Annotated in this window: 118 protein-coding genes (2 of these 118 cut by a window edge); 49 read left to right on the top strand and 69 right to left on the bottom strand. The window is 65.9% G+C overall.

All coding sequences use genetic code 11. From position 1 onward, the window contains the following. From ACAG24_RS21010 to ACAG24_RS21000, 3 genes are all read left to right on the top strand, one after another. Positions 1-153 carry the 3' portion of a ferredoxin gene (locus tag ACAG24_RS21010; protein WP_370474351.1) on the top strand. Its footprint begins 42 nt before the window's first position, so the window shows 153 of its 195 coding nt (coding positions 43-195); its start codon lies beyond the left edge, outside the window; its stop codon occupies positions 151-153. 30 nt (positions 154-183) lie between these two features. After that, positions 184-1,608 (top strand): cytochrome P450, encoded by a 1,425-nt coding sequence (locus ACAG24_RS21005; RefSeq protein ID WP_370474350.1) that lies wholly within the window; start codon positions 184-186, stop codon positions 1,606-1,608. Between the two features lie 63 nt (positions 1,609-1,671). Continuing rightward, complete coding sequence (locus ACAG24_RS21000; protein ID WP_370474349.1) at positions 1,672-2,109, top strand: hypothetical protein; 438 nt, start codon at positions 1,672-1,674, stop codon at positions 2,107-2,109. A gap of 49 nt (positions 2,110-2,158) precedes the next feature. On the opposite strand, the gene ACAG24_RS20995 is transcribed toward ACAG24_RS21000, so the two are convergent. From ACAG24_RS20995 to ACAG24_RS20970, 6 genes are read right to left on the bottom strand one after another with little or no spacing between them, the layout of a single operon-like run. Further along, positions 2,159-3,370 (bottom strand): DUF1214 domain-containing protein, encoded by a 1,212-nt coding sequence (locus ACAG24_RS20995; protein WP_370474348.1) that lies wholly within the window; start codon positions 3,368-3,370, stop codon positions 2,159-2,161. Between the two features lie 3 nt (positions 3,371-3,373). Beyond that, positions 3,374-4,153: a sugar phosphate isomerase/epimerase family protein gene (locus ACAG24_RS20990; RefSeq protein ID WP_374150792.1), complete on the bottom strand. Its 780-nt coding sequence runs from the start codon at positions 4,151-4,153 to the stop codon at positions 3,374-3,376. A 1-nt stretch (position 4,154) separates the two neighbouring features. Next, positions 4,155-5,318 (bottom strand): sulfotransferase family protein, encoded by a 1,164-nt coding sequence (locus ACAG24_RS20985; RefSeq protein WP_370474347.1) that lies wholly within the window; start codon positions 5,316-5,318, stop codon positions 4,155-4,157. After that, complete coding sequence (locus ACAG24_RS20980; protein WP_370474346.1) at positions 5,315-6,442, bottom strand: LLM class flavin-dependent oxidoreductase; 1,128 nt, start codon at positions 6,440-6,442, stop codon at positions 5,315-5,317. The genes ACAG24_RS20985 and ACAG24_RS20980 overlap by 4 nt, the downstream gene beginning before the upstream one ends. Positions 6,443-6,451: 9 nt before the next feature. Beyond that, entirely contained in the window at positions 6,452-7,639 is a 1,188-nt protein-coding gene (locus ACAG24_RS20975; RefSeq protein ID WP_370474345.1) for an acyl-CoA dehydrogenase family protein, read from the bottom strand. Beyond that, positions 7,639-8,634, bottom strand: coding sequence for an acyl-CoA dehydrogenase family protein (locus ACAG24_RS20970; RefSeq protein WP_370474343.1), 996 nt, complete (start codon positions 8,632-8,634; stop codon positions 7,639-7,641). Before ACAG24_RS20970 ends, ACAG24_RS20975 begins: the two co-directional genes overlap by 1 nt. Before the next feature lie 264 nt (positions 8,635-8,898). Between ACAG24_RS20970 and ACAG24_RS20965 the strand changes: the two genes are divergently transcribed. From ACAG24_RS20965 to ACAG24_RS20950, 4 genes are read left to right on the top strand one after another with little or no spacing between them, the layout of a single operon-like run. Continuing rightward, entirely contained in the window at positions 8,899-10,008 is a 1,110-nt protein-coding gene (locus ACAG24_RS20965; RefSeq protein ID WP_370474342.1) for an amidohydrolase family protein, read from the top strand. 19 nt (positions 10,009-10,027) lie between these two features. Further along, the gene (locus tag ACAG24_RS20960) at positions 10,028-11,173 is read left to right on the top strand and encodes an amidohydrolase family protein (protein ID WP_370474341.1); all 1,146 of its coding nucleotides are present in this window, start codon (positions 10,028-10,030) and stop codon (positions 11,171-11,173) included. Between the two features lie 2 nt (positions 11,174-11,175). Further along, positions 11,176-11,565, top strand: coding sequence for a Rieske (2Fe-2S) protein (locus ACAG24_RS20955; RefSeq protein WP_370474340.1), 390 nt, complete (start codon positions 11,176-11,178; stop codon positions 11,563-11,565). Between the two features lie 13 nt (positions 11,566-11,578). Further along, positions 11,579-12,466 carry an alpha/beta fold hydrolase gene (locus tag ACAG24_RS20950; RefSeq protein ID WP_370474339.1) on the top strand — a complete coding sequence of 296 codons (888 nt, stop codon included), beginning with the start codon at positions 11,579-11,581 and terminating at the stop codon, positions 12,464-12,466. A 41-nt stretch (positions 12,467-12,507) separates the two neighbouring features. Here the strand turns inward: ACAG24_RS20950 and ACAG24_RS20945 are convergent, their stop codons facing one another. Further along, the gene (locus tag ACAG24_RS20945; protein WP_370474338.1) at positions 12,508-12,984 is read right to left on the bottom strand and encodes a hypothetical protein; all 477 of its coding nucleotides are present in this window, start codon (positions 12,982-12,984) and stop codon (positions 12,508-12,510) included. A gap of 20 nt (positions 12,985-13,004) precedes the next feature. On the opposite strand from ACAG24_RS20945, the gene ACAG24_RS20940 reads away from it, so the two are divergent. The 10 genes from ACAG24_RS20940 (at position 13,005) to ACAG24_RS20895 (ending at position 22,285) form a co-directional block, all read left to right on the top strand. Further along, the gene (locus tag ACAG24_RS20940; protein ID WP_370474337.1) at positions 13,005-14,297 is read left to right on the top strand and encodes an NADH-ubiquinone oxidoreductase-F iron-sulfur binding region domain-containing protein; all 1,293 of its coding nucleotides are present in this window, start codon (positions 13,005-13,007) and stop codon (positions 14,295-14,297) included. Positions 14,298-14,305: 8 nt separating this feature from the next. After that, positions 14,306-14,599 (top strand): ferredoxin, encoded by a 294-nt coding sequence (locus ACAG24_RS20935; RefSeq protein ID WP_370474443.1) that lies wholly within the window; start codon positions 14,306-14,308, stop codon positions 14,597-14,599. Between the two features lie 28 nt (positions 14,600-14,627). Beyond that, positions 14,628-16,274 (top strand): thiolase C-terminal domain-containing protein, encoded by a 1,647-nt coding sequence (locus ACAG24_RS20930; protein WP_370474336.1) that lies wholly within the window; start codon positions 14,628-14,630, stop codon positions 16,272-16,274. 44 nt (positions 16,275-16,318) lie between these two features. Continuing rightward, positions 16,319-17,152, top strand: coding sequence for an alpha/beta hydrolase (locus ACAG24_RS20925; RefSeq protein ID WP_370474442.1), 834 nt, complete (start codon positions 16,319-16,321; stop codon positions 17,150-17,152). Further along, positions 17,152-17,970, top strand: a complete 819-nt coding sequence (locus ACAG24_RS20920; protein ID WP_370474335.1) for an NAD(P)-dependent oxidoreductase — start codon at positions 17,152-17,154, stop codon at positions 17,968-17,970. Before ACAG24_RS20925 ends, ACAG24_RS20920 begins: the two co-directional genes overlap by 1 nt. Next, positions 17,967-18,758 (top strand): NAD(P)-dependent oxidoreductase, encoded by a 792-nt coding sequence (locus ACAG24_RS20915; protein ID WP_370474334.1) that lies wholly within the window; start codon positions 17,967-17,969, stop codon positions 18,756-18,758. The genes ACAG24_RS20920 and ACAG24_RS20915 overlap by 4 nt, the downstream gene beginning before the upstream one ends. Positions 18,759-18,882: 124 nt before the next feature. Then, the gene (locus tag ACAG24_RS20910) at positions 18,883-20,085 is read left to right on the top strand and encodes a cytochrome P450 (protein WP_370474333.1); all 1,203 of its coding nucleotides are present in this window, start codon (positions 18,883-18,885) and stop codon (positions 20,083-20,085) included. 28 nt (positions 20,086-20,113) lie between these two features. After that, positions 20,114-20,314 (top strand): ferredoxin, encoded by a 201-nt coding sequence (locus ACAG24_RS20905; RefSeq protein ID WP_370474332.1) that lies wholly within the window; start codon positions 20,114-20,116, stop codon positions 20,312-20,314. Next, complete coding sequence (locus ACAG24_RS20900; RefSeq protein ID WP_370474331.1) at positions 20,311-21,513, top strand: cytochrome P450; 1,203 nt, start codon at positions 20,311-20,313, stop codon at positions 21,511-21,513. The genes ACAG24_RS20905 and ACAG24_RS20900 overlap by 4 nt, the downstream gene beginning before the upstream one ends. A 4-nt stretch (positions 21,514-21,517) precedes the next feature. Then, the gene (locus ACAG24_RS20895) at positions 21,518-22,285 is read left to right on the top strand and encodes an alpha/beta fold hydrolase (protein ID WP_370474330.1); all 768 of its coding nucleotides are present in this window, start codon (positions 21,518-21,520) and stop codon (positions 22,283-22,285) included. Positions 22,286-22,296: 11 nt separating this feature from the next. On the opposite strand, the gene ACAG24_RS20890 is transcribed toward ACAG24_RS20895, so the two are convergent. From ACAG24_RS20890 to ACAG24_RS20830, 13 genes are all read right to left on the bottom strand, one after another. Further along, positions 22,297-22,581: a DUF1330 domain-containing protein gene (locus ACAG24_RS20890; RefSeq protein ID WP_370474329.1), complete on the bottom strand. Its 285-nt coding sequence runs from the start codon at positions 22,579-22,581 to the stop codon at positions 22,297-22,299. Between the two features lie 12 nt (positions 22,582-22,593). Beyond that, positions 22,594-22,785: a ferredoxin gene (locus ACAG24_RS20885; RefSeq protein ID WP_370474328.1), complete on the bottom strand. Its 192-nt coding sequence runs from the start codon at positions 22,783-22,785 to the stop codon at positions 22,594-22,596. Then, the gene (locus ACAG24_RS20880; RefSeq protein WP_370474327.1) at positions 22,782-24,056 is read right to left on the bottom strand and encodes a cytochrome P450; all 1,275 of its coding nucleotides are present in this window, start codon (positions 24,054-24,056) and stop codon (positions 22,782-22,784) included. Before ACAG24_RS20880 ends, ACAG24_RS20885 begins: the two co-directional genes overlap by 4 nt. A 99-nt stretch (positions 24,057-24,155) precedes the next feature. Beyond that, positions 24,156-24,686 (bottom strand): carboxymuconolactone decarboxylase family protein, encoded by a 531-nt coding sequence (locus ACAG24_RS20875; protein WP_370474441.1) that lies wholly within the window; start codon positions 24,684-24,686, stop codon positions 24,156-24,158. 8 nt (positions 24,687-24,694) lie between these two features. Further along, on the bottom strand, positions 24,695-25,540 hold the full coding sequence (locus tag ACAG24_RS20870) for a TauD/TfdA dioxygenase family protein (protein ID WP_370474326.1): 846 nt from the start codon (positions 25,538-25,540) through the stop codon (positions 24,695-24,697). Between the two features lie 14 nt (positions 25,541-25,554). Next, positions 25,555-25,884 (bottom strand): hypothetical protein, encoded by a 330-nt coding sequence (locus tag ACAG24_RS20865; protein ID WP_370474325.1) that lies wholly within the window; start codon positions 25,882-25,884, stop codon positions 25,555-25,557. Between the two features lie 2 nt (positions 25,885-25,886). Next, positions 25,887-27,158, bottom strand: a complete 1,272-nt coding sequence (locus ACAG24_RS20860; RefSeq protein WP_370474324.1) for an aromatic ring-hydroxylating oxygenase subunit alpha — start codon at positions 27,156-27,158, stop codon at positions 25,887-25,889. Between the two features lie 45 nt (positions 27,159-27,203). Then, entirely contained in the window at positions 27,204-27,959 is a 756-nt protein-coding gene (locus ACAG24_RS20855; protein ID WP_370474323.1) for an SDR family NAD(P)-dependent oxidoreductase, read from the bottom strand. Between the two features lie 25 nt (positions 27,960-27,984). Next, positions 27,985-29,019: a 2Fe-2S iron-sulfur cluster-binding protein gene (locus tag ACAG24_RS20850; RefSeq protein ID WP_370474322.1), complete on the bottom strand. Its 1,035-nt coding sequence runs from the start codon at positions 29,017-29,019 to the stop codon at positions 27,985-27,987. Between the two features lie 130 nt (positions 29,020-29,149). Then, complete coding sequence (locus tag ACAG24_RS20845; RefSeq protein WP_370474440.1) at positions 29,150-29,599, bottom strand: MarR family winged helix-turn-helix transcriptional regulator; 450 nt, start codon at positions 29,597-29,599, stop codon at positions 29,150-29,152. Positions 29,600-29,625: 26 nt separating this feature from the next. Continuing rightward, a complete protein-coding gene (locus ACAG24_RS20840) occupies positions 29,626-30,882 on the bottom strand; it encodes a metal-dependent hydrolase family protein (RefSeq protein ID WP_370474321.1) in 1,257 nt (418 codons plus the stop codon). Next, positions 30,879-31,220: a hypothetical protein gene (locus tag ACAG24_RS20835; protein WP_370474320.1), complete on the bottom strand. Its 342-nt coding sequence runs from the start codon at positions 31,218-31,220 to the stop codon at positions 30,879-30,881. Before ACAG24_RS20835 ends, ACAG24_RS20840 begins: the two co-directional genes overlap by 4 nt. Positions 31,221-31,222: 2 nt before the next feature. Next, on the bottom strand, positions 31,223-32,491 hold the full coding sequence (locus tag ACAG24_RS20830) for an aromatic ring-hydroxylating oxygenase subunit alpha (protein WP_370474319.1): 1,269 nt from the start codon (positions 32,489-32,491) through the stop codon (positions 31,223-31,225). A gap of 192 nt (positions 32,492-32,683) precedes the next feature. Here ACAG24_RS20830 and ACAG24_RS20825 point away from each other — a divergent pair, with 192 nt between their 5' ends. Continuing rightward, entirely contained in the window at positions 32,684-34,129 is a 1,446-nt protein-coding gene (locus ACAG24_RS20825) for an aldehyde dehydrogenase (protein ID WP_370474318.1), read from the top strand. Here the strand turns inward: ACAG24_RS20825 and ACAG24_RS20820 are convergent. Genes ACAG24_RS20820 through ACAG24_RS20805 form a run of 4 tightly spaced genes read right to left on the bottom strand, consistent with a single transcriptional unit; the run spans position 34,126 to position 37,238 of the window. After that, positions 34,126-34,650, bottom strand: coding sequence for a carboxymuconolactone decarboxylase family protein (locus ACAG24_RS20820; RefSeq protein WP_370474317.1), 525 nt, complete (start codon positions 34,648-34,650; stop codon positions 34,126-34,128). The two genes, ACAG24_RS20825 and ACAG24_RS20820, sit on opposite strands and share 4 nt — an antisense overlap. Next, a complete protein-coding gene (locus tag ACAG24_RS20815; protein WP_370474316.1) occupies positions 34,647-35,483 on the bottom strand; it encodes a mycofactocin-coupled SDR family oxidoreductase in 837 nt (278 codons plus the stop codon). Before ACAG24_RS20815 ends, ACAG24_RS20820 begins: the two co-directional genes overlap by 4 nt. Further along, positions 35,480-36,688, bottom strand: a complete 1,209-nt coding sequence (locus ACAG24_RS20810; protein WP_370474315.1) for a cytochrome P450 — start codon at positions 36,686-36,688, stop codon at positions 35,480-35,482. Before ACAG24_RS20810 ends, ACAG24_RS20815 begins: the two co-directional genes overlap by 4 nt. A 25-nt stretch (positions 36,689-36,713) precedes the next feature. Then, positions 36,714-37,238 carry a nuclear transport factor 2-like protein gene (locus ACAG24_RS20805; protein ID WP_370474314.1) on the bottom strand — a complete coding sequence of 175 codons (525 nt, stop codon included), beginning with the start codon at positions 37,236-37,238 and terminating at the stop codon, positions 36,714-36,716. Positions 37,239-37,414: 176 nt separating this feature from the next. Here ACAG24_RS20805 and ACAG24_RS20800 point away from each other — a divergent pair, with 176 nt between their 5' ends. Next, positions 37,415-38,017 carry a TetR/AcrR family transcriptional regulator gene (locus tag ACAG24_RS20800; protein WP_370474313.1) on the top strand — a complete coding sequence of 201 codons (603 nt, stop codon included), beginning with the start codon at positions 37,415-37,417 and terminating at the stop codon, positions 38,015-38,017. On the opposite strand, the gene ACAG24_RS20795 is transcribed toward ACAG24_RS20800, so the two are convergent. The 3 genes from ACAG24_RS20795 to ACAG24_RS20785 all read right to left on the bottom strand — a co-directional run bounded on the left by ACAG24_RS20795 (position 38,014) and on the right by ACAG24_RS20785 (position 40,615). Further along, positions 38,014-38,478: a hypothetical protein gene (locus tag ACAG24_RS20795; protein ID WP_370474312.1), complete on the bottom strand. Its 465-nt coding sequence runs from the start codon at positions 38,476-38,478 to the stop codon at positions 38,014-38,016. The genes ACAG24_RS20800 and ACAG24_RS20795 overlap by 4 nt on opposite strands. After that, positions 38,475-39,842, bottom strand: coding sequence for an aromatic ring-hydroxylating oxygenase subunit alpha (locus ACAG24_RS20790; protein ID WP_370474311.1), 1,368 nt, complete (start codon positions 39,840-39,842; stop codon positions 38,475-38,477). Before ACAG24_RS20790 ends, ACAG24_RS20795 begins: the two co-directional genes overlap by 4 nt. Positions 39,843-40,009: 167 nt before the next feature. Beyond that, positions 40,010-40,615 (bottom strand): TetR/AcrR family transcriptional regulator, encoded by a 606-nt coding sequence (locus tag ACAG24_RS20785; protein WP_370474310.1) that lies wholly within the window; start codon positions 40,613-40,615, stop codon positions 40,010-40,012. 133 nt (positions 40,616-40,748) lie between these two features. Here ACAG24_RS20785 and ACAG24_RS20780 point away from each other — a divergent pair, with 133 nt between their 5' ends. From ACAG24_RS20780 to ACAG24_RS20765, 4 genes are read left to right on the top strand one after another with little or no spacing between them, the layout of a single operon-like run. Continuing rightward, positions 40,749-41,933 carry a spirocyclase AveC family protein gene (locus ACAG24_RS20780; RefSeq protein WP_370474309.1) on the top strand — a complete coding sequence of 395 codons (1,185 nt, stop codon included), beginning with the start codon at positions 40,749-40,751 and terminating at the stop codon, positions 41,931-41,933. Further along, a complete protein-coding gene (locus ACAG24_RS20775) occupies positions 41,920-42,732 on the top strand; it encodes a CbbQ/NirQ/NorQ/GpvN family protein (protein WP_370474308.1) in 813 nt (270 codons plus the stop codon). The genes ACAG24_RS20780 and ACAG24_RS20775 overlap by 14 nt, the downstream gene beginning before the upstream one ends. After that, positions 42,729-44,411: a nitric oxide reductase activation protein NorD gene (locus ACAG24_RS20770; protein WP_370474307.1), complete on the top strand. Its 1,683-nt coding sequence runs from the start codon at positions 42,729-42,731 to the stop codon at positions 44,409-44,411. Before ACAG24_RS20775 ends, ACAG24_RS20770 begins: the two co-directional genes overlap by 4 nt. A 52-nt stretch (positions 44,412-44,463) precedes the next feature. Next, positions 44,464-45,264 (top strand): emopamil-binding protein, encoded by an 801-nt coding sequence (locus tag ACAG24_RS20765; RefSeq protein ID WP_370474306.1) that lies wholly within the window; start codon positions 44,464-44,466, stop codon positions 45,262-45,264. On the opposite strand, the gene ACAG24_RS20760 is transcribed toward ACAG24_RS20765, so the two are convergent. Then, positions 45,227-46,405: an acyl-CoA dehydrogenase family protein gene (locus ACAG24_RS20760; protein ID WP_370474305.1), complete on the bottom strand. Its 1,179-nt coding sequence runs from the start codon at positions 46,403-46,405 to the stop codon at positions 45,227-45,229. The genes ACAG24_RS20765 and ACAG24_RS20760 overlap by 38 nt on opposite strands. A 75-nt stretch (positions 46,406-46,480) precedes the next feature. Here ACAG24_RS20760 and ACAG24_RS20755 point away from each other — a divergent pair, with 75 nt between their 5' ends. Genes ACAG24_RS20755 through ACAG24_RS20745 form a run of 3 tightly spaced genes read left to right on the top strand, consistent with a single transcriptional unit; the run spans position 46,481 to position 49,140 of the window. Beyond that, positions 46,481-47,431, top strand: coding sequence for an NAD-dependent epimerase/dehydratase family protein (locus ACAG24_RS20755; RefSeq protein WP_370474304.1), 951 nt, complete (start codon positions 46,481-46,483; stop codon positions 47,429-47,431). Then, positions 47,431-48,174, top strand: coding sequence for a hypothetical protein (locus ACAG24_RS20750; RefSeq protein ID WP_370474303.1), 744 nt, complete (start codon positions 47,431-47,433; stop codon positions 48,172-48,174). The genes ACAG24_RS20755 and ACAG24_RS20750 overlap by 1 nt, the downstream gene beginning before the upstream one ends. Before the next feature lie 12 nt (positions 48,175-48,186). Continuing rightward, positions 48,187-49,140, top strand: coding sequence for a TIGR03564 family F420-dependent LLM class oxidoreductase (locus ACAG24_RS20745; RefSeq protein ID WP_370474302.1), 954 nt, complete (start codon positions 48,187-48,189; stop codon positions 49,138-49,140). 10 nt (positions 49,141-49,150) lie between these two features. Here the strand turns inward: ACAG24_RS20745 and ACAG24_RS20740 are convergent, their stop codons facing one another. Both ACAG24_RS20740 and ACAG24_RS20735 read right to left on the bottom strand, forming a co-directional pair. After that, positions 49,151-49,336 (bottom strand): hypothetical protein, encoded by a 186-nt coding sequence (locus tag ACAG24_RS20740; RefSeq protein WP_370474301.1) that lies wholly within the window; start codon positions 49,334-49,336, stop codon positions 49,151-49,153. Positions 49,337-49,340: 4 nt separating this feature from the next. Next, positions 49,341-49,781 (bottom strand): VOC family protein, encoded by a 441-nt coding sequence (locus tag ACAG24_RS20735; RefSeq protein ID WP_370474300.1) that lies wholly within the window; start codon positions 49,779-49,781, stop codon positions 49,341-49,343. Between the two features lie 111 nt (positions 49,782-49,892). On the opposite strand from ACAG24_RS20735, the gene ACAG24_RS20730 reads away from it, so the two are divergent. From ACAG24_RS20730 to ACAG24_RS20715, 4 genes are read left to right on the top strand one after another with little or no spacing between them, the layout of a single operon-like run. Further along, the gene (locus tag ACAG24_RS20730) at positions 49,893-50,570 is read left to right on the top strand and encodes a TetR/AcrR family transcriptional regulator (protein WP_370474299.1); all 678 of its coding nucleotides are present in this window, start codon (positions 49,893-49,895) and stop codon (positions 50,568-50,570) included. After that, positions 50,545-51,843 carry an acyl-CoA dehydrogenase family protein gene (locus ACAG24_RS20725; protein WP_370474298.1) on the top strand — a complete coding sequence of 433 codons (1,299 nt, stop codon included), beginning with the start codon at positions 50,545-50,547 and terminating at the stop codon, positions 51,841-51,843. Before ACAG24_RS20730 ends, ACAG24_RS20725 begins: the two co-directional genes overlap by 26 nt. Continuing rightward, positions 51,840-52,859, top strand: a complete 1,020-nt coding sequence (locus tag ACAG24_RS20720; RefSeq protein ID WP_370474297.1) for a phosphotransferase family protein — start codon at positions 51,840-51,842, stop codon at positions 52,857-52,859. Before ACAG24_RS20725 ends, ACAG24_RS20720 begins: the two co-directional genes overlap by 4 nt. Positions 52,860-52,862: 3 nt before the next feature. Next, positions 52,863-53,837, top strand: a complete 975-nt coding sequence (locus ACAG24_RS20715; protein WP_370474296.1) for an NADPH:quinone oxidoreductase family protein — start codon at positions 52,863-52,865, stop codon at positions 53,835-53,837. Here ACAG24_RS20715 and ACAG24_RS20710 read toward each other — a convergent pair. Both ACAG24_RS20710 and ACAG24_RS20705 read right to left on the bottom strand, forming a co-directional pair. Further along, on the bottom strand, positions 53,834-54,337 hold the full coding sequence (locus ACAG24_RS20710) for a hypothetical protein (protein ID WP_370474295.1): 504 nt from the start codon (positions 54,335-54,337) through the stop codon (positions 53,834-53,836). The two genes, ACAG24_RS20715 and ACAG24_RS20710, sit on opposite strands and share 4 nt — an antisense overlap. Next, positions 54,334-54,975, bottom strand: coding sequence for a TetR/AcrR family transcriptional regulator (locus ACAG24_RS20705; protein WP_370474294.1), 642 nt, complete (start codon positions 54,973-54,975; stop codon positions 54,334-54,336). The genes ACAG24_RS20710 and ACAG24_RS20705 overlap by 4 nt, the downstream gene beginning before the upstream one ends. 221 nt (positions 54,976-55,196) lie before the next feature. Between ACAG24_RS20705 and ACAG24_RS20700 the strand changes: the two genes are divergently transcribed. Next, positions 55,197-56,084, top strand: a complete 888-nt coding sequence (locus ACAG24_RS20700; protein WP_370474293.1) for a phytanoyl-CoA dioxygenase family protein — start codon at positions 55,197-55,199, stop codon at positions 56,082-56,084. A 5-nt stretch (positions 56,085-56,089) separates the two neighbouring features. On the opposite strand, the gene ACAG24_RS20695 is transcribed toward ACAG24_RS20700, so the two are convergent. The 7 genes from ACAG24_RS20695 to ACAG24_RS20665 form a co-directional block, all read right to left on the bottom strand. Next, complete coding sequence (locus ACAG24_RS20695; RefSeq protein WP_370474292.1) at positions 56,090-57,238, bottom strand: acyl-CoA dehydrogenase family protein; 1,149 nt, start codon at positions 57,236-57,238, stop codon at positions 56,090-56,092. Between the two features lie 13 nt (positions 57,239-57,251). Beyond that, the gene (locus ACAG24_RS20690) at positions 57,252-58,397 is read right to left on the bottom strand and encodes a thiolase family protein (protein WP_370474291.1); all 1,146 of its coding nucleotides are present in this window, start codon (positions 58,395-58,397) and stop codon (positions 57,252-57,254) included. A 4-nt stretch (positions 58,398-58,401) separates the two neighbouring features. Then, positions 58,402-59,214, bottom strand: a complete 813-nt coding sequence (locus ACAG24_RS20685) for an enoyl-CoA hydratase/isomerase family protein (protein WP_370474290.1) — start codon at positions 59,212-59,214, stop codon at positions 58,402-58,404. Next, positions 59,207-60,442 (bottom strand): CaiB/BaiF CoA transferase family protein, encoded by a 1,236-nt coding sequence (locus tag ACAG24_RS20680; RefSeq protein WP_370474289.1) that lies wholly within the window; start codon positions 60,440-60,442, stop codon positions 59,207-59,209. The genes ACAG24_RS20685 and ACAG24_RS20680 overlap by 8 nt, the downstream gene beginning before the upstream one ends. Before the next feature lie 4 nt (positions 60,443-60,446). Further along, positions 60,447-61,205, bottom strand: a complete 759-nt coding sequence (locus ACAG24_RS20675) for an SDR family NAD(P)-dependent oxidoreductase (RefSeq protein ID WP_370474439.1) — start codon at positions 61,203-61,205, stop codon at positions 60,447-60,449. Positions 61,206-61,218: 13 nt separating this feature from the next. Further along, the gene (locus ACAG24_RS20670) at positions 61,219-62,397 is read right to left on the bottom strand and encodes an acyl-CoA dehydrogenase family protein (protein WP_370474438.1); all 1,179 of its coding nucleotides are present in this window, start codon (positions 62,395-62,397) and stop codon (positions 61,219-61,221) included. A gap of 107 nt (positions 62,398-62,504) precedes the next feature. Then, entirely contained in the window at positions 62,505-63,800 is a 1,296-nt protein-coding gene (locus tag ACAG24_RS20665) for an amidohydrolase family protein (RefSeq protein ID WP_370474288.1), read from the bottom strand. Positions 63,801-64,066: 266 nt separating this feature from the next. Here ACAG24_RS20665 and ACAG24_RS20660 point away from each other — a divergent pair, with 266 nt between their 5' ends. Genes ACAG24_RS20660 through ACAG24_RS20630 form a run of 7 tightly spaced genes read left to right on the top strand, consistent with a single transcriptional unit; the run spans position 64,067 to position 69,935 of the window. After that, complete coding sequence (locus ACAG24_RS20660) at positions 64,067-64,609, top strand: carboxymuconolactone decarboxylase family protein (protein WP_370474437.1); 543 nt, start codon at positions 64,067-64,069, stop codon at positions 64,607-64,609. A 5-nt stretch (positions 64,610-64,614) separates the two neighbouring features. Further along, complete coding sequence (locus ACAG24_RS20655) at positions 64,615-65,982, top strand: aromatic ring-hydroxylating oxygenase subunit alpha (protein ID WP_370474287.1); 1,368 nt, start codon at positions 64,615-64,617, stop codon at positions 65,980-65,982. Continuing rightward, entirely contained in the window at positions 65,975-66,304 is a 330-nt protein-coding gene (locus tag ACAG24_RS20650; protein ID WP_183470038.1) for a hypothetical protein, read from the top strand. Before ACAG24_RS20655 ends, ACAG24_RS20650 begins: the two co-directional genes overlap by 8 nt. Before the next feature lie 2 nt (positions 66,305-66,306). Further along, positions 66,307-67,554 (top strand): metal-dependent hydrolase family protein, encoded by a 1,248-nt coding sequence (locus ACAG24_RS20645; RefSeq protein ID WP_370474286.1) that lies wholly within the window; start codon positions 66,307-66,309, stop codon positions 67,552-67,554. Then, positions 67,538-67,966, top strand: a complete 429-nt coding sequence (locus ACAG24_RS20640; protein WP_370474285.1) for a nuclear transport factor 2 family protein — start codon at positions 67,538-67,540, stop codon at positions 67,964-67,966. Before ACAG24_RS20645 ends, ACAG24_RS20640 begins: the two co-directional genes overlap by 17 nt. Beyond that, the gene (locus ACAG24_RS20635; protein ID WP_370474284.1) at positions 67,963-69,090 is read left to right on the top strand and encodes an acyl-CoA dehydrogenase family protein; all 1,128 of its coding nucleotides are present in this window, start codon (positions 67,963-67,965) and stop codon (positions 69,088-69,090) included. Before ACAG24_RS20640 ends, ACAG24_RS20635 begins: the two co-directional genes overlap by 4 nt. A gap of 2 nt (positions 69,091-69,092) precedes the next feature. Continuing rightward, positions 69,093-69,935 (top strand): acyl-CoA dehydrogenase family protein, encoded by an 843-nt coding sequence (locus ACAG24_RS20630; protein ID WP_370474283.1) that lies wholly within the window; start codon positions 69,093-69,095, stop codon positions 69,933-69,935. Positions 69,936-69,970: 35 nt separating this feature from the next. Here the strand turns inward: ACAG24_RS20630 and ACAG24_RS20625 are convergent, their stop codons facing one another. After that, complete coding sequence (locus tag ACAG24_RS20625; RefSeq protein ID WP_370474282.1) at positions 69,971-70,753, bottom strand: enoyl-CoA hydratase; 783 nt, start codon at positions 70,751-70,753, stop codon at positions 69,971-69,973. A 153-nt stretch (positions 70,754-70,906) separates the two neighbouring features. Between ACAG24_RS20625 and ACAG24_RS20620 the strand changes: the two genes are divergently transcribed. The 4 genes from ACAG24_RS20620 to ACAG24_RS20605 all read left to right on the top strand — a co-directional run bounded on the left by ACAG24_RS20620 (position 70,907) and on the right by ACAG24_RS20605 (position 75,476). After that, complete coding sequence (locus ACAG24_RS20620; protein ID WP_370474281.1) at positions 70,907-71,626, top strand: TetR/AcrR family transcriptional regulator; 720 nt, start codon at positions 70,907-70,909, stop codon at positions 71,624-71,626. 235 nt (positions 71,627-71,861) lie between these two features. Further along, on the top strand, positions 71,862-73,070 hold the full coding sequence (locus tag ACAG24_RS20615) for a cytochrome P450 (RefSeq protein WP_370474280.1): 1,209 nt from the start codon (positions 71,862-71,864) through the stop codon (positions 73,068-73,070). Positions 73,071-73,106: 36 nt separating this feature from the next. Beyond that, positions 73,107-73,943, top strand: a complete 837-nt coding sequence (locus ACAG24_RS20610) for a mycofactocin-coupled SDR family oxidoreductase (protein WP_370474279.1) — start codon at positions 73,107-73,109, stop codon at positions 73,941-73,943. Between the two features lie 93 nt (positions 73,944-74,036). Then, the gene (locus ACAG24_RS20605) at positions 74,037-75,476 is read left to right on the top strand and encodes a WS/DGAT/MGAT family O-acyltransferase (RefSeq protein WP_370474278.1); all 1,440 of its coding nucleotides are present in this window, start codon (positions 74,037-74,039) and stop codon (positions 75,474-75,476) included. A 1-nt stretch (position 75,477) separates the two neighbouring features. On the opposite strand, the gene fadD12 is transcribed toward ACAG24_RS20605, so the two are convergent. Both fadD12 and ACAG24_RS20595 read right to left on the bottom strand, forming a co-directional pair. Continuing rightward, on the bottom strand, positions 75,478-77,076 hold the full coding sequence (gene fadD12 / locus ACAG24_RS20600; protein ID WP_370474277.1) for an acyl-CoA ligase FadD12: 1,599 nt from the start codon (positions 77,074-77,076) through the stop codon (positions 75,478-75,480). A gap of 5 nt (positions 77,077-77,081) precedes the next feature. Beyond that, positions 77,082-77,918, bottom strand: coding sequence for a lysophospholipid acyltransferase family protein (locus ACAG24_RS20595; protein ID WP_370474276.1), 837 nt, complete (start codon positions 77,916-77,918; stop codon positions 77,082-77,084). Between the two features lie 23 nt (positions 77,919-77,941). Between ACAG24_RS20595 and ACAG24_RS20590 the strand changes: the two genes are divergently transcribed. Beyond that, positions 77,942-79,030, top strand: coding sequence for an NAD-dependent epimerase/dehydratase family protein (locus tag ACAG24_RS20590; protein ID WP_370474275.1), 1,089 nt, complete (start codon positions 77,942-77,944; stop codon positions 79,028-79,030). On the opposite strand, the gene ACAG24_RS20585 is transcribed toward ACAG24_RS20590, so the two are convergent. The 19 genes from ACAG24_RS20585 to ACAG24_RS20495 form a co-directional block, all read right to left on the bottom strand. Continuing rightward, positions 79,027-79,833 carry an SDR family NAD(P)-dependent oxidoreductase gene (locus ACAG24_RS20585; RefSeq protein WP_370474274.1) on the bottom strand — a complete coding sequence of 269 codons (807 nt, stop codon included), beginning with the start codon at positions 79,831-79,833 and terminating at the stop codon, positions 79,027-79,029. The two genes, ACAG24_RS20590 and ACAG24_RS20585, sit on opposite strands and share 4 nt — an antisense overlap. Before the next feature lie 10 nt (positions 79,834-79,843). Further along, positions 79,844-82,255 carry a CaiB/BaiF CoA-transferase family protein gene (locus ACAG24_RS20580; protein ID WP_370474273.1) on the bottom strand — a complete coding sequence of 804 codons (2,412 nt, stop codon included), beginning with the start codon at positions 82,253-82,255 and terminating at the stop codon, positions 79,844-79,846. A gap of 7 nt (positions 82,256-82,262) precedes the next feature. Then, complete coding sequence (locus tag ACAG24_RS20575; protein WP_370474272.1) at positions 82,263-83,222, bottom strand: enoyl-CoA hydratase/isomerase family protein; 960 nt, start codon at positions 83,220-83,222, stop codon at positions 82,263-82,265. After that, complete coding sequence (locus ACAG24_RS20570) at positions 83,215-84,366, bottom strand: M24 family metallopeptidase (RefSeq protein ID WP_370474271.1); 1,152 nt, start codon at positions 84,364-84,366, stop codon at positions 83,215-83,217. The genes ACAG24_RS20575 and ACAG24_RS20570 overlap by 8 nt, the downstream gene beginning before the upstream one ends. Beyond that, the gene (locus ACAG24_RS20565) at positions 84,366-85,613 is read right to left on the bottom strand and encodes a M24 family metallopeptidase (protein ID WP_370474270.1); all 1,248 of its coding nucleotides are present in this window, start codon (positions 85,611-85,613) and stop codon (positions 84,366-84,368) included. The genes ACAG24_RS20570 and ACAG24_RS20565 overlap by 1 nt, the downstream gene beginning before the upstream one ends. Then, the gene (locus ACAG24_RS20560) at positions 85,610-86,779 is read right to left on the bottom strand and encodes an amidohydrolase family protein (RefSeq protein WP_370474269.1); all 1,170 of its coding nucleotides are present in this window, start codon (positions 86,777-86,779) and stop codon (positions 85,610-85,612) included. Before ACAG24_RS20560 ends, ACAG24_RS20565 begins: the two co-directional genes overlap by 4 nt. Positions 86,780-86,820: 41 nt before the next feature. Beyond that, complete coding sequence (locus tag ACAG24_RS20555; RefSeq protein ID WP_370474268.1) at positions 86,821-88,053, bottom strand: cytochrome P450; 1,233 nt, start codon at positions 88,051-88,053, stop codon at positions 86,821-86,823. Further along, complete coding sequence (locus ACAG24_RS20550) at positions 88,050-88,250, bottom strand: ferredoxin (protein ID WP_370474267.1); 201 nt, start codon at positions 88,248-88,250, stop codon at positions 88,050-88,052. Before ACAG24_RS20550 ends, ACAG24_RS20555 begins: the two co-directional genes overlap by 4 nt. A gap of 1 nt (position 88,251) precedes the next feature. Continuing rightward, positions 88,252-88,926: a TetR/AcrR family transcriptional regulator gene (locus ACAG24_RS20545; RefSeq protein ID WP_370474266.1), complete on the bottom strand. Its 675-nt coding sequence runs from the start codon at positions 88,924-88,926 to the stop codon at positions 88,252-88,254. 32 nt (positions 88,927-88,958) lie between these two features. Continuing rightward, the gene (locus ACAG24_RS20540) at positions 88,959-89,801 is read right to left on the bottom strand and encodes an SDR family NAD(P)-dependent oxidoreductase (RefSeq protein ID WP_370474265.1); all 843 of its coding nucleotides are present in this window, start codon (positions 89,799-89,801) and stop codon (positions 88,959-88,961) included. Further along, positions 89,794-90,624, bottom strand: coding sequence for an alpha/beta fold hydrolase (locus ACAG24_RS20535; protein ID WP_370474264.1), 831 nt, complete (start codon positions 90,622-90,624; stop codon positions 89,794-89,796). Before ACAG24_RS20535 ends, ACAG24_RS20540 begins: the two co-directional genes overlap by 8 nt. Before the next feature lie 4 nt (positions 90,625-90,628). Next, on the bottom strand, positions 90,629-91,219 hold the full coding sequence (locus ACAG24_RS20530; protein WP_370474263.1) for an NADPH-dependent FMN reductase: 591 nt from the start codon (positions 91,217-91,219) through the stop codon (positions 90,629-90,631). Positions 91,220-91,227: 8 nt separating this feature from the next. Continuing rightward, on the bottom strand, positions 91,228-92,226 hold the full coding sequence (locus ACAG24_RS20525) for a cyclase family protein (protein ID WP_370474262.1): 999 nt from the start codon (positions 92,224-92,226) through the stop codon (positions 91,228-91,230). Next, a complete protein-coding gene (locus tag ACAG24_RS20520) occupies positions 92,223-93,062 on the bottom strand; it encodes a coniferyl-alcohol dehydrogenase (protein ID WP_370474261.1) in 840 nt (279 codons plus the stop codon). Before ACAG24_RS20520 ends, ACAG24_RS20525 begins: the two co-directional genes overlap by 4 nt. 15 nt (positions 93,063-93,077) lie before the next feature. Further along, a complete protein-coding gene (locus ACAG24_RS20515; RefSeq protein ID WP_370474260.1) occupies positions 93,078-94,397 on the bottom strand; it encodes an LLM class flavin-dependent oxidoreductase in 1,320 nt (439 codons plus the stop codon). Between the two features lie 6 nt (positions 94,398-94,403). Continuing rightward, complete coding sequence (locus ACAG24_RS20510) at positions 94,404-96,128, bottom strand: FAD-binding protein (protein ID WP_370474436.1); 1,725 nt, start codon at positions 96,126-96,128, stop codon at positions 94,404-94,406. Between the two features lie 65 nt (positions 96,129-96,193). Beyond that, the gene (locus ACAG24_RS20505) at positions 96,194-97,111 is read right to left on the bottom strand and encodes a 3-carboxyethylcatechol 2,3-dioxygenase (protein ID WP_370474259.1); all 918 of its coding nucleotides are present in this window, start codon (positions 97,109-97,111) and stop codon (positions 96,194-96,196) included. Further along, entirely contained in the window at positions 97,059-98,780 is a 1,722-nt protein-coding gene (locus ACAG24_RS20500) for a bifunctional 3-(3-hydroxy-phenyl)propionate/3-hydroxycinnamic acid hydroxylase (protein WP_370474258.1), read from the bottom strand. Before ACAG24_RS20500 ends, ACAG24_RS20505 begins: the two co-directional genes overlap by 53 nt. Then, a complete protein-coding gene (locus ACAG24_RS20495; RefSeq protein WP_370474257.1) occupies positions 98,777-99,643 on the bottom strand; it encodes an alpha/beta fold hydrolase in 867 nt (288 codons plus the stop codon). Before ACAG24_RS20495 ends, ACAG24_RS20500 begins: the two co-directional genes overlap by 4 nt. A gap of 152 nt (positions 99,644-99,795) precedes the next feature. Between ACAG24_RS20495 and ACAG24_RS20490 the strand changes: the two genes are divergently transcribed. From ACAG24_RS20490 to ACAG24_RS20480, 3 genes are read left to right on the top strand one after another with little or no spacing between them, the layout of a single operon-like run. Further along, entirely contained in the window at positions 99,796-100,497 is a 702-nt protein-coding gene (locus ACAG24_RS20490; protein ID WP_370474256.1) for an IclR family transcriptional regulator, read from the top strand. Between the two features lie 21 nt (positions 100,498-100,518). Continuing rightward, complete coding sequence (locus ACAG24_RS20485) at positions 100,519-102,132, top strand: FAD-dependent oxidoreductase (protein ID WP_370474255.1); 1,614 nt, start codon at positions 100,519-100,521, stop codon at positions 102,130-102,132. A gap of 53 nt (positions 102,133-102,185) precedes the next feature. Then, on the top strand, positions 102,186-102,797 hold the full coding sequence (locus tag ACAG24_RS20480) for a TetR/AcrR family transcriptional regulator (RefSeq protein ID WP_370474254.1): 612 nt from the start codon (positions 102,186-102,188) through the stop codon (positions 102,795-102,797). Here the strand turns inward: ACAG24_RS20480 and meaB are convergent. Then, on the bottom strand, positions 102,728-103,627 hold the full coding sequence (gene meaB, locus ACAG24_RS20475; RefSeq protein ID WP_370474253.1) for a methylmalonyl Co-A mutase-associated GTPase MeaB: 900 nt from the start codon (positions 103,625-103,627) through the stop codon (positions 102,728-102,730). The two genes, ACAG24_RS20480 and meaB, sit on opposite strands and share 70 nt — an antisense overlap. A gap of 97 nt (positions 103,628-103,724) precedes the next feature. Here meaB and ACAG24_RS20470 point away from each other — a divergent pair, with 97 nt between their 5' ends. Further along, positions 103,725-104,489, top strand: coding sequence for an SDR family NAD(P)-dependent oxidoreductase (locus ACAG24_RS20470; RefSeq protein WP_370474252.1), 765 nt, complete (start codon positions 103,725-103,727; stop codon positions 104,487-104,489). An 18-nt stretch (positions 104,490-104,507) separates the two neighbouring features. Beyond that, positions 104,508-105,248 (top strand): SDR family oxidoreductase, encoded by a 741-nt coding sequence (locus ACAG24_RS20465; protein WP_370474251.1) that lies wholly within the window; start codon positions 104,508-104,510, stop codon positions 105,246-105,248. 159 nt (positions 105,249-105,407) lie between these two features. Here ACAG24_RS20465 and ACAG24_RS20460 read toward each other — a convergent pair whose 3' ends face one another. From ACAG24_RS20460 to ACAG24_RS20445, 4 genes are read right to left on the bottom strand one after another with little or no spacing between them, the layout of a single operon-like run. Next, positions 105,408-106,172 (bottom strand): enoyl-CoA hydratase/isomerase family protein, encoded by a 765-nt coding sequence (locus tag ACAG24_RS20460; RefSeq protein WP_370474250.1) that lies wholly within the window; start codon positions 106,170-106,172, stop codon positions 105,408-105,410. Between the two features lie 4 nt (positions 106,173-106,176). Continuing rightward, positions 106,177-107,265 (bottom strand): acyl-CoA dehydrogenase family protein, encoded by a 1,089-nt coding sequence (locus tag ACAG24_RS20455; protein WP_370474249.1) that lies wholly within the window; start codon positions 107,263-107,265, stop codon positions 106,177-106,179. Then, on the bottom strand, positions 107,252-108,067 hold the full coding sequence (locus tag ACAG24_RS20450; RefSeq protein WP_370474248.1) for an acyl-CoA dehydrogenase family protein: 816 nt from the start codon (positions 108,065-108,067) through the stop codon (positions 107,252-107,254). Before ACAG24_RS20450 ends, ACAG24_RS20455 begins: the two co-directional genes overlap by 14 nt. After that, a complete protein-coding gene (locus tag ACAG24_RS20445; RefSeq protein ID WP_370474247.1) occupies positions 108,045-109,478 on the bottom strand; it encodes a class I adenylate-forming enzyme family protein in 1,434 nt (477 codons plus the stop codon). The genes ACAG24_RS20450 and ACAG24_RS20445 overlap by 23 nt, the downstream gene beginning before the upstream one ends. 112 nt (positions 109,479-109,590) lie before the next feature. Here ACAG24_RS20445 and ACAG24_RS20440 point away from each other — a divergent pair, with 112 nt between their 5' ends. Beyond that, positions 109,591-109,920, top strand: a complete 330-nt coding sequence (locus ACAG24_RS20440; protein ID WP_370474246.1) for a 2Fe-2S iron-sulfur cluster-binding protein — start codon at positions 109,591-109,593, stop codon at positions 109,918-109,920. Here ACAG24_RS20440 and ACAG24_RS20435 read toward each other — a convergent pair. The 3 genes from ACAG24_RS20435 to ACAG24_RS20425 all read right to left on the bottom strand — a co-directional run. Continuing rightward, on the bottom strand, positions 109,908-110,963 hold the full coding sequence (locus tag ACAG24_RS20435) for a CaiB/BaiF CoA transferase family protein (protein ID WP_370474245.1): 1,056 nt from the start codon (positions 110,961-110,963) through the stop codon (positions 109,908-109,910). The genes ACAG24_RS20440 and ACAG24_RS20435 overlap by 13 nt on opposite strands. A 60-nt stretch (positions 110,964-111,023) precedes the next feature. After that, positions 111,024-111,980: an LLM class F420-dependent oxidoreductase gene (locus tag ACAG24_RS20430; RefSeq protein WP_370474435.1), complete on the bottom strand. Its 957-nt coding sequence runs from the start codon at positions 111,978-111,980 to the stop codon at positions 111,024-111,026. Between the two features lie 85 nt (positions 111,981-112,065). Further along, a protein-coding gene (locus tag ACAG24_RS20425) for a cobalamin B12-binding domain-containing protein (RefSeq protein WP_370474244.1) crosses the window boundary here: on the bottom strand, positions 112,066-112,210 show its final stretch. It continues 254 nt past the right edge of the window; only the last 145 of its 399 coding nucleotides appear in the window; the start codon falls outside the window, past its right edge; its stop codon occupies positions 112,066-112,068.

Raw genomic sequence — 112,210 nt, 5'->3', positions numbered from 1 at the left:
CTGTGCTCGATGATCGCGCCGGATTCGTTCGAGCTCAGCGACATCGACGGCACGGCCTCACCGGTCAACGAGATCGTTCCCGCCGAGCAGGAGGACGCGGTCCGCGAAGCGGTGCTGTCGTGCCCGGAACAAGCCATTTCGATCGAAGAGTGACAATCCGCGATTTGGGTGTAGTTGGTCACGATGACGTTGGCCAACTGCACCGAAATCAGTAGAGGGAGTAGAACCTTGAGTGTCGACGACGTCGTAGACGGCACCGCCGACGACAGCCGCAAGAAGAACACGTACCACTTCGACAGGCACACGCCCGAGTATCGGCTGCAGTTCGAGAAGATCACCGAGGAGATGCAGTCCAGGTGCCCGATGGCGTGGACGGACGTCTACGACGGGCACTGGGTGGCGGCCGACAGCAAGCACGTGTTCGAGCTGGCGCGCTGCCCGGCGGTGTCCAATCACCATGACATCTCCGGGGAGACGCCGTTCAAGGGCATCACGATCCCGAAAGCCAGCCGCGCCACCGTGGTTCGCGGCGGCATCCTGGAGATGGACGAGCCCGAGCACAGCGCGTACCGCGGTGCACTGAACCCCTATCTGTCCCCCGCAGCGATCAAGCGCTGGGAACCGTTCATCGACGAGATCACCCGCGCGGCATTGGACGAGCACATCGAATCGGGGCGCATCGACTTCGTCGACCACCTCGCCAACGTGGTCCCCGCGGTGTTCACACTCGCGATGATGGGCATCAGCCTGAAGAAGTGGAACGTCTACAGCGAGCCCACACACGCATCGGTGTACACGCCCGAGCACGCTCCCGAGCGCGAGAAGATCAACGAGCAGCACCGCGAGATGGGCATCGATCTCATCAACAACATGATCGAGATCCGCGAGAATCCTCGCCCCGGTCTGGTGAATGCGTTGGTGCAGTTGCGGATCGACGGGGAGCCCGCCCCCGACATGGAGCTGCTGGGCAACCTCGGCCTGATCATCGGTGGCGGTTTCGACACCACCACCGCGCTGACCGCACATGCGCTGGAATGGCTCGGCGAGCATCCGGACGAGCGCGAGAGGCTCAGCCGCGAGCGCGCGACGCTGCTGCATCCGGCGACCGAGGAGTTCCTGCGGTTCTTCACCCCGGCGCCCGGCGACGGCCGGACGTTCGCCGAGGACGTCGAGGTCGAGGGCCACCAGTTCAAGCAATACGAACGTCTCTGGTTGTCATGGGCCATGGCCAACCGCGACCCCGCCGTGTTCGAGAAGCCCAATGAGATCGTCATGGATCGAAAGGGCAACCGGCACTTCAGCTTCGGCATCGGCGTGCACAGGTGCGTCGGCTCCAACGTCGCGCGAACGGTCTTCAAGTCGATGCTGACGGCGGTGCTGGACCGGATGCCCGATTACGTGTGCGACCCCGAGGGCACGGTGCACTACGACACCATCGGCGTGATCCAGGGCATGCGGAATCTGCCGGCGACATTCACCCCGAGCAAGCCACTGGGCCCCGGGCTCGACGAGACGATCGAGAAACTGCAGCGAATCTGCGATGAGCAGGAACTCGCGCGCCCGATCACCGAGCGCAAAGAAGCTGCCGTCATCGACTGGGTGCGCTGATCTCGCCCACATTTCGCGGCGAAGTGGTTCCATGAGTAGCGGCGAACGTTGGGAGGACGAGCGATGAGGCTCAGCAAGATCGGAATCGTGGCGACTGCGCTGATGGCGGTGGCAACGGTCCTTGCGCCGCCGTCGTCTGCCAATTTCGCCATCGGCAACTACGACCTTCTCACCAACAGATACACGCGCGCGTCGTGGTTCTGGTTCGTGACGCTGTGCATCCCGGAGAAGAATCCGAACTGCCTCAATGTCGCGGCGCGGCCACGGCTGGCGTACTACGAGTACTACGAGAGCAAGGTCTGGCTCGACAACGGGCGCTACACCTTCACCGTCGACGTCCCCGACGGGCTTCAGTGCCCCAATCACGTGATGCCGACGCGCGAGACCTACTCCTGGGATGCCGTGACCCTGCTCGGCACCATCGACTCGAAGTTCGACGTCGGCTGCTTCAACGGCCCACCCGGCAGCCAGTTCTGGACGTTCAAGCTGCAGCGCTTGTGATTTCGGTGTAGTTGGTCAAGCTCCGGTTGACGAACGGCACCGGAATCGCTCAGAGTGACGAATAGCGCCGCCGTATCGCGTTGAAGCGCTCCCACATCTGCGCGGTGCGCTCCTCGGTGGTGACGACAGCCGTCCCTGCCGGCAGCACCTCTGCCAGTGCCGAGTGTTCGACGACGCGGGTGCTCAACACTGCGGGTGACCCTTCGAGCATGTGCCGATAGGTGAGGTTGCCGCGTTCGAAGCCCTGGGTGTCGATCCAGTTGTGGAACCCCGGGTCGGTGTGGGCCACGATCAGCCGCACCTTCCCGTCGTCGTCGACGAGTGTCCGGCTCGGCGTGTAGCTCACGGGACGGTAGAGGAAGTCCATGCTGTTGAAGAACACGCCCATGTTGGTCAGCATCCACAGGCCGTCGTGGGCGTCGAATTCGACGACGAGCGCCTCGTCGGGGCCGAGTGTCCAGTGCATGTTCGCCGCAGCGCGTCCCCGTTTGGTGTCGCCGTCGCCCTCGCTGACAGCCGGAAAATGGTTGGGCCGCTGTGCATCCACTCCCCCGTAGGTGAACGCGAACTCCGGCCAGTCCTCCATCACTCCGGTGACGAACTCCGAGGCCCATGCGATCGCGTCGACCATCTGCCCCGGGTTGGGCACCGGTCTCGGCGAGGCCATGTCGACCCGCTCGATACGCAGGCGGGCGGGATTTTCGTCCCAGTCGTCGAAACCCTGGCGGATGAACAGCTTTCGCGATCCCGGCGTGGTCGGGAGCCAGTTCTCACCGCGCCGCGGCCCGCCGATGTACACCTCGAACGTGCCGTCGGGCGCGGTGACGAGCTCGGCGCCGGTCAGGTTCGCCTCGGGGACGTCGCCGAACGGTTCGTGGAGCACCCCCGGCCCGTCGGGTCGCGGACCCTGCACCGTCACGTTGAAAAAGCGTGCGGTGCCGCGTTCCCCGACGAGTCGGTAGGTCGATTGTCCGTCGATCCACGCCTGCTGATAGGTGAAATCCGCGCAGTCCCCGCCCAGTTTGCGCGTGGGTCCGCAGAACGCGTGCACGCTCGGATACCGGGTGTCCCTGGTCTCCAACGCGAGGTCGAAGGCCTGGCCGAGATTCTGGGTGAGGAACCGCAACGCGTCGACGCGCTGTGCGCCGGAGACGGCGTTGTGGTCTTTGAACGCCTGCTCCCCCGCGGCTTTCAGGCGGTAGCAGAACGTCTCCCACGCGCGGCGCAGCGCAGCGTCGTCCCGGCCGTCCCCGTACGCCATCGCCTACCCCCCAGCCTCATCGCGGGACAGCATCACCGACACGGCGCGACAGGCACGGCGGGCCGCCTCCAGTGGTCCTTCGTGCTCGATCCGGGGGCCGATCAGTTCCAGATCGAACCCGTGCCGGTAACCGAGCGAAAGCGCCTGCGTCACGAGTGCTTTGAGGGGTATCGCACCGTCACCGGGGACCGCCCGCGCCGGCAGCGCTCTGTCACCGAGGACGTAATCGCTGAGCTGGATCAACTCTGTGCGCGGCAGGGCGCGCTCGATAAGCGTAGGCAGGTGCGCCTCGGTCCAGCAGTGGAAAAGATCGACGCAGACACCCAAGCCCGCCGATTCGGCGAGTTCGATGGTGTCACGCAGCGTGTGGGCGATGTGGATGTCGGCGTAGAGGCCCGAGGCGTTCTCGACCGCCAGCGCCAACCCCGCAGCTGCCGCATCGTCCCGGCACGGCTGCACGGCGTCGCAGAACCGGGCGGCGGCGTCGTCCCATGTGAGGTCGCCGCGCCCGCCTGTGAGCATGTAGATGACCCTGGCATCGACCTCGGCGGCGGCGTCGATCACCCGGCGCAGACCGTCGGCCGTGTCGAACTTGTGGAAAACCGATTCGACCGAAAGTCCCAGTGTCGAAATCGCTTCGGGTAACCCGGGCTCGCTGAGCTGGGTGTCGATCAGGCTGAGCCGACGGACCCCCAGCGCCTCCCAGTGGGAGCGCATCCGCTCCAGCGTCGCGCCGTAGAAGGTGACGGAGTGGACCGACAGGCGCCCGTCCGGGGCCGGCAGGTCAGCCACGTTTCTCGATGGCCACGCCGAAGCGTTCCCGGAAGGGCCGGAACTCCTCGTGCAGCGCGTCCAGGTTCTCGCCGATGTCGGTGAGAAGTGTTGTGGAGTAGTGGAACTTGCCGTGTCGGTCACCCTTGTTGTTCGCCAGGTAAGCCCGCATTCGTTCTTCGGCGTCTTCGGTCAGGAAGTGGTCACCGAACGCGTAGAAGTCCCGCAGCGTCGCCACCGGGTCGCCGACGAAATCGGTGTACCGGACGTGCCGAATCCGAGGGTCATCGACCAGAGGATTGGTCATGGTGTTGGCGACGCCGGCGCGCGTGAGGTCCAGATGCATCTTCGCGGCCGCATGCAGATCGATGGGCCCGACGATGCCCTCCAGGATGTCGGCCATCATCATGGTGCGCGACGCCGCCACCTGCACGGGGTCCCGGTGCAGCCACAGCAGGGTGGCGTCAGGGTAGGCGTTGAACAACTCCGCCAGCCGGAATCCGTGGAAACCCTTGAGCACCCACCGTTTCCGCGGCCGTCGGTACTGGAACTGCTGCAGCATCGCCCGGTGCAGCCGATACTGCGCGGCGGGATCGGTCGGCAGTCCACCGACCACGGTCTGCATAGGGACCCGCCACCACGCCGTCGGCGTCATGACGCGGAAGTCGAACGCCCATGTGCGCTCGTCTTCGGGAAGCCCGTCACCGAGCATGTCGTTGTAGGGATGACTGTGCAGCCATTTCGGCATCTTCGCGTTGATCTCGCGCCAGTGAGCATCGGCGCGTGCCCGGCGGGTGTCGTCCGGCCCGGCGATACCCGGCGGCGGGGACGGATACATGACCTCCCAGAAGCGCAGTGCGCGCGCATCCGGGTCGACGGACATCAGCGCGTGCATCAGCGTCGTGCCCGAGCGCGGTTCGCCGGTGACGAACATCGGCCGGTCGATCACCTCGTCCGCGATCGGATATCTGTTGCGGTCCTCGATGAATTCGAGGCGTGTGGTCAGCAGCCAGTGGCAGACGTCGGCGGCCTGCCGGCAACCGCCGGCATCCATCCCGAGACCGTTGAGATGGTCGACGGCGATTCCGAAGCGCTCCGGCAGGGTGGGGTCGCCGTAGTCACGCAGACCGGTCTCCGCCTCGGCGCCGGCCAGTATCTCGGCGGCGTCCAGGCTCACGAGATTCCTCCACACAACTCCATGAGCTCGTCCTCCGCTTCCCTGACGTTGCGCGCCGACTGCGCGGCGTAGTCGAGGCCCGCCATCGCCCCGTAATCGAGGATTTTCGGCACCCGCAGTCCCGCGTCGACGAACTCTTTGACGGTGTGCGCCACCTGTTGCGGCGTTCCGTGAGGCACCATCGCCAGGATCATCTCCGGCTCGACACCGGCCAGGAACTCGACGATGCGGTCACGGGTCAGCACGCCGGGATCGATGTCGTGAAAGCCTCCCCAATCCTCCCCCATCGGATGCTGGAAGCCGAACGCGGACAACGTCTGCGCCGATACTTGCAGCAGGAAGGATTTCACCAGCGGCGCCTCCAGGATCTTCGCCAGCTCGGTGTCGTCGCGCCCGATGATGCAGACCTGGATGAAGCACGGCGTGATCTTTTCGGGGTCGCGGCCCGCGCGATCGGCGGATGCCTTGACGCGAGCGAGCTTGGCGGCGTAGTCCTCGGGTGTCCACGCCCCGGCGGGCCACCAGCCGTCGGCGTAGCGTCCCGCGATGTCGAGCGAGCGCGGTCCGCTGGCTCCGATCCAGATCGGCGGAAAACGCCCGTCGTACGGCTCGGTGTCGAGCCGCGCATGCTGTAGCCGGTGGTATCTGCCGTCGAAGTCCACGGGACCGTCGCTGTCCCAGAGCAGCCGGATCACCTGCAGCGCTTCCTCGAATCGACTGACGGGACGGCTGAATTCGAAGCCGTAAGGTTCGATGTTCTCGCTCTCACCGCTGCCCAGGCCTAATACGAAACGGCCTTTGGCCAGGTGGTCGATGGTCAGTGCGCTCTGCGCGAGCAACGCGGGATGGCGCCGTACCGTGTCGACCACGCTGGTGACCAGCGGCACGTTCTCGGTGAGCACCGCCGCTGCCGCTGCCACCGCCATGCCGTCGAGGTGCCGGTGCGGGGAGGGCGACGCGACCGCGAGGTCGGTGAATTCTGGTGTCCAGATGGAGTCCGGCCAGAAGCTCACCATGTGGTCGGGCAACCAGATGGAGTGATAGCGCCCGCCGTCCAACTGCGCCAACTGGCTCAGGTCAAGCGGCAGTGTGGTGCGCAGGAAGGCCGCGGGTTGGACCCTCAATGGTCGCTCCTAGCGCCGGGGCAGACCGAGTACCTGCTGGGCGATGATGTTGCGTTGGATCTCCGACGTTCCGCCGGCGATGGTGCCGCCGAAGCTTCGGCAGTATCGCTCGAACCAGCTGGCGAAGTAGTGGTCGAGGTTCATGTGGGCATACGGTCCCGACGTCGTGGGATGCACGAGCCCGTCGGGACCCGCGGCCTCCAGCGCAAGCCCCTCGACCCGCTGTTCGGCCTCCGCGCCGAGCAGTTTCGGGATGGACACCGATGCCACGTCCACCTCTCCGCGCGCCGCCTTCGCGATGCCGACCGAACCGAGCAACCTCAGCGCCTCGTAGTCCATGATGCTGGTGGCGTAGGCATCGCGCTCCAGCGCGTTGCCGGGCCGAAAGTCGGCGATACAGTTGGCGATTCGATCGGCGAATCCCAGCCACATCATGGTCCGCTCATGCCCGAGGGATCCGTTGGCCACACCCCAGCCGCCGTTGAGCGGGCCGACGAGATTCTCGGCCGGCACCCGGACGTCGGTGAAGAACACCTCGTTGAAGTCGAGGTTCTCGATGCCGGTCATGTCGGCGAACGGCCGGCAGACCACGCCCTCGAGATCGGTCGGGATCAGCAACACGCTGATCCCCTTGTGCTTCGGGGCGTCCGGGTCGGTCCGCACGAAGGTGAGCAGGAAGTCGGCGTCGTGGGCGCCGGACGTCCAGACCTTCTGGCCGTTGACGAGGAAGTGGGGCGCGGTCGCGTCGGAAACGAACTGAGCTTTGGTGCGCAAGGACGCAAGGTCGGAACCCGCGCTGGGTTCGCTCATGCCGAGCGACGCGGTGCGCTCACCCCGGAGCACCGGGACGGCCCACTGGTGCTTCTGCTCGTCGGTGCCGAAGGTCAACAGCGAGGCCGCGATGATGTTGACGCCCTGCGGGTTGAAGCTGTGGTAGATCCGGCGCCGGCACAACTCTTCGGCGTGCACGAAGGTCTGCAGGACGTTGGCGTTGCGGCCACCGAACTCGGGCGGCTGGGCAGGCAGCAGCCAGCCGTTGTCGAACAGCAGGCGCTGCCAGTCGCGTGCCCACTGCGGCATGTGCGAGACCGAGCGCGGCCGCTCCAACGTCTCGGCCGCCGACGGCGTGTGTTCGTCGAGGAATGCGGAGAACTCGGCCCGGAATTCCTCGACGTCGCTGTCGAAAGCGAGCTGCATCAGATGTCCCTCCCGTATTCCTCGGCGATCAGTGCCCGGTGTTCGGCCGCCCCGCCGAGCAACAGCTCGCCGGCCTTGGCCCGCTTCAGCGCGAACTGCAGGTCGTTCTCCCAGGTGAATCCCATGGCGCCGAACAGCTGGATGCCGTGCCGGAAGACGAGCCCCTGACACTCCCCCGCGGACGCCTTGGCCATCGCCGCGGCCAATCGGCGGCGGGGGTCGTCCGCGGCGATGGTCAGTGCGGCGAAGTAGGAAAGCGCGCGGGCGCGCTCGATGGCGACGTACATGTCGGTCGCCTTGTGCTGCACCGCCTGGAACGTGCCGATCGCGACGCCGAACTGCTGGCGGCTCTTGGCGTGCTCCAGCACCAGATCGAGGATGCGCTGGCATGCACCGACCATCGTGATCGCCATGCCCATCAGCGCGACGTGGCGGGCGCGTTCGGTGTCGGCGTGCAGCCGTTCGGAGTCGGCGACGTGGGCACCGACGAACGACACCTCGGCGACGTGCAGTACGGGGTCGAAGACGTCGACGCGTCTCGTCGTCGCCTTCTCGGCGTCGACGAGAAAGACACCGGCGGGTGTGACCACAGCGAGGCGCTCGGCGCGGTCGCCGTCGAGGACGAAGCGATCGGTGCCGGTGAGGACCCAGCCGTCGGCGTCGCGCACGGCGCTGACGCCCGAGTACACCGCGGTTCCCGCGCCGCCGGTGTCGAACCGGTCACCGACGAGCGGCGCGAATTGCGTGAGCGTGGCGAGGAACGGCGTCGGATCGGTTGCGCGCCCCAGCTCTTCGAGCACGATCGCCAATTCCACGGCGTTCTCGGAATCGGTCAGCTCGGTCCAGCCGGCGTCGAGATAGCTGCTCCACAGCGGCGCCGGATCGACGCCGTTCTCGGCGATGTCGCGGATCAGCGACGGCGGGCACTGCTTGGACACCGCGTCACGCACTGTGTCCTGCCACAGCCGCTGATCAGCATCGAACTCAAGTAACACCCGTGCGCCTCCTCTGGCCGGCCGTGATTGGAGAATAGCATTCTCACATCTGGGGGGGACGTTCTCTGGATTTGCGTATCCGTTTTCGAGATTAGGAAGCTGAGCAGTTGTTCAGCAAGGACTTCTACCAGCGCCGATGTTAAGCGTTGTGCTGGAGAACAGAATTCTTGATAAAGAAGAACAACGATCTACACTGAGATTTGTCGTCGGTCGCGCCCACGACCGCGGAGCGAAGGACGGACGTGGAGTGAAGGACAGAATTTCGTGAAGGTGCTCAATAACGACACGACCGTCCCGGTTGTCGATGCCAGCGTGCACATCTTTTGCCAGTCCAACAAGGATTTACGGAAGAACTTCCTGCAGGAGCCGTTCCGAAGCCGCGGATTCCCCGACTACGAGATGGACTGGTACGGCGCTCCCGGCGGCGAGTACGCGAAGGGAACCGAGGGTCCCGACCGCGAATATCCCGGATCCGATCCTGCGATCGCGGCCAAGCACCTGTTCGACGACCGCGGGGTCGACATCGCGATCCTGCATCCCATGACCCGCGGCATCATGCCGGATCGCCATCTGGGCACCGCCATCGCCTCCGCCCACAACGAGATGATGGTGACCCGCTGGCTGGAGCACCCCGAGTTCGGCGACAAGTTCCGCGGCACGCTGCGCGTCAACCCCGACGACATCTCGGGCGCTCTGCGTGAGATCGCCAAGTACAAGGGCCATCCGCAGATCGTTCAGTTGGGCATTCCGTTGCAGTCCCGCGAGCTCTACGGCAAGCCCCAGTTCTGGCCGCTGTGGGATGCGGCCGTCGACGCGGGCTGGCCTGTCGCGGTGCACTTCGAGGTCGGATCCGGTGTGCAGTTGCCTCCGACACCGAACGGTTTGACCCGTACGTACGAGCAGTACGTCGGATTCACGGCGCTGAACTTCCTGTACCACCTGATGAACATGATCGCCGAGGGTGTGTTCGAGAGGTCGCCTGAATTGAAGTTCGTGTGGGCCGACGGCGCCGCCGATCTGCTGACGCCGTTCATCTGGCGGATGGACTGTTTCGGCAGGCCGCATTTGGAACAGACGCCCTGGGCACCCAAGATGCCGAGCGATTACCTGCCGGGCCACGTCTTCTTCGTCCAGGGCAGCCTGGACGGCCCGGGTGACGTCGATTTCGCCGGTGAGTGGGCGGGCTTCACCGGTAAGGACGACATGGTGATGTACGGCTCGAGCTACCCGCACTGGCAGCTCAACGAGCTCTCGGTCCCCAGCGCCTACAGCGATGAGCAGCGAGACAAATTGTGCTGGCGCAACGCCGCCGAGCTCTATGGCATCGAAGTTGGGGCAATCACTGCCGCCGCGTCGACCGGTACCGCACAGTAGAGGTAGTGAGGAGGCCCCTATGACCACCACAGCCAATCCCCGCGTTCCCGCCGCCGAGCGGATCGCCGTCCGGTGCGTCGATTCCGACGTGCACCCCGCCCCCCGCAGCGGCGACCTGGGTCAGTACATCCCGGAGCCCTGGCGCAGCAAGTACTTCGGCACGCACAAGGTCGGCGACCAGATCTACTACGACGCTCCCGACTACGCACACTCGTATGCGATGCGCGTCGACGCGTTCCCGCCCGACGGCGAATTCGCCTGCAGCGATCCCGATCTGGCGTTCAAACAGCTGATCATGGAGGCGGGCGCCGACATCTGCATCCTGGAGCCGGCCGCCTACCCGGCGCGGATCCCCGAAGCACAGCACGCGATGTCGGTGGCGCTCAACCACTGGCAGGCCAACCACTGGCTCGACAGCCACAACAACTGGCACGAGCGCTGGCGCGGATCCATCTGCCTGGCCATCGAGGAGCCCGAGAAGAGCGTCGAGGAGATCGAGAACTGGGCCGGGCACCCGTTCATGTCGCAGATCCTGATCAAGGCCGAGCCGCGGCCGTCATGGGGCAACCCGAAGTACGACCCGATCTGGGCCGCCGCCGCCAAGCACGACATCCCGGTGAGCTGCCATCTCTCGCGCAGCCACTACGACGAGCTGCCGATGCCGCCGGTCGGGTTGCCCAGCTACAACCACGATTTCATGGTCACCTACTCCCTGCTGGCGGCCAACCAGGTGATGAGCCTGATCTTCGACGGCACCTTCGACCGCCACCCGACGCTCAAGATCGTGTTCGTCGAGCATGCGTTCACGTGGATCCTGCCGCTGATGTGGCGGATGGACGCGCTCTACGAGGCGCGCAAGTCGTGGGTCGACATCAAGCGCAAGCCCAGCGAGTACGTCAAGGACCACATCAAGTTCACGACGCAGCCGCTGGACTATCCCGAGGACAAGACCGAGCTGACCCGCGCCTTCGAGTGGATGGAGTGCGAGAAGATCCTGCTGTTCTCCAGCGACTATCCGCACTGGACGTTCGACGACCCGCGCTGGCTGGTCAAGCACCTTCCCGAGCACGCCCGCGAACCCATCATGTTCCGCAACGGCATGCAGACCTACAGGAACGTGCCGGCGACCGTGCCGGCGCTCGAGGGTCAGGTCCGGGTCTTCTAGGCATGACCGAACCAAAGACGCCCCGCCTCGCGCAGGGGCGGGAGCACGTCGTCGCGACCGTCGACGAAATCCCGCCCGGCACACACAAACTGGTGCCGATCGGACGCCATGGCGTCGGGGTCTACAACGTCAACGGCACGTTCTACGCGATCGCCAACTACTGCCCCCACGAGGGCGGCCCGCTGTGCGCGGGACGGACGCGCGGACTCAACATCGTCGACGAGGACGTACCCGGCGATGCAGTGATGGTGCGGGACAAGGAGTTCATCTTCTGCCCGTGGCACCAGTGGGGGTTCGAGCTTGCGACCGGCACCACCGCGGTCAAGCCTGAGTGGAGTATCCGCACCTATCCCGTCCGGGTCGTCGGCAACGACGTACTCGTGCAGGCCTGATCCCGGAGCTGACGTGCCCAACAAGAAGATCGAGATCAACGGCGGCAACGTCGTCTACGAAATCCTCGGCGCCAGCAATACGGCGGGCGAATTCATTGTGTTGACCCCAGGAGGCCGGTTCAGCAAGGACATTCCCGGGCTCAAGCCGCTGGCGAAAAAGCTCGTGGAGGGTGGCTACCGCGTACTGCTCTGGGACCGTCCCAACTGCGGGAAGTCCGATGTGCAGTTCTACGGTCAGAGCGAATCGCATATGCGCGCAGAGACTTTGCAGCAGCTGATCACCAAACTCGACATCGGGCCGGTGATCCTTCTCGGCGGGTCCGGGGGCGCCCGGGATTCGATGCTGACCACCATGCTCTACCCCGAGCTGGTCAAGAAGCTGGTGGTGTGGAACATCGTCGGCGGCGTGTACGGCTCCTTCGTGCTCGGCTCCTACTACATCGTGCCCAGCATCCTCGCGGTCCGCGGAGCCGGCATGAAGGCCGTCGCCCACGTCCAGGAATGGCAGGAGCGGATCGCCGAGAACCCGGACAACGAGGCACGTATTTTGGAGCAGGACCCGGCGGCCTTCCTGAAGTTGATGTTGCGGTGGCTCAACGCCTTCGTCCCGAAACCTGGTCAGACCATCCCCGGCGTCGAGGACGAGATGTTCGACAACATCAAAGTCCCGACACTGATCATCCGCGGCGGCGAGAACGATCTCGACCACCCGAAGCGCACCTCACTCGAGGTCAGCTGCCTCATCAAGGGCTCCAAGCTGATCGACCCGCCGTGGCCCGAGGATGCCTGGGAGCGTGCCGGTGAGGCCCGGGCATCCGGAAAGGTCAAACGCTTTAACATGTTCGACACCTGGGTCCAAGCCGCGCCGGCGATTCTGGATTTCCTGAAGAAGTCGAAATGACCGCAGTTGTTCAACCACCGCAGCGACGACGCCGGCCCCGGTCAATCGATGGCGACGATCCGGACCTCGCAGTTGGTCGACGCCTCCAGCGCGGTATGGATGCGGCTCTCGGGGATGCGGGCGAGGTCGGCTCTGCGCAGCGTGACGGTGATGATGTCCCAGCCTTCGTCGCCGGCCACGCGGTCGATCGCCCCGGTCAGCCCGAAGCCGGCGAGGACGCCGACAGCGTCGTCGTCGGTGCCGTGGCTGACGAAGGTCAGCACACCGAGCACCGGTTCGGTCGGAAACACCCTCGTGCACAGAGAAACCGCCGTGGATTGCAGCGCAGTCGGATCCGTTCCCCGCATCAGGATCTCGACTTCGCGGCGGGCGGGCGGCAGCGTCGGGAGCTTGTTGTCGATCAATTCGGCACCCGCCTCGGTCACCAGCACGGCGAGTTCGGCCATGCCCGTGGCGAGTTGATCGGCGGTCAGTTCACCGGCCAGATCGACGCCGACACGCACCACCGCTGTTCGCATGCAGGGAAGGGTAGCCGGAGATGAGCACGGCGATGAACACCGAACTGACCGTCGCCGCGTGGCCGGGCCTGACGCCGCGGCTGCTGACCACCGGTACCGGGCCGGAATCCTACGAGGTGTACCGCGATTCGGGCGGCTACCTACCGATGACCGATGCCGACTCGCTGCTCGACGAGATCGGCACGGCCGGGGTCGTGGGCCGGGGCGGCGCCGCGTTCCCGATGGCGGTGAAGCTGACCACGGTGCGCAAGGCGTCGCTGCGCGGGCAGGACACCGTCTTGGTGGCCAATGGCGAAGAGGGTGAACCCGCCTCGGTCAAAGATCGCTGGCTTCTGCGTCACCGCCCGCACCTGGTGCTGGACGGACTGCGCCTTGCGGCGCTGATCATCGGCGCCCGTCACACCCATGTCTACGTCTCGGATCGCGCTGCCGCCGAATCGATCCGAGCTGCGCTCGGCGAGGTCGGCCCCGACGGCCTGGACGGTGTGACCGTCAGTGTGTGCACCGTGGATGCCGGTTACGTCGCCGGCGAGGAGACGGCCGCGGTTCGGGCCATCAACGGCGGGCCGGCAAAGCCGACCGACAAACCACCGCGACCCTTTGAAGAGGGCGTGGGCGGGTTGCCCACCGCAGTGAGCAATGTCGAGACCCTGGCCAACCTGCCCTACGTCCACCGGCACGGAGCTGCCGCCTATCGCGAGGTCGGTACCGAAGGCTCGGCGGGGACATTCCTCGCGACGGTGACGGGCGGGGGCAGGCCACCGGGCCTCTACGAGGTGCCGTTCGGCATCCCGGCGGCAGAACTTATTGCCCTGCACGGCATTTCGGCTGACCGAGTGCGGGGAGCACTGATGGGTGGCTATTTCACGGGCCTGCTCGACCAGCGCATCCTGGACGTGGCAATGGATCACGAGTCGTTGCGCGCCGCGGGCAGCGGTCTGGGCTGCGGCGCGGTATCGGTGCTCACCGAGGAATGCCCGGTCGCGGTGGGCGCCTCGGTACTGGCGTACTACGACCGGGAGAACGCCGATCAGTGCGGCTCGTGCTTCAACGGCACCGCGGCGATGGCGGCGGCCGCGAAAGCCTTGCGCGACGGCAGCGCCGACGCCGATGACGTGGCCCGGTTGCAGCGGTGGTCCCAAGTTCTGCGCGGCCGGGGTGCGTGCGCCACGCTCGATGCGGCCTGCAACATCGCGGCGAGCATGCTGGCCCTGTTCCCGGACGACATCGCCAGGCACCTCGACCAGCAATGCCCCGGCTGCGACAAGGCAGCCTTCACCGCCTTGCGCCCGTTCGAGGTGGAGCCACAGTGACCGACAAGATGCGGATCAAACTCGACCGGACGCTGTGCGACGGCTTCGGCATCTGTGCCAAGCACGCACCCGAGTACTTCTCACTCGACGACTGGGGCTACGCCGTCCTCGTCGGCGACGGGAACATTCCCGACGAGGACAGGGACGCGGTGCAGCGCGCCCTGATGGACTGTCCCGTGCACGCGATCATGGAACTGACCGAACGCAGACCGGACGAGCCACACACTCCCCTGTTGGACGAACCCGATCTGGAGAACCTGAACACGGGTAGCGATGCCGCGCAGTGGGATATGACGCGATGAGCGCTTGCGCGAAGAGCCGAGGACACCGATGAGCCGGTTGCCGCTGCCGCAGTTGACCTTTGACAACGAGTTCTTCTGGACGTCCGGCGCCGACGGCGTGCTGCGGATCCAGGGGTGCGGCGACTGCAAGTCGCTGATCCACCCGCCGCAGCCGGTGTGCCGCTACTGCAAGAGCCACAACCTGGGCCCGCGCGAGGTCTCGGGACGAGCCGTCCTGTCCGCATTCACGGTGAACGAACGCTTCTCGATCCCCGGTCTCCCCGCCCCCTACGTCGTGGCGCAGGTCGCGATCGAGGAGGATCCGCGGGTTCGCCTGACCACCAACATCATCGACTGCGACCCGGCCGAGCTGGAATTGGGCCGTGTGCTCGAGGTCGTTTTCGACCAGAACGACGACGTGTGGCTGCCGCTGTTCCGGCCGACCGCCGAACCGGAGATGGCACCGCTGCCCGAGGACGAGATCGCCCCGCAGGATTTCCCGAAGTTCGTTCGCCCCACGATGACGACGACGAAGTTCGAGGACGCTGCGGCGATCACGGGGATCGGCGCATCCACGATGGGGCGACGGCTGATGGTGTCGCCGCTGTCGCTGACGGTGGATGCGTGCGAGCAGGCGATCGCCGACGCGGGTCTGACCCTGGCCGACATCGACGGGCTCTCCACGTATCCGGCGATGGATGCGATGGGCATGGGCGAGGGAGGTTGCACCGCACTGGAGGGTGCACTCGGGATCCGCCCGACATGGATCAACGGCGGCATGGACACATTCGGCCCGGGTGGCTCCGTCATCGCCGCGGTGATGGCCGTCGCGACCGGTATGGCCCGCCACGTGCTGTGTTTCCGCACGCTGTGGGAGGCGACGTTCAACCAGCTGATGAAGGAGGGAAAAGTCTCCCCGCCCGGTGGCGCGCGGGTCAACAGCTGGCAGGCACCGTTCGGGGCCACGTCGGCAGCACACACCCTGGCGCTCAACGCGCAGCGGCACTTTCACCGGTACGGCACCACGAAGGAGACGCTGGGCTGGATCGCGCTGAATCAGCGCGCCAACGCGGCACTGAACCCGACCGCGATCTATCGCGATCCGATGACGATGGACGACTATCTCAACGCGCGGCCGATCACGACACCGTTCGGTCTGTACGACTGCGACGTGCCGTGCGACGGGGCCGTCGCGGTCGTCGTGTCGGCCGTCGATGCCGCCGCGGACGCGCCGAAGCCGCCGGTGTACTTCGAGGCGGTCGGCACCCAGATCATCGAGCGCACCGACTGGGATCAAACCACGCTCACCCACGAGCCGCAGGTGCTCGGCCAGGCCGCGCACCTGTGGACGCGAACCTCGTTGCGGCCCAGCGATGTCGACGTCGCGGAGTTGTACGACGGGTTCACCTTCAACTGCCTCTCATGGCTGGAGGCGTTGGGCTTCTGCGGCATCGGCGAGGCCAAGGACTTCCTCGACGGCGGCACGGCGATCGCCCGCGACGGGGTGATTCCGCTGAACACCCACGGCGGTCAGCTGTCTCACGGGCGCACCCACGGTATGGGCCTCATCCACGAGGCTGTGTCGCAGCTGCGCGGCGAGGCCGGCGAGCGTCAGGTCGCCGACGCCCGTGTCGCGGTCGTCAGCAGCGGTGGTCTGACGCCCAGCGGGGCCATTCTGCTGCGGACTCAAGCGTGACGGCAGCACCGCGACCGCGGGTCGTCCTCGTCGACGCCATCCCGATGTCGGCGCTCGTCGCGCCCGCTGCCGAGCCCCGCGCGGTGATCGTCGCGGTGCACGGCGGAGCGACATCGGCGGCGTACTTCGACTGCCCCGGCCGCCCGGAGCTCTCCCTGTTACGAGCAGCGGCCGCACAGGGATTCACGACGATCGCACTGGACCGTCCTGGCTACGGCACGTCGGCGGTGTACGCCGCCGACTTCGCCGACCCGGCCCGGCGTGTCGCTGCGACGTCGGCGGCGGTGGACAAGATCATCGGCGACAGCCCCTCGGGTGCAGGCGTTTTCGTGATGGGCCACTCCGCGGGCTGCGAACTCGCGCTGCGGCTGGCCACCACACGCGATGACATCGTCGGCGTCGAGCTCGCCGGTACCGGCCTACGCTACAGCGAGCCCGCGAAAGCGATCATCAGCGAGGCCACGGTGACGTCGCGGCCCGCCGGGCTGCGCGACCTACTGTGGCAGCCCACCGATCTCTATCCCGCCGAGGTGCTCACCGGGGCGCTGTCCGCGCCCGGCGTCGCCTACGAGGGCGAGGTCACCGCCAACTGGGCCCGCCGCGACTTCCCTGCCCTCGCCGCGAAACTGACAGCGCCGGTGCAGTTCAGCATCGCCGACCACGAGAAGGTCTGGGACACCTCGGCTGAGTCCGTGGCGGCCGTCACGGCGCTGTTCACCGCGGCTCCTCGGGTGCGGGTCAACGAGATGGACGGTAGCGGACACAACATCAGCGTCGGCCTCACCGCCGGCGAGTATCACCGAAGAGTGCTGTCGTTCATCGAAGAATGCATCGCGGACGCGCGCGGCCGCGATCAAGAGCAAGTGGAGGCGAGCTGATGCGAGTCGGTTTCATCGGACTGGGCAGCCAGGGCGGGCCCATGGCACGGCGTATCGCGGAGGGAGGCTTCGAGACCACGCTGTGGGCACGCAGGCAGGCCAGCCTGGAGCCGTACGCCGACACGCCCGCCAAGAGCGCGTCGACGCCCGCGGAGCTGGGCGCCGCCAGCGACCTCGTCTGCCTGTGCGTGGTCGGCGACGACGACGTCCGTGAGGTGCTCTACGGCGACTCGGGTGTACTCGCCGGGTTGGCCGAGGGCGGGATCATCGCCATCCACAGCACCGTGCACCCCGAGACCTGCCGGGAGATCGCCGAAAAGGCAGCCGCGCAAGGTATTTCTGTCATCGATGCCCCGGTCAGCGGCGGTGGGCCCGCTGTCGAGCAGGGGACGCTGCTCGTGATGGTCGGCGGTGACGAGGAGGTGGCCGAGCGGTGCAGGCCGGTGTTCGCCACCTACGCCGACCCCATCGTGTACCTCGGTCCGCTCGGCAGCGGCCAGAACACCAAGATCCTGAACAACCTGCTGTTCAGCGCAAACCTCGGCAGTGCTGTCAGCACGCTGGAACTCGGTGAGTCCCTCGGCATCCCCCGCGACAAGCTCGTCGAGGTGCTCAACCGCGGCTCGGCCACCAGCAAGGCCGTCGGCAGCATCTCGATGTTCGGCGGAACTCTGGAGGGCCTCGCCCCGATCGCCGGAGCCCTGCTGCAGAAGGACGTCCGTCACGCGGCGAGCCTGGCCGCGACCGCCAAAGCCCCAGAAGGCGCAGTCTTCACGGCGGCCGACGCGGCACTGGAGTCCATGGACTACAGGCGATGACCCGGGTCGGTGTCGTTGGCGCTGGACGCATGGGCACGCCCATGGTCGCCCGTCTGGTCGGGGCCGGCCACCAGGTCAGAGTGCTGGGCAGAACCGAAGCGAAGCGCACGGCGATCGCGGAGCTGGGCGCACACGCCGTGACCGACGTCGAGGCCGTCGCCGACGCCGCCGATGTCGTCATAATCTGCGTGTTCACCGATGATCAGGTGAGCGAGCTCTGTCTCGACGGCGACCTCGTCGCACACATGCCCCGCGGTTCTTCGCTCGTCCTGCACACCACGGGAAGCCCGAGCACCGCGCGGGCGATCGCGTCGAAGCATCCGCATGTCGACGTCATCGATGCGCCGGTCAGCGGCGGCCCGCACGACATCGCCGCGGGCGCCGTGACACTCTTCGCCGGCGGGGACGAGGAGGCGCTTGCGCGCACCAGACCGGTGCTGGCCGCCTACGGCGACCCGATCCTGCATGCCGGCCCGACGGGTGCGGGACAGCTGGTCAAACTCGTCAACAACACGCTGTTCGCCGCCCAGATCGCGCTCGTGGCCGAAGGAGTTCGACTCGGCTCACGGCTCGGTGTCGACGAGGCGCCACTGCTGAACGCGCTCGCGCACGGCAGCGCCCAGAGCCGGGTGCTGTCGATGATCGCGGCGGCGGGCTCGGCGGAGAAGTTCGTCTCGGCGGTCGGCGAGTTCATCGGCAAGGATGTCGCGGTCGTCCGCGACACCGTCGCCGGCCTCGGCGGTGACCTCGGCGAACTCGACCGTCTCGTCAGCGCGGTGACCCCGTGACACGGCAATTCACCGTTGCCCAATCGGCTGACTTTCGAGACTGTATGTCGCATACTGGATTCGTTACAGTAAAACAGCCTTTCGTAACGTTTTCGGCCCAGGTCAGGGCGCCGAGGAGGACATGGTGACCAAGCCCAAATTGGTGTTCGATCCGGTGGCGCAGGAGTACTTCGACAACCCGTACGAGATCTATCGGCGGATGCGCGACGAAGCTCCCATCTACTACGACGAAGCGGGCGATTTCTACGCGCTGACCCGCCATGCGGACGTCGCCGCGGCCTTCCGCGACCATGACGCTTTCTCGTCGGCGCGCGGCTGCGATCTGGCGATGGTGCGCTCCGGGGAGGCGCCGCAGAAGTCGATCATCTTCATGGACCCGCCGGACCACCGGCATATGCGCAGCCTGTTGAACAAGGCCTTCACGCCCCGCGCCGTGCAGTCCCAGCGCGAGACGGTCGTCGAACTCGTCCAGCACTACCTGAGCCAGGCAGATCCGGAACACTTCGACGTCGTGCAGGACTTCTCCGGCCCGTTCCCGGTCGAGGTCATCACCCGCATGGCCGGTGTGCCCGAGGAATTCCGCCAGCAGGTGCGGCACTGGATCGACACGAGCCTGCACCGCAAGCCGGGTCAAATCGACCTGGACGAAGAGAACATGCAGGCCAATATCGACTCGGGCGTGTACTACTACGGCCTGGTGCAGGAACGTCGGCTGAACCCGCAGGATGACATGATCAGCCGGCTCATCGCCGCCGAGATCCCCGACGACGACGGCAACCTGCGCAAGCTCGACGACGTCGAGATCGCCGGGTTCGCCACGCTGCTGGGCGGTGCGGGAGCGGAGACGGTCACGAAACTGGTGGGCAGCGCGGTGGTGGTCTTCGCGGAGCACCCCGAGCAGTGGCAGAAGCTGCTGGACGACCGCAGCCTTATTCCCGCTGCTGTGGAAGAGCTGCTGCGCTACGTGGGGCCGGTGCAGTACAACGTCCGCTACAGCGTCAAGGACGTGGTCCTGCCCAGCGGCACCGTTCCCGCGTTCAAGCCGGTGTTCCTGATGGGCGCCTCCGCCAATCGCGATCCACGCGCGTTCGACGACGCCGAGACCTTCGACATCACCCGTGACCGCGCCCAGGCTCAGAACCTCGGACTCGGGTACGGCATCCACAGTTGCCTCGGGGCGGCGCTGGCCAGGATGGAAACCGCGATCGCACTTGAGCACCTGCTCGACTTCATGCCTCGATACGAGGTTGATTTCAGTGGTCTCCAGCGCGTCAACATGCAGAACGTCGCAGGATTCCACCACGTCCCGGTGAAGGTGTTGAGATGACCCAGCGAGAAGCGGAGCGGGATCGCGCATGACTCAGAAGATCGAGGTCGATTTCGGCCTCTGTGAGAGCAACGGGGTGTGCATGGGCATCATCCCGGAAGTGTTCGAACTCGACGACGACGATTATCTGCACGTCCTGCAGGACGAGGTGACCCCCGAGAACGAGCACCAGGTCAAAGAATCCGTGCGGCAGTGCCCGCGGCAGGCGATCGCCATCAAAGACGAATGACGGCAACCGAGCTCGTCTTCGACCCGTTCTCTGAGGAGTTCTTCAACGGGGCCTGGGAGATCTATCGGCGGATGCGCGACGAAGCGCCGGTCTACTACAACGCCGAGCACGATTTCTACGCACTGTCGCGTCACGAAGATGTCGCGGCGGCGTACAAGGACTTCGAATCCTTCTCGTCGGCCTACGGTCTCGACCTTTCCACGGTGCGATCCGATGAACCGATGATGGCGAAGATGATCATCATGATGGACCCGCCCGAACACCGTCAGATGCGCAGCCTGGTGAACAAGGTCTTCACGCCACGGGCCATCGAGGCGTTGCGCCCCATGGTCACCGAGACCATCGACCGATTCCTGCCTGCCGACCGTGACGCGTTCGATGTCGTGCAGGACTTCTCCGCACTCTTTCCCGTTCAGGTGATCACGCAGATGCTCGGGGTGCCCGAACAGTATCGCCATCAGGTGGGCGAATGGGTGGACACCTCCTTGAGGCGGGAGCCGGGACAGATCGACATGTCCGAGGAGGGCATGCAGGCGGTCGGCGAGCTGATGGGGCTGTACTACCAGATCATTCAGGAGCGTCGCGCCGAGCCCCGCGAGGACATGTTCAGCAGGCTGGTCGCGGCCGAGATCGTGCGGGAGGACGGCGAGAAGCAGTCTCTCGACGATTTCGAAATCGCAGGTTTTGCAACCCTTTTGGGCGGTGCCGGCGCGGAGACCGTCACAAAGTTGGTCGGCAACGCGGCGGTCACTTTCGCACGCAACCCAGATCAGTGGCAGAAGTTGCTCGACGACCGCAGCAAGATTCCTGCCGCCGTCGAGGAACTGTTGCGCTACGAGGCGCCCAACCAGTACAACGTCCGCCGTTCGATGAGGGACATCGAGCTGCACGGTGTCACCATTCCCGAAGGCAAACCCGTGTTCCTGCTCGCTGGTTCGGCGAACCGTGACCCGGAGGCGTTCACCGACGCGGATATTTTCGACATCGACCGCGACCGCGCCGAGGCGCAGAACCTGGGGTTCGGGTACGGCGTGCACAGTTGCCTGGGTGCCGCCCTCGCCCGGATGGAGAGCGCGATCGCCCTTGAGCGGCTGCTCGACTTCATGCCACGCTACGAGGTGGACTTCGACGGGTGCACGCGGGTCTCCGCACAGAACGTCGCGGGCTGGTCCAGCGTCCCGGTGCGAGTGCTGAGGTAGCTCAGTGCGTTTCGTCCTCGTGCACGGCGGATTTCACGCCGCGTGGTGCTGGGAGCGAACGATCGTCGAGTTGCAGGACCTCGGTCATGACGCGGTTGCCGTCGACCTTCCAGGGCACGGCGCGCGGATCGGTCAGGAGTCGACGCTGGCCAACCGGCGGGACGCGATCCTCACCGCGATGGCCGATGACGAATGCGTGTTGGTGGGGCACTCAGGCGGCGGCTTCGACGCGACCCTGGCTGCCGACGCCCGCCCGGATCTGGTGAGCCACATCGTCTACCTGGCCGCGGCACTGCCCCGCGAGGGTCGCACCTACCCCGAGGCAATGGCCATGCGCGACGACGAGGACCTTGGGGACGGCTTCGACGCTGACGTCGGAGAGATGTTGAGCTACCTGCATTTCGAAGAGGACGGCGCGATGACGTTCGCGGACTTCGACGGTGCGTGGAAGTACTTCTACCATGACTGCGACGAAGCAACGGCGCGCTGGGCATTCGAGCGCCTCGGGCCGGAACGGTTCGGGGACACGACGGTGACCCCGGTCTCGGTCCCTCACTTCTGGGAGGCTGACCTGCCGCGCAGTTTCATTGTCTGCGAACAGGATCGGTCGATGCCCCGCTGGTTGGCCGACACCGTTGCGCGCAGGCTCGGTGTCACGCCGCTGGCGATCGACGCGTCCCACTCGCCGTTCCTGTCGCGCCCCCGCGACTTGGCGGAACTGCTGGTGCACGCGACGACGACCTCACCGGTCGCACCGCTGTCCCCCGCTTGATCTCCCCCGGCTCAGAAACCGGAGATGATCACTCCGTGGCAATCGGCCGCGGCACGGCGCAGCTTCAGGGCCTCCTGGTAGGCGTCGGAGTAATACCACTCCTTGGCCGCCTCGACCGATTCGAACTCCAGCAGAACGGTCTGGTTGGCGGGCCATTCACCTTCGAGGACCGTCGGGTTGTGTCCGATCGACAGCACGGTCGCACCGGCCATGGTCTGCGACGCCAGCTTGCCGTATTCGGCCATCCCCGCCGCGTCCTTGATCTCTTCGGTGATGACCACATAACCCTTAGCCACAAGTGAACCCTCTCAGTCGATTTCGCGAATTGCTCGTTCGGGACAGTTGTCGATGGCTTCCCTGGCGGCCGTCTCAAGATCCGCGGGCACATCCCCGGGATCGGCCACCGCCCATCCGTCATCGGTCATCTCAAAGACTTCGGGGCACAGCGTCAGGCACATTCCGTGGCCGGCGCAACGATCCTCGTCGACCACGACCCTCATCGGACGTCGAATTCGAGATGCAGCTCGGTGAGTCCGCGCAGGATGTAGGTCGGGATGTACTGGTAGCGCCGGTTCTCCCGCGGCCCGTGCATCTTCTCCGAGATCCGGATGTCGGTGGTGCGGTCGAGAAGTCGCTCCAAACCGACCCTGGTCTCGGCGCGGGCCAGCGGCGCACCCGGGCAGCTGTGGATACCGCGACCGAAGGCCAGGTGCTGACGCGCGTTCTTGCGTTCGGGGTCGAATGTGTCGGGATCTTCGAAGCGACGCGGATCGCGGTTGGCTGCGCCGTTGATGACCATGACCGTGCAACCCGCACCGAGCGCCTGATCGCCGACGGTCGTCGGCACGCGCGAGAGCCGGAAGTCGCCTTTGACGGGGCTCTCGATACGCAGGCACTCCTCGATGAAATTGCCGAGCAGATCGCGGTTTTCGCGCAGCTTGGCCTGGATCTCGGGCTGGTCGCCGATGACCTTCAGCGCTGTGCTGAGCAACCGCACGGTGGTCTCCTGCCCTGCGGAGAAGACATTCGTGGCCACGCGTACGACGTCGCCCACCTCGGGCAGCGAGCCGTCGGGGAACGTCGCGGTCGCCAGGCCGGTGAGGACGTCGCCGCGCGGTTCGGCCCGACGCTCCTCGATGTAGGTCGCGAAGACGTCGTATAGGTACTCCAGCGGCGTCTTTGTCAGCGCCTTGTCGGCGTTGCCGAGACCGCTGCCGTGCGTGCCGCGGGCCAGCCGTTCCAGCAGGTCGTCGCGGTCCTCCTCCGGAACACCGAGGAGATCGGCGATCACCTGCAGCGTGAACGGGCCGGCGAACCCCTTGATGAATTCACCCTCGCCCGGCGCCAGGAACCTGTCGAGGTTCTTGTCGGCCAGGGCCCACATCGCGTCCTCGTTCTCCTTGAGACGCTTGGGCGTGATGAGCCGCATCAGGAGCGCGCGGTGGTCGGTGTGCGTCGGCGGGTCGAGCGTCGGCAGCTGATCGCTGAACGGAATCTCGTCGCGGTGCTCGACGATCAGAGCGGTGACATCGTCACCTTCGAGCGGGACCGGGAAACCTGGGAAGGGGCCTGTCACCGAGATGCAGGACGAGAAGGTCTCGGAGTCGTTATAGACGTCGACGGCCTCCTGCCAGCCGGTGACCATCGTGACCCCGTAATGCTCCTCCTTGGTCACGGGGCATTTGTTTCGCAGTGCCTCGTAGAACGTATACGGGTCATCCGTGAGCCGGCTGTCCCTGAAGAAGTCGACCGTGGTGAGGTCTTCCGTCATTCCCACTCCGTTCTGACGGTCCATATTGATGAGAACGTGATTCTCATTATTGCGTATCAGATTTTCATATCGGCACCGTCTCGTCAACGAGAACGGCGATCAGGAGGCCTCCGGCTGGATGCCCAACACGTTCACGGCGGCGCCCAGCAGCTGGTAGCAGCCGATCGTGAAGATCAGGTCCATCAACTGGCGTTCGTCGAAGTGGGCGCGCAGCTCCGACCACACCGGGTCGCTCAGTGTGTTGGACTCGTTCAGCTCGTCGACGGCCCGCACCACCAATCTGTCCACCGGGTGCTGTGGGTCCCCCGCCCGGATCGCGTCGATCTCGGCGGCCGACAGACCGGTGCGCTGCGCGATCGGGATGTGGTGGTCCCACAGGTATTCGCAGGGTCGCACCTGGACTGCACGCAGCAACGCCACCTCACGCACCCGGGGCGACAGCGTCGACGAGACGAGCAGATGAGCGTTGAACGTCAGGTACGCGCGGGTCAGCTCCGGGTGGTGGACGAGCGTGCCGAGCACGTTGCCCGCGTCGCGTGGATTGGCCCGCTCGGCGGGCAGCAACGGACTCAGCGCTGCCTGCACCGCGTCGTCCCAGCACTCTGCGGGCAGCGGCTCCAGCCGCGGCACCTCGTCCACTACTGGATCGGCTCGTCGCCGAGCACGGTCGTGCGCAACATCTCCCGCTGCGACTCGGGGTCGTACGGCGCGGCCCGGTGCAGCACTCCGTTGTTGTCCCAGATGACGGTGTCGCCCACCGACCATCGGTGGCTGTACACGAGTTCGGGCCGAGTGGCGCGCTCCAGCAGTCCGGCCAGCAGCTCCTGACCTTCGTCGCGGTCCATTCCGACCACGTAGTGCGCCGACGCGCCGAGCACGAGGGACTTGCGGCCACTGCGGTGGGTCCACACCAGCGGATGCTCGTGTGTTGGCCGGGCCCGCCAGCGAGCAAGTTCCTCCGCGGAAGGATTGGGGTTGACCCTGCTCTGCGAGGCCTCCAGCGAGTGCACCACCCGCAGCGCCGAGAAGCGTTCCTTCTCGTCCTCGGTGAACGCGTCGTACGCCGCATAGGAATTCGCGAACTCCGTCTCGCCGCCGCGATCGGCGACCTGGACGGCGGAGAGCACGGTGGCCTTCTGCGGGCACTCGTCGCCAGTCGGCGTGCAGCCGTCGATGTGCCAGTCGAAGGTCGCGCGCAGGTAGGAGGCCGACTTGTTCTTCGACTTGTCCAGCGTGATCGGATAGATGCCTGCCACCGGGTGATGCCCGTCCGAGGAGTGGTCGACCACGCCAAGGCGACGGCTGAACGCAACCTGGGCCTCGGGGTCCAGGCCGAGGCTTGGGAACACGAGCACCCCGTTGGCTTCCAGCGCATCCAGCACCGCTTCACCCAGCGAGTCGTCTGACGCCAGGCGATCGGGATCGACGTCGAGTACTTCAGCGCCGACCGAGGGGGTCAATTTGTTGATCGTCAGCAGAGTCATGCGTCCTGTCCTGTCTAAGGCACCGGCGCGCTGACGCGGTCGATGACGGCGTCGGCGGAATCGGCGGGTTTCTGCGTCCCGAAGACCTCGACAGCCATCGAGACCATGATCATCGAGTACACGAGGTGCAGTAGGTTGAGCACATCCTCGGGCAGCTCGTCGAGGGGGAACTTGTCGCAGTAGTCGATGGCTTCCTCGAAGCGGGGTGTGAACGCTTCGTAGAAGGCGTGAATCTCCGGCATCGGCGTGCTCAGCCGCGCCTCCCAGCGCTCCGGTTCGGTTGCCAGGCACCACTTGTCGGCGAACTGCTCGAGTTCGGCGAAGTCTTCGGGAAGACGAGGCATGGTCAGACCCCCGCCGGGCTTCGTTCGGCCTTGTACCGCTGCACCCAGTCGACGGCGACGTGATGGAGGTGCCGGACCAGGATCTCCTGGTCGTTGAGCGGATAGTCGTCGACTATCGGCTCACCCAGGCCGTACTCGAGGGCGGCCTGGGTGCCGCCGAGCATGCCGGCGTCCTGCAGGGCGAACTCTTTGAGGACGACGGACGCGACCTCGTGCTCAATCCGCTCGCGCACGGTGCGCGCCGGGTGAAAGGCGTTGTACGCCTCGAACTTGTGCGTGTTGTGCGAGGTGGGCCAGTAGCGGTACAGCAGATACCAGCCGTGGTAGATCAGGATCTCCAGGTTCGGGAAGATCTGGAAGTTCGTGATACCCCACGGCTCGATGCCGCCGGGGTTCAGCCCCGCCGACTGATGTGTATCCGGGGTCCGCCAGGGGCCGACCAGCCCACTGCGCGTTGCCCTTTCGACGGGATACATGAACTCGGGAGCGAGGAGCCACCGCCGGGTGCCCGCCGTCGACACGAGGCGGTGCGGCCCGTCGATCTGGAAATGTCCGCACTCGAAGGTCGCGTTCGGCTGACGCACCTCGGTCGGCACCTGCTGCGAATGCAGGGACGGCACGTGGTAGTACTCCTGGAACGCGTCGGCGAAAATCTTCCAGTTGCTGTTGTTGTGCGCGACGAAATCGTAACGCTCGGTCATCATCTCGAACGGATAGTCGTCCAGCGCGGTGATCATCGGCCCCAGGAACTCGCGCAGCGTCTGACGGGGCTCCGGGTCGAAGTTGATGAAGATGAACCCGTTCCACACGTCGCAGTGCACCGGCTTGAGACCGTACTTCGAGGTGTCGAGGTCGAAGAATTCGCCAGGCTGTTGCACGAACTTCAGTTCGCCGTCGAGCCCGTAGCGCCATCCGTGATACTTGCAGGTGAACTGCCGGCAGGCGCCTTTGACCTCTTCGCTGGGAAAGTCGTTCCACACCAGCTTGTTTCCGCGATGACGACAGATGTTGTAGAACGCCCGGATCTGCTCGTCGCGGCCCTTCACGACGATCACCGACGTCCTGGCCGCATCGATGTCCTTCGTCAGGTAGCTGCCGACGCGCGGAAGCTCCTCGACGCGGCCGACGTTGAGCCAGGCGCGCTTGAAGACGGCCTCGCGCTCGAGTTCGTAGAACTCCGGCGATGTCGAGTCCCGGAACGAGACCGGACCCGTGCCGAGTTCCGGATAGTGCTCCGTCCAGCTGCCCTCGGCTGGCTTGGGCCACTTAGGCATGCGAACCTCCCTGTCGCGAACGGCCTTTGGGACTTCTGACTGTCATCACATCACCGATCCGCCGTTGACACCCAGCGTTTGACCGGTGATGAAGCCTGCCTCTTCGGAGCACAGGAACCCGACCGCGGCGGCGATGTCGTCGCCGGTGCCGAGGTGGCCGACCGGAATGCTGGCCGCCATCTGCTCGTTGGGCGGCAGGAAGCCCGCCGCCTGGGACTGGTGCTGCATCGGCGTCTCGATACCCGATGGCGGAACGTTGTTGACCGTGATGCCCATCGGACCGTATTCGCGGGCCAGGGACCGCGTGAACGAGATCAGCGCTCCCTTCGAGGCGGCGTAGTGGGCCATCCCGGGTGACCCGCGCTGCGCGCTCGACGACGAGATCATCACAATGCGCCCCCAGCCGGCGTCGAGCATATCCGGGATGGCGACCTGAGCACAGTGGAACGTGCCGTTGAGATTCACCTCGATCAGCCGCTGCCAGGACTGCGGCGAAATTTCGAGAAACGGGGCGAAATCCACCAGGCCGGCACTGGTTACGAGGATGTGGACCGGCCCGAGCTCGGTGCGCACCTTGGCGAACTCATCCTCGACCGCCGCGCGGTCGGTGACGTCGGCGGCGAGGCCGAGCGCCGCGACGCCATCGGCGCGCAACTCCTCGGCGACCCGTTGCGCCGCCTCACCGTTGAGGTCCAGGACTGCGACCTTATGGCCCCTCCTGCCGAGCTCGTGGCACGTGGACTCCCCCATGCCGGAGGCTCCGCCGGTCACGACCGCTACCCGACTACTCGTTGAGGTCATTCTCGATCGTTCACTCATCGTTGTTTCATTCGTAGACCACGTGGACCTTTCGACTGGTGGGCAGTGACTGGCATGTGAGCACCCAGCCCTCTTCGACTTCGTCCTCGTCAAGGGCGTCGTTGATCCGCATGCGCGCGCTGCCTTCCACGACTTTGGCCATACACGTTCCGCAGGAACCTGTTTCGCACGATGCCGGTGCTTTCAGCCCTTTCTGCCGCGCGGTCTGCAGCAGCGTCTCACCCTGCCGGTAAGCGGCGGCGACCTTCTGGCGATCGAGTTCGATGACAACCTGTTCGCACTGTTCGTCGGTGTCGTCGGTGACACCGGGCGGCACTTCGGCGATCGTGAACCGTTCGAGATGCAGGCGCTGTTTCGCCACTCCCGACTCCAGGAGTGCCGCCTCCACCGTGTCCATGAACGGAGCGGGACCGCACACGTAGTAATGCCCGGCGCCGGCGGGAGTTGCGAAAGACGTCACGGCCGAAGCGGTGACCACGCCGCCGTCTTCGTCATAGTGGTGCTCGACGGTGAGGCGGTCGGCATGCTGCTCGGCCAGGTGCGCCAGGGGGCCCGAGAAGATCACCGAACCCCGGCCTCGATTGGCGTAGAACAACCGCACCGGCCTTTCCGACTCGGAGAGGGCGGTGCGCACCAGCGACATGATCGGGGTGATCCCGCTTCCGCCCGCGAACGCGACCAGCGGTTCGTCTTCCGAAACATCCTTCGGCAGAACGAATCTTCCCTCGGGAGGCGCGGCGCGCAGCTCGTCACCCTCGGCGGCCGAGTCGTTGATCCAGTTCGACACGACACCGCCGGGATCCCGCTTGACCGTGATCCGCAGTTCCTCTTCCGCGGGCGCCGAGGACATCGAGTAGCAGCGGCGCAGGTCGCGCCCGTCGACGCTGACCCGGACGGTCAGGAACTGGCCGGCCTGGTAGCGGAAGCGCTGCATGCAGTGCTCCGGTACGTCGAGCACAAGCGACACCGCATCGGAGGTCTCGCGCACGACGCGCCTGATGCGAAGCGGCGCGAAGCCGTCAGCGGTCATTTCCTCAGCCATCCTGTCCATATTATCAAGTACTTGTCATTGACCTCAAGCCTCTACCGCGCCGGAATTACATTCCAGCAGCTGTTGTGCGAGAAACCTTCTGCCGGAATGCAATTCCGACGGCGTGAATACCAGTCGATTATTAATCGACGTGGTCGGCGTACAGTGCGTGCCCGGTACCCTGCTCGACGACCCGGCCGAGCAACTCGCGCAGCGTCTTCTGTTCGGCCTTGGACAACACGCCGAACACCTTGTCGTGCGCTGTGATCGCGTCGTGGACGACCGCGGCGGCGACCTTGCGCCCCTGGTCGGTCAGAAAGGCCTGCAAGATGCGGCCGTGCGCCGGGTTTTGCTTGCGCTCCACCAGGCCCCGCTTTTCCAGCGCAGTCAGCGCCAGCTGCACGCCCTGCGGGCTGATCAGCAGGCGGCGCGCCAGCTCCGCGCCCGACAGACCCGGCTCGTTCGACAGCTGACGCAGGACACCGATCTGCGCGGTGCTCACACCGTGCTCGCTGACCGCCTCGTTGACGCTGGTGAGCGAGAAGTAGAAGGCCTGTTTGAGCAGCCACAGGATATTGTCTGTGAGCTCTATACCCGCCACGTCGTGCGCCTCCATGCCTAGACGTTAGCCGTATGGGCACCCTTGTGGACGATGCCGTCCTTCATGACGAAACGTACGTCCAATGTGGTGGCGATATCTGTCGACGGATCCCCGGCGACTGCGATGATGTCGGCGAGGTAGCCGGGGGCGAGCTTTCCGAGTTCGTCGTCGGCTTCGATGAGTTCGGCGCTGGTGATCGTCGCGGCACGCAACGCCTGCATCGGCGTCATCCCGCGGGCGACGAGTGCAGACAATTCCTTCGCGTTCTGTCCGTGCGGGACCGCGGGTGCGTCTGTGCCGCAGGCGATGCGGACGCCCGCCGCGATCGCTTTGGGGAGCATGGCCTGTGCCTGCGGGAACACCACCTCGGCCTTCTTGCGCAGTTCCGGCGCGATGCGGTCGACAGCCATGGCCTCGGTGAGGTAGGTCGTCGACACCAGGAAGGTGCCATGATCGACCATCATCTGGATGGTGTCGTCGGTGGCGAGGAAGCCGTGCTCGATACAGTCGATGCCGGCGCGGATACATGCGCGAATCGCGCTGTCCCCCACCGCGTGTGCCGCCACTCTGACCCCGGCCCGATGCGCCTCGTCGGCGATGGCGGCGAACTCCTCGTCGGAGTACTGCTGGGCGCCGGGCGCGGTGCTGTGCGACATCACGCCCCCGGACGCCGACACCTTGATCAGCTTGGCGCCGTGGCGGATCTGATACCGCACGCACGCACGGACATCGTCGACGCCGTTGGCGATGCCCTCGGCCACCGAGAGCGGCATGATGCCCGGCGCGAGGCGCTGGAACACCGTCGGGTCGAGGTGGCCCCCGTACGGGGTGACGGCGTGGCCGGCCGGATAGATCCGCGGGCCTGCGTGCCATCCCTGTTCGATCGCCCGTTGCAACGCCACGTCGAGCAGATAGCCACCCGTCTTGACCATGAGCCCCAGGTTGCGCACGGTCGTGAAACCGGCATCGAGCGTGGTACGGGCGTTCACCGCACCGCGCAACGTCCGGTAGGCGGGGTCGTCCTGGACGCCGTGCATCGGACTGGGCAGGCCCTCGGGACCGCCCGGCCCGCCGATGAGCAGGTTGAGCTCCATGTCCATCAGACCCGGAAGCAAGGTGACGTCCCCGAGATCGATGACGGTCGCGCCCTCGGGTGCGACAGGCGGATTGACCGCCTGAATGCGGCTGCCCTCGATGACCAGGACAGCCGGACTGTTGACCGCACCGGCCTCGACATCGGCCCAGCGGGCGGCCTTGACGACGGTTGCGGTCACGGAATCGGTTCTACGTCGCAGTCCAGCGACGTGGCGCCGGTGTCGGGCACCTTCGGCTGCTTCCAGCATTCGACGGGGAAAGACGCCTGGATCATCGAGTAGAGCATGTGCATCAGGTTGAGCACGTCCTCGGGAAGGTCGTCGAGGGCGAACTTGTCGCAATAGGCGATCGCTTCTTCGGCGCGCGCGGTGATCGCGTCGTAGAAGGCCTGAAGTTCGGTCATCGTACTGTTCAGCCTCTTGGCGTAGCGCTCCGGCTCAGACCCGAGACACCAGTCGGAGAACTGCTCCAGATCGGCGAACTCCGGCGGCAGCTTGGCAGCCGTGTCGACACCCATCGTCACACCCCCGCCGTCTTGGATCGGTAATCCTCGACCCAGGCCGCAGTTTCGTTGTGCAGATGCCGGATCAGCACCTCCTGGTCGCAGAGCACGAAGTCGTCGAGCACCCGGGATTCCACCATCGACTGGGTGGCCTCGAGGGTGTTGGCGTCCTGCAATCCGTACTCCTTGAACGACACCGCCGCGAGCTCCTGCGCGATCCGCTCGCGCGGTGTGCGCGGCTGCGGGAAATACACGGTGCCCTCGAACAGGTGGGTGTTGACCGACGTCGGCCAGTAGTGGTAGGTCAGATACCAACCCTGACCCCAGAAAAGGATGACGAAGTTCGGGAACAGCTGGAACGAATCCAGGCCCCAGGGTTCGCATTTCGCGGGATTCAGCCCTTTGGGCATCTCCCCCAGATCGGGTTTGTCCCATGGCCCGAACAGTCCGCTCTGGCAGATGTCTTCGATCGGCTTGCGCATCTCGTCGGCCATCTCCCACGCGCGGATACCGGAGGTGCTGACGAGCCGGTGCGGACCTTCGATCCGGTAGTGCGGCGCCTCGAAACCCGCCTCGGCCGCGGCCTTCGAATACGCGGTCGGTGACTGGTTCGCGTGCAGTACCGGTGCGTGGTAGAACTCCTGGAACGCGTCCATGTAGAGCTTCCAGTTCGCCTTGACCTCGGAGCGGTAGTGGAACCGCGAGGTCATCTTGTCGAATGGATAGCCTTCGAGATCGGTGATCATCGGACCGAGGAAGTCGCGCAGGGACTGCTCGGGGTCACCCTTGGCGAAGTTGACGAAGATGAAGCCTTCCCACACCTCGCAGTGCACCGGGACAAGCCCGTAACGGCTCTTGTCCAGGTCGAAGAATTCGCCCTCCTGCTGCACGAAGGTCAGGTTGCCGTCCAGGTCGTAGCGCCACGCGTGGTACTTGCACGTGAACTGCCTGCATACACCGCTGGTCTCTTCCAGCGGCATGTCGTTCCAGACGAGCTTGTTGCCGCGGTGACGGCAGATGTTGTGGTAGGCCTTCACCTCACCGTCTCTGGTGCGCACGACGATGATCGACGTGTTGACGACCTTCATCTCCTTGGTGAAATAGCTGCCCTTGCGCGGAAGCTGTTCGACGCGGCCCACATTGAGCCAGGCACGCTGGAACACCGCCTTGCGCTCGATCTCGTAGAACTCCGGGTCCACCGAGTCCTCGTAGGACACCGGGCCGGTCCCCAGGTGTGGATAGTGCTCGGTCCAGCTGCCTTCTGCCGGCTTGGGGAATCGTGGCATCTCGTCTCCTGGGGGGTGCCGTCACTGCCGTGCCGCCCGCGTGCGAAGCGACCCGACAAGTCTTGCAGGCAAACACTCAGGCGCAGCTGCCTTTTCGTCATTTCGCAGGAGACGACATCGCCGACGGTATATGGTGGACCCATCAATCGCAAGTAGTTGATATTCATCGCGACCAGAACGGGGAACGACACGGTGCGTCACGACGAGCTGTTCATCGGCGGGATCTGGCAGACACCGAGCAGCGAGGAGCGCATCGACGTCATCTCTCCGCACACCGAGGCGACGGTGGCGTCCGTGGCAGCCGCTGCCCCGGCCGACGTGGACAGGGCAGTCACCGCGGCGCGGGAGGCGTTCGACAACGGTCCGTGGCCACGCACCGACCCCGCTGAACGCATCGCGACGGTGCGCAGGCTGGCAGAGATCTACGGCGAGCGCCGCGCCGATATGGCGGACCTCATCACCGCCGAGATCGGCGCCCCCATCGGTTTCGCCCAGCGTGCGCAGGTCGCACTGCCGTGGACGATGATGTCGGCCTTCTGCGATGTGGCGCAGCGCTACCCGTGGCGCGAGGACAGGCCGGGACGCTACGGCGCCGACATCCGAATCCTGCGGGAGCCGGTCGGGGTGGTCGCCGCCATCGTGCCGTGGAACATGCCGCAGTTTCTCATCGCCACCAAGCTGATTCCGGCGTTGCTGGCCGGATGCGCGGTGGTGCTCAAGCCCGCCCCCGAATCGCCGCTCGATGCGATCCTGCTCGCAGAGATCATCGCCGAGTCGGGGCTGCCCCAGGGTGTCGTCAGCGTGCTGCCCGGCGACGGCGCCGTCGGTGAATACCTGGTGCGCCACCCCGGCGTGGACAAGGTGTCGTTCACCGGCTCCAGCGCCGCGGGCAGAGCTGTGGCGGCAGCGTGCGCCGCCGACCTGAAACGGGTCAGCCTCGAACTCGGCGGCAAGTCCGCGGCGATCGTGCTCGACGACGCGGATCCGAATGCCGTCGCCGCTGGCGTGCGCTCGGCGAGCCTGTCCAACAGCGGTCAGATCTGCAATGCGCTGACGCGCATCCTGGTTCCGCAGGCGCGCGCCGCGGAGTTCACCGACGCGCTGGCTGCAGAAATGAGCGCCCTCGTCGTCGGCGATCCGACCGACACCGCCACCCAGGTCGGACCCCTCGTCGCGCAGCGGCAGCAGACGCGGGTCACCGGCTACCTCGAGAAGGGCGTGCGGGACGGCGCACGCGTCGTGCTCGGCGGAACCGGGATGCCCGACGGCCTGGACCGCGGCTGGTACGTCAAACCCACCCTGTTCGACCGCGCCGACAACTCGATGACGATCGCGCGCGAAGAGATCTTCGGTCCCGTGCTGACCGTCATCCCGTACGCCGACACCGACGAGGCGATCCGCATCGCCAACGACTCCGACTACGGTCTGGCCGGATCGGTATTCACCGCCGACGACGAACGCGGGTTCGAGGTCGCCACGAGAATCCGCACGGGCACGTTCGGAGTCAACCAGGGTTACCCGATGGATCCGTTCGCGCCCTTCGGCGGGGTCAAGGCCAGCGGGTACGGTCGCGAGCTCGGACCTGAGGGGATCGACGGCTACACCGAGACGAAATCCGTGGCGATCGCCGCGCCTTAGGCCTCGTCTTCGATGCCGAACGTCTCGATCGCCATCGCCAGGGTTCCGTAACCGCCTGCGGTGAACACGAGATCCATCAATTGTTGTTCGTCGAGGTGATCGGCCAACCTGCACCAGGTTTCGTCGGTGACGACTGTGTGTGAGTGAAGTTCGTCGACGGCGGCAAGCACCGCGGCGTCGAGCTCCTGCGGCAGGACACCGGACCTGATTGCGTCGAGTTCGTTCTCAGTGAGCCCCGCACGCACGGCAAGCGGCACGTGGTGGTTCCACAGGTACTCCGAATTCCGGCACACCGCCGTGCGCAGCACGACGGTCTCGGTGATGCGCTTCGGCAGCGTCGTGGTCATCAGCAGGTGCATGTTGAACGTCAGGTACGCCTTCGTCAGCCGCGGATGGCGCGCGAACGTCGCGAGCATGTTGCCCACCGTGTCCGGCTGCGCCCGCTCGGGCGGCATCATCACCGACAGGGCACGGACGACGTCATCGTTCCACCGGTCAGCGGGCAGCGGCGTCAGCCTCATTTCAGACAGCTACCCAGATCGATCGGCATCGACACCCCGGTGACGTAGCGCGAGTCGTCGGAGGCGAAGAACATCACGGCGTTGGTGATGTCCTCGATCTCGACCCACGGCCGCGGCATGCTGTGGAACATCTGGCAGATCGGCGCGATGTCGTCCGGTCCCGGGTTCTCCAGATCGGGCCGGAACAGGCGGAACGTCTCGTCGTTCATCACCATCGGCGAGTTGACGTGTGTCGGGTGCACGCTGTTGACCCGAATCATGTGCGGCGCGAGCTCGACCGCACACGAGCGCATCAGGCCGACAACGCCGTGCTTGGCCGAAACGTATTGGCTCATCTGCGGATAGGCCTTCATCCCGGCCACCGAACTCGTCAGCACGATCGACCCGCCGCGCCCGCCCGCGACGATGTGCGGGATGCCGGCCTTCACCGTCTTCCACACGCCGGTGAGGTTGATGTCCATCATCGTCTGCCAGACGGCCTCATCCAGCGTCTCGACCGTCTGTCCGCCGTTCCCGATGCCGGCATTGGCCAGGATGATGTCCAGCCGCCCCAGCTCGGCGACACCGCGGTCGACGAGCGATTTCATCGCGTCGAAATCGCGGACGTCGACCTCGTCGGCGACGATGCGCCTGCCCAGCGCCTCGACGCGGTCTTTGGTCTCCAGGAGGTCGCCCGGTGTCGCCATCTCCAGCTGCACGTGGTCGACGTTCTTGCAGACGTCGATCGCGATGATGTCGGCGCCTTCTTCGGCGAGCTTGATCGCGTGACTACGCCCCTGACCCCGCGCGGCCCCCGTGACGAAGGCGACCTTGCCCTCGACCCGTCCGGTCACCGGTTCACCTCCGCAGGCATGCTGTCCCAGCCGCGGACGGCCGACGACGACGAGAAGACCGCGGCGTCGAGGTCGACGTCCCAATCCGGGAAGCGGTTCAAGATCTCGTCGAGCGCGATCCGTCCTTCGATGCGCGCCAGGGCATTGCCCAGGCAGTAGTGAGCGCCGACACCGAAGGTCAGATGCTGCCGCGCCGACCTGGTGATGTCGAATTCCTCGGCGTTGTCACCGAATCGGCGCTCATCGCGGTTCGCCGCACCGATCAGGGTGAGGATGGCGCTGCCCTCGGGAACTGTGGTTCCGTGAAAATCGACATCACGGGTCACGTAGCGCGCTGCCTGTAGCGCGGGCGGCTCGTAGCGCAGGATCTCCTCGATCGCACCCGGCAGCAGTGATCGGTCGGCGGCGAGGCGGCGCCGCTGATCGGGATGCTCGGACAACAGCTTGCCCGACCAGCCGATGAGCCGTGTCGTCGTCTCCGCGCCCGCCACCGCGACGACGTTCATGAACATGAGCAGCTCATCGCGTCGCAGCCTGCGCGTCGCGCCCGTCTCGTCCTCGAATTCGGCGTTCAGCAATTCGGTGGTCAGGTCGTCGGCGGGATGGTCGGTGCGCCAATCGATGAAGTCGGCGAACACCTGGCCGTCGGTGAGCCCGCCGTCCGGGTTGTCGGTCATCTGTCCGCCGCGTTCGGTGCGCACATGCCGGTCGCCGTCCTCCTGCACCCTCCGCTGATAGTCCTCCGGTATCCCGAACAGCATGCCGACCACACGCAACGGCATCACTGCGCCGAGATCCTTCACGAAGTCGAAACGGTTGCCGCCGACAACCGCATCTAGACACTTCTGGGTGAATTCGCGGATCATCGGCTCCAGCGCGTTGATCTTGCGCGGGGTGAAGGCGCGCGCCAGCAGTCCGCGATGGATGTCGTGAATCGGCGGATCCTCGAAGATGAGCAGTCCGGGCGGAATTTCCATGCCGGACTTGATGATCTCCAGCACGACGCCGCGGGCGGAGCTGAAGCCTCGGTGGTCGACCAGCGTGCGGTTCACGTCGTCGAAGCGGCTCAGCGCATAGAAGTCGTGAGTTTCGTTGTAGTACAACGGCGCTTCGTCGCGGAATCGCTTGAACATCGGGTACGGCTCTGCGTTGAGGTCCGCGTGCCACGGGTCGTAATACAGTTCGTCGGTCGCGCTGGCCGTCATCGTGCGACCCCTCTCTCGACTGTGGTCAGAATGTGATGCTGTGCTTCTCGAAGTGCTTGGCCAGTGCCTGCATGTAGCCGTCGCCGTGGAACGGTCCCCTTGCCCCGATCGCGGCCTCCAGGAAAGGGCCGTACTCCTCGTCGTTGACATAGGTGGACCAGTGCACGATCTGGCATTCGTCGTTGGTCTCGACGAAACTGATGGAGTAGAAGCCCATCGTCTCGCCCGTGTTGACGTTGGTGCCTTCCCAGCGGTAACGCTGGACGAACCCGTTCTCCGCCGGCCATACCTTGAAATCGACGGGCTTCCAATCGGGGAACGTCACACCGTAGGCCTTCGCCTCGATTGTCGCGGCAGTATCCCAGTGGGTCGCGACGTCTTTGAGCACCAGTTCCTGCTCGGCGACGAAATAGGGCGAGGTGTAGACGGCGTCGTCGGTGAACTCCCACTCGTCGTACGTCTCACCCTCCTGCACCTTCTGCAGGACGTACTTGTCGCGGTAGCTCTCGGCCATCCGTCGGTGTTTGGCGATCCGCTCTACCAAATCCATTGACTGTCAATTCCTTTCATGAGCAGGCGGGGGTTCGACCGGGCGTGAAGTGATGGCGGCGATCATCCGACGCCCGCTAGCTTGAATATACATATCTGTATTCGACATACAATGGTGAATATTAATCGCGACGGGGTGGGACGCCGACGACCGACCGGTGTTGGGAGAATGGCGAGATGGCGGAACGCTGGACGAGACAGCGACGGGTCGAGCACACCCGTTCCCTGCTGCTGGACGCCGCCGAGGAGGTCGTCGCACGGCAAGGCTTTGGCGCCGCGGCGCTGGAGGTGATCGCCGATGCGGCCGGGTACACGCGCGGAGCCATCTATTCGCATTTCGGCACCAAGGAGGAGCTGTTCCTCGCGGTGATGGAGCGCCAACTGCAAAGGTTCCTGGACGGTTTCACCGACATCGTCGAGTCGTTCCAGTCGCTCGAGGAGATGGATGTCGACAAGCTCGCCGAGCGGTGGCGGGAGTTGACGATCGGGAATCCGGACCGCGCCGCGCTGGGGTACGAATTCACACTGTTTTTGGTGCGCAACCCCGAGGCGCGGGCCAGGGTCGCCGAGCAACGGCGCCAGACCGCCGATTCCCTGGCCGAGTACATCACCAGCCACATCGAGAAGATCGGTGGCCGGATGCGCATTCCCGCATCGACCCTTGCCCGGGTTCTCATCGCGACCAACGAGGGTGTCACGCTCGGCAGCCACGTCGACGGTCAGGACCTATCCCGGCCATTCCTGGAGATGATCCTGGCCAACGTCGAGCCGGCCGGTTAGGCCTGCGAGATATTAACGCCCTCATAGCCTTTGAGCAAGTCCGCCGACGGCAGCTCCATCTGCAGGTAGACGTCGACGCGACGCACCTTGCCTGCGGCGGTGAACTCGTACACCGACAGCGAGTTCACCACGCTGTGAAAGTCACCGACCGAACTGCGCTCTTCGAGTTCCAAGAAGACGACACCGTCTTTCTCGGTCACCCGTTTGAAGGTGCAGTCCCAGTCGGCGTTCGGAGCCCAGTTCGTCAGGAATGCGGCGTAGCCATCCCAGTCCATGACCTCCTTGAAGTTGCCGACGCGCACGAACTCTTCGGTGGCGATCAACTCACGTAAGGGGTTCCAGCTCTCGACGGAGAACCCCGGCCCCTTGGCGCTGTCGACGATCCGCTTCGTCGTGATCGCGTACTGCAGCACGGTTGCAGCGTTACCGCGATGCTGTTCCGCGATGTCCTGCAGGCTCACGGCGCCACACCGAGGTAGCGGTCGACGACGGAGTGGTAGTGGGCGATCACCACCTCCTCCTTCACCAACGACATGTGCTCAAGCTGTTTGTTCCGCAGCCCCAGCTGCTGTCGGGGCATCTGCTCGTAATCCTGCTGCAGCGCAGTGAAGTACTTGTATTCACCCGGCTCCGTCACGTCGATACGCGGTGCGCGCAGCGCTTCCTTGTACTCCTCGGGCAGCCACATCACGCTGATGATGTGCCAGTAGCACTTGTTGGGGTCGCCACTCTCGTGCGGTTGGGCGAGGATCACCGTCGCCTCGCCCGCCCGTACGGTCATGAAGAAGTTCGGGAACAGCACCCAGCCGTGGTTGTCGCTCATCTGGGCGTCGGTCAACCCACTGACGTCGAACCCCATCGTGGTCAGCGTCTCGCGCGTGGCCCGCTGCAACAACGTTCTCGGCGTCATGCCGTCGGGGAGCTTCAATTCCCCTCTGTCGTCGCGGTATTCGGCCACCAACTCCTGGAACCGCGGCAGCACCGCCGTCACCGACGGGAAGGTCTCGGGCAGGCTCATGATGCCTTCGAGCTGCTCCTCGAGGCCGTAGGCCTTACCCGCCACCTCGAACGGCGCACACGAGACGCTGTGTTTGTCGAAGAACCTGTAGCGGGTCGTGCTCGGGTCGATCATGATGACCTGGAGCAACTGGGGGTGGATACCCGAGATGTGGTAGCCCTCCTCGAAGGCGTCCATCACGACTTTCCAGTTGCAGTCCAAGGCCTCTCGCACGTCCAGGACAGTGTCCATCTCGTCGAGGTGGTACGGGGAGAGCAGGTCGACGACCTCCTGGCCCAGAAACTCGGCCAGCGGAGCGGCCTGCGGGTCGGGGTTGACGAAGATGAAACCGCCGAAGCACTCGACCGAGATCGGAAACAGGCCGAGCCCTTCCTTGTCGAGTGCGGTGAGCACGTTCTCCTTCTCCCGCAGCACACCTTTGAGGTGGCCCTCATGGTCGTAGGACCACAGGTGGTACTGGCAGAGCAGGCCGCGCTTGGCGTTTCCCCGGCCGACGCAGAGCTTGTTGCCGCGGTGCCTACAGGCGTTGACGAACCCGCGGATCTCACCGTCCTTCCCCCGCACCAGAAGGAAGGACTGATCGAGCAGGCGGTATTCCATCCAGTCGCCGACCTCGGGCAGTTCCGACGCTCGGCCTGCGACCTGCCACACGCGCAGCCAGATGCTCTCGTGTTCGCGCTGGACGTACTCGGGATCGGTATAGCGGTCCGTGGTGATGTCCATGCGAAACCCGCTGAGGTCGATGTCATCCAGACCCATCCCGGTGTCGAACCACTCCCCCGGGCGTACTGGCTGTGTTGTGGTCATAGACGCGATCACTCCTATAGGTCGGTGATGCCTGCCACAACTATACACAGCCGTATCTCACATACAAGTATGTATTTTCATGCACGAGCAGGCGCAAAGTCGCATGAAACTCCCTGCGTGCGTGCGATTTTGTGTCTGCTCGGCAGATACCGAAGTCAGCCGCGAGGTCAGTCGGGCAGCTTGATGACCGACGTGTACATCTCGACGACCGGCCGGTAGAGGTCGACGTCGTCGAGCTGGCTGCCGAGGACGACGGAGTCACTCGTGGCGACCAGCGCCTGGGCGAAGGTCAGCGGCGAGATCATCAGGCTCGCGCCGAGCTTCTCCATCCCGTCGACGATGAACGTGGCCAGTTGATCGACCACCTCGGCCCGCTTCGCAGCGACCCGGTCGCGCGCCTCGGGATTACGGAGCAGATAGAGCGTGAACTCCAGACCCAGCGCGGCCTGTTCGGCGCCGCGATCCAGACTCAGCGCGCGCCAGCGCTCGGCGATCTCGTCCAGTTCGTGGGCGCCGACACGGCTCGCGCTGGCCATCACCTCCGCGAAGTTGTCGAAGTAGCGACGCCAGTACCGGTCACTTACCGCCAGGAAGAGGTCCTCCTTGGTGGCGAAGTGCTTGTAGATCGCGCCCTTGGTGTATCCGGCGGTGCGCGCGATGTCGTCGAGAGTCGCAGGAGTGAAACCCTTTTCGGCGAAAACCTCTTCGGCGGCGTCCAGCAGCACCGAACGCGTGTGTTCGAGCCTGCGTTCCCTCGTCCACCGCTCCGCCATGACGGGAGTCTGCCACAGATTCTGAGTAACCTATTGGATTCTCAGATACCGATGAGTATATTCGCACCCGATAGGTCGCCTCTACTGCTTGATACGCACCGGGCGACCGCCACACTCGGCAAGGGGAACCGTCATGAGTGAGCTTTCCAAGAAGGCCGCCGTCACCGAATCGCTCAGCGGAGCAGGCGGTTTCGGCACTGCGACATCGGGAGGGCCGTCGTCGAACGCGATCAGGATCTGGGCGACCGTCGGCGGTGTCGCGCTCGCCTTCACGCTCTACGTGTTCATCCGCTGGGTCAGCGGACCGTTCTTCGAGCCTGTGGCCGGGGGACCCACCGAGCCGCCGATGTACATGAAGATCCCGTTGATCGCGAACGCGGTGGTGCTCTGGATCGGCCTACCGGTTGCGTTGTGGTTTTTCATCATCCGGCCCTGGGTGCGGGAAAGGCGCATCACGCTCGACGGCATGCTGTTGGTGTCGATGGGCCTGATGATGTTTCAGGATCCGATGCTCAACTATTACAGCACCTGGTGTACTTACAACGCGTGGCTGTGGAACCGGGGATCCTGGGCTCCGCACATCCCTGGCTGGGTGGCGCACGAAGAACCGGGCCACACGGTGCCCGAACCGCTGTTGACCAACATCCCCGGCTACATGTACGGCGTTCTGCTCCTGACCATCGTGGGCTGCGCGATCATGCGCAAGATCAAGAACCGGTGGCCCGGCATCAGCAACCTGCGGCTGATCCTGGTCACCTATGCGATCGCGTTCGTCTTCGACTTCGTGATGGAAGCCCTGATCATGCTGCCGATCGGCTTCTACTCCTATCCCGGTGCGATCCAAGCGTTGTCGTTCAACGCGGGTACGTACTATCAATGGCCGGTGTACGAGGGCCTGATGTGGGGCGGGGTTCAGGCGGCGTTGTGCTGTCTGCGCTTCTTCACCGATGACCGGGGACGGACCGTGGTCGAACGCGGACTGGACCGCGTCCGCGGCGGGTTCGTCAAGCAGCAGTTCGTCAGGTTCCTGGCCATCTTCGGCGGAGTCAGCGCGTGCTTCTTCCTCTTCTACAACGTGCCGGCGACCTGGCTGGGCATGCATGCCGATCCGTGGCCCGAGGACGTCCAGAAGCGGTCGTACTTCAATCCCGGCATCTGCGGCGAGGGGACCGACCGGCCGTGCCCGAACCCTGATCTCCCGCTTCCGACCAAGCATTCGGGATACCTCAACCACGACGGTGAGCTCGTGCTGCCCGATGGCGTCGAGTTCCCGCCTGTCGTGCCGATTGAGGGCGCGAACGCCGATGACGGGCAATGATTCTCGGCTGCTGACGCCGACGGCACCGTTCTATCGTGCCGTCGGCGGGGAGGCCGACATCTTCCGGGCGGCGGCCCGCCGCGGATCGCCGGTGCTGCTGAAGGGACCCACAGGTTGCGGTAAGACCCGTTTCGTCGAGGCCATGGCGCACGAACTCGGCCGTGAGCTGATCACCGTCGCCGGCCACGAGGACATGACGTCGGCCGATCTGGTGGGCCGCTTCCTGCTCAAAGGAGGCGAAACCGTCTGGGTGGACGGACCTCTGACGCGAGCGGTCCGCACCGGCGCCGTCTGCTACCTCGACGAGATCGTCGAGGCACGACAGGACACCACCGTCGTCATCCATCCCCTCGCCGACCATCGCCGGGAACTGCCCATCGACCGCCTCGGTGCGACGTTGCCTGCGGCGCCGGGCTTTCAGCTCGTCGTGTCCTACAACCCGGGCTATCAGAGCATCCTGAAGAACCTGAAGGAATCCACCCGTCAGCGGTTCGTGGCCATCACCCTCGACTTCCCGCCCGCCGACATCGAGACCGAGGTGCTGATCCACGAGGCGGGTATCGATCCATCGGTTGCCGCGTCGCTCGTCGCGGTCGGTAACGCGATCCGCGGCTTGGATCGGTCGGCGCTCAACGAGGTGGCCTCGACCCGCATGCTGATCCTCGCGGGCGGACTCGTCGCCGAAGGTCTGGAACTGCGCCATGCGATCCAGTCGGCTGTCGTCGAGGTCCTGTCCGACGACCCTGACGTGATCCGGGGTCTCGGCGAACTCGTCGACGCCCTCCTACCGCGTCGGTGACCACCGATCGCCCTAACCCGCAGCGTTTGCGGTTTCTGGCCGGTTTTCTCGTCGGCCGCCCCGTCGACGTCGCCGTGGCGCCCGCGGGCGAGCCTGCCTACACCGACGGCGAGGTCATCTACGTCGCCGCGGACGCCGACGCCGATCGCCAACGCCTCCAGATGCTGGTTCAGGGCGCGCTTCTGGGCGCCGGGAGCCTCGACAGCAGGTACGTCAAGCAGCTTCGGGCGCGGCCGGCTCTGGCCCGTCGCTACCTGGCAGTCGAGGGGCATCGCGTGCTGGTCGAGGCAGCGCGGCGGCTTCCGCTGGCGCAGGAGGCGACTTCGGATAGCCCGCCGCGGTCGGCCAGTACTTCAGAGTCACTGCAGATCGCCGCGAGCAGAACCAAATTGGATGCGGCGCCGGAGTGGTTCGGGTCGATCAGGCCGTCGAAACTCGTTCGCGCACACATGAGTTCGGGCACCAGGGCGACCGACGGCGATGCCGGCATGCAGTTCGACCTGGATCCCACGGGCGCTGACAGCGAGGACGACGAGCCCGCCGAGAAGAGCCGGTTTCTCAGATTGTTCGAGGCGCCCCTCGGGGCGGCCGCAACCGCGAGCTTCTTGCGCTCGCTGTTCGGCAGCTCCCGCTCCGCGGGAGACGAAGGCGCCGGTGGCGAGTTATCGGTCGGATCGACGCTGCGGACGCCGAGGGCGGGTGCCGGTGCACGACCGGCACCGACGCCGATCCGCTTCACCGGTGCCGAGAAGCCAGGCGCCACAGTGGGAGTCGGGGGATCGTGGTTCCCGGAGTGGGACGTCCACCGCAGCGGCTACCGCGAGGATTGGTGCCGCGTGGTCGACTTCCCCGTCACCGCAACGGTGGAGTTCGACGCCTCCTTCCGCACCCATGACGCCATCCTGCGACGCAGACTCGCGCGGGTGGGCCTCGATCCGGCGGTGCTGCGCAGGCGGCCCGACGGCGACGATGTGGACACCGATGCCCTGATCGACCTGTCGGTGGACCTGCACTCCGGCTTTTCGCCGCGCGAACACGTGTACATCGACCGCCGCAAGATCACCCGCAACCTCGGCGTGCTGATCTTGCTCGACGCATCTGGATCTGCGATCGACACCGACCACGACGGCCTTGCCGTGCACGACCACCAACGGCGCGCGGCAGCCCCGCTCGCCACGGCACTCGACGATCTCGGCGACCGTGTGGCGGTGTACGGCTTCCGTTCGCAGGGACGGCGGGCCGTGCAGCTGCCACTGGTCAAGAGTTTCGGTGAGCGGTTCGGCGCGGCAGGCCGGGCTCGTCTCGCTCAGCTCCATCCGTCGGGGTACACCCGGCTGGGAGCGGGGATTCGCGGCGCGGGCGAGATCATCAAGCGCACGGCGGGGACCCCGCACCGGCTGCTGGTGGTGCCCTCCGACGGTTTTCCCTACGACGACGGATATGAGGGCCGGTACGCCGAGGCCGATGCACGCAGGGCTCTCGAAGAGCTCCGCGGTGACGGGGTGGCGTGTCTGTGCCTGTCCATCGGCGCGTCCACGGACGCCGACTCGCTGGAACGCGTCTTCGGATCGGCATGCCATGCCGTCGGAGCCACCCTCGCCGACCTGAGCCCGCGGATGGACGAACTGTTTCTGACAGCCCTGCGCGAACTGTCCGCTCCCCGACCGCCCCGGGTATAGGCTTCGCCCAACAATCACAAGTAGTTGATAAAGCGCGGACAGAGGTGGCGACGTGACGACGCCGGAGGCACACGAAACGAACTTCGCTGCGCCCTGGGCGCCGCACCGACTGAAGATCTACACATGGACCGGCATCTTCACCTTCGCGATGTTCCTGTTGGTCACCGTCGGCGTCAGCGTCGGGTTCATCGCGCCGTCCTTCACGACCGACGTCGTCGTGAACCTGATCTTCGGCATCCCGGTGATGTTGCTGCCGTTCGTCATCCTGTGGAACGCGCCCGGCGAGAAGCGAACTCGGCTCGACAAGGCGGCCGAGCTGACGCTGTTCTACCTGCCCTACACCGCGGGCAGCCAGATCGGCTACGAACTCATGTTCCTGATCGGACATCCGCTCGGCCTATGGGCGCCGACCACCGACCCCGGCTGGAAATGGCTGTGGTGGCAGTACGGCCTCGCCGACACCCGCTACGTCAGCGGCAATCCGTGGATCTTCGCGCTTGAGATCGTCGGTGTGCTGACCGGGATCACCGTGTTCGTCATGTGGACCCGCCTCGTGCGCCAGGGACTGCCAACCGAATCCCGCATCCGCGCCCTGTGGATCACCTTCGCCGGGTGCGCCATTCTGATGAGCAGCACCGCGGTGTACTTCCTCGCCGAGGTCGGGGCGGGGTTCAGCAACATCGGGCAGGGCGCCTTCGGGCTCGGGTTCAAGTTCATCGGCGAGAACATCCCATTCATCGTGCTGCCGCCGCTGGTGCTCTACTCGATCCACCTGCAGATCGACCATCTGACGCGACGGGCGGGCGCGGAAGCCTTCAGCGCGCAGGCAGTCCGAGGATCCGCTGCGCGATGATGTTGCGCTGGATCTCGGAGGTGCCGCCCGCGATGGTGCCGGCGAAACTGCCGAGGTACCGCGTGAACCAGCTTGCCGTGTACTGCTCGGGGGCGAACGGGTTGTACGGCCCGGTCGGCGCATCCCCGAGTAGTGCATCGGGGCCGGTTGCTTCCAGCACGTGGCGGTAGGCGTTCTGCTCGGCTTCTGATCCGAGCACCTTCAGGACCGAGACCGCCGGGACATCCCGTTGTCCGCGGGCGGCCTGTCCGAGCGCGGCAGACCCCAGCAGTCGCAGCGCGTAAAGGTCCATCGCGATGGTGGCAAACGCGTCGCGGTTCAATTCGCCGGCAGGACTGTACGTCTCGAGTGTCTGTCCCATCCGGTCGGCGAACGACATCCACATCATCGTGCGCTCGTGGCCGAGCGACCCGTTGGCCACCTTCCACCCCCCGTTCACGGGGCCCACAAGGTTCGCGAAAGGCACGCGCACGTCAGAGAAGAAGACCTCGTTGAAGTCGAAGTTCCTGGGGTCGTGGACGCTGGCGAACGGCCTGCGCTCGACGCCTGGTGTCCGCGTCGGGATCAGCAGCGCGCTGATCCCCTTGTGCCGTGAGGCATCCGGGTCCGTCCGGACGAACGTGAGCAGGACATCGGCGTCGTGCGCACCTGACGTCCACACCTTCTGTCCGTTGACCACGAACTCGTCGCCGTCCCGGACCGCCCGTGTGCTCAATCCGGCCAGATCCGACCCCGCGCCAGGTTCGCTCATACCGAGGGATGCCGTGAGCTCGCCGCGCAGAATCGGCACTGCCCAGTGTTGTTTCTGCTCGTCCGTCCCGAACGCAAGCAGCGATGCGGCGATGATCCCGACGCCCTGCGGATTGAAACAGTGGTAGATCCGGCGGCGTGCCAGTTCCTCGCGATGGACGAACTGTTCGAGAACGCCCGCGTTGCGGCCGCCGAACTCGGGCGCGTTTCCCGGCAGCAACCAGCCGTTCTCGAACTGCACCTGCTGCCACCGGCGGGCCCATTGCGGCACATGCGCTGTCGATCGGGAGGCTTCGCTTGCGGCCTCGGCCTCAGGGGGCAGGTGCGCGTCGAGGAAAGCGACGAACTCCGCGCGGAAGCCTTCGACGTCGTCATCGAATGTCAATTGCACGGGCTCGCCCTCCGATCCACGATCCGCCGAACATATCAAGTACTTAACATTAGCGGGCGTATGCGCTATGACTGAATGGGCGAAGGGAGGTCATTCGTGCTCCACGGCGAGAAGATTCTGATCACCGGGGCCACCGGCAAGATCGCGTTTCCGATAGCGCGCGCGCTCGCGGCCCACAACGAGGTGTGGGGCGCGGCCCGATTGCGCGACCCCGCAGACCGGGACAAGCTCGCCGCGACAGGGATCACGCCGCTGGCCCTCGACCTGAGTGCGGGCGACTTCTCCGGTCTCCCGGAGGATTTCGACTACGTGTTCCATGCGGCCGTGGACCCGGGAACCAGCGGTTGGAAGCAGGCCGTCGAGACGAATGCGCACAACTCCGGCGACCTGCTCTATCACTGCCGTGCCGCGAAGGGCTTCGTGCTGTGCTCGACAGGTTCCATCTACGGATACCAGGGCAGACGTCCGCTCACCGAAGACGACCCGCCGGGCGTCCCGCTGCGGGCCAACTACAGCTTCTCCAAGGTCGCCGCCGAAGCCGTCTGCGACTGGATCTCCCGACACCACGGCATCCCGCTGTCGATCATCCGGATCTGCTCGACCTATGGACCGGAAGGGGGCTCGGCGGCGGACCGCCTCGATGCGATCTTGGCGCGCAGGCCAATCCGGCTGCACCCCGACAAGCCGAACAACTACAACCCGGTCTACGAGGACGACTACGTCGAACTCGGCATCCGCGCGATGGAGGTCGCGGCGACGCCGCCCCTCGTGGTGAACTGGGCGGGCAGCGAAACCGTCAGCGTCGAGGAGTACTGCGCCTACCTTGGGCAGCTTGTCGGCGTTGAACCCGTCTTCGAATACACCTCAGACGCCCACACGCCGCTGTGGCCGGACGTGACCCGGATGCACGAAGTCCTCGGACGCACGAAAGTGCCGTGGCGAGAGGGGTTCCGGAAGATGGTGGCCGCGCGCTACCCCGATCTCGCACTTGCCGAAGCCGGCCCGACGAACGCAGGGGCCATGTGATGCAGCTTCCCGGAACGCCGTCCGATGAGGTCGGCGGCGTGCTCGCCGCGGGCCGCGGAGACATCACGACACTGTTCGTCTCGATGGCGTCTCGCCACCCGGAGGGCCGTGACGCGGACTATCTGCGATGGCACACGCTCGACCACCGGCCGGAACAGCACCGACTCTCGGCGGTCCGGGCGTCGCTGCGGTTGGTGTCGACGCCGGAGTGCCGCAGAGCCAGGCTGCCCGGTGATGCCCGCTTCGACAGCATCGACCACGTGATGACCTACTTCTTCACCGATCCGCTCGGACTCGAGGCCTTCAACGAACTCTCGGGCGCACTCGGGAACGCCGGCCGCAAGATTCCTCTTCTCCCACCGGTCGACCGCGGTGTCTACGGGGTGCACAGCAAGGTCGCCGCTCCCAGGGTCAAAGTGGGTGCCGACGTGCTGCCCTGGTGGCCGGTGCGAGGTGTCTTCGCCGTGCTGGAACGCCAATCAGTGGATGTCACACCGCTACTGGACGTCGACGGCGTTGCCGGGGTGTGGTCGGCGCAGACGCTGGATGTGGATGCGTCGCTCGCCGGTGCCAGATCCGGCCAGCACCTGACGTACTGCTTTCTCGACGACGACCCGGTGGCGGTCGCGCGCCGGTTGGCGCCGGTGCTGACGCGCCGCTGGGAAGCGGCCGGGACGCAACCGCTGCTGGCCGCTCCGTTCCACCCGGTGACGCCCCACGAGTGGGACCGCCATGTGCCGTGACGAAGGAGGGCCATGCGCATCGGCCTGATGGTGGGCTCGGACAAGGAGCGAGATCGCCCGGACCGGTTGCCCGGCTTGATCTCCGACGGTGTCGCCGCCGAAAAGGCGGGGTTCAGTTCGTTCTGGTTCCCCCAGGTGCCCGGATATCTGGACGCCATGACGGCGATCGCACTGCTGGGCGCGTCGACGAGCACGATCGAACTCGGCACCGCGGTGGTCCCGATCCAGACGCGCCACCCGCTCATCCTGGCCCAACAGGCGCTGACCACCAACGCCGCGTGCCGGGGCCGCTTCGCGCTGGGCCTCGGCCTTTCGCACGACTGGATCATCAACGGCCAGTTGGGTCTTCCCTACGGCAAGCCGGTGGGGACGTTGCGAGATCATCTCGACGTACTCACCACTGCTTTCGCGGGACCGGGCCACGTCGACGTCGACAACGCCCGCTTCGCGGTGCACAGCCCCAGCGATGTCACCGACACCGCACCGCCGGTGTTGCTGGCGGCGCTGGGTCCGACGATGCTGCGGATAGCGGGTGAACGCACCGACGGCACGGTGCTGTGGATGGCCGACGAGCGGGCCGTCGGTGAGCACGTCGCGCCGCGCATCACCGCGGCCGCCGAGGGTGCGCGACGACCCGCACCTCGTATCGTCGCTGGCGTACCGGTCGCGCTCTGTTCCCCCGGCGAGGTCGACGACGCGCGGACGCACGCGAGCGAGATTCTCGGGCACGCCCACTTCTCCCCCAACTACGTGGCGCTTCTCGAACACGGTGACGCCGAGGACGTCGGGGACACGATGGCCGCGGGAGACGAATCCGCCGTCCTGCGCCGGCTTTGCGCCTACCGCGACGCGGGCGTCACCGACCTGGCCGCGCGCATCATTCCCCTCGGCCGCGATGCATCGGCCCGGCGCCGCTCACGCGAACGCACCGCGCAGTTCCTGGCGTCTCTCGCCGCCGAGCTGTGACCGGGCCGGATCAACGGCGGGATCGAAGCACCGCGGCGACCACCGCGGAACCCACCGAAACGCCCACAGCGCAGGCGAATCCGCCGAGGATGAGGTGGCGCGGCGAGCCCCCCGAAGCGAACGCCAGCAGCTGAAGGCCTCCGGCTGTCAGGGCCAGCGCAGCGAACGCCAGCGCCGCGATTCTCAGCGCGCTCACGCCATCATTCTGCCGTGCGCTGGTCATCCTGTCCGAGCGCGTAGCTGCCCATGAACTCCATCGGCACACCCCCGACGGTGCAGAAGAACAGATCGACACCGGGCACGCCCGCATCGAAGACCGTCACGTCGTCGGCGTGTCTGCCCGCCGCCTCCCGGCTACGGGCGAACTCGTCGGTCAGGAAAGACAACGCCGCCAGCCCTTCTGGCGCGACGTCCCGCAGGTGCTCGGGAACATCGAGCACCTCGATCAGGCCGGCGTCTCCGTCGCCCAGGATCGTGACGTCGGCACCGTCGGAGGGAGGCCAGCCCAGTGTCGTCTCCAAGACGGGACCCGGTACCCGCATCTCGTAGGCGACCGTCATTCCCACGACGTCGGTCAGGAACGCGATGAAGTCCGCCGCCGCATGGCTGCGCATGACGACATGGTGAAGGTGATTGGGCATGGTTCGCACGCTACCCATGGACACCCCGCGTGGCCGTGGAATAGGCGATCTAGTTAGTTTTACACGGGTCAACTATTGGCACGGGTATGCCCAGCTGTTATTTTCCGATACGTGGCCGCAACGAAGCCGGAATCCACTGCTGACCGTGGTCAGCGGCGGGCGTCGTTCCAGCGTGCCCGCTCACACGAGACGAAGCGAATGCTGGTGCAGGCGGCCATGGCACTGTGGCGGACCAACGGCTATGCCGGCACGACCGTCGCCGACATCTGCACGGCGGCAGGTGTGTCCAAAGCGCTGTTCTACTTCTACTTCCCCCGCAAGGAAGACGTGCTCTTCGAGGTCGGGGTGCTCTCGACACAGTCGGCGCACCGAACCATCCACGAATTGCTCAAACGCCCCTATGAGATCGGGGACGTGCTGTCGGCAGCCCTGAGCGCCTTCGAACGGTCGATGGCCCGCAACCCTCCCGAACTCATCATCGAGACCATCCTTGAGGGCTACCGACACGAACACCGCATCCTCGCCCAGGCCGAGCCACCCGACGCCGACGCCGACATGTTCACCGAACTCTTCACCCGGGCCAAGGCCGACGGGAAACTACCCGCCGCGGTTGACGTCCCACATCTCGCCTACCTCGCACAGACCATGGTCAGCGAAGGCGCGAGGCACTGGGCGGCAGGCGCATTCGGGCAGCGCTCGTTCGCCGACGTCGTCACGGCCGACATCTGCACTCTGATCAACGGATTCTCGGCAAGGAGGCCGCATGTGGGATTTCGAAACCGACCCTGAGTACCAGAAGGAGCTGGACTGGGCCGACGAGTTCGTTCGCGAAGAGGTCGAGCCGCTCGACCTGGCGTTCCCCCATCAACAGTTCGTGCCGCTGGACGGCAAGCGCCGTGAGGCGATCGATCCCCTGAAAGAAGAGGTGCGCAGGCGCGGGCTGTGGGCCACGCACCTGGGGGCCGATCTCGGCGGCCAGGGTTACGGCCAGCTCAAACTCGCGCTGCTCAACGAGATCCTCGGCCGCTCGCAGTGGGCGCCGATCATCTTCGGTTGCCAGGCACCTGACACCGGCAACGCCGAGATCATCGCGCACTACGGCACCGAGGAACAGAAGCGCCGCTATCTACGGCCGCTCCTCGAGGGCGAGCTGTTCTCCTGCTACTCGATGACCGAGCCGCACGCCGGCGCCGACCCGACGATGTTCACCACGTCGGCAGTCAGAGACGGTGACGACTGGGTCATCAATGGGTGGAAGTTCTTCTCGTCCAACGCGGCCACCGCGTCATTCCTCATCGTCATGGTGGTCACCAATCCGGAAGTCAGTGCCTATCAAGGCATGTCGATGTTCCTGGTGCCGACCGACACCCCGGGCGTCAAGATCGAACGCAACATCGGGCTCTACGGGGAAGGCGCCGACGCGGGTTCGCATGCCCTGATCCACTACGACAATGTGCGCGTGCCCGCCGAGGCGCTCCTCGGCGGTGAGGGTCAAGCTTTCGCCATCGCCCAGACCCGGCTCGGCGGCGGCCGGATTCACCACGCGATGCGCACCATCGGGCTCTCCCGCAAGGCACTGGACATGATGTGCGAACGCGCACTGAGCCGCGAAACACAGGGCAGCAGACTGTCGGACAAACAGTTCGTCCAGGGCTATATCGCAGACTCCTATGCCCAGCTGCTCCAGTTCCGACTCATGGTGCTCTACACCGCCTGGGAGATCGACAAGTACAACGACTACAAGGTCGTCCGCAAGGACATCGCCGCCGTGAAGGTGGTCATGCCCACGGTGCTGCACGACATCGCGTGGCGCGCCATGCAGGTCCACGGCGCACTCGGTGTCACGAATGAGGTGCCGTTCCTGGGCATGGTGACCGGCGCCGCCGTGATGGGCCTGGCCGACGGACCCACCGAGGTCCACAAGACGACGGTCGCCAAGCAGGTCCTGCGTGACTACCGTCCCGCCGAGGGGACCTGGCCGTCGGAGTGGATCCCGGCGAAACGCGAAGCCGCGCAGGCCAAATACGCGCAGTTCCTCGAACACGAGGTGGGCAACCTGTGATCAAGATCGACACCGAGCGGCTCGCCGAATGGCTGAATGAGGCGGGGCACCCCGGAAAGGGTGAGCCGCTGAAGGCCGAATTCCTCTCCGGGGGAACACAGAACGTCATCTTCGACCTCAGGCGCGGCGGGCACAGATGCGTCCTGCGCATGCCACCGCCGGGAGCGCCGCCCGACCGGGACAAGGGCATCTTGCGGGAGTGGCGGATCATCGAAGCGCTCGACGGCACCGACGTCCCGCACACCGCGGCCGTGGGCCTCTGTGACGACCGGACGGTGCTCGGCCGCCCGTTCTACCTGATGGGATTCGTCGACGGCTGGTCTCCGATGGACACCCACGGCCGGTGGCCCGAACCCTTCGACAGCGACCCAGCCCTCAGGCCGGGGCTGAGTTATCAACTGGCGGAAGGCATCGCGCTGCTATCGAAGGTGGACTGGCGCGCCAAAGGGTTGCACGATCTGGGTCGGCCTGACGGCTTCCACGAACGGCAGGTCGACCGCTGGACTGGATTTCTCGAACGGATCAAGAAGCGCCCGCTGCCCGGTCTCGATGCAGCCACCGGATGGCTCAGGGCGCACAAGCCCCTGGACTTCATCCCGGGCCTGATGCACGGGGACTACCAATTCGCCAACGTCATGTACCGTCACGGCGCACCCGCGCAAATGGCTGCGATCGTGGACTGGGAGATGGGCACGGTCGGCGACCCGAAGCTCGACCTGGGGTGGATGGTGCAGTCGTGGCCAGAAGGCGACGATCCGGGTGACATGACGTACGTGGACATGCGCGGAATGCCGTCGCGTGACGAGGTGGTCGCGCACTACTCCGAGGTGTCGGGCCGCCAGGTCGACGACCTCGACTACTACCTGGTGCTGGCCAGGTGGAAGCTCGCGATCGTGCTCGAACAGGGCTTCCAGCGCGCGGGTGAGGACGAGAAGCTGCTGGCGTACGGGCCCGTCGTCACCGGTCTGATGGCATCGGCGGCTGACCTGGCCGAGTCCACGGACTACCGGGGCTGATTCGTGCGGGCCGCGGTCTGTCCGCACTACGGGCCACCGGAGGTGGTCCGTATCGAGGAGCGTGCCGTCGCAGTCGCCGGGCCGGGGCAGGTCGGTGTGCGGGTCGCGGTGGCGGCGGTGAACTTCCCCGACGTTCTGCTGGTGGCCGATTCCTACCAGGTCAGTGTTCCCGCCCCATTCGTGCCGGGAAGCGAGTTCGCCGGTGTCATCGACGAGATCGGCCCGCAGACATCGGGTTTCGCCATCGGTGACCGCGTGACCGGAACCGGGATGTTCGGCGCCTTCGCCGAGCGCGTCGTCGTCGATGCGGCCGCGCTGGCACCGATTCCGCAGCAGGTCGACATGCGGGCCGCGGCCGCGTTCGGCGTCGCGTACCGGACCGCGTATCACACGTTGCGCTCCGCGGCACGGCTGTCGCCCGGCGACCGCCTCGTGGTGCTCGGCGCGGGCGGCGGCGTCGGCCTGGCTGCGGTACAGCTCGGTGTCGCCCTCGGCGCACACGTCACCGCGGTGGCGTCGTCGGTCGAAAAGCTGGACATCGCCGAACGATACGGCGCGGTGCATCTGGTGAACCACACGACCGAGGATGTCAGGCCTGCGCTTCGGGCCCTACTGCCTGAGGGTGCCGAGGTGGTGATCGACCCGGTCGGCGGCGATCTCAGCGAACCGGCTCTGCGATCACTGGGCAGGGGCGGTCGCTTCGTCACCGTCGGCTTCGCCTCCGGGACGATCCCTCGCATCCCGCTGAACCTGGTTCTGATCAAGGGAATCCACGTGCTGGGCTTCCAATTCCAGGACGTCCCGCCCGACGAGTTCACCCGCAACGAACAGGAACTGCGGGAGCTGCTCGTGTCGGGTCGCGTCGAACCGCACGTGGGAGCGGTCTATCCGCTCGACGAGGCGGCCGCGGCGCTGCGTCACGTGGGCGACGGCCGCGCAATCGGCAAAGTCCTGATCGACCTGACTTCGGACAGCTAGCTGGCCGGGACCAGATCAGCAGCCACCGACGCCATCATGCCGGAACAGAACACTTCGGTGGGGCCGATGGTGACCCCGGCGCCGCCCCGTGCCGCCCCGAGCGCTTGCGCCTTGAAGGCTCTGGCCGCCGCGCTGAGACGATGCTCGACCGCGTCGAGGCTGCCTCCCAACTCCGCGGGCAGTGTGGCGCCCCAGAGGGTCACCTCGGTGGCGCCCTGATCGAGCGCACCGAGCACGCCGCGACGGACCCGGTCGTCGCGGCCGAACAGGTCGGCGGCCACCGCGACGGTCTGGGGGTGCGCACGCAGTTCCCAGGAGTCGAGGACCGTGTCGAGTTCGAGGGTTCGCGCGCCGAGAATCTGAAGCGGACGGAGATCTTCGTCCCTGCCGACGAGGACGGTGACATCCCAGCCCGCCATGACGCGGTCGTAGATCCAGCCGCCTGCGAACTGCACCGCGTCGAGCACGGTCGGTGCGACGACGTCGAGGCGGTACCTCATGTCGGGTTGGACGGCGTTGCCAGGTCGCGTGCCAGCGACTGCGCGTATTCCTTGAATGCTTCGGTCAGCGGGATTGAGGGATCGAGCAACCATAATGTCTCCATTCCGTTGATGAAGGCGAGAATCTCCGTGGCCTTGATGGCCGGGTCGAAGTCGGTGCGGTACAAACCTTTCCGCTGACCGACAGTGATGTTGGCCTTCAGGATGTCGGCCGCGTCGCGGTAGCGCTTCTGCAGTCGGTCGTGCAGCGGTGCGTCGGGCGAGATGTTCTCCACCAGCAGCACGATGAAGGTGCCGACCAGTTCCGGTGACCGCTGAAATCGCTCAGGCACCCGCGCCAGCTCGGTCACCAGGTCTCCCGACCTGTCGGCATGCATGTCGTCATCGAGATCGCGCGCATCGACCACGGCGTTGAGCAGCTGTTCCTTGGATTCGAAATGGTGCAGCAGACCCGCAGGCGTCACACCGGCCTCTCTGGCGATCTGCGCCAGCGATGTGTTGCGCCACCCGTTGCGCGCCAACAGTCGCTCGGCCACGGCGAGGATCCGCTGCCTGCGGTCCTCACCTTTGGCGAACAACGTCGCATAAGGCCGTCTGGACGATCCCAGATCAGGCCCGGTGGATTCGGGGGCTGACACTCGACTCCTTGGGGCTTTCTAACCAACCTAGTGAACACACAGTAGGTAGGTTCGAGCGTTGTGACAAGGGTCTCAGTGGACATATTTCGATGAGACTGTCACGCGATCCTTCGACCGGCGGATGTCGGCTGGTCTATACCGTAACGGCGGCGTGACACCGTTTTACCTGGTCAACACACATCGCTCGGGATACTTGGGCTTTCGATCCCCAGGAGTTGCCGATGCCCGAACTGAACCACATCCCTGCCGATACGGCAGCCGCGGAGATCGCCGACCGCCTGCGCCGCGACGGCTATGTCATCGTCGACGACCTCGCATCCGCCGCGCTGATGGACGCCATCGACGACGAACTGGCACCGTTCTTCGCCGCCACGCCGCTGGGCTACAACGCGATGATCGGCATGAAGACCCGGCGGACCGGCGCCCTGGTGGCCCGCTCCCCCACCTGCCGGACCCTCATCCAGAATCCGACCATGATGGACGTCTGCCGGGACTTCCTCGGCCACGCGTCGGCGTTCCAGCTGATGCTTTCCCAGGTCATCTCGATCGAGCCAGGCGAGTCGGCTCAGTCCCTGCACCGCGACCAGAACGCGTTCGACTTCTATCCCTTTCCCGAGGACTACCACGTGCAGTGCAACACGTTGTGGGCGCTGTCTGACTACACCGCGGAGATGGGTGCCACCCGGGTGGTGCCCGGCAGCCAGTTCGCCGACAAGAAGCCCACCGACTACACCGACGAGGAGTGCCTGCAGGCCGAGATGTCCCGCGGGTCGGTGCTGATCTACACCGGCAAGATCGTGCACAGCGGAGCCGCCAACCGCTCGGACAAGGTGCGTCGCGCCATCAACATCAACTACTGCGTCGGCTGGGTCCGCCAGGAGGAGAACCAATTCCTCTCCGTGCCACCAGAAGTCGCGCGAACACTCGACGACGATCTACTGAAGCTGATCGGATACCAGGAGGGCGCCTGGGCGATGGGCTACTTCCGCGACTTCGAGGACCCGCTACGCGCCGTGCGCGGCGAGTCGGTCGGCTACGGCTTCGACGGCAGCAGACTCACCGGCAGCGCAGGTGCCGCGTTCGAAGACCAGCTCGCCAATAGTGAGTAGAAGCGCTACAGCCCAAGCGATTTCGCGATCATCACCTTCATGACCTCGCTGGTGCCCGCATAGATGCGCGCAACCCTGGCGTCCGTGTACAGCCGGGCGATGGGATACTCCATCATGTAGCCGTAGCCGCCGAAGAGCTGCAGGCAGCGATCCACCACCCGCTGCTGCATCTCGGTGCAGAACAGTTTCGTCCTCGCCGCGTCGGCGCCGGACAGCTCACCCTCGACGTGCAGCGAGACCGCACGGTCGAGCATCGCCTGCCCGGCCTCCACGTCGGTCGAACAGGCCGCCAGTTCGAATTTGGTGTTCTGGAACGACGCGACCGGCGTGCCGAACGCCTTGCGACTCTGGGTGTATTCGATCGCCGCGGCGATCGCCGAGCGGGCCTGCGCCACCGAACCCACCGCGACGGTGAGCCGCTCCTGCGCGAGGTTGTGACCGAGATAGCTGAACGCCTCGTCCATTTCGCCCAGCACGTTGGCCGCCGGGACACGGACGTCGACGAACGACAGCTCGGCCGTGTCCTGGACCTTGCAACCCATCTTCTCCAGCTCGCGGCCGCGCGTGAAGCCCTCCATGCCGTCCTCGACGACAAGCAGGGTCAGCCCCTTGCGCCGGTTGTCCGGGTCGGTCGATGTGCGCGCGACGACGATGACGAGGTCGGCCTGCATGCCGCCCGTGATGAACGTCTTTGCGCCATTGACGATGTAGTCGTCGCCGTCACGGACCGCGGTGGTGCGCATACCCGCCAGATCGGATCCGGTGCCGGGCTCGGTCATCGCGATCGCGGTGAGCAGCGTGCCCGACGCCAGACCCGGAAACCAGCGGTCGCGCTGCTCGGCATTCGCGTAGTGAAGGAAGTACGGCAGGATCACCTCGAGCTGCGTCCGAACCGTCGACAGCGTCACGAGGGCGCGGGCCGCCTCCTCCTGCAGCACCACGTTGTAGCGGTAGTCCGGTTGGCCACCTCCGCCGTATTCCTCGGGAATGGCTACGCCGAGGATCCCGAGCTCGCCCATCTGCTCGAAGACCTCACGCGGCATCCGGCCACCCTTCTCCCACGCGGGGTAGTGCGGCACGACCTCCTTCTCGACGAAATCGCGGGCGAGTTCCCGGAAGGCCTCGTGGTCCTCGGTGAAAAGATCTCTGCGCATGTCGTGTCCCTGACTACTTCACGAGTTCGACGAGCGTCGCGTTGGCGGTGCCCCCGCCTTCGCACATGGTCTGCAGCCCGTATCGAATCCCGTTGTCCCGCATGTGGTTGATCATCCTCGTCATCAGCACCGCACCGGAGGCCCCCAGCGGATGGCCGAGGGCGATGGCCCCGCCGAGCGGGTTGAGTTTGGCCTCGTCGGCGCCGGTGTCGGCCAGCCACGCCAGCGGAACCGGCGCGAACGCCTCGTTCACCTCGTACACGCCGACCTCGTCCAGCGTCACGCCGGCCTTGTGCAACACCTTCTCGGTGGCCGGAATCGGGCCCGTGAGCATCAGTTTGGGGTCGGCTCCGGTGACGGCGCCGGCCCGGTAGCGCACCAGCGGTGTCAGGCCCAGGTTCACCGCGTTCTCGGCGGTGGTGACGAGCAATGCGGCCGCCCCGTCGGAGATCTGCGAGGAGTTTCCGGCGTGGATGACACCGTCTTCGGTGAATGCGGGCTTCAACCCGGCCAGCTTCTCGGCGGTGGTGCCCCGGCGGATGCCCTCGTCCTCGGTGACGGCGCCACCGTCGGTGAAGACGGGCACGATCTGATCCTTGAACGCTCCGGCGTCCTGTGCGGCGGCCGCGCGCTCGTGCGATTGTGCGGAGTACTCGTCGAGCCTGGTCCGCGAGAAACCCCACTGCTGGGAGATCATCTCCGCTGAGATGCCCTGATTGAACGAGAAATCGTCGTAACGGGCAAGGACTTTCGGCCCGTACGGCATCCCGGTGGACCGAGCGGATCCGAGCGGGACCCGGCTCATCACCTCGACTCCCCCTGCCACCACCATGTCCTGTTGGCCCGACATCACGGCCTGTACGGCGAAGTCGAGTGCCTGCTGACTGGAGCCGCACGCCCGGTTCACCGTGGTGCCGGGGATGTGCTCGGGCCAGCCCGCGGCAAGCACCGAATAGCGCCCGATGTTGCTCGACTGGTCTCCGACCTGCGACACACAACCCCACACGACGTCGTCGATCACCTCGGTGTCGACGCCGGTGCGCTCGACCAGCTCGTTGAGCACCAACGCGGACAGATCGGCCGCGTGCTGGTCGGACAAGCCACCGTTGCGCTTACCGACCGGCGTGCGAACTGCCCCGACGATGACGGTTTCCCGCATTACCTCACTCCTCGTTTGTGTCGTCCGTGTCATTCGTGTCGTACAGAGACCACGCGCCGGTGAACTCCGGATCACGCTTGGCGGCGAACGCGGCGTAGGCCTCGCCGGAATCCGCCGTGGCGAAGTTACCCGGCTGCGCCCGGGCCTCGTTCGCCAACGCCTCCCGCAAGGTCACATTGGCACCGTCGTTGAGCAGCGCCTTGCTCTGCGCGAGTGCGTAGGGCGGGCCCGCGGCGAGCCGGCCGGCGATGCCGTGGACGAACGCGTCGATCTCCTCGCTCGTCTTCACCCACGTGACGAGGCCCAGCGCAAGGGCCTCGTCGGCACCGATCATGTCGGCCAGCAGGACCAGCCGCTTGGCCTGCTGCAGCCCGACGATCTTCGGCAGCAGCCACGAGCCTCCGAGGTCGACGGAAAGCCCCCGCTTGGAGAAGATCTGGCAGAACCGTGATTCCGGGGTGGCCACCACGAGGTCGCATCCCAGGGCCAGGTTCCAGCCCGCCCCGACGGCGATGCCGGTGACCTTCGCGATCGTCGGGATCGCCAGTTCGTGGAGCGCGAGTGCCACGTCGGTGAGGCGATCCAGTTTGTACCGCGGATGGATCTGCTCACCGGTGCCGATGTCGGCGCCGGAGCAGAACGCGCCGCCGGCGCCGGTCAGCACCAGCGCCCGGACGTCACGGTCACGCTTGAGCGCCCGAAGCGCATCGGCCAGCTCGACCCACAGCTGAGCGTCCAGCGCGTTACGGCGCTCGGGACGGTTCAGCGTCAGCGTGCGGACACCGTCGCGGTCCTCGACAAGCAGCGACTCACCCACGGTAAGCCGGACCGATCGCACCGTCGGCACGCAACTGCGCCAATTCCTCAGTGGTGAAGCCGAATTCGGTGAGCACGGCATCGGTGTGCTCACCGAGGCCCGGGATCGCACCCATCGGTTGCTCGAATCCGCTGATCACCGGCGGCGGCCGCAGCGCCTGGATGTCGCCGCGGGGCGTGCCGACCGTGCGCCACCTGTCCCGTGCGGTGAGCTGCGGATGCACGACGACCTCGCTGGGTCTGTTGTACCGCGAGTTGCCGATGCCCGCGTCGTCGGCCTTCTTCTGGATCTCGGCGAGATCGTGCTGAGCACACCAGCTTCCGATCGCCTCCTCCAGGATCTCTCGGTTCGCGCAGCGTCCGGGGTTGGTGGCGAACCGCGAATCCTCGGCGAGGTCGGGGCGGTCGATGATCTCCCGTGCGACCCGCTGCCATTCGCGGTCGTTGGTCGTGCCGAGCACGACGGTCTGCCCGTCGCGGGTGGGAAAGGCGCCGTAGGGCGCGACGGCAGGCGATCCGACCCCGAGGGGTTCCTGGTCGATGCCCGAATGCTGGGTGTAGGTCAGCGCGTAGCCCATCACGTCGGTCATCACGTCGAAAAGGCTCAGCTCGACATGAGGCGCGGGAGTGGGGTCGGTCTGCCGGGCACGCCCGTACAGCAGGGAGACGATCGACATCGCCGCATACAGGCCCGTCGTGAAGTCGGCCATCGCCGGCCCCGGTTTGGCGGGCATCCCCGGATAGCCGGTGACGGCGCACGACCCCGACTCCGCCTGTACCAGAAGGTCATAGGCGCGTTTGTGCGAGATCGGGCCGCCGGGGCCGTAGCCGTCGATCTCCACGGGGATCACGCCGGGATGTCTGGCGGAGAGGTCTGCGGGGGCGATGCCCAAACGGGCGGTGGCCCCGGGCGCCAAGTTCGACACGAAGGCATCGGCTTGGTCGAGCAGTCGGTGCAGGATCTCCATCCCGGCGGCGGACTTAGTGTTCAGCGTCACCGATTCCTTGCCGCGGTTGCACCACACGAAGTGTGCGGCGAGGCCGCCGGGCCCGTTGACGACGTCGTCGTAGGCGCGGGCGAAATCTCCGCCGTTCGGGTTCTCCACCTTGATGATTCGGGCTCCGAAGTCGGCGAGCACCCTGGTGCACATCGGAGCGGCCACGGCCTGCTCCATGGCGACCACGGTGACGCCGGCCAACGGTCCGGCACCTGACCCTCGTCCTGTCACGTGCTCACATAACCATGCCGCCGTCGACCGGCAGCACCTGGCCGGTGACGTAGGACGCGGCGTCGGAGGCCATGAACACGAACGCGCCTGCGACCTCAGAGGGTTCGGCCCACCGCTTCATCGGGATGCGGTTCATCATGTTGGCCGCGAACTTGTCGTTGGTGCGGATGGTCTCGGTCATCGGCGTCGCCGCCAGCGGAGCCAGGGCATTGACGGTGATGCTCTTGGTCGCCAGTTCGCGGGCCAGCGATTTCGTGAACCCGATGATCCCGGCCTTGGCCGCCGAGTAGTTGACCTGACCGAGGGTGCCGGTGAGACCGGCGGCCGACGTCACGTTGACGACGCGGCCTTTGCCGTCGGTCGGGATGTGGGGCAGCGCCGCCTGGGTGACGTTGAAGGCGCCCATCACGTGAATGTCGAAGAGAAGCCGGAACGACTCCGGGGTGGTCTTGGAGAACATCGCCGGCTTCGTGACACCTGCGTTGTTGATGACGATGTGCAATTTCCCGCCGGCGAGCGCCGCCGCCTGTGCGGCCGCCGCATCGGCCGAGCCTCGGTCGGACACGTCCAGCGCTGCCGACTCGGCACGCCCGCCCGCGGCCGAGATCCGTTCGGCGACAGCGGCTGCCGCGTCTTTGTCGAGGTCGGTGACCAGGACGGCCGCTCCCGCGTCCGCCAGCGCGGCGGCCACCGCCGAACCGATGCCGCCCGCCGCACCTGTGACCAGCGCGGAACGCCCCGAAAGGTCGAAATAATTCATCAGCAGTGCTCCGGTGTCAGTAGCTGCGCGGCAGGCCGAGGACGTGCTCGCCGAGGAAGTTCAGGATCATCTCCTGGCTCACCGGCGCGATCTTCATCAGTCGCGCCTCCCGGAAGTACCGCGACACGTGGTACTCCTCCGAGTAGCCCATGCCGCCGTGCAGCTGCAGTGCGCGGTCAGCGGCGCCGAAGCCGGCGTCGGCGCACAGGTACTTGGCCGTATTGGCCTCGCGGCCACAGGGTTTCCCGTTGTCGTAGAGCCAGGTGGCCTTGCGCAGCACGAGCTCCGCAGCATCGAGTCGGGCGAGCGAATCGGCGAGTGGGAACTGCAGGCCCTGGTTCATGCCGATAGGGCGGTCGAACACCACGCGCTCGTTGCCGTACTTGACGGCCTTCTCCAGCGCCACGCGACCGATACCCAGGGCTTCTGCGGCGATGAGCATCCGCTCGGGGTTCAGGCCGTCGAGGATGTACTTGAAACCTTGGCCCTCCTCGCCGACCCGATCGGCCACCGGAACCATCAGATCGTCGATGAACAACTCGTTGGAGCTGACCGCATTGCGTCCCATCTTGTTGATGGGACGGATGTCGACATGGTCGCGGTCGAGGTCGGTGAGGAAGAGCGTCATGCCGTCGGTCTTCTTCGCGCCGCGTTCTTTCAAGGCGGCCGGCGTCTCGGTCCGGGTCAGCAACAGGATCTTCTCGGACTCCAGCGCCTTCGAGATCCACACCTTGCGGCCGTTGACCCGGTAGTGATCGCCTTCGCGTTTGGCGAACGTCGTGATCCGCGAAGTGTCCAGTCCTGCACCGGGTTCGGTGACACCGAAGCAGACGTGCAGATCGCCGTCGACGATGCGGGGCAGCGTGGCCGCCTTGAGTTCGTCGGAGCCGTGCTTGACCACGGGCTGCATGCCGAAGATCGACAGGTGGATGGCGCTGGCACCGTTCATCGCGGCGCCGGAGCGGGACACCTCCTCCAGGAGCAGCGTGGCCTCGGTGATACCGAGCCCGTGACCGCCGTACTCCTCGGGGATCGTCATTCCGAGCCAGCCGCCCTTGGCGATCGCGTCGTAGAACTCCTGCGGAAACTCGTGGTTCTGGTCCTTCTCCAACCAGTAGTGGTCGTCGAACTTCCCCGCGAGCTCGGCGACGGACTTACGGATCAGCTCCTGGTCCTCGCTCAGCTCGAAACTCATGCCCGTCATGGCGGTCGCTCCTTGATCTCATGCCTGCCGGAACTGCATTCCGGCAGGCCACTACTCGACAGTTCCCCGCTGGAATGCAATTCCGACGAAAAGGGTGCTCAGTCTTTGTTGCCGGTCAGGTTCTTGGCGCTGGCGGCGAAGTCGGCGAACGTGGCGCCGGTCTTCTCCTTGTTGGACAGGGCCTGGATGGAGACGTCGTGGCCCTCGGCAGCCCGGCGCAACGCACCCACGGTGGCCTGTTCTTTGGGGATGTGGGTGAACGGGTCCCAGTTGTACCAGCGCATCGCGTTCTCGTAGGTCATCTTGTTGATCTCGTCATCGGGGACGTTGTTGGCCTTGAGGACGTCGTCGAGTTGTTCGGGGGCCCCGGGCCACATCGAATCGGAGTGCGGGTAGTCGGCCTCCCAGCAGATGTTGTCCACCCCGATCTGATGACGCGTGGTGACCCCCACCGGGTCGGCGATGAAACACGTCAGGAAATGCTCACGGAACACCTCGCTGGGCAGCTTGCCCCCGAAGTCCTGACCGGTCCAGGTCGAATGCATCTCATAGGTGCGATCCACCCGCTCCAGGAAGTACGGAATCCACCCCGTACCGCCCTCGGACAGTGCGATCTTCAGCGACGGGTATTCCTTGATCGGACGCGACCACAACAGATCCGCCGCGGCTTGGACGATGTTCATCGGCTGCAACGTGATCATCACATCCATCGGCGCATCCGGGGCGGTGATCGCCAACCGGCCCGAGGAGCCGATGTGGACGTTGAGCACGGTGTCGGTGTCGACCAGGGCATCCCACATCGGCTTCCAGTGATCGAAATCGTGGAAACTGGGATACCCCATCGCCGCCGGGTTCTCGGTGAAGGTCAACGAATGCACCCCGCGCGCAGCATTGCGGCGGATCTCTTGGCCGCAGGCTTCGGGATCCCAGATCACCGGCAGCGTCATCGGGATGAACCGCGCCGGATAGGCCCCACACCATTCCTCGACGTGCCAGTCGTTGTAGGCCTGCACCAACGCCAGCGAGAACTCGTGGTCCTCGGTGGCGAACAACCGGCCCGCGAAACCGGGGAACGACGGAAAACACATCGACCCCAGAATGCCGCCGGCGTTCATGTCCTTGACCCGCTCATCGACCTGCCAGCAGCCCGGCCGGATCTCATCGAGGCCCTGTGGCTCCAGCCCGTACTCCTCCTTGGGCCGGCCCGCGACCGCATTCAACGCGACATTCGGGATCACCACATCACGAAACTGCCAAGTGTCCGAGCCGTCAGGGTTGTGCACCAACCGCGGCGCCTCATCCAAATATTTCTTGGCCAGATGGTTCTTGAACATGTCCGGCGGCTCGACGATGTGATCGTCCACGCTGATCAGGATCATGTCATCTCGGTTCACAGGGACCATTCCTCTCGTCCACACGACCGTGCGCAGCGGGCGCGTGGTGTCGGGCTGTTGTTCTCCTGCTAAGGAAACTAGCTTCTCCATCAATGAGAATCAATGTGCCGAACCTACATCAGGCCTGGCAGGCAGCAGCGATCCGGCCCGTAACAGGCCCGGCGCATCGGGTGTGGTGACCTCATCCGTTGACGTCTGCGCCGAAAGGTGGAAATCTATTGGCGAAATATGAGAACCTGATTCTCATGAACGAGAGGAGGTCGGCGGTGCGAGTGGCCCCACTGCCCGCGGATCAGTGGGATGACGGCGTCACCAAGGCGCTCGACGGGCTCATGCCGCAAGAACGGCACAACCCGGAAGCGACGGGAAACCTGGTCGCCACCCTGCTGCGCCACCCCAAGCTCACCAGGGCATTCCTGCGTTTCAACTTCCACCTGCTGTACGGCTCCAGCGTGCCTGCGCGTATCCGCGAACTCGCGGTCCTGCGCGTCGCGCACCTGACCAAGTGCGAGTACGAGTGGCGCCACCACGTGAACATGGGCCGCGAGGCCGGGTTGTCCGACGAGGTCATCGACGGCATCACACGTGGCGAGCTCTCCGACGACCTCGACCGCGCCGTACTCACCGCCGTCGACGAACTGCACCACGATTCCGTCGTCTCCGACGACACGTGGTCGGCACTGTCGGCGCATTTCGACGAGCACCAGCTGATGGATCTCGTCTTCACGATCGGTTGCTATGGCTCGTTGGCCATGGCCATCAACACTTTTGGCGTAGAACCAGACTCCAACATGGAAGCAGAGAGGTAGCCACCGTGGCATTTTTCAAGAAGCCCGACGTCGGCAGTTGGACCGAGAACTGGCCCGAACTCGGTACGGCTCCGGTCAACTACGAGGACTCGATCGACCCGGAGCAGTGGAAGTTGGAGCAGCAGGCCATCTTCCGCAAAACGTGGCTCCAGATGGGTCGCATCGAACTCATCCCCAAGAAGGGCCGATACATCACCCGCGAGCTCCCGTCGGTCGGCCCCGGCGTGTCGATCATCATCGTCAACGACGGCGAACAGATCCGAGCCTTCTACAACCTGTGCCGCCACCGCGGCAACAAACTGGTGTGGAACGACTACCCGGGTGAGGAGACGTCCGGAACCTGCCGACAGTTCGTCTGCAAGTACCACGCCTGGCGCTACGACCTCAAGGGCGACCTGACGTTCGTACAGCAGGAGCAGGAATTCTTCGACCTCGACAAGGCGGACTACCCGCTCAAGCCGGTGCGCTGCGAGGTGTGGGAAGGCTTCATCTTCGTCAACTTCGACGACGACGCCGTCTCCCTGGAGGAGTATCTCGGCGAGTTCGGCCAGGGCCTGAAGGGCTATCCGTTCCACGAGATGACCGAGCACTACAGCTACCGCGCGGAGATCAAGTCGAACTGGAAGCTGTTCATCGACGCCTTCGTCGAGTTCTACCACGCCCCGATCCTGCACATGAAGCAGGCGGAAAAGGAGGAAGCCGAAAAGCTCGCCAAGTTCGGTTTCGAGGCTCTGCACTACGACATCAAGGGCGATCACTCGATGATCTCGTCGTGGGGTGGCATGAGCCCGCCCAAGGATCTGAACATGGTCAAGCCCATCGAGCGCATCCTGCACAGCGGTCTTTTCGGCCCGTGGGACCGTCCCGACATCAAGGGAATCCTGCCTGACGAATTGCCGCCGGCCATCAACCCGGGCCGCCACAAGACCTGGGGCCAGGACTCGTTCGAGTTCTTCCCGAACTTCACCCTGCTTTTCTGGGTGCCGGGCTGGTACCTGACCTACAACTACTGGCCCACCGGTGTGGACAGCCACATCTTCGAGGCCGACCTGTACTTCGTGCCACCGAAGAACCTGCGCGAGCGGCTGTCCCAGGAGTTGGCCGCGGTGACGTTCAAGGAGTACGCGTTCCAGGACGCCAACACCTTGGAGGCGACGCAGACGCAGATCGGCACCCGCGCCGTGCTCGACTTCCCGCTGTGCGACCAGGAGGTCCTCCTCCGTCACCTGCATCACACCGCACACAAGTACGTCGACCGGTACAAAGAGTCGCTGGCAGCCGGGGCGAGCGGAGCGACGGCAAATGACGACGGCAATGGGTCGTCGAACGGTAAGCACGCCACCACCGAAGCGAAGGATCCCGCAAATGTCTAAGCTGCCAGAGGAATTCGCCGACCTGGAGCGGTTCAGCGATTGGTGCCTGCCCACCGAGGAGGAGCGCTACCAGAAGCGGCTGAACTCCACGATGGACGAAATGCAGGAACTGTACGATGCCGGCATGGCGCGCCTCGAGGACATCATGGTGTACGTCGACGCCCGGTTCCCGCTGGCGAGCATGCCGGATGACGCGAAAGCGCTTGTGCATCTGGGGCAGTCCATCGTGATGGTCAGTTTCCCGATCGAGGTGTGGAAGCAGCCACGAGTGCTCGACAGCGGTGCCGCCTACATCAACCTGATCAAGGAGCCGGTGGTCTAAGGGTGCCCCCTCCACCACCACCACTCACCCTCAAGGCCGCGGGTTACGTCGACGTCGACGCCGGCGAGATCGTCCGGCCCGGCGTCATCCACGTCGCGGACGGACGGATCGCCGGGCTCGGCGGCGAAACGCCGGAAGGCTCCACGGAGATCGATCTGGGCGACTCGATCCTGCTGCCCGGTCTGATGGACATGGAGGTCAACCTCCTGATGGGCGGGCGCGGTGAGAACCCCGGCCTGTCACAGGTTCAGGACGACCCTGCCACCCGTGTGCTGCGTGCGGTGGGCAATGCCCGCCGCACGCTGCGTGCCGGATTCACGACCGTGCGCAATCTCGGACTGTTCGTCAAGACAGGCGGATACCTTCTCGACGTCGCGTTGGGCAAGGCCATCGCCGCCGGCTGGATCGATGGTCCGCGGGTGATCCCCGCGGGTCACGCGATCACGCCGACCGGAGGCCATCTCGACCCCACGATGTTCGCGGCGTTCATGCCTGGAGCTCTCGAGCTGACGATCGAGGAGGGCATCGCCAACGGCGTCGACGAGATCCGCAAGGCGGTGCGCTATCAGATCAAGCATGGCGCCGAGCTGATCAAGGTCTGCGTGTCCGGCGGTGTGATGTCCCTGACCGGAGAGGCTGGGGCGCAGCACTATTCGGACGAGGAGCTGCGGGCCATCGTCGACGAGGCGCATCGCCGCGGCTTGAGGGTGGCGGCCCACACGCACGGCGCCGAGGCGGTCAAGCACGCGGTCGCGTGCGGCATCGACTGCATCGAACACGGGTTCCTGATGGATGACGAGGCCATCCAGATGCTGGTCGACAACGACCGGTTCCTGGTCACGACACGACGCCTGGCGGAGGCCATGGATGTGTCTCGGGCTCCGAAAGAGTTGCAGGACAAGGCCGCTGAGATGTTCCCGAAGGCGCGGACTTCCATCAAGGCCGCCTACGAGGCAGGCGTCAAGATCGCCGTCGGCACGGACGCGCCGGCCATCCCCCACGGCAAGAACGCCGACGAACTCGTCACGCTCGTCGACTGGGGCATGCCGCCTGCAGCGGTGCTGCGCGCGGCCACCGTCGTCGCCGCCGACCTCATCAACCGCTCCTCGACGCTCGGGCGTCTCGCGGAGGGCTACATCGCCGACATCATCGCGGTGCCCGGCGACCCGCTGACGGATATCGCCGTTACACGGGATGTCAACTTTGTAATGAAGGACGGTAAGGTCTTCAAGAATGAGCTCACGAACTGAGGATCTCGTCGAGATCCAGCAGCTCCTCGCCAAGTACGCGGTGACGATCACCCAGGGTGACGTCGAAGGGTTGGTCGAGGTCTTCACCCCCGACGGCACCTACAGCGCGTTCGGGGAGACCTACACGCTCAACCGGTTCCCCGTGCTCGTGGATGCCGCACCCAAGGGTTTGTTCATGACCGGGACCGCGCTGGTGGACCTCGTCGAGGGCGCCGATACCGCCACCGGCACGCAGCCGCTGTGCTTCATCGAGCACTCCAAGCACGACATGCGGATCGGTTACTACAAAGACACTTACCTGCGTACCGAGGACGGGTGGCGGCTGAAAACCCGTGCCATGACCTTCATCCGGCGAAACGGAGATCACGACTCCGGACGTCCCCATGCGATCGGAAGGCCCGAAGCCGGATGAGCAACGAGCTCTACGAACCCGCCGCGTTCCGTACCGCGCTGCGTGAGTGGCTCGAACAGAACGACCTGACCCCGCCGGCCGACGACCACTCGCTGGAGGGCCACATCAGGCAGTTCGCTCGCGTGCAGCGGGCACTCTACGACGCCGGCTGGAGCCGATACGGCTGGCCCGAGCACGCCGGCGGACTCGGTGGCCCAGCCATGCTGCGAGCCATCGTCGGCGAAGAGGTGGTGGGACGTCGCCTGGCCGAGCCCGGGCCGTACTCGATGCTGGAGGTGCTCGCACCGACGATGATCGACTACGCGAAACCCGAGCTGGCCGCCGAGATGGTGCCCAAGCTGCTCAGCGGCGAAGAGCAATGGTGCCAGGGTTTTTCAGAGCCAGGCTCGGGCAGCGACCTCGCCTCGCTGACCACGCGCGCGGTGCAGCGCGCAGACAAGTGGGTCATCAACGGCCAGAAGGTGTGGACGAGTTTCGCGCAGTTCTCCCATCGCTGCATCCTGCTCACCCGCACCGGCGACGCGAACACGCCCAACCACGAGGGCATCACGGCCTTCTTCGTCGATCTCGACACCCCGGGCATCTCTGTCCGTCCGCTGCGGACCATGCACGACGTCGACGAGTTCTGTGAGGTCTACTTCGACGACGTCGAGGTGGATTCGAGCCGCATGCTGGGCGAGCCCGGGGACGGCTGGAAGCTCGCGATGGACCTGCTCCCCTACGAACGGTCCACCTGCTTCTGGCAGCGAATCGCCTACCTGTATTCGCGTTTCGACGCACTCGTGAACGAGGTGCGCAGCCACGGCCAGGCCGTGGACTCCGACATGGGCGAGGCCTACCTGGCCCTGCACACGCTGCGCTGCCGGTCCCGCGCGACCCAGCACAGGCTGGGCGAAGGCCAGAAGCTCGGACCCGACACGTCGATCGACAAGGTGTTGCTGGCCGGCGCCGAGCAGCGGCTCTACGACACCGTCCACGATCTGCTGCCCGGTGCGATCGAACTCGACGACACCGAATGGCGCACCGAATATCTGTATTCGCGGGCCGCGACGATCTACGGGGGCACCGCAGAAGTTCAGCGCAACATCATCGCCCGCCGCCTGCTCGACCTCGGGAAGGAGTGACCATGACCGCCCAACTGGATCGAGAGTCGCTCGGAATGCTCGAAGCATCGCTGCGAAAGACCATGCTGTCGTCGTCGGGGCCGACGCTCGACGCGGCGCTGGTCGAGCTTGGCTGGGCCGACATGCTGACCGACATGCCCGAACTGGCGATCCCGTTGTACTTCCGGCTGCTCGGCGAAACCGGCTCGCACGCATCGATTCTCGTCGACGTGGTGTTACACGCCACCGGCAACACCATCGGCGACACCGTGGAACTGCCACTGCCGTACGCAGGCAACGCCTGGGTGGTGTGGGATCGCGTCGGGGCGAGCGAAGCGACGGGAGACGACGAAAGCCAGGAGAGCCTCGACCCGACGCTCGGCGGGCTGCCGCTGCGCCGCGAGGAGGAGGGCTACCCCATCCGCGTCGCGGAGGCTCGGGTTGCCGTCGGCTGGTGGCTGGTCGGCTCGGCACGGGCGATGCTCGAGCTCGCACGTCAGCACGCCCTGGACCGCACGCAGTTCGGCAAGCCGATCGCCGCCTTCCAGGCGGTGCGGCACCGGCTGGCCGAGACGCTGGTGGCGATCGAAGGCGCCGAGGCGACGCTGACCCTGCCCGGTGCGGACAACCCGGACCTGACCGCGTTGCTGGCCAAGGCCGCTGCGGGTAAGGCCGCTCTGACCGCGGCCAGGCACTGCCAGCAGGTGCTCGGCGGCATCGGCTTCACCGAGGAGCACGCTTTGCAGCACCATGTGAAGCGGGTGCTGGTGCTCGACGGATTGCTGGGCAGCTCAAGGGAACTCACGCGCAGGGCCGGAGCGGGTCTGCGGGCCCGCGGCTCGGTCCCCCGCCTCGCTCAGCTCTAGACCAACCCCGTCGCACCGCGAGCGGTGCGAAGCGGCTACTTGATGTTGGCCTTCATCTCGTCGAGGTTCACCAGCACCGGCCAACCTCCGACGCTGAGCGCGTTGCCGTGTCCGGTCTGGTGCACGTCGAACACCGACTGGATCGCGGCGTAGAAGCCTTGCACGTCAAGCGTCTGGTTCACGGCACGCTTGGCCTGACGCAGAGCGAACGGCGGCATCTTCGCAATCTGCTCGGCCAGAGCCCTTGTCTCGCTGTCGAGCTGGTCGCGTGGAACCACCCGGTTGACCATGCCTGTGCCCGCGGCTTCGTCGGCGGTCATGGCGCGGCCGGTGAAAAGGATCTCTTTGGCCTTGCGCGGGCCGAGTTCCCAGGTGTGGCCGTGGTATTCCACGCCACCGATACCCATGAGCACGACGGGGTCGGAGAACTGCGCGTCGTCGGCGGCGATGATGAGGTCGCACGGCCAGCACAGGAGCAGGCCACCGGAGATGCACCGGCCCTGCACCGCGGCGATCGACGGCTTCGGCACGTTGCGCCAGCGCAACGTGTACTCCAGATACCGCTTGGCTTCGTGCTGGATGATGAATTCGAGCGTGATCTTGTCCGGCACCGGACCACCGCCCCGCAGGTCGTGGCCGGCGGAGAAGTGCTTGCCGTTGGCCCGCAGCACGATGACGGACACGTCGGGGTCCTCGGCGGCGCGCGTCCATGCAGCGTCGAGTTCGTCGAGGAGCTCGGGGTTCTGCGCATTGGCCGCTTCGGGCCTGTTGAGGGTGATGGTCGCGATCCGGTCGGTCACGTCATAGTCGATGTACACGGCGGTCCTCGGGTTTCCAGGGGAGGGAATAGCGAGCGGCCCGACGCGTTGTTCCACATGGGCCTTCTGTTATCACCAAAATGAGAATACTATTCTCGTGATGAGGAAGTTACAATCTCTGACACGTTGGCCGAGAGGGGGTCGAGGACCGCTATGGCAAGGCGTTCTCCGGTACAGTCAGTTCATGTTCTCCCCAGTCGGCCTGCATCTGAGCCCTCGGTGACGAATCCCAGCGAAGAACCCGCTTGGAAGCAGCGCGCGGTCGAACGTTCCATCAAGACCGCCAAACTGCGGGCCGCGCAGCGCGTGCAGCGCTTCCTCGACGCCGCGCAGGCCATCATCATCGAAAAGGGCAGCACCGACTTCACGGTCCAAGAGGTCGTCGACCGCTCACGCCAGTCACTTCGCAGCTTCTACCTGCAGTTCGACGGCAAGCATGAGCTCCTGCTCGCGCTGTTCGAGGATGCGCTGAGCCGATCGGCAGACCAGATCCGCGCCGCGACCTCTGGACAGGAAGATCCCATCGAACGCTTGAAGGTGGCCATTCAGCTGCTCTTCGAGTCATCCCGCCCGGATCCGTCGGCCAAACGGCCGCTGTTCACCGACTTCGCCCCCCGCCTGCTGGTGTCCCACCCGTCCGAGGTGAAGGTAGCCCATGCTCCACTGCTGGCCCTGCTCACCGAGCTGATGGAGGAGGCCAGTGCGGCCGGCCAGCTGCGCGAGGGGATCAATCCCAAGCGCATGGCCGCCATGACGATGCAGACGGTGATGTTCGTCGCGCAGTCCAGCGGCGACGGCGACGACAACGCTTCGCACCCGATCAGCGCTGACGAAGTCTGGGACTTCTGCGCCTTCGGATTCTCTGCCGACTAGGCAGAACCTTCCTCTTTCGTTTCTAGAATCTCGTTCGCTTGTTCGGCGAAACACGCTCTCACAGACGGGCCGGCATTTAGGCTGCCCAGAATCCGAGAGCGCAGTTCTTTTCTTCAGAGAGCAATCGTTGCACTGAGGGAGTCTGCCATTGACACTCGCGCGCCCGCGATGCCACAGTTGTGAGACAAATTGCAGCCCGATGTCTTACGAAGACTGATCCAGCGAGAGGGAACACGTGACGATCAGCGCTGACAACTCCGACGTGCAGGATGCCACGACGGAGGACTTGTACTACGACACGTACAGCGTCGAACTCAACATGAATCCCTACCCGGTGTTCGCGCGCCTCCGAGAGGAGGCACCGCTGTACTACAACGCCAAGCACGACTTCTACGCGCTGAGCCGGTACGAGGACGTCAACAAGGGCGTCATCGACCACGAGACCTTCATCTCGGGCCGGGGCGCGTTGTTGGAGATCATCAAATCGGGCATGGAGATCCCGCCGGGCACACTGATTTTCGAGGATCCGCCGATCCACAACATCCACCGCAACCTCCTGTCTCGGGTGTTCACGCCGCGCAAGGTGCAGGCACTCGAGCCGCAGATCCGCGAGTTCACCGCCCGCTGTCTGGATCCGCTGACCGGGGCGGACCGATTCGACTTCGTCCGCGACCTCGGTGCGCAGATGCCGATGCGCGTCATCGGCATGCTGCTGGGCATTCCGGAAGAGGACCAGCGGCGGGTCACCGACCACGGCGAGGCCACCCTGCAGAGCGACTCGGTCGACCTGATGGCCACCGGTGAGGTGTTCGCCGAGTTCATCGACTACCGCACCGAGCACCCGTCGGACGACATCATGACCGACCTGCTCAACGCCGAATTCGAAGACGAGACCGGAACGCGCCGCAGGCTGGCCCGCGAAGAACTGCTGATGTATCTGACGGTGATCGCGACCGCGGGCAGCGAAACCACCACGCGTCTGATCGGCTGGGCGGGTAAGACGCTCGCCGACTACCCGGATCAGCGTGCCGAGCTCGCAGCCGATCCGACGTTGATTCCGCAGGCGATCGAAGAGATCTTGCGGTGGGAACCGCCTGCGCTGCAGATCGCTCGCTATGTCACCCGCGACGTGGAGTACTACGGCCAGACGGTACCGGCGGGTTCAGCGATGCTGATGCTCGTCGGTTCGGCGAACCGAGACCACCGCAGGTTCCCGCCCGACGGCGACGTATTCGACATTCATCGAGAACTGCGTTCGCACATGACATTCGGCGCGGGTACGCATTTCTGCATGGGCAACGCGCTCGCGCGTCTCGAAGGCAGGATCGCGCTCGAAGAGATCCTGAAGCGCTTCCCGACGTGGGAGGTCGATTGGCCGAACGCCACCCCCTCGCAGACCACGGCGGTCCGCGGCTGGGAAACCATGCCCACCTTCGTCAACTGAATCCCCACCACCAACCCTCACAAAAGGACTGAAAACATGGCAGGACGTGTAGAAGGCAAGGTCGCTTTCGTCACCGGTGCGGCGCGCGGACAGGGACGTGCGCATGCGGTGCGCCTGGCGCAGGAGGGTGCCGACATCATCGCCGTCGACATCTGTAAGCAGATCGACAGCGTGCTGATCCCCCTGTCGACACCGGAGGACCTCGCCGAGACCGCCGATCTGGTCAAGAACGCGGGCGGGCGCATTCACACTGCCGAGGTCGACGTCCGTGACTATGACGCGTTGAAGTCCGCCGTCGACGCGGGTGTCGAGGAGTTCGGAAAGCTCGACATCATCGTCGCCAACGCCGGAATCGGCAACGGCGGACAGACGCTCGACAAGACCGACGAGCCCGACTGGGATGACATGATCGCCGTGAACCTCTCAGGTGTGTGGAAGACGGTCAAAGCCGGTGTCCCGCACATCCTTGCGGGCGGCAACGGCGGCTCGATCATCCTGACCAGCTCTGTCGGCGGCCTCAAGGCCTACCCCCACACCGGCCACTACGTCGCCGCCAAGCACGGCGTCGTCGGGCTGATGCGCACGTTCGCCGTCGAACTCGGCGCGCAGAACATCCGCGTGAACTCCGTCCACCCGACAAACGTGAACACCCCGTTGTTCATGAACGAGCCGACGATGAAGTTGTTCCGGCCCGACCTGGAGAACCCGGGTCCCGAGGACATGAAGGTGATCGGTCAGCTGATGCACACGCTGCCCATCGGTTGGGTGGAACCCGAAGACATCGCCAACGCGGTGCTGTTCCTGGCTTCCGACGAGGCACGCTTCATCACGGGCGTCACACTGCCAGTCGACGGTGGCAGCTGCTTGAAGTAGCAGCGCCGGCCACCGGCCCACAAAACACCGACGCCGCAGGAGATCTGCCGATTTCGGCATGATCATGTGGCGCTAGTGGTTGCATGGTTCACCATGAAGCGGCTCAACGGTATGGACGCCATGCTGTTGTACAGCGAGACCCCGAATCTGCACACGCACACGCTGAAGGTGGCGGTGATCGATGCCGAGGGGTATGACGGCGACTACGGGTTCGATGCGTTCCGTCAGACCGTGGCCCGCCGGCTCCATCTGCTCGACCCACTGCGCTACCGATTGATCGACATTCCTTTGCGATTGCATCATCCGATGTGGCTGCAGGACTGCCCGGTCGACCTGGATTACCACCTTCGGCGGGTGCAGGTGCCCGCTCCGGGTGGGCGTCGCGAGCTCGATCGGGTCATCGGGGAGATCGCCAGCACGCCGCTCGACCGCAGCAAGCCCCTGTGGGAGTTCCACTTCGCCGAGGGGATGACCGGAAACCGCTTCGCGCTGATCGGAAAGGTGCACCACACGCTCGCCGACGGGGTGGCCTCGGCGAATCTCCTTGCGCGCCTGATGGATCTGATCGACACTGCGCAGGACGAGCGTGACGACCCCCCACAAGCCTGCGCGGAGCCCTCGGTCAAGGATCTGCTCTGGGAGGCGCAGGTCGACCATTTCCGCAACATGGCAGAGCTGCCCGGGCTGGTCACCGATGCCGCGCGCGGCATGACCCGGCTACGCAAACGCGCCAAGGAACGCCGCTCGGTCCCCGATCTGGCCAAGCCGTTCAACGCACCGCCGACCTTCCTCAATCACGTGGTTTCCCCCGTCCGTACCTTCGCCACCGCGACCCTGTCGTTGGCGGAGATCAAGGAGACGGCGAAACACCTCGGGGTGACGTTCAACGATGTGGTCCTCGCGATCGCCGCCGGCGGACTCCGAGAGTTGTTGATGCGCTACGACGGGCGGGCGGACCGTCCGATCATGGCGACGGTGCCGATCGCCACGGACAGGTCGACGGAGCGGATCACCGGCAACGAGATCGGCGGCATGATGGTGTCCTTGCCGGTCCACATCGATGATCCGCTGGAGCGGGTGAAGCTCACGTCGGTGGCGACCACCCGAGCCAAGGAGAACAACGAGCTGCTGGGGCCGACGCTGCAGGGCAGGATGCTCGAATACCTGCCGCCTCCGCTGGCCCCGGCGCTGTTCAGAGCGCAAGCCAAGCGCGCCGACCACAACCGGCTGATGAACGTCGCGATCTCCAACGTCCCCGGGCCGAAGCGGCGTGGGCACATCGGCGGTGCGCCGGTCAGCGAGATCTATTCCGTCGGTGTGCTTTCCGCGGGCAGTGCGTTCAACATGACGGTGTGGAGCTATGTCGACCAACTCGACATCGCGGTGCTCTCGGATGACCGCACATTCGCCGACCCCCACGAGTCCACCGACGCGATGGTGCACGCTTTCACCGAATTACGCCGAGCGTGCGGACTCTCCGAGGCGGGCACCGTGGATACGGCGATGCCGCCGGCGACCGCAGGCGGGCGCTGACTCAGCTGCCGCGCAGTTCGTTGCGCAGGATCTTGCCGGTGCTACCGCGCGGCAACTCGTCGAGAATCGTGATGTCGCGCGGCACCTTGTAATTGGCGAGGTTGGCCCGCACATGCGCTTTGAGGTCGTCGACGGTCGCGGTGCCGCCATCGGTGAGGACCACGAACGCCGCCAGTCGCTGGCCGTACTCCGCGTCGTCGACGCCGAGTACGGTCGCCTCGGCCACCTCGGGATGGGCGACCAGCGTCTTCTCCACCTCGATCGGATAGACATTCTCCCCGCCCGAGACGATCATCTCGTCGTCGCGTCCGACGACGAACAGCCGACCCGCGTCGTCGAGGTACCCCATGTCCCCGGAGGCCATGAAGCCGTCGTGAAAATCCTTGGTGGCACCCGAGGTATAGCCGTCGAAAAGGGTTCCGCTGCGCACGAATATCTGCCCGACCTCACCCGTGGGCACCTCGCGGTGGTCGGCATCGAGGATCCGCAGCTCGGTACCGTCGGCGGGCCGCCCGGCGGTGTCGGGCGCGGCGCGCAGATCGGCCGGTGTCGCGGTGGCGATCATGCCGGCTTCCGTGGCGTTGTAGTTGTTGTAGATGACGTCGCCGAACTGGTCCATGAACGCTGTGACGACGTCGGGGCGCATCCGTGACCCCGAGGCGGTGGCGAAGCGCAACGACTTGCCGCTGTAGCGGTTTCGCACCTCGTCGGGCAGGTCCATGATGCGGTCGAACATCACCGGGACGACGGCGAGACCGGTCGCTCGGTGACGGTCCACCAGGGCGAGGGTCGCCGCCGGGTCGAACTTCCTGCGGGTGACGATGGGGCAGGCCAGGAGTGCGGCGAACAGCAGCTGCGAGAATCCCCAGGCGTGGAACATCGGGGCGGCGATGACGATGGGTTCCTCGGCACGCCACGGGGTGCGGTCGAGGACTGCTTTGAGGTCTCCGGCACCGCCGCTGCCCGCAGAACGCTTGGCGCCCTTGGGGCTTCCCGTGGTGCCCGAGGTGAGCAGGATGACGTCGCTCTTGCGGGTGGCCGGTTTCGGCCGCTGTCCGAGGTGGGTGTCGATCAACGACTCCAGCGCCGGTGCGTTCAGCCCCTCCGTGCTGTCGACCCACCCCAGAATCCGCACCGCGTCGGGAGTGTCTTGCAGAGCCCGGTCGACGGTCGCGGTGAACTCCTGGTCATAAATGACGACGTCAGCACCCTCGCGAGCGATGACCTCGGCCATCGCCGGTCCGGCGAAAGACGTGTTCAGCAACAGAACGTCGGCGCCGATGCGATTGGCTCCGACCAGAGCTTCCACGAAACCGCGGTGATTGCGGCACATTACGGCAACCGTGCCGGGTTTGTGCGCTTGCAGCGCCACGCCGAGGGCGTCGCATCGGTCGTCGAGCTGTTTCCATGTGAGCGTGCCGAGCTCATCGATGATCCCCGGCCGATCAGGGCACCGCTGGGCCGCGGCGGCGAACCCCACGGTCGCCGTCAGCCCGGCGCGGCGCATCGCCAGCCCCATGCGCAGATAGCGGTCGGGGCGCAGAGGTGCGATCAGCCTGGCGCGCCACAGTGTCGTAAGCATTCCGAGCTGATCCGCCATGCGCTTCAACCTATTACGGGGAACCGGCGCTTGCGGGACAATTCGTCGAGCGCGGCCTGCATCACCGATCGCACGTAGTGGTCGACTTCATCGATGTCCGGGTCTTCGCCGAACTTCGCGAGGATGTCGATGGGTTCCAGAACCTGGGTGACGATCTTCGACGGCAGAGGGAAGTTCGGGGGAAAGATCATCGAGAGGCCGAACGGGAAGCCCACGCTGATCGGCAGGATCTCCATCCGCGCCTTGGTGAGGCCAATGCGCCGCGCGATCGAGTCGCCACGGGCGAGGAAAATCTGCGTTTCCTGCCCGCCGATCGACACCATCGGCACGATCGGCACGCCTGCGTCGATCGCCGTGCGGACATAGCCTGTGCGGCCCGCGAAGTCGACGGTGTTGGCGCTGAACGTCGGCCGGTAGGAGTCGTAGTCCCCGCCGGGGAAGACCAGCACCACAGCCCCGTCCCGCAGTGCTTTACCGGCGTTCTCACGACTCGCCTCGATGACGCCGGCGCGACGGAGGAAGTCGCCGAGCGGTCCCATGAAGATGCCGTAATGCCCGAGCGTGTAGAGGGGGCGGTCGAATCCGAACTGCCTGTAGAACTCGGGCGCGAACACGAGCACGTCGGGAGTCAGCATGCCGCCGGAGTGGTTGGACACCAACAACGCCCCGCCGGTTTCGGGCATCGAAGCCACCCCGCGAACCTCGGCGCGGAAGTATCGTCGGATCACCGGCCCCACCAGGTTGGTGATCTGCCGGGTGAAACCGGGGTCCCATTTGGCCGTCTCGGCAGGCTCGTCCGACATGGTGACGGATATGCTACTCTCCTGTAAAGAGAATGTCATATCCGCAGGTGAGAGGGCCCTAAATGACCGACGAACGGGGCACGTCCGATGCGCGGGGCACAGTGCTGGTCACCGGCGGCTTCGGTCTCGTCGGTTCGGCGACTGCGCGCCGGTTGTCCGAACTCGGCCGCACAGTCGTCATCGCCGACCTCGACACCCCCGCCACTCGAACTGCGGCCGCCGCGCTGCCCCGTGGAGCCTCCGCCCGGTTTGTCGACCTGACCGACCCCGATCAAACCGCTCGTCTCGTCGCCGACGTGGCGCCGTCGGTGATCATCCATCTCGCGGCGATCATCCCCCCGGGGATCTACAAGAACCGAGCCCTCGCGCGGCGGGTCAATGTCGACGCGACCGCGACGCTGGTGAAGGTCGCCGAGGCGCAGCCCACACCCCCGAGATTTGTTCAGGCGTCGAGCAATGCCGTGTTCGGCGCGCGCAACCCGCACAAGGCGACCGGTCCGGTGACGGCGGACATGCCGATGAAGCATTCCGACCTGTACAGCGCGCATAAGGCCGAGGCGGAGTCGATCGTGCGGGCCTCCTCCCTGGAATGGGTCGTGCTGCGTCTCGGCGGTGTGCTCAGCGTCGACCCCAAGGCGATTCCGTTCAACGCGGACGCACTGTACTTCGAGAGCCTGCTGCCGACCGACAACCGAATGCACAGCGTCGATGTCCGTGATGTCGCGTGGGCCTTCGCCGCGGCGACGACCGCCGACGTCGCCCGCGAGATCCTCCTCATCGCCGGCGACGACTCCCACAAGCAGCTCTACGGGGACATCACCCCGGCGCTGGCCGGTGCGCGGGGCATCAAGGGTGGGCTGGCGCCCGGCCGCAAAGGGAATCCCGACGACGACGACGCCTGGTTCGTCACCGATTGGATGGACACCGCACGAGCGCAGGAAGCCCTGCAGTTCCAACATCATTCGTGGCAGGACATGATCGACGAGGCTGCTCGCCAGGCGGGTCCGTCCAAGTACGTGCTGGCACTGTTGTCACCCGTGATCCGCGCGGTCCTGAAGCGTCGTGGGGCTTACTGGAAACAACCGGGGCAGTACGCCGACCCGTGGGGGGCCATCAAGCGCAGGATCGGCGATCCGTCACCGGATTCCTAGGCGGGCCCCAGCGTCGGCGTCCCGGTGTCCGGGTGGAAGTACCACCCGCCTGCGGCTTCCGTGCCGCCGTCGACGTGGATGGTCTGACCGGTGATGTAGCCCGCCATGTCGGACGCGAGAAAGACCGCAGCGGAGGCAATTTCGTCGACATGCCCGACTCGGCGCATCGGGATGCCATCGGCCAGTCCCCCGTCGAGGTCACCGATGGCGAGCCGTTGCAGCCCTTCGGTCATGGTGAGGTCGGGCGCGAGCGCGTTGACGCGGATGCCGTGCGGCGCCAGCTCGAACGATGAGGTCTTGGTGTAGTTGACGACCCCGGCCTTGGCCGCGGCGTAGGCCGCGTATCCCGGCGCCGCCCTGCTGCCCTCGATCGAGGTCACGTTGATGACACTGCCGGGTTGCCCCGCCTCGACCAGCCGGCGGGCGACCCGCTGTGTGCACAGCAGCACATGACGGAGATTGCTGCGATACAGCGCATCCCAGCCGTTCTCCGAGGTCTCCAGCAGCGGCGAGTTGAACGTGCCGCCCGCGTTGTTCACCAGGATCGAGACGGTGCCCAACTCGCGCTCGGTGCGTTCGAGGGCCGCGTCGACCGCGGCGGCGTCGCGCACGTCGGCGGGCAGGCCGAGGCCACCGATGTCGTCGGCGGCCTGCATGCACGTGTCGGGGTCGCGCTCCCAGATCGCAACCGACGCCCCGAATGCCGCCAGTCCCTGAGCGATTCCCCGTCCGATGCCGGCCCCTCCGCCGGTGACGACCGCTACGCGGCCGGTGAGCAGGATGTCCGACGGGGCGATGGCCATGGGAGGCAGGTTAGCGCGCGGGCGACGTGCCGATGACCCCATCGGCCTCGAGCTGCGCGATCTCGTCCACCGTCAGTCCGAGTTCTCCCAGCACGTCTTGATTGTGCTGGCCGAGAAGCGGGGCGGGGGCGGTGTGCACACGTTCGGGCCCGCGGGTGCTGCGGAACGGCAGCGTGCTGTGCCGGGTCGGCGGGTTGACCGGATGCTCGACGGACTCGAAGAACCCGCGGACCGTCAGTTGAGGGATCTCCGTCTGCCGGTGGGGCTGCAGCACCTTGGCCACCGGAACACCGGCGTCCCAGAGGGTCTCGACGATCTGATCGCGGCTGCGTTCGGCACACCACGCGGACAGGTGCCCGTCGATCAGATCGTGGTGCGTCCGGCGCCCCTGCGCGGTGGCCAGCTCGCCCACGGCCGCCCATTCCGGGTCCCCCAGCGCCGAGACCAGTCTCAGCCACTGCTCGTCGGTCGCCACCGCGATCGCCACCCAGCTGTCGAGGCGGCCGAACTCGTCGACCTCGTCGGACAGGTACAGGTTCTGCGGTGCGGCGACGGGCCCGCGATTGCCGTCGCGCTGAAGCACCGACCCGTACGCCGAGTACTCGATGACCTGTTCGGCGGCGACATTGAGCGCGGCGTCGACCATCGCCGCCTCGATCATCGAGCCTTCACCGGTGCGTCGGCGATGTTCCAGCGCCAGCAGGATCGCGTTGAACGCGTGCACGCCGGCGTTGGGGTCCCCGACCGAGTAGGGCTCGAACGGGTTGAGGTCGGGATAGCCGGTGAGCCAGCTGATCCCGGCCGCGGCCTCGATCACATACGCGAACGCCGGGTTGTCGCGCCATGGGCCGTCGAGACCGAAGCCCGGCATCCGGACCATCACGACGTCCGGCCGGATCGCCTTGACGACGTCATAGGTCAAGCCCATGCTCTCCAGGACGCGCGGCGTGAAGTTCTCCACGACGACGTCGGCGGTCCCGATCAATCGTTTGAGAATGTCACGGCCGGTGTCGCTCTGCAGGTTCAGCGTGATGCCGCGCTTGTTGGTGTTGAGGCCCGAGAAGATCGGCGACTGCTCCCACCACCGGTCCTCGGTGACGGGGATGCCCGCGATGAGTCTGGTGCCGTCCGGGTGGCGGGTCGATTCGACGTGGATCACATCCGCGCCCAGCATGGCGAGCAGGTGGGTGCAGCTCGGCCCGGCCCAGAAGGTGGTCATGTCGACCACGCGCAGCCCCGCGAACGGCAGGGCGCCGTCTCGCGGAATAGCATTCCTGGCTGTTGCGGAGCCAGATTCACGACCGGGAATGCTATTTCGCGACCGGTAGAGCTCGGTGTGCTCGCCCAGGCGTGGCGCGGGCTCGGGGTGACGCAGGATCGGCGGGGCGGTGCGATAGGGCGGTGCCGGCTGGGTGAACCCGTCGCGCGGATTGACGACGAACGACTGGCGCTCGACGTAGTGGTCCAGCCTCTCGACATTCGCGCCGTGGGCGACCGGAGCGTTCGGAATCCTGAACGCGGTCGCCAGATCGCGGATCTCGTCGACGGTCTGGTCGGCCACCCAGCCGTAGAGCTCCTCGGCCTTCTCATTGGCCTGCTGGGTGATCGACAGCGGCGAGTCCTCGTCGATCCATTCGACGTGTCCGGTCATCGCGCACAGGTCGAACCACTGCGCAGCGGTGCCGCAGCCGATGTCGACCAAACCGTCCTTGGCGCGGGCGATGCCGGGAACGGTCAGCCTGCGGGCATCGCGCCACGGCCGGCCCAGCATCTCGAAGTAGCTCACCGGGTAGTAGGTGAGACCGAGGATCGCAGTCTCCAGCATCGACAGATCGATCAACTCGGCGCCGCCACGCATTCGGGACGCCAGGGTCGCCGCGCTCGCGTAGGCGCCTGCGAGGTATTCGCCGACCTGTCCGCCCACGTGGACGGGGGCGCGGTCGGGGGCGCCGCGTCCCAGGCCGACGATTCCTCCCGACCACGCCTGCAGTGTGAATTCGGTTGCGGGACGGCCGGACCAGGGACCCTCCAGGCCGAACGCCGTGATCGCCGTGACGATCAGATGCGGGTATCGCCCATGGATCTCTTGCGGAGTGAAGTCGGGATGATCCGCCGCACCAGGGCCCTGCGACCACACGACTGCGTCTGCTCGTGCGAGCAGCGTGTCGATGAACTCCGCGTCGGTGATCGGGTCGGCCACCACGGATTGTTTGGAGCAGGCCAGGTAAGAGAACAGAGCGCCGTCGTCGCCGTCGACGATCGTCGCCCTCGATGCCGACCAGCTGCGCAGCGGATCACCCTGCACAGGTTCGATTTTGATGACCTGGGCGCCACCGTCGGCGAGCAGCTTGGTGCAGTAGGCGCCGGCTATTCCGCTGGAAAGATCGACGACCGCTAATCCCGACAGGGCAGGCTCAGACACTGCGGGTCTAGTCCTCCTTGGCCCGATTGCGTTTGCTCAACCGGAACTCGGGCGGGAACTTGCTGTCGTTGTCGTTGACCGCCGCGGACAGACCGCTGTCAATCGATTCGAACATGTCCAGGTCATCATCGCTGTCGTTGGCCACCCCGTTGCCCATGGACTCGAAGAACGCGCTCAGAAGGCTGCCCATGTATTCACCCTGCTGTTGCTTGAACACTTCGAAAAACAGCTTCTGCTGGAATACGGTATCTACCGGGCGGTTTCGCGAACACGCTAGCGCGTACTTCTCGACCGTGGTCTCGAGCTGGTCGCGGGGCACCACCTTGTTGAGGAAATTGCAGTCATACATCTCCGCGGCGGTGAACGGCCTGCCTGTGAACACCATCTCCTGAAACTTTCGCAGGCCCATCATCTGCACCCAGGTCCACATCCGAGGACCCCAACCGTGGTATCGAAAAGACGGATGGCCGAACAGCGCATCCTCGGAGGAAATGACCAGATCGGCGTCCGCGCACTGGTAGAAGTGCCACCCGTAGCAATACCCCTTGGCCTCGACGATGCTGATCTTTTTGAAATCCTGTAGCGCGCGGTTGCCTGCCTGCGAGTTGGCATACCACGCACTGATGGTGGCGCCATTGCGGAACGTGCCCTTCGGCGGATACGTGACCTCACCGACCCCGTCGTCCTCCAACCGCAGCTCAGCCAGCCGGGCAGCCGGATTGTCGTTGCCCTCCATGAACTCCGGAAGGTCCGCACCGCTACCGAGATTGTCCCCGACACCGCGGATGATCACCACCTTCACGTCGTTGTCAGTGTTGGCAGCGCGAAGAATGTCGGCGTATCTTAAGCGCGCCATCGACGTAGGAGCGTTGAGGAAATCCGGCCGATTGAACGTGATCGTCGCGATCTTGGTCTTCGGGTCTTTGTCGTAGAGGATGATCTCTTCCGGAGACGGCCGCTCAGACACGGGCCGTCCCGATCGCCGCCCCCGAGAACGACGGGCTGGAAGTCAGCACTTCGGGGCCATCGTCGTTGATCAGAAGGGCATCGCGACTGAACACCGCGCCAATGCCCGGCTCCCAGACATACGACGTGAGTGCCAGCACGGTTCCGGGGTCGAGACGTTCGGCGGCAGAGGTGGCCGGCAGATCGGGCGAGATCACCGGCGGGTCGAACCCCAGGCCGAGCCCATGCGCCACCGGGATCGGCGGAAGTGCCTCTCCGGCAGCCTCGTACGCGTGCAGCAGGTCACCGGCCGGCGCCCCGGGTCGGCAGGCATCGAGAAGCCGTTCCCACACGTCGTTCGCACGCCGATACAGCGCTCCCACCTGCGAGGCGTTCTTCACCTCGCCGACCGGCCAGGTTCGGCCGACCTCGCCGACATAGCCGTCGGCCAGCGCGCCGGCGGCCAGCGCCACCAGATCGCCCTCGCGGATCCGGCCGTCGCGGCGTCCGACCCGCCAGGAGTGCTCCGGTGAGGTGATCCACACGCCATCCTGGGTGGCCGAGGTGCTGAAGCCACCCGCTGCCATCGCTTCCATGAGGACGCCGTTCAAGGCCTGCTCGGTGATACCCTCCGCGAGCTCCGAAACCGCTGCGGCAAGCCCACGTTCGGCCACCGCGAGCGCCCCGCGCAGAACCCGGATCTCCTCGGGGGTCTTGCTGCGCCGCGCCGCCTTCATCGCGGTTTCGCCGTCGACGAACTCCGCGTGCGGGAACGCCATCGGCAGCAGTTGCGCGAATGTCGGGGACATGGCGTCGGTGCCCACGCGGCCGGCATCGGCTGCTCCGTCGATGTTCTTGAGAACCTCGATCAGCGTCATCGGGTTCCAGGCCAGACCGTAAAGCCGGTCGTGCCCGATCTCTTCCGGGATGCCCTCGTCCCAGCTGCTGTTGAGGTGGATGTCGCCGCTGGCGCGAACGAGGACGCAGATCGGCGCGAACGGCCGCGTGCCCGCGACCCACAGCTGCGGGGCGCCGGTGACGTAGCGGACGTTGGCCTGCCGGCCCAGCACCAGGACGTCGAGGTCCTCGGCCGCCATCTGCGCGAGCACCCGCTCGCGACGCCCGGTGCGCAGAGCCAGATCGTCGGGAACGATCTCTTCAGCCATCAGTTACTCCCGTAGGGCGTGTAGGGGCAATCGGTGATCGACTGGTATCCGTCCTCGGTGATGACGACGATCTCCTCGCTTCGGTAGCCGCCGGTGCCGTCCTCCCAGATGACGGGCTCGAGCACGAGCAGCATGCCGGCCGGGAACACGAAGTTGTCGTCGAATTCTTGTCCGAGATCCGTTCCGATCATGGGCATTTCGGCGGCGTTGGTGCCGATACCGTGGCCGAGGTAGAAATGCGGAAGCCAGGGCTTCGTTCCGCCGTTGGCCGCGATGGCCGCCCGGGCCAGGTCACCGGATGTCGCACCCGCCTTCGTCACCGCCAGCACGGCGTCGAGAACATGGCGCCACTGTGCGAACTGCGCCTGCTGGCGCTCGGAGGGTTCCCGGCCCACCACCCAGGTACGGCCCCAGTCCGAGCAGTAGCCCTCGTAGGTGATGCTGATGTCGGTCCACAGCACGTCGCCCTCGGCCAGCTCCTTCTCCGTGGGCAACAGCGGCAACGCCAGGTCGCCGGTGGTCGTCCACACCGCGCCGCTGTCCCGCGTCGTCGGCATCACCTGCCAGATGGCCTCGATCATGTTCGTGGTGGCGCCGAGTTCGAAGGCGCGTCGGACGAACTGCGACGACAGGTCCATCTGCCGCACGCCCGGGGCCAGCGATCGGTACACGTCGGCGACCGCCTCTTCGGTGATGCGGCATGCTTTCCGGACCGCGGCGATCTGGTCGACCGTCTTCACCAGCTTGGCCGGCCCGATCACCTGAGCCGCATCCGACGGAGGACCTGCGGGGAACAGCTGCCCCGCGGCTCGCCGCATCGCTCCGGTCAACTCGTCGACCGCGACGGACGATCCGGCAGGAACCAGCGAAGCCAGCACTCTGGCGAAATGCTGGACCCCTTCGTCGAATTCGAGATACAGCGGGCCGTGGACGTGGTCGGCGGGCACCTCGGTCTCGAACGCGCTGCCTTCCCGAAACGGCATGAACAGGTGTGGGTGCTCGTCGTCTGCAAGGACGACGGCCACCGGTCGCTCGACATGGGACAGGCCCGCGTCGAGAAGCGGCCAGCTCGCGCCCGTCGCGTACACGACATTGCCGTTGCCGAGCAGAACCAGCGCGTCGACGCCCTTGGTCCTCATCGAATCCCGCAGCCGCGCACCGCATTCTCGGTACATCCGATCTCGGTCCGGGAGATCCGGAATGCTCAGCTGCGTCACGCCGCTCGACGTCGCGAAGGTGGTCGTCATATTCCCAGGAACTTCTGCACGTTGGTGCTGACGATCTTCACGGCGGCCTCAGGGCCGACGGCCTCGACGACCGACGCCAACGACTTCTCGGAGTATCCGAACGTGCTCTCGTTGTGCGGGTAGTCCGAGGACCACATGACGTTGTCCACGCCGATGCGGTCGATCAACTGCAGGCCGAGCGGGTCGACCATGAACGACGCGCTCATGTGGTTGTTCCAGTAGTAGCTCACGTCATGCTGCAGTTCGTGGTTGAACATGTGGCGGTAGGACGCGAGCATGTGTTCGGCATCCTGTAGTGCCGTCGGCACCCAGGCGATTCCGCCTTCGAACCACCCGATCTTCAGCGACGGATGCCGGTCGAGGATGCCGGAGAACACGTACTTGGCGAACTGCTCGCGGAACGAGTCGACGTTGACCATCATGCCGACGACGACACTGTTGTTCTGGCACGGCGTCTTCGGCGGCGTCTCACCGATGTGGTGGCTGACGGGAATGCCGGAAGCTTCGATCTCGTCCCACACGGCATCCATGCTGGTGCTGCCGTAGTCGTAGATGTTGCCCTCGTCGTCCTTACCCGGATTCAGCGGCAGCAGGAACGTTTTGAGTCCCAACGACTTCAGTTCTTCCAGAGTGGACCGAGTTCCAGCGGGATCCCACCAGTTGATCAGGCCGACACCATAGAAGTGACCGTTGGAGCGCTCCTGAAGATCGGCGATGTGCTCGTTGTAGATCCGGAACACCCGCTCGCGCAGGCTCTTGTCCGGGTAATGGAACAGAGCCAGCACCGCGTTGGGGAAGGCCAGCTCCTTGTCGATGCCGTCGTCCTTGAGCTCTCGGATACGTGCCTCGATGTTGTTCGACGCGGCGCCGGCGAGGTCGTCGTACTGCATCAGCACACGACCGAAATCGCCTCCGGTCCACGCCTTGCCCTTCATCCCGACCATGTACGCGCCGTCCTCGTACCAGATGCGCGGGGCGGCGCCCTTGAGCTCCTCGGGGAAACGCTCGTAGAAGATGTCGTCGGCCACGGAGATGTGGTTGTCGGCGGAGAAGATCACGGTGTCGGCGGGCAAGCCGACGACACCGCCGGTCGAATGGCCCTGACGGTTCTTCGGGGCACCGAACCCCTCGGGCGGGTAGAGCGACGGAATCGTGGGGGTAGACATTGGTGTCTCCAATCGGGCTGTAGGGCTTGAGGTCTCGTGGGTTACCAGGTCACGGGAAGCTCGTAGACGCCGTAGGCGAGGCGGTCGTGCTTGAAGGGCACCTCGTCGAACGGGATGGCCAGCTTCATCGTCGGGATGCGACGCAGCAGCGTGTGGAACACGATCTGCAGTTCGGCCCGCGCGAGCTGCTGACCGACGCACTGGTGGCGGCCGTAGCCGAAACCTAACTGCTGGCCGGCGTCGCGGGTGAGGTCGAGCTTGTCAGGCTCGGGGTAGGCCGCGGCATCCCAGTTGGCGGGTGCGAGGTCGATGATGATGCCCTCCCCCGCCCGGATCGTCTCACCGGCGATCTCGATGTCCTCGATTGCGACCCGGCGCTGGCCGTTCTGAATGATCGACAGGTATCGCATCAACTCTTCGACCGCGTTCGCGATGAACTTCGGATCCTCCGAATCACGCAGCAGCGCCGCCTGTTCGGGGTTCTCCAGCAGTGCACAGATACCGATGCCGATCATGTTCGCCGTCGTCTCGTGCCCGGCGATCAGAAGACCCGTCCCGAGCTGGGCGGCCTCCTTGACGCTGATCTCCCCCGCGGTGACGCGCTCGGCGAGGTCGGACACCGCGTCCTCGGCAGGGTCCTTCTGCTTCTGCTCGACAAGGTTGATCAGGTACTGGTGCAAGCTCATCGCACCCTTTTGCATGGCGTCCGCGGCGGCGAAGCGGGCCAGCCCGGCATTGGCGTGCTCTTGGAAGAATTCGTGGTCCTCGTAGGGCACGCCGAGCATGTCGCTGATCACCCGGGTGGGCACCGGCAGCGCCAGTTTGGCCACCATGTCGGCAGGCTGCGGGCCGGCCAGGATCTCGTCGATGCACTCGTCGGTGACCTCCTGGATCACCCCGCGCAGCCCCTCCACCCGGCGGAACGTGAACGGCTTGGACAACATTCTGCGGAACCGGGTGTGCTCCTCTGCGTCCGAGGTGAACACCGACCGCGGCCGCTTGTTGACCGTGGACAGCATGTGCTCGTTCCAGTGGGGGAAACCGTCGCGCCGGTCGTCGACGCTGACCCGCGGATCGGCGAACAGCGTGCGAGCCACCTCGTGGCCGGTGATCAGCCACGGTGTCGTGCCGTTCCAGATCCTGACCCGGGACAGGGGTTTGGACTCGTTCATCTCGAGCATCCGCCGCGGGGGTGCGAACGGGCAGGTGGTCTCGCGCTCCATCGGATACTCGGGGGCGGCCGAGATCGGCTGTTCTGCAAGCGTTTCTGTCATGCGGTCTCCTCGATGTGGATCGCCATGGCGGGGCATGCTGCCGCGGCGTTGCGGGTCTGTTGGGCGTATTCGGGCCCGGGCTCGGAGATCAGCAGTTCGACGACGCCGTCGTCGTCACGCTGGTCGAACACCTCCATGGCGTTGAGCACGCACTGCCCGGAGGAGACGCACTTGTCCTGGTCGACGGTGACCTTCATGTCAGGGCAGTTCTGTCACCGGTGAGCGCCACAGGCCGACGATCGCGTCGATGAGTCCGGAACCGACTGCCCGCCAGGATGTTCGGGGCAGATCGGCGCCGTCTGCGAATGCCCGCTCGAAGTCTGCACAGGTGTGCACCAGCAGGTTCCGGGCCATGATGTTGCGCTCGACGACCACGGCCATCGGCAGATCGGGCAGGCATCGGGTGATGCCGTCGACAACACGGACCAGCGAGGGTGACGCCAACGCGTCCCGGACGACGACCTTCTGGTACGCCGGATCCGCCAACGCCTGCGCCGCGAAGCGGGCATACCACGTCGGGTTCCCGAGCTGGGCCAGGTGCTCGGTGAGCGAGCAGACCAGGCAGGCGATCCAGTCCCGCAGTTCCGCAGAGTCGCCGGTGTTGGCCACCATCCGCTCGAGCAGCAGCTCGATCGAGGCACGGTGCTTCTGCTCGATGGCGCGCACCAGGTCGGTCTTGGTGCCGAAGTGATAGCCGACGGCCGCGTTGTTCCCCTGCCCCGCAGCCTCGCTCACCTGCCGGTTCGATACGGCGTACACACCATGTTCGGCGTAGAGCCGTTCAGCGGCCTTCAGGATCGCCTCTTGCGTGGTGGTGGCGCGGTCGGCACGGACGGTCCTCGCTGTCGTCACCCCTCCAGTGAACCCCGTCACATCACTTAAGTCAAGTGATTGATTTAAAGCGATCACCCCTGCTGCTGCAGATTTTCTGACTTATCCGCGGGCTTGCGGCTGATGACCTTTCCCGCAACGGTGCCGCCGTCGACGGGCAACACGGTTCCCGTCACGTAACGCGACCGGTCGGTCGCGAGATACAGCGCGGCCTCCGCCACGTCGTCTGCGGTGCCCTCCCGTTTCAGTGGTCTGTCGTCGCGCATCTGCCGGCGGATCCGCGCTTCGAAGCGCTCCAGTCGTTCGCGGTCCTCGTCTGTCGCCGACGACGCCAGAATCGGAGTGGGGATGTTGCCTGGGGCGATGCAATTGACGCGCACCTCATAATGCGCGAGCTCGATGGCAGCGCACTTGGTGAAGTGGATGATGGCCGCCTTGGACGCCCGGTACGTCGACACGCCTCCCCCGGCCTGGATGCCGCCGATGGAGCCGAGGTTGACGATCGATCCGCCGCCGTTGTCGGCCATGTGCCGGGCGGCGTCCCGCGTGCCCGCCATCAGGCCTAGGACGTTCACCCGCATGACGCGGTCGAACTCCTCGAAGTCCTCGTGGAAGAGCCCCTTGCGTAGCGGACTGGAGATGCCGGCGTTGTTGACCATCACGTGCAGACCGCCGAAGGTCGAGACCGCGGCGTCGACCAGTTCCCCGACCTGGGCCTGTTCCCCGACGTCGGTGTGCCGGTACACCGCATTCGCCCCGGTCGAATTGAGCTCGTCCACAAGGCTTTCGCCGAGTTCGTCGCGGACATCGGCCACCACCAGGTGGGCGCCTTCCGCGGCGAACCTCTGCGCGATTCCGCGGCCGATGCCCGAGGCACCGCCCGTGACGATCGCGACCTTCCCGGCGAGTTCAGTCATTGGCGATCTCCTCGAAGAATGTGAGTAGAAGGTCGTTCACGATGTCTGGCTGTTCGATCTGCGGGCAGTGCCCGGCGCTGTCGACCACCGCCGATCGGCCGTGTTCGATCTGACCGGCGATCTCGGCCGCCCAGCCCCGCGGCAACAGCTTGTCCTGCCCGCCCTCCACCACCAACGTGGGTACCACGATCCGGTCATAGGCACGTGCGCTGCTCGGTGTGGCGGGAGCTTCCAGCCCCGGTCGGCGGAACCTGGCTGCTGCCAACGACTCCCACGCTCCCGGCGCGATGCTCGACTCGAATCGTCGCCGGACATAGTGACCGTCATCAGGGTAGGAATCGTCGGCGAACAGCGCGGTGACGATTCTGCGCATCCCGTCGATGGTGGCGTCGTAATCGTAAAGAGCGCTGACGTGTTCATTGCGCTGGATCTCTCCGCCGCCGCAGATCGCGACCAGGCTGCGCACCGGCAGCATCGGAGCGTCGGACGTCGTGTCCACGAGCAGATTGATCGCGCCCATCGAATTGCCGACGAAATGTGCTGACGTCACACCCATCACCTCGCAGAACCGGGCGATGTGGCGGATGCGCATACCGCGGCCATCGGTGAAGTCGACGACCTTGGCCGATTCGCCGAAACCCAGCATGTCCGGGGCCAGCACGCGATAGCGCTGCGCCAGTGCGTCGATCGTGTGCTCCCAGCCGATCCTGGCGCTGGCGCCGAACTCGCCGCCGTGCAGCAGGACGACCGGATCTCCCTGCCCCGCTTCGAGATAGCCGGTGGCCAGTCCGTCGACGAGAACAGACCTCGATTCGAACGTCACCGTGTCACGTCGTTTCCCTGCTCGTCTGGGCGAACGCCAGGACCTGGCCGGCCAGCAGCTCGAGCTGGTTCGCGACGGTCCTGCCCTGCTCGGTGTCGGCAAGGGCTCCGGACTGATCCCAGATCGGCTCGGCCGAGTTGATCGCCACTCCCAGCGGCGTCGGCCACGCCCGCAACGCATGGCCGATGCCACGCAACTGCGTCAGCGTCCCCACTGCCGCCTGCCAGCCGTAGGCACAGCTGATGCAGCCCCACGGCGTGTTGTCGAGATACACCCGCGGGTCCTCGCGGAGATCCTCGATGTAGTCGAGCGCGTTCTTGACCAGTCCGGACACCGCGCCGTGATAGCCCGGTGAGCCCACGACGACGGCGTCGGCGTCGCGCAGTGTCTTGACCAATTCGAGTGCGCGCGGCGTGCGCTCGAGCTCGTGCGGCGCATACATCGGCAGGTCGAGTTCCTCGGCGGCGAACAGCCGGGTTCGGCCGCCCTGCTTCTCGACGGCTTCCAGGCAGTACCGCAGCGCCCGCTCGGTCGACGAGTTGGCCCGTAATGTTCCGCCGAGACCGACGATGAAAGGTTGTTCGGTATTGGTCACTTCATCACTCACTTGATCGCAATCGGACTGACAGGTGCACCCACCGCACCAACCACTTTCAGAGGTGGTGCGACGAGCTGGAATTCGTAGATGCCGTCGGAGGCACAGTCGGCGGCCAGCGGGCCGAGATCCCAGTACTCGCCGAGCATCAACCCCATGTCCCGCAGGCAGAGCATGTGCATCGGAAGGAAAGTGCCCTCGACCCCGTTGGCGGGGTTGGGATCCTCGACCATCAGGTTGTCGGCGGCCACTGCTGCCACCTCGTGGCGGTGCAGCCAGGATGCACACGTCCAGTGCAGACCCGAGCCGGCTTCACCGCCGTCACCGGTCGCCAGGAAGCGTGTCCACCACCCGGTGTGCACGACGACAACGTCCCCGGAACGAATCTCGACCTTCTGCTCGGCAACGATCTCGTCGAGTTCATCCGGTGTGATCGGCTCGCCGGCTTCGCAGAAGACCTCAGCGCCTCGATGGGCCACGACGTCGAGCAGCACCCCGCGGGAGGTGATGCCCTTGCTGTCGACCTTCTCGATGCCGAGGTGGTAGGCGCCGAAGCTCGTCACCGAGTCCGCCGGGAAACCGTTGTACAACGTGTCTTCGTAATAGACGTGCGACATCGCATCCCACTGGGTGGCCGCCTGCAGGGGCATGACGATCATGTCGTCGTTGAATCGGAACGGGTTGTCGGCGAAGAACGCGCTGACGTCGGAGGCCACCGCGTTACGAAGCCACTCGGGCCCGTACCGGACCAGCGTCGACGCATCCCCGCCGTCGACGGTCATCACATGCACTGGGTTCTGCCGGAACTTGAACGCGCCCTGCGGCCCTCCCGAGCTGAAATCACCGCCGAGGGAGATGACCTTGCCCTGCTTCACGAGACCGGCCGCCTCCGTGACCTTCTCGGGCGTGATGAAGTTCAGGGTCCCGAGCTCGTCGTCGTCGCCCCACCGTCCCCAGTTGCGGAGCTCGTCCGCGGCCCTGCGAAAGTCGCTCATGGTGCCGGTCATGTCGGGTCCTTTGTTAGTCGCTGATCAGTGAGATCCCCGAAGACGCGTTCGGCCACCGATCCGCCGTCCACCCAGATCACATGACCGGTGATGTGTTTGGCCGCCGAGCTGTTGAGGAATGCGAGCACGCTCGCCTGTTCGTCGGCATCGGCGTGACGACCGAGGGGATTCTGGAACGAGTCGAGAAATCCTTGGCCGTAGGCACTCCTGAGCTGATCGAGGATCGGCGTGTCCGTCACCCCGGGCGCGGTGCAATTGATCCGAATACCTTTCGATCCCAACTTCGAGACGACGCGCAGGCCGTAGAGGATGGTCGCCTCCTTGGACAGGCGATAGCCGCCGTCGGCGAGCGCGTCGGGATTGCGATGACACCATTCGATTCCCTCGGCGAAGGAACCGGTGTCCAGAAGGCCGAGCGTGACCGGCGCGTTGGCGAGGTACTGCGACGCCGCCAGTGAGGACACATTGGCGATCGCCGAACCCGGCGTCATCCGGGGTGTGATCGCCTCGGTGAAGCTGCGGGTGCCCAGGAAATTGATCGTGACGACCCGAAGCGGATCCTTGATACCCGAAGACACGCCGGCGACGTTGAACAACGCGTCGACCGGGCCTTCCACGGCCGCCGCCGCGTCGACGACCGACGCCTCGTCGGCGAGGTCGACGGCATGGAACTCGTCGAGCCCGAAATCGGTGGCAGGAGGACGGATGTCGAGGCCGACGATGTCGGCCCCGAGCCCGTCGAGAAGCCTCACCAGCGCCGCGCCGATACCGGACGCACAGCCGGTCACGATCACGCGCCTGCCGTCGTAGCGGAACAGTTCGTCGATCTGCACCACGGTCGTGAGTGTCGCTCAGCCCGCAGCTTCTTTGGCCGTTTTCGCGTCCTTTTCCGCCTGCGCGGCCTTCACCCGACCCTCGTTGATCTCGGCCATCGCCTCCGGGATCTCGCCCGCGGTGAACTTGCCACCCCGCCCGGTGGGCAAGCCGCCGAAGGCGTAGGTCTCGTCGAACATCGGTGCGTCCCAATTCTGCCGGCGCGCCTCGACCTTCTCGATCACAGGCTCCAGCCGCTGCGCCTTGTCCTTGACGGCCAACGCGTCACGCTCGATGAACTCTGGCAGGATCTCCTTGCCCATGATCTCGATGGACTCCATCGTGCCCTCGTGGCTGCGGGGGTTGAGCAGCAGGATGATCTCGTCGACGCCGCTGGCCTCGTAACCCCGCAGGAACTCACGGACGGTCTCCGGTGAGCCGATGGCGCCGCGACCCGGCCCATATGCCAGGGTCGGATCCTCCTTGACCGCGTCCTGGTAGAGGTCCCACACGCCGGTACGGCCCGGTGTGTGCATGCCGTTGATGTAGTAGTGCATGATCCCGAATGAGAAAAAGCCGCCGCCGGTTCCGAGTCGCTTGAGCGCTTCCTCGTCGGTCTTGGCCACCATCATCGACAGGTCGCCGCCGATGGCGAGCAGGTTCGGGTTGATCGCCGGGGTGATCGGCGTGCCCTTCTCTTCGAAGTCGCGGTAGTACCCGTCGACACGGTGCTTGAGGGCTTCCGGGCCGGTGTAGGCGAAACTCAGTGCGCCGATGGCCTTCTCGGCGGCCATCCCGACCGAGGACGGGCGGGTGCAGGCGACCCAGACGGGCGGGTGCGGGTCCTGAAGCGGTTTCGGGATCACGTTGCGGGCGGGCATCTCGACGTGCTCGCCCTTGAAACCGGTGAACGGCGCCTCCGTCATACAGCGGATCGAAACTTCGAGAGCCTCTTCCCACATGGTGCGCTTGTCGGCGGGATCGATGTTGAAACCGCCGAGTTCGGCGACCGAGGAGCCTTCACCCGTGCCGAACTCGACGCGGCCGTTGGACAGGTGGTCCAGGGTGGCGACGCGCTCGGCGATACGGGCTGGGTGGTTGATGGGTGGCGGCAGGTGCATGACGCCGAAACCGAGCCGGATGTTCTTGGTGCGCTGACTCGCTGCGGCCAGGAACATTTCCGGCGCCGTCGAGTGGCAGTACTCCTCGAGGAAGTGGTGCTCGGTGAGCCACACCGTGGAGAAGCCCGCCTTGTCCGCGAGCTCGACCTCGTCCAGGCCGTGCTGGAACAACTGGTGTTCGTCGTCCTCTCCCCACGGGCGTGGCAACGGGAACTCGTAGAACAGCGAAATTTTCATTACTGGTTACCTCCTTGAAGATTCGGGGCTATCGATGGCTGACGATGGTTTGTGCGTCTCGGCGCTGCGTGCCTGGGCAATGTGCCGCGCTGCGACGTAGCCGAAGGTCATCGCCGGTCCGATGGTGGCGCCCGCGCCCGCGTAGCTGCGGCCCATCACCGCGGCCGACACATTGCCGACGGCGTAGAGACCGTCGATCACGGTGTCGTCGGGGCGCAGCACGCGGGCGAACTCGTCGGTGCGCAGCCCGCCCGACGTGCCGAGGTCGCCGAGGATGATCTGGAATGCGTAGTAGGGCGGCTTGCCGAGGGGATGCAGGTTCGGATTCTGCAGCGTCTGGTCGCCGTAGTAGTTGTCGTAGGCGCTGTCGCCGCGATTGAAGTCGTCGTCGTGTCCCTTGAGAGCCAGGGCGTTGAATCGTTCTGCGGTGTTGCGTAATTCGGTCTCCGGGACGCCGATCTCGCGTGCCAGTTCTTCCCAGCTTCCGCCGGCCTTGACCACACCCGATTCGAGCCACGCGGCCGGCACCTTCCAGCCCGTCGGCACGGGCGCGAACGGCACCTTCGGGATCGGCAGGTGCCCGCCGACCACGTAACGATGAAACGATCGGACGTCGGTGATCAGCCAGCACGGGATGTGTGTGACGCCCGAGCGTTCGCCGTCGATCATGGCGTGGGCGAAGTCCATATAGGGCGCCGCCTCGTTGACGAACCGCTTACCGGCTCCGTTCACGATGAACTGGGCCGGCATCATCCGCTCGTTGAGCATGAACTGCAGACGGCCGTCTGGCCAGCAGATCGCAGGGAACCACCAGGCCTCGTCGAGCAGATCGGTGGCCGCGCCGACCTTCTCGCCCGCCCTGATCCCGTCGCCCATGGCCGCCGGATTGCCGAAGCTCCAATCTTTTCCGGGCCCGGTAAGCTCAGCGACGCGCGCCAGCTCGGGCAGATGCTGCAGACGCCACTGCATGTCGTGGTCGAAACCGCCGCTGGCAAGCACCACGCCTCGGTCGGCCTGGATCCGCAGAGCTCGTCCGTCCTTCTCGACCACCGCGCCGACGACTCTTCCGTCGACATCGGTGATCAACTCTGTCATCGGGGAATTCAGCCACAATGGGATGTTCTGTTGCTTCATCGCCAGCCGCAGCCGTGCAGACAGTGACTGACCGATGGCCGCCATCCGGTCACCGAACACCCGGGCCCTGAACATCCGCCAGATGAGTTTCAGCAGAACAGCTTTGCCGCGCCAGGACTGCCGCACCTGATAGAACAACCGCAGGTCCTTGGGCGCGAACCAGATCCCCTTGGGCGCCAGTGCGAGCGGCGCGAGGAGGTTCTGTTCCTCGTCGCCGAGCTTGCGCAGGTCGATCTCGGGGACGTTGATGGTGCTGCCGAGAGCTGAGCCTCCGGGCAATTCCGGATAGTAGTCGGCGTATCCGGGCTTCCAGACGAATTCGAGCCAGGGGCTGACCTCTTCGAGGAACTCCATCATCTGCGGCGCGGCGTCGACGTACTTGCGCAGCCTCGCGTCGCTGACCAGCCCTCCGGTGATCTCCTTGAGATAGGTGAACACCTCGTCGGGGTTCGGGATGTGGCCTTCCCTCCGCTGCGACGGCGCCCCTGGCACCCAGATACCGCCGCCCGACAGCGCCGTCGAGCCACCGAACCGCGGCGACTTCTCCACCACCAGCGTGTCGAGACCCGCGGCGTCAGCGGCCAACGCGGCGGTCATCCCGCCACCACCGGAACCGACGACCAGCACGTCGATGACATGGTCGAAGCCCTGCACTGGTTCTGTCACGCTCGCACCGCCGTCCTGATGGCGAAACCGGCGATCAATTCCGGTGCGGCGCGATAGAACCGGCTGCTGGTTTCATAGCTACCCTGGGCGGCCAGCGCCGAAAAGGCCGCGACCCAGGTTCTGACCTCGTGCGCCGAATTACCGGCCTGCGCCGCAATCCACGTGTTGTCCCAGTCGTCCACGCCTGAGAGCCGACCGGTATCGAGCAGATCCAGAAACGCCTCATCCCACTCGGGGTTCAGCGGGGCGAGTGTGCCGTGCCCGGAGGCAAATTCGCGGGCCGCCTCGATCACGGCGGTCTGGCGGGCCTGCCGCTGTTCGGTGCTCATCGGAGCGCCGTGCACGATTCGCTCCAGCGCCGCCGGCGGTGCGGTCGCCAGGGTCGGCACCGGCGGGTCGTGGGAAAGACCGCCTGACCCGACGACGAGCACTCGCTTGCCCAGGGTGGCCAGGTAGGCGCCGACGGCCGCGCCGAGTGCTCGCACCCGCCTGACCGGGCCCAGCGGGGTCGCCACCGAGTTGATGAACACCGGGATCACCGGCTTGGCCGTCGCGTCGCCGAAGAGATTCTGCAGCGGCTGCACGGTTCCGTGGTCCACGTCCATCGCCGCCGAGATCGCGACGTCGACATCGGCGTCGAGAACCGCTCGGGCACAGTCGGTGGCCAGATCGGCGGGGACGTCGAGCGGCCCTTCGTGGGTGCCGTAGTCGCCGACTCCCACAGCCGCGGTACCGATGCAGAACGGTGGCATCGCCCGGTAGAAGAACCCGTTGTAGTGGTCGGGCGAGAAGGTCACGATGAGTTGCGGGTCGAAGGCCGCCACGAAGTCTCTGGCAGCTGTGATCGCGCCGCCGATGTCGTCAAGAAGTTCCTGTGACGGTCCCGGAAGGTTCAGCAGTGGGCTGTGCGACATGCAGCACAGCGCTATTTCGCTCTGGGCCACGAGAATCCGATCCTCCTTCCTGGTGCGGTGAGACATTCAGGTGCAGCGCCGAGAACAGCGCATCCGAGACTTCCGGTGCGCGTTGGGCAATGCAGGCGCTCGCGATGCAACGGTCGGGTCGCACGAACAGCACGGAATCGGTGTAGACGTCGAACCATGACTTGAGCGCACCGGTGCGATCCCCGACAACGACCACGTCGGGATCGTCGTGGCCGGTCCAGTGCAGCTGTGTCATCGGTCTCGCCTCGATGAAGTTGGCTCCCAGCGCTTTCCACCGGTGGAAGGCGTCGTGTCCGAGGACGGCACGCAGGTTGTTGCTCCAGCACAGGATCGCGAAACCGGACCCGAGGACCTCGTCGAGGAGGACGTTCTGCTGGTCGCGGGTGTCGACGCGGGGCTGGATGAACAAGGTTCCGGTGGGCGAATTCGGTGCTGCGTGCTCGCTGTGGTGCACCGCGCCCTGCTGATATCGCGGCATCGGCTTGAAACGCATCTCCAGCACGTAGCGCTTGAGTGTCGGGACCGCCGACGCGGCATGGATCACGCGGTCCCGCAGCGCGGCCACTTTCCGGTTCGTCGGGGAGATCACGCGGCCCACCATCGTGGACAGGTCGATCATCGCGCGGGCATGCTTGCGACGTTCCGTGTCGTACGAGTCGAGAAGCGCCTCACCGGCGTTGCCATTCACCACGGCGGCGAGCTTCCAGCCCAGATTCGCGGCGTCGCGGATACCGCTGTTGTAACCCTGGCCTTGCCAGACCGGCATCAGGTGGGCGGCGTCGCCGGCCAGCATCAGCCGACCTTCGCGGAAGGACCCGGCGATGCGGGAATGATGCGTGTAGACGCGATGGCGGATCATGTCGACGCGCTCCGGGTACGGAATCAGTTGCGCCAGCATCTTTCTCACAAAGGCCGGATCGTCGGCCACTTCGTCGGTCTCGTCGGGGTGGATCATGAACTCGAAGCGCCGGATACCGTGCGCGATGGCGATGGACACGTAGGGCCGCCTGGGGTCGGCACCGACCTCGCTGTTCGGATGACCGAGTGGGTCGTTGGCGATGTCGACGACCAGCCAGCGCGTCGACGACGTCGTCCCGTCGAACGACACACCCATCAGCCGCCGGGTAGCACTGCGCCCGCCGTCGCAGCCCACCACGAAGCGGGCCCGCACCGCGGGTTGTCCCCCGTCGAACTCGACGGTCACACCGTCGGCCGACTCGGCGCAGTTGTGCATGCGGTGGCCGAACCGGACCTCGACGTTGTCGAACCGCTCCAAACCGCCGTACAGTTCGGCGTCGACCATGGGCTGGACGAAGCCGTTGCGTTTCGGCCAGCCGAATCGGGCGTCGGGGGGCGCCATTTCGGCGAGCAGGTTCCGCTTGCCGTCGAAGAAACGCAGGATCTGGTTGGGCACCGTGTGCGGCAGGACGCGCTCGACCAGGCCGATCGCCTGGAAGGTGCGCAACGACTCGTCGTCGAGCCCGACACCGCGTGGATAGTCGATGAGCTTGTCGCGTTCGTCGACGACCAGGGTCCGAACACCCTGCAGCCCGAGAATGTTCGCCAATGTCAGGCCGGCCGGGCCGGCGCCGACGATGACGACGTCGACCTCTTCTATTTCGCCCCGCGGGGAACTCATGCGCGCCCCAGCAGGAAGTCCAGATGCAGTCGGTCGAAGGTCTTCGGATCCTCGTACTGCGGCCAGTGTCCACACCCCGGCATCACCTCGAACCGCGCACCCGGGATCATCGACGCGATGCGCCGGCCCTCCTCGACGTCCGCGGTGGGGTCATCGCTCGTCCAGACCACCATCGTGGGTGCGGTGATGGCCCCGTACTCTTTGGGGCCGAGCAGGTTTCGCGCCCTGATCTCCGGATCCTGCAGCGCCATGATGTCGCGCATCGCATCGACGAAGCCCGGCTGACGGTAGACGCGCTGGCGGCTCGCGACGATGTCGTCGTAGTCCTTGGACTTGTCGGCCATCAGCCACTTGACCCTGGCCTGCACGGTCTCCCATGTCGGGTTCTCGGCGGCGGCCATCGACAGACTGATGATCCGTTTCATCACCTCGGGATCGGCCTGCGATCCCCCGGCCGTGTTGAGCACGAGGCGATCGATGCGTTCCGGGTGATCTGAGGCGATCCGCGCCGCCACCCAGCCACCCAGCGACTCACCGCTGATGTGGGCTCGCTCAACACCGATGGCGTCGAGAAAACCCGCGAGATGTTCGACATAGTGGGCGATTTCGAGGGGGTGGCCCGGCTTGTCGGTGTAGCCGTGACCGAGCATGTCGATCGACCAGGTCGAGAAGTGCTCGGCGTGGGCTTCGAGATTACGGACGTAAGCCTCGGCGTGTCCGCCGGAACCGTGCAGGAAGACGAGCGCCGGCTTGGCGCTGTCCCCGGCATGCAGGTAGCGGGTGCGTACGCCGTGGACGTCGATATAGCCCTGGGAGAACGCGACGCCCTGCAGGTCGCTCCATACGCTCTCGAACTCCGCCACCCCTGCACTCCTTCCGTGGAGGCCTGCCCGAGACCTTGACGGTGAGAATCGAATTCTCGTATTTTGTAAGCAGTCTGCTCATTTATCGCACATACATGTGCACTATAGTCAGAGCATCACTCTCGTGACGGCGTCTGTCAAGGAAGGTCCGTATGACTGATCCCGGAAACCCGGCGGCGGGTTCCGGCGCCCCCGGATCCCAGACCCTGGCCCGCGGACTCAACGCGTTGCAGTTGGTGGCGAGCTCGCCGACCGGCCTCACTGTCGCGCAGGTCGCCGATGACATCGGGGTGCACCGCACCATCGCCTACCGGCTGCTGAGCACGCTGGCGCAGTTCCGGTTCGTCAGCAAGGGAGAGGACGGCCGATACCGGTCGGGGGCCGCTCTGGCGGTACTCGGCGCATCGTTCGACAACAACGTCCGGCAGCTGAGCGTCCCGACCCTGCGCGGCCTGGCCGACGAACTCGGCGCGACGGTGTCCCTGCTGGTCGCGGAGGGCGAGCAGCAGGTGGCGGTCGCGGTGATGGTCCCGACAAACGTGTACTACCAGTTGTCTTTCCACGAAGGCAGTCGCTATGCCCTCGATCGCGGAGCGGCCGGAATCGCGTTGCTGTCGAGCATGCCGCCGCGGCCCGGCGAGCGCGAACTCGTCCAGCAGACCCGCCAGCAGGGCTGGGTGATCACCCACGGCGAGATCGAACCGAACACCTACGGCCTGGCCGTGCCCGTCCGCCGGAAGTCACCGTCGCCTCCAACGTGTATCAACCTGATCTCGCACCGCGAAGACGTCGTCTTGGACGGTCGCGACGCAGTCATCAAGGCAGCCAACGAATTGTCGGCGATCCTGAGCTGACAGAACAGAAAGGGGACAGCGGTGTCCGACTGGGATCACGAGGTCGATGTCGTCGTTCTGGGCAGCGGCGGCGCGGGACTGACCGCCGCGCTGGCCGCCGCAGTCAGCGGCGCCACGGTCGAGGTGTACGAGAAGGCGTCCACCGTCGGCGGCACGACGGCGGTGTCGGGTGGAATCGTGTGGATCCCCGCCCACAACCGAGCCGCCGACGGCGAGTTGACCGCCGACGACGCGATGGCCTATCTGCGCGCTCAGTCCCTGGGCTTCATGGACGACGAGCTGGTCGAGACGTTCGTGACCACCGGCGGTCGCATGCTCGACTTCGTGGAGGCCCACAGCGATCTGGTTTTCGAAGTCGCGGCCGGTTTTCCTGATTACAAACCCGAACTTCCCGGCGGCAAGCCCGGCGGCGGTCGATCGCTGAACGCCAAGCCCTTCGACCTATCCAGGCTCGGCGAGTGGAGCGATCGGATCTCGTCGTTCCCTGCCGATTTCAGCAATGTCGGAATCGATGCGGAGACACGCGCGCGGATCCACGCCTCGGTCGACAGCGAGTCCGGCGATTTCTGTGTCGCAGGCACCGCACTGATCGCCGGTCTCCTGAAGGGCCTTCTCGACCTGGGCATCGCACCGCACACCGGCGCGCGAGCGACCGAACTCGTCGCCGACGCGCTCGGCATCACCGGTGTGCAGATTCGGCAGGGCGACAACGAGTTCCGCGTGCGTGCGCGCAGGGCAGTGATTCTGGGCACCGGCGGGTTCGAATGGGATCAGCGCCTGGTCGAGGCCTACCTGAGAGGGCCGATGCGCGGTGCGGTCTCGCCTCCCAACAACACCGGCGACGGACTACGCATGGCGATGGCACACGGAGCCGACCTGGCCAACATGGGAGAAGCGTGGTGGGTGCCGATCGTCCAGATCCCCGGCGACACCTTCGAAGGCCATCCGCGCCACAGGAGCGTACGCCTCGAACGGACCCGTCCGCGCAGCATCATCGTCAACCGAGCGGGAAAGCGCTTCCTCAATGAGGCCGGCGAGTACAACTCGATGGCCGGGCCGTTTCATTTCCTCGACCCGAAGTTGGGCTACGCCAACGACCCTGCGTGGATCGTCTTCGATTCGCTGCACCTGAAGCACTACGGGTTCCTGGGGGTGGACCCCGACGGACCGGTACCCGATTGGTTCTGCCAGTCGGCCGATCTCGATGAACTCGGCGAGAAGACCGGAATAGACCCCGCGGGACTCGCAGCCACCCTGGACGCGTGGAACGCGAACGTCGCCGACGAGTGCGACCCCGAATTCGGCCGCGGGGCAAGCGCGTACGACGGGTACTGGGGTGACGCCTTGGCAACGACGATGGCGGGCAGAACCCTCGGTCCGATCGACACGGCACCCTACTTCGCGGTGCCGGTCTCCATCGGTGCCATGGGAACCAAGGGCGGCCCGCGCACCGATCGCGACGGACGCGTCCTTCATGTCAACGGCACGGCGATCACCGGGCTCTTCGCCGCGGGCAACGCGATGGCAGGCGCCACCGGGAAGGCGTACGGCGGCGCCGGCGGCACCATTGGACCGGCCATGGTGTTCGGGTATCGCGCCGGCTACACGGCGGCCACAGGTACATCGCTGCCCTGAGGCGGTTGCCGATCGGCAACTGATCGCCCGGCTGGTCGGCTACCCTCGTCGGTGTGACGACGGCACCGCAGAGGTTCAGCGCGATCACCAGGACGGCGGCACAGACCCGCGTTCTGGACGCGGCGCTGAAACTCATCGCCGAGCACGGTGTCAGTGGGACATCTCTGCAGATGATCGCCGACGCCATGGGAGTGACCAAGGCCGCGGTGTACCGGCAGTTCAAGACGAAGGAAGAGATCGTCATCGCGATCACCGAGCGCGAGATGAGCAGGCTGGAAGACGCGGTCGAAGCCGCTGAGGCGGTGGGGCATCCGGTCGGGGCGCGCGAGGTCCTGCTCGACCGCATGATCGATCAGGCCATCGAGCGTCGCGGCGAAGTCAGCGTGCTGCAGTTCGATCCGGTGATCATCCGGTTGCAGGGCGAACACGAGCCGTTTCAGCGCTTCATCGAACGCCTCTATGCCGCGCTGCTCGGCACCGAACCCGGTGTCGAGGCGCGATTCCACGCGGCGATGCTCTCCAGCGCGATCAGTGTCGCCGTCATGCATCCGCTCGTCGCCGATCTCGACGCCGAAACGCTGCGCGCGCAACTCATTCAGATGTCGCGACGAATGCTCGATCTGCCTGCCGACTCGTCCGCGAAGAGACGCTCGGCAGCAGTGTAGGCGTCAACGCCGCCCTCGGCGACAAGGGTCGAGAGCCGATCCAGTTCCGGATGGTTGCGCAGCAGCGTCTGCGCCAGCGAGAGGATCTGCGAGCGAGCCCTCGCCGATCGGCGTTCCGGGCTGTCGGCGCGATGATGGGCATCGATAACCTCGGCCAGCTCGGCGAGGCCCCGCCCCTGCGCCGCAACAAGTTTGAGGATAGGGGCGTGAGTCTCGGCGCGCAGGTCGCGGACGGTCTGATCGGCTCCGTCCCGATCGGCCTTATTGACGACGACGATGTCGGCGACTTCCAGCAGGCCCGCCTTCGCGGCCTGAACGGCGTCGCCCGCACCGGGATTGAGGACGACGATCGTCGGATCGGCCACCGCGGCGATTTCGATCTCGGACTGGCCGACTCCGACGGTCTCCAGGATCACCAGGTCGTAGCCGAGCGCTGAGAGCAACTTGATCGAGGCGGGCACGGCGGCGGCCAGACCGCCGAGGTGGCCACGAGTTGCCACCGAGCGGATCAGCACGTCGGGGTCGTTGATGTGTGCCGCCATCCGGATCCGGTCTCCGAGCAGCGCGCCGCCACTGTAGGGCGACGACGGATCCACGGCCAGCACCGCGACGCGCAGTCCGTTCGCACGGTAGGCGCCGACCAGCGCCCCCACCGTCGTCGACTTTCCGGCCCCCGGGGGCCCGGTGATGCCGACGACGCGCGTGGATATGACGGGCCCGAGGGCATCGAGCACCTGCGCCCGGCGGGGGCTCTCCACGGCGCTGAGCAGCCGCCCCGTCGCGCGCGGTGACCCGCCGCGAGCAGCGGCGATGAGCTCGTCGATGGTCACTTCAGACAGATTACGCAGGCTCACTCCCACCCGACCGTTCCGATGTTGAGAATGCTATTCTCCACTGCAGAGAGTCACCGTTTCAAGGAGGGGCCGTATGGAGATCGCCGGAAGCTCTGCTCTGGTCGTCGGAGGCGCGGGTGGACTGGGAGAGGCCACGGTGCGTCGACTGGTCGGTGCGGGCGCGAAAGTGGTGATCGCCGATCTCGCCGACGACAAAGGCAAGGCGCTGGAGTCCGAACTCGGCGTACGCTACGTGCGCACCGACGCCACCTCGGAGGAGTCGGTCAACGCGGCGATCGCCGAGGCCGAATCGCTGGCGCCGCTGCGCATCTCGGTCGACACCCACGGCGGCCCCGCCAGCGGAGGCCGGCTCGTCGGCAAGGACGGCTCGCCGCTGGACCTCGAAGGCTTCAAGAAGACGATCGAGTTCTACCTGACCGCGGTGTTCAATGTCATGCGACTGTCGGCAGCGGCGATCGCCAAGACCGATCCGCTCGACGAAGGCGCGCGCGGCGTCATCATCAACACCGCCTCGATCGCAGGCTACGAAGGGCAGATCGGTCAGCTGCCGTACTCGGCGGCCAAGGGCGGTGTCCTCGGCATGACGCTCGTGGCGGCGCGCGACCTGTCACCGCTGGGCATCCGCGTGGTGACCATCGCCCCGGGCACGATCAACACGCCGGCCTACGGCAAGGCCGCCGACCAGCTCGAGCAGTACTGGGGCCCGCAGGTGCCGTTCCCCAAGCGCATGGGCCGCTCGACGGAGTACGCGCGGCTGGCGCAGAGCATCGTCGAGAACGACTACCTCAACGGCGAGATCATCCGCCTCGACGGAGCATTGCGGTTCCCGCCCAGATGATCGCGAAGTGACCCCGACGTGACGCTCGACGGGAAGGTGGCGTTCGTCGCCGGCGCGAGCCGCGGCATCGGTGCCACCGTCGCTGCGGCGCTGGCACGCGCAGGTGCGTCGGTCGCCGTGGCCGCCCGCTCCGAACACGAGGGCAAGCTGCCCGGCACCATCGGCGCTGTCGCACAACGCATCAACGACGCCGGTGGACATGCGCTGCCCGTCGCATGCGACGTCACCAGCGAGGACTCTGTCGAGGCCGCGGTGGCCGCTACGGTCGCCGAGTTCGGCGGCATCGACATCCTGGTCGCCAACGCCGGCGTATTGTGGCTCGGCCCAATCGAATCCACTCCGCTCAAGCGCTGGCAGCTGTGCCTCGACGTCAACACCACCGGCGTCTTCCTCGTCACCAAAGCGGTCATCCCCCACGTGCGCGCCCGTGGCGGGGGTTCGCTGATCGCGATCACCACCACCGGCGTGACGATGACCGATCAGGGCGCCAACGCGTACTGGGTGTCCAAGGCCGCCGCGGAGCGGCTCTATCTCGGCCTGGCCGCGGACCTGAAGCCGGACAACATCGCCGTCAACTGCCTGAGCCCGTCCCGGGTCGTGCTGACCGAGGGCTGGCAGGCCGGCGGCGCGGGCATGCAGATCCCGCCCGAGATGGTCGAGCCGCCGGAGGCGATGGCCGATGCCGCGGTTTTCCTTGCGCGGCAGCATGCTTCGGGTGTCACGGGTACCATCCAGCGCTCCGAGGAACTCGCCAGGTAGCACTGAGCCCGAACCTCGCACCGCGAGCGCGCGTGTCTGCACGCCGACGCGCCGTGCCCACCGAGCACCGGTGCGCGCTCGTCGACCGCGAGAGTGCGCAACACGACACGGATCGCGGCGTGTCCCTGCGCAGACACGCGCGCTCGCGGTGCAGGTCCTCTACTTCTTGGCCATCAGTCCGTCGACGATCTTGTTGAACTCCGGCGTCCCGAACGACACGTACTCGGCGAGGTTCGCGTAGTCCAGCGAGGCCATCACCGACTTCTCCAACTGGATGTTCATCAGGCGCTTCGTCGCCTCGACGGCCTGCTGCGGGAGCTCCAACAGCTTTTTGGCACAGGCGATCGCCTCGGCGAGCGGGTCCGCGACGACATGGTTGGCGAGCCCGAGTTCGACGGCGCGGGCTGACTTAATGCGCACACCGGTGAGGGCAAACTCCTTGGCCTGCAACAGGCTTATTTGCGAACCCCACACCAGCGGACCGCCGTCGGCGGCGACCAGACCGATCGAGACGTGCGGGTCGGCGAAGAACGCGTTCTCGCCGATGTAGACGACGTCGGACAGCGCGGCCAGGCTGCAGCCGAGCCCGACGGCCGGCCCGTTGACGGCGGCGACGACCGGGATGCGGCACCGCACCATGCCGATGACGAGGTCGCGGCCGTGCTTGATCGTCTTCTGGCGCAGAGCTTCGTCGTTGCGTAGCTCGTCGAGGTAGTTGAAGTCACCACCCGCCGAAAACGCCCGGCCCGCACCGGTGATCACGGCCGCGCGGGCGTCGACATCCTCGTTGAGCTCCTCCCAGATCTTGGCGAGACCGACGTGCAGGTTGTCGTTGACCGCGTTGAGGTCGTCGGCACGGTTGAGGGTGATGATGCGCAGGGCACCGTCTGCCTCGACCTTGATCTCGTCCGGCATTCCGTACATGTTCCTAGACCCCCAGTCCGAGGATGCGTTGCGCGATGATGTTCTTCTGAATCTGTGACGTGCCGCCCATGACGCTCTGGGCGCGGCTGTACATGTAGGCCCCGAAGAGCTCCTCGTTGCCGGTGCCGACAGTCTTGAGCGCCGCGTGGCCGACCGACTGCTCGACCCACGTCATCAACAGCTTGTCCAGCGATCCCTGCGGGCCGTGGGTGAGGCCGTCGAGCTGCTCCGACAACCGCCTCCGCACATGAAGGCGCAGCATCTCCGTCTGCACCCACGCCCACAGCAATTCCTCGTTGGGAGCCCCGTCAAGTCCGGATGCCATCTGCCGCACGGTCTTTCCGTAGCGAGCAGAGAACCCGAGCGTCGACGGTTCGCGTTCGTGGCTGACGACCGTCATAGCCAGCTTCCAGCCCTCACCGGGGGCGCCGACCATGTTCTCGGCCGGTACCCGCGCACCGTCGAAGCTGACCTGGCCGAATTCCTTGGTCACGCCGCTGATCATCTTCAGCGGGCGCTGCTCGATGCCGTCCTGGTGCATCGTGACGATGAACGCCGAGATGCCTTTGTGCTTGGGCACGTCCTTGTCTGTGCGGGCGAGCACCAGGCACCAGTCCGCGACGTCGGAGTAACTGGTCCAGATCTTGTGCCCGTGGATGACGTAGTCGTCACCATCGCGGACGGCGGTGGTCGTCAGCGAGGCCAGGTCAGAACCCGCGCCCGGCTCCGAGAAGCCCTGGCACCACCGTTCGGTGCCGTTGATCATCCCCGGCAGGAACCGCTGCCGAAGTTCCTCGCTGCCATGGTGACTCAGGCCGACGACGAGATAGCCGAGGCTGGGCCGCGCGGGAGCGCCGGCCTTCGCGATCTCCTCGTCGACGATGACGTCGTACACCGGCGGAAGGTCCTGGCCGCCGTACGCCTTCGGCCACGACGTGCCGAAGAAGCCGGCCTCGAAGAGCGCCTGGTGCCACTCCCCTGCCTTGGCCCAATATGCGTCACCGGAGGTCGGGAACTTGCCCTTCTGCTCCTTGAGCCAGCCGCTCAACCGCTCGCGGAAGGCGGCCTCGTCGGGCGAATCACGAAAGTCCAATGGTCAGCTCCTCCAACTTGGCGGGCCAGGTCTCGGTGGCGGCCAACACCCGGCGAAGATAGATGTGGGCCAGGCACTCCCAGGTGTTGCCGATGCCGCCGTGCACCTGAATCGACGTCTCGCACACCGTCATCGCTGCGCGGGCACAGTAGATCTTCGCCACGCGGTTCGCCTCGATCGCTTCACGCACCGGGAGCTCGTCGACCGCCCACGCCCCGTGGCGCGCAACGCTGATCGACCCTTCGATCAACGCCAGGCTCTCGGCGAGCAGATGCGCGACGGCCTGATAAGAGCCGATGGCCGAACCGTACTGCTCGCGCACCTTGGCATACTCTGTGGCCAGCGCGTGGGTACCTCGCGCCGCGCCGACGATGTCGGCGGTGGTCGCCGCGAGCGCCAGCGCATACCAGCGCCCAGCGTCCTCGTCGGACAACTCGCCCAGCTCCCCCGGCGATTCCACCACTCCGGCAAGGCTTCTCGTCAGGTCGACGGACTCGGGAACATCCTCGGGCGAGGACACCGATCGTCCGAGCCTGCTCTGCAGGTCGTCGATGAGCACCGGCCCGAGGTAGGGCACGTCGACCAATCCCCTGCCGAACTCCTCGGCGACGAGAGCGACCTCGACGGCAGACGCACCGTCAGCGCGCAGAGTCCGGAAACCGGTGGCATCCACGGCCTTCTCGAGCCGCGCAAGGCGCGTCGCGTCGTCGAGGTCGGCCACCGAGCCCGGCCCGAAGTCCCCTGCCACCTCTGCGGCGGCATCGCGCAGCTGTCGCTGCTCACTGGTCAGACGGACGTCCATCATTTCCTCCGCTCTTCGCGCAAGCGCTCATCGCCTGCTCCCGTAGCACTCGTCGGAGCACCTTGCCCGAGGGCAGGCGCGGGATCTCATCGACGATCACGACGCGGCTCGGACGTTTGTAGGAGGCCAACCGGTCGCCGACCACGTTGACGAGTTCGTCGGTGCCGACGGCGTGGTTGACCGTCACCGCGGCGACGATCGCCTCCCCGTCGGCCGCGGGTACGCCGAACACCGCGCAGTCCTCGACCGCGGGATGACCGTGCAGCACCGCCTCTATTTCGGCGGGCGCCACCTGGAAGCCGCGGACCTTGATCATCTCCTTGGCGCGGTCGGTGATCCGCAGCCATCCCTCGGCATCGAGGCTGCCGATGTCGCCGGTCCGGTACCAGCCGTCGGAAAACGCCTCCGCCGTCCAGTGTTCCGGGAGGTAGCCGGCCATCGCCGAACCGGAGCGCACCTGGATCTCACCCTGCTCGCCGGCGGGCAACGGCTCACCGGTCTCCAGCGACACAGTGCGGATGTCCACTCCCGCGACGGCCCGTCCGACCGTGTCGAGCCGCGCGCCCTGAAGGTCGTTGCACGAGATCACCGGTAGTTCACTGGCCCCGTAGGCGGTCACCCACGGGACCCCGGTGCGCGCCGAAACAGCCTCGGCCACAGTCTGTGTCACGGGCGTGGCGCACCACATGATGTAGCGCAGCGACGACAGGTCGTGGTCTTCCAAATGTGGATGCGCCGACAGCGCGAGCGCAATCGGCGCGACGGCCATCTCGATCGTGATCCCATCGGATTCGATGTGGCGCAGCATGTTGTCGATGTCGAACCGGCGGTGCAGCCGGATCCACGCACCGGTGTCGAGCGCCATGATGATGTTGAGCAGACCGAGAATGTGCGATGGCGGAGTCATCACCTGCATCCGGTCCGCCGACGTCAGGCCAAGCGCCTCACGCCAGTGCCGGATCGCCACGGCCAACGAGGAGTGCGTGTGTCGCACCGCCTTGGGCATGCCCGTAGTCCCCGAGCTGAACACGAACACCGCGTCGTCTTCCGGAGCGGGCGCCTCGGCCAGATAGGGCCCGGGCACGATCTCGTCGTCGAGCGAAAGCATCGGCATCGCCTCCGCGAGCACCGGATGGTCGCCGACCGCATGGGTCGGCGCCGTCAGCGACAGGGCGTGAGCCACCTCGGCCTGCTTCCAGGCGGGGCTCAGCAGTACCGCCGCGGCTCCCAGGCGCCAGATGGCACGCAGTGCGACGACGAACTCCGGTCGGTTGGACGACATCAGCGCGACGCGCGAGCCTCGTGTGACACCTCGGCGGTTCAACGACGAAGCCATCCCGCCGGCCAGCGCGTCGAGGTCGGCAAGGCTGTACTGCCGCTCCTCGAAGGCGAGCGCCATCGGCTCACTCACGTCGCGCGCGCCCCTTCCGGGAGTAGTGGATGATGTTCGCGAGAGGACTACCGCTTGTCCAGGAGAATAGTATTCTCCTATTATCAGAATGACAATGTCGAGAGAGGGTCATATGACCGACCCGCAGACACCGGGAACGGGGTCCGCAGTGACTGAGGCAGCAGCCCAAGGCACCATCACCATCCAGCTCGATGGCAGCACCGCGTCGGTGGCACAGCGGGCGGGTGAAACCCTGCTTGAGAGTGCACGCCGCGCGGGCATGGGGCCGCCGTTCTCCTGCGAGGCAGGCAACTGCGGCACATGCATGGCACTGCTCACCGAGGGCACGGCGACGATGCGTGTCAACGATGCCTTGACCCAGGACGAGGTCGACGAGGGATACGTCCTCACCTGCCAGGCCGTCCCCGACACCCCCGATGTGACAGTCAACTACGACGAGTGAGTCGTCGCGCCGGCGTGCTCGTCCAGCGCCGGCGCCGGCCGGTACTCGGGTTCATAACCGGCGATCTTGACCGGGCTGCCCACCAACCGGAAGCTTCCCGCCGTGACCAACGCCTCAGGCGTCGCCTCAAGCGCCTCCGGCAAGGTCCGCACCGCAGCGACAGGAAGTCCCAAGGGCCGCAACCGTTCCTGCCAGTTCACCGCGGCGTCCGTCGCCAACACAGCGCTGACCAGCTCCAGCACCTCGTCGCGGCGGGCCGCACGCTCGGCCAACGTCTCGAAGCCCTCGATGCCCGCCTCGGCCGCGAACGCAGCCCAGAACGCGTCGTGGGTGATGAACAGCGCCAGATAACCCTGCGCGGTGAGGAACAACTGCGCCGGAACGTAGAACGAGTGCGCGCCATAGGGATAACGCTTCGGCTCGAGCCCGTCGTTGAGGAACGCCGCCGCCCGATAGTTCAACTGCGACAGCATCACGTCCTGCATCGACACGTCGACCTGCCCGCCGCGGCCCGCCACGATCTGCGCCAGCAGGCCGAGCGCCGCGGTCAGGCCCGTCGAGTTGTCCACCGACGAATAGCCCGGCAGCGTCGGCGGGCCCTGCGGATCGCCCGTCATCGCCGCCACGCCCGTCGCCGCCTGGATCACGTAGTCGAACGCCGGATCGTCGCCGCCGTTCAGCCCGAAGCCCGTCAGCGCAACACAGACGATGGCCTCGTTGAACACCTTGAGCGACTCGTAGGTCAATCCAAGCCGCTTGATCGCCGACGGCTTCATGTTGACCAGCAGCGCATGCGAATTCGCGACCAGCTCACCCAGCTGCTGACGGCCTTCCGCAGAACGCAGGTCCAGCATCACGCTCTGCTTATTGCGGTTCAGGCTCGCGAAATAGCTGTCGCTGACCTGCCGGGAGATCTCCCCACCCGGCGGTTCGATCTTGATCACCTCGGCGCCGAGGTCGGCCAGCATCATCGTCGCGTACGGCCCCGCGAGCATGACGCCGACCTCGAGAATCCGGATGCCGGCAAGCGGCCCAGCGCTCATCGCTGCCCTCGGCTCTTCGCGCAAGCGCTCATCGCTGCCCTCGGCTCTTCGCGCAAGCGCTCATCGCACGGCCTTGGCGAGCTCGCCGATCACCTCACGCGTCCGGTACTTCGACGCCACCAACTCATCGCGCGTCTCCCCGATCGGCAGCAGACGCACCGACAGATCGGTGACACCGGCATCGGCGAACTGCTTGAACCGCTTCAGAATCGACTCTTCATCGCCGGCAGCGCAGAGGTCACCGACATTGCGGGCATCGCCGCGGTCCAGCAGCCGCTGATAGTTCGGTGACGTCTCCGCCTCGGCCAGGATCCGGTTGGCTCGCTCCTTGGCCGCATCGATCTCGGAGTTCGCACACAGACACACCGGGATGCCCGCCACGATGCGCGGCGCCGGACGGCCGGCGTCCGCCGCAGCCTTGGTGATCTTCGGCGCGATGTGCTCTCCGATGGCCTTCTCGTCGGCCATCCACAACACGGTGCCGTCGGCCTGCTCGCCCGCAATCTGCAGCATCACCGGTCCGAGCGCGGCGACGAGCACCGGAACAGGCTGCTCCGCACCGAGAACCGTCGGGTTGTGCACCGTGAATGAATCGTTCTCGACGTCGACGTCGCCAGGGCCGGCCAGCGCGGTGTTGAGCACCTGCAGGTAGTCGCGGGTGTAGGCCGCAGGCTTCTCGTACGGGATGCCCAACATGTCGCGCACGATCCAATGGTGTGACGGCCCGACACCGAGAGCCAGCCGGTTGCCTGCCATCGCGTGCACCGAAAGTGCCTGTCGAGCAAGGGCAATGGGGTGCTGCGCCTGCAGCGGCACGACAGCGGTGCCGAGTTCGATGCGCGAGGTGTGGGCGGCCATCAGGGCCACCATCGTCAGGCAGTCGAAATCGTTGGGCACCTGCGGCATCCACGCGGTATCCAGACCGGCCGACTCGGCCCATTCGATGTCGGAGACCAATTTGGCGACCTTGCGGGCCATATCGCCTCGCTCGGCCCCGATCATGACGCCGAGCCTCATTGCCATGCCTCCTTCGGCGAGTGTGCGTTCAGGGCGGAGAACAGCCCGAAATGGCGCCCAGGGCGCACACTCGGTGACTCCGCCATCACAGTGCGGCTTCCTTGGTCAGCTCACGCACGTCGCGCACCAGGTCCTCCAGCGAGGTACCGGTCGGGAAGACCGCGGCCGCACCGGCGTCGAGCAGCTTCTGCACATCTCCCTGGGGGATGGTCCCACCCACGACCACGGCG

Origin of the sequence: Mycobacterium bulgaricum (assembly GCF_041287165.2) — a bacterium.
Lineage (GTDB): Bacteria > Actinomycetota > Actinomycetes > Mycobacteriales > Mycobacteriaceae > Mycobacterium > Mycobacterium bulgaricum.
The sequence above is the reverse complement of the archived record's forward strand: the minus strand, read 5'-3'. Positions and strand labels throughout refer to the sequence as shown.

Bases quoted from the DNA above. Each gene is read 5' to 3' on its own strand.
- ACAG24_RS21005 (WP_370474350.1), top strand. From the start codon at position 184: ATGACGTTGGCCAACTGCACCGAAATCAGTAGAGGGAGTAGAACCTTG.
- ACAG24_RS21000 (WP_370474349.1), top strand. From the start codon at position 1,672: ATGAGGCTCAGCAAGATCGGAATCGTGGCGACTGCGCTGATGGCGGTG.
- ACAG24_RS20995 (WP_370474348.1), bottom strand. From the start codon at position 3,370: ATGGCGTACGGGGACGGCCGGGACGACGCTGCGCTGCGCCGCGCGTGG.
- ACAG24_RS20975 (WP_370474345.1), bottom strand. From the start codon at position 7,639: ATGCAGCTCGCTTTCGACAGCGACGTCGAGGAATTCCGGGCCGAGTTC.
- ACAG24_RS20960 (WP_370474341.1), top strand. From the start codon at position 10,028: ATGACCACCACAGCCAATCCCCGCGTTCCCGCCGCCGAGCGGATCGCC.
- ACAG24_RS20955 (WP_370474340.1), top strand. From the start codon at position 11,176: ATGACCGAACCAAAGACGCCCCGCCTCGCGCAGGGGCGGGAGCACGTC.
- ACAG24_RS20945 (WP_370474338.1), bottom strand. From the start codon at position 12,984: ATGCGAACAGCGGTGGTGCGTGTCGGCGTCGATCTGGCCGGTGAACTG.
- ACAG24_RS20940 (WP_370474337.1), top strand. From the start codon at position 13,005: ATGAGCACGGCGATGAACACCGAACTGACCGTCGCCGCGTGGCCGGGC.
- ACAG24_RS20935 (WP_370474443.1), top strand. From the start codon at position 14,306: ATGCGGATCAAACTCGACCGGACGCTGTGCGACGGCTTCGGCATCTGT.
- ACAG24_RS20930 (WP_370474336.1), top strand. From the start codon at position 14,628: ATGAGCCGGTTGCCGCTGCCGCAGTTGACCTTTGACAACGAGTTCTTC.
- ACAG24_RS20925 (WP_370474442.1), top strand. From the start codon at position 16,319: ATGTCGGCGCTCGTCGCGCCCGCTGCCGAGCCCCGCGCGGTGATCGTC.
- ACAG24_RS20920 (WP_370474335.1), top strand. From the start codon at position 17,152: ATGCGAGTCGGTTTCATCGGACTGGGCAGCCAGGGCGGGCCCATGGCA.
- ACAG24_RS20915 (WP_370474334.1), top strand. From the start codon at position 17,967: ATGACCCGGGTCGGTGTCGTTGGCGCTGGACGCATGGGCACGCCCATG.
- ACAG24_RS20905 (WP_370474332.1), top strand. From the start codon at position 20,114: ATGACTCAGAAGATCGAGGTCGATTTCGGCCTCTGTGAGAGCAACGGG.
- ACAG24_RS20900 (WP_370474331.1), top strand. From the start codon at position 20,311: ATGACGGCAACCGAGCTCGTCTTCGACCCGTTCTCTGAGGAGTTCTTC.
- ACAG24_RS20885 (WP_370474328.1), bottom strand. From the start codon at position 22,785: ATGAGGGTCGTGGTCGACGAGGATCGTTGCGCCGGCCACGGAATGTGC.
- ACAG24_RS20880 (WP_370474327.1), bottom strand. From the start codon at position 24,056: ATGACGGAAGACCTCACCACGGTCGACTTCTTCAGGGACAGCCGGCTC.
- ACAG24_RS20870 (WP_370474326.1), bottom strand. From the start codon at position 25,540: ATGACTCTGCTGACGATCAACAAATTGACCCCCTCGGTCGGCGCTGAA.
- ACAG24_RS20865 (WP_370474325.1), bottom strand. From the start codon at position 25,884: ATGCCTCGTCTTCCCGAAGACTTCGCCGAACTCGAGCAGTTCGCCGAC.
- ACAG24_RS20860 (WP_370474324.1), bottom strand. From the start codon at position 27,158: ATGCCTAAGTGGCCCAAGCCAGCCGAGGGCAGCTGGACGGAGCACTAT.
- ACAG24_RS20855 (WP_370474323.1), bottom strand. From the start codon at position 27,959: ATGACCTCAACGAGTAGTCGGGTAGCGGTCGTGACCGGCGGAGCCTCC.
- ACAG24_RS20850 (WP_370474322.1), bottom strand. From the start codon at position 29,019: ATGGCTGAGGAAATGACCGCTGACGGCTTCGCGCCGCTTCGCATCAGG.
- ACAG24_RS20835 (WP_370474320.1), bottom strand. From the start codon at position 31,220: ATGGGTGTCGACACGGCTGCCAAGCTGCCGCCGGAGTTCGCCGATCTG.
- ACAG24_RS20830 (WP_370474319.1), bottom strand. From the start codon at position 32,491: ATGCCACGATTCCCCAAGCCGGCAGAAGGCAGCTGGACCGAGCACTAT.
- ACAG24_RS20820 (WP_370474317.1), bottom strand. From the start codon at position 34,650: ATGAGGCTGACGCCGCTGCCCGCTGACCGGTGGAACGATGACGTCGTC.
- ACAG24_RS20810 (WP_370474315.1), bottom strand. From the start codon at position 36,688: ATGACGGCCAGCGCGACCGACGAACTGTATTACGACCCGTGGCACGCG.
- ACAG24_RS20805 (WP_370474314.1), bottom strand. From the start codon at position 37,238: ATGGATTTGGTAGAGCGGATCGCCAAACACCGACGGATGGCCGAGAGC.
- ACAG24_RS20800 (WP_370474313.1), top strand. From the start codon at position 37,415: ATGGCGGAACGCTGGACGAGACAGCGACGGGTCGAGCACACCCGTTCC.
- ACAG24_RS20790 (WP_370474311.1), bottom strand. From the start codon at position 39,842: ATGACCACAACACAGCCAGTACGCCCGGGGGAGTGGTTCGACACCGGG.
- ACAG24_RS20785 (WP_370474310.1), bottom strand. From the start codon at position 40,615: ATGGCGGAGCGGTGGACGAGGGAACGCAGGCTCGAACACACGCGTTCG.
- ACAG24_RS20780 (WP_370474309.1), top strand. From the start codon at position 40,749: ATGAGTGAGCTTTCCAAGAAGGCCGCCGTCACCGAATCGCTCAGCGGA.
- ACAG24_RS20775 (WP_370474308.1), top strand. From the start codon at position 41,920: ATGACGGGCAATGATTCTCGGCTGCTGACGCCGACGGCACCGTTCTAT.
- ACAG24_RS20755 (WP_370474304.1), top strand. From the start codon at position 46,481: ATGGGCGAAGGGAGGTCATTCGTGCTCCACGGCGAGAAGATTCTGATC.
- ACAG24_RS20750 (WP_370474303.1), top strand. From the start codon at position 47,431: ATGCAGCTTCCCGGAACGCCGTCCGATGAGGTCGGCGGCGTGCTCGCC.
- ACAG24_RS20745 (WP_370474302.1), top strand. From the start codon at position 48,187: ATGCGCATCGGCCTGATGGTGGGCTCGGACAAGGAGCGAGATCGCCCG.
- ACAG24_RS20735 (WP_370474300.1), bottom strand. From the start codon at position 49,781: ATGCCCAATCACCTTCACCATGTCGTCATGCGCAGCCATGCGGCGGCG.
- ACAG24_RS20725 (WP_370474298.1), top strand. From the start codon at position 50,545: ATGTGGGATTTCGAAACCGACCCTGAGTACCAGAAGGAGCTGGACTGG.
- ACAG24_RS20710 (WP_370474295.1), bottom strand. From the start codon at position 54,337: ATGAGGTACCGCCTCGACGTCGTCGCACCGACCGTGCTCGACGCGGTG.
- ACAG24_RS20700 (WP_370474293.1), top strand. From the start codon at position 55,197: ATGCCCGAACTGAACCACATCCCTGCCGATACGGCAGCCGCGGAGATC.
- ACAG24_RS20695 (WP_370474292.1), bottom strand. From the start codon at position 57,238: ATGCGCAGAGATCTTTTCACCGAGGACCACGAGGCCTTCCGGGAACTC.
- ACAG24_RS20690 (WP_370474291.1), bottom strand. From the start codon at position 58,397: ATGCGGGAAACCGTCATCGTCGGGGCAGTTCGCACGCCGGTCGGTAAG.
- ACAG24_RS20670 (WP_370474438.1), bottom strand. From the start codon at position 62,397: ATGAGTTTCGAGCTGAGCGAGGACCAGGAGCTGATCCGTAAGTCCGTC.
- ACAG24_RS20650 (WP_183470038.1), top strand. From the start codon at position 65,975: ATGTCTAAGCTGCCAGAGGAATTCGCCGACCTGGAGCGGTTCAGCGAT.
- ACAG24_RS20640 (WP_370474285.1), top strand. From the start codon at position 67,538: ATGAGCTCACGAACTGAGGATCTCGTCGAGATCCAGCAGCTCCTCGCC.
- ACAG24_RS20635 (WP_370474284.1), top strand. From the start codon at position 67,963: ATGAGCAACGAGCTCTACGAACCCGCCGCGTTCCGTACCGCGCTGCGT.
- ACAG24_RS20630 (WP_370474283.1), top strand. From the start codon at position 69,093: ATGACCGCCCAACTGGATCGAGAGTCGCTCGGAATGCTCGAAGCATCG.
- ACAG24_RS20620 (WP_370474281.1), top strand. From the start codon at position 70,907: ATGGCAAGGCGTTCTCCGGTACAGTCAGTTCATGTTCTCCCCAGTCGG.
- ACAG24_RS20610 (WP_370474279.1), top strand. From the start codon at position 73,107: ATGGCAGGACGTGTAGAAGGCAAGGTCGCTTTCGTCACCGGTGCGGCG.
- ACAG24_RS20605 (WP_370474278.1), top strand. From the start codon at position 74,037: ATGAAGCGGCTCAACGGTATGGACGCCATGCTGTTGTACAGCGAGACC.
- fadD12 (WP_370474277.1), bottom strand. From the start codon at position 77,076: ATGGCGGATCAGCTCGGAATGCTTACGACACTGTGGCGCGCCAGGCTG.
- ACAG24_RS20595 (WP_370474276.1), bottom strand. From the start codon at position 77,918: ATGACATTCTCTTTACAGGAGAGTAGCATATCCGTCACCATGTCGGAC.
- ACAG24_RS20590 (WP_370474275.1), top strand. From the start codon at position 77,942: ATGACCGACGAACGGGGCACGTCCGATGCGCGGGGCACAGTGCTGGTC.
- ACAG24_RS20585 (WP_370474274.1), bottom strand. From the start codon at position 79,833: ATGGCCATCGCCCCGTCGGACATCCTGCTCACCGGCCGCGTAGCGGTC.
- ACAG24_RS20570 (WP_370474271.1), bottom strand. From the start codon at position 84,366: ATGGCTGAAGAGATCGTTCCCGACGATCTGGCTCTGCGCACCGGGCGT.
- ACAG24_RS20565 (WP_370474270.1), bottom strand. From the start codon at position 85,613: ATGACGACCACCTTCGCGACGTCGAGCGGCGTGACGCAGCTGAGCATT.
- ACAG24_RS20560 (WP_370474269.1), bottom strand. From the start codon at position 86,779: ATGTCTACCCCCACGATTCCGTCGCTCTACCCGCCCGAGGGGTTCGGT.
- ACAG24_RS20555 (WP_370474268.1), bottom strand. From the start codon at position 88,053: ATGACAGAAACGCTTGCAGAACAGCCGATCTCGGCCGCCCCCGAGTAT.
- ACAG24_RS20550 (WP_370474267.1), bottom strand. From the start codon at position 88,250: ATGAAGGTCACCGTCGACCAGGACAAGTGCGTCTCCTCCGGGCAGTGC.
- ACAG24_RS20540 (WP_370474265.1), bottom strand. From the start codon at position 89,801: ATGACTGAACTCGCCGGGAAGGTCGCGATCGTCACGGGCGGTGCCTCG.
- ACAG24_RS20525 (WP_370474262.1), bottom strand. From the start codon at position 92,226: ATGACCGGCACCATGAGCGACTTTCGCAGGGCCGCGGACGAGCTCCGC.
- ACAG24_RS20515 (WP_370474260.1), bottom strand. From the start codon at position 94,397: ATGAAAATTTCGCTGTTCTACGAGTTCCCGTTGCCACGCCCGTGGGGA.
- ACAG24_RS20510 (WP_370474436.1), bottom strand. From the start codon at position 96,128: ATGACCGCCGCGTTGGCCGCTGACGCCGCGGGTCTCGACACGCTGGTG.
- ACAG24_RS20505 (WP_370474259.1), bottom strand. From the start codon at position 97,111: ATGTCGCACAGCCCACTGCTGAACCTTCCGGGACCGTCACAGGAACTT.
- ACAG24_RS20500 (WP_370474258.1), bottom strand. From the start codon at position 98,780: ATGAGTTCCCCGCGGGGCGAAATAGAAGAGGTCGACGTCGTCATCGTC.
- ACAG24_RS20490 (WP_370474256.1), top strand. From the start codon at position 99,796: ATGACTGATCCCGGAAACCCGGCGGCGGGTTCCGGCGCCCCCGGATCC.
- ACAG24_RS20470 (WP_370474252.1), top strand. From the start codon at position 103,725: ATGGAGATCGCCGGAAGCTCTGCTCTGGTCGTCGGAGGCGCGGGTGGA.
- ACAG24_RS20460 (WP_370474250.1), bottom strand. From the start codon at position 106,172: ATGTACGGAATGCCGGACGAGATCAAGGTCGAGGCAGACGGTGCCCTG.
- ACAG24_RS20450 (WP_370474248.1), bottom strand. From the start codon at position 108,067: ATGGACGTCCGTCTGACCAGTGAGCAGCGACAGCTGCGCGATGCCGCC.
- ACAG24_RS20440 (WP_370474246.1), top strand. From the start codon at position 109,591: ATGACCGACCCGCAGACACCGGGAACGGGGTCCGCAGTGACTGAGGCA.
- ACAG24_RS20435 (WP_370474245.1), bottom strand. From the start codon at position 110,963: ATGAGCGCTGGGCCGCTTGCCGGCATCCGGATTCTCGAGGTCGGCGTC.
- ACAG24_RS20430 (WP_370474435.1), bottom strand. From the start codon at position 111,980: ATGAGGCTCGGCGTCATGATCGGGGCCGAGCGAGGCGATATGGCCCGC.